Raw genomic sequence first — 115,343 nt, forward strand, 5'->3', positions numbered from 1 at the left:
GTTAAAAATATAAAAAACCTATCAATCGATTACTTTTCAATCAATATATGTGATACAAATCCATTAGAGCCTTCTTTTTAAACAAAAACGGGTCCTGACGGACCCGTTTTTGATGTTTTGCGGCTTACTGCACTGCCACAATACGATCGTCATTCACTTCCAGGCGAATCGTTTTGCCCGGCATCAGCTCACCAGACAGGATTTGCTGTGCCAGCGGGTTTTCGATCTGCTGCTGAATAGCACGTTTCAATGGACGCGCCCCGTAAACAGGATCGTAGCCATTCGCACTCAGCAGTTTAAGCGCCTCATCAGAAATGTGGATTTCATAGCCACGTTCTTCCAGACGTTTGTACAGACGCTGCAACTGAATCTGGGCAATAGATGCAATGTGTTGTTCCCCAAGAGGATGGAATACAACAACTTCATCTATACGGTTGATGAATTCCGGACGGAAGTTTTGGCTCACAACTCCCAGCACCAGATCTTTCATATGGCCGTAATCGAGTTCACCGAAACGTTCCTGAATCAAGTCTGAACCGAGGTTAGAGGTCATAATCACTACCGTATTACGGAAGTCAACCGTTCTCCCCTGCCCGTCAGTCAGGCGGCCGTCATCAAGTACCTGCAGCAGAATATTGAACACATCCGGATGCGCTTTTTCAACTTCATCCAGCAAAATGACCGAATAAGGACGACGACGCACTGCTTCCGTCAGGTATCCACCTTCTTCATAACCGACATATCCCGGAGGCGCCCCTACCAGACGAGACACGGAGTGTTTCTCCATAAACTCGGACATATCGATACGTACCATTGCGTCATCGCTGTCGAACATAAAGTTGGCCAGCGCTTTGCACAATTCAGTTTTACCCACACCGGTTGGTCCAAGGAACAGGAACGAACCAATCGGGCGATTAGGGTCGGACAGCCCAGCACGGCTACGGCGAATAGCGTTAGAAACAGCTTCGACCGCCTCATTCTGCCCAATGACGCGACTATGCAGTTCCTGCTCCATCCGCAGCAGTTTTTCACGTTCACCTTCCAGCATTCTGGCGACCGGGATCCCCGTCCAGCGCGCCAGCACTTCAGCAATTTCCGCATCAGTCACTTTATTACGCAACAGACGCATCGTTTTGCCTTCGGACTGGGTGGCTGCTTCCAGCTGTTTTTCCAGCTCAGGAATTTTACCGTATTGTAATTCGGACATCCGCGCCAGGTCGCCAACACGACGAGCCTGTTCAATCGCGATTTTCGCCTGCTCCAGTTCAGCCTTGATGGTTTGCGTTCCGGAGAGTGACGCTTTTTCCGCTTTCCATTCTTCCTCTAACTCAGAATACTGACGTTCTTTCTCGTCCAGCTCTTCGTTGAGCATATCAAGGCGTTTCTTGCTCGCCTCATCAGACTCTTTCATCAACGCCTGCTGCTCCAGTTTCAACTGGATAATTCGGCGGTCGAGTCGGTCCAGTTCTTCCGGCTTGGAGTCAATCTGCATACGAATGCTGGACGCGGCTTCATCGATTAGATCGATGGCTTTATCCGGTAGCTGACGGTCAGCGATATAGCGATGGGACAGCGTCGCTGCTGCAACAATTGCTGGGTCAGTTATCTGCACGTGGTGGTGCAGTTCGTAACGTTCTTTCAAACCACGCAGAATGGCAATGGTGTCTTCTACTGAAGGCTCAGCGACAAACACTTTCTGGAAACGACGCTCCAGCGCAGCATCTTTTTCGATATACTGACGATATTCATCGAGCGTCGTGGCACCCACGCAGTGAAGTTCCCCACGCGCCAGCGCTGGTTTCAGCATGTTCCCGGCATCCATTGCGCCATCCGCTTTACCTGCACCTACCATAGTATGCAATTCATCGATAAACAGAATGACGTTGCCTTCCTGTTTCGAAAGATCGTTCAGAACACCTTTCAGACGTTCTTCAAACTCACCACGATATTTCGCCCCAGCCACCAGCGCGCCCATATCCAGCGCCAGTACGCGACGGCCTTTTAAACCTTCTGGCACCTCACCATTAATGATTCGCTGAGCAAGGCCTTCAACGATTGCCGTCTTACCGACACCAGGCTCACCAATTAATACCGGGTTGTTTTTAGTACGACGTTGCAGTACCTGAATGGTACGACGAATTTCTTCATCACGCCCAATAACCGGATCGAGCTTGCCCTGTTCGGCACGTTCGGTCAGATCAACAGTATATTTTTTCAAGGCTTGACGTTGGTCTTCAGCCCCCTGGTCGTTCACGCTTTCACCTCCACGCATCTGTTCAATTGCCTGAGTGATATTGGCGGTCGTCGCCCCCGCTGATTTTAATAAATCTGTCAGCGTACCGCGCGACTCAAGCGCCGCCAGAACGAACAGTTCTGACGAAATAAAGTTGTCCCCACGCTTTTGCGCCAGCTTGTCGCAAAGATTCAGTACACGCACCAGTTCTTGAGAAGGCTGCACATCACCGCCGGTACCTTCTACCTGCGGTAAACGGCTCAACGCCTGATCAATAGCTGTACGTAACTGGCCGGCATTAATGCCAGCAGACGTTAATAAAGGACGTACCGATCCCCCTTCCTGATTCAGCAAGGCGCTCATTAGATGAAGTGGTTCGATGAATTGGTTGTCGTGCCCCAATGCGAGTGACTGGGCATCGGCAAGAGCAAGCTGGAATTTATTAGTAAGACGATCCAGACGCATAACTCCTCCCATAACAGGTCAAAATTGCTACTGGAGATTAAATGAGGTCATCCCTCAATTATTCAAGGTGAATGACCTGAATTATGTGAAAAGAAAATTACGCGTACCGGATCGTCTTGATTCTTTAGGTTATATCAGCCAAATAAAACTTGCCATACGACCCGTGGTATTGTCGCGACGATAAGAGAAGAAAGTCTCACTTTCGCTGAAGGTGCAATGGTCGCCTCCGTAGAGGTTCTCAACCCCGACATTTGCCAGACGCTGGCGCGCTAGTTGATAGATATCTGCCAAATACTTTTCACCGCGAGCCTGAAATGCGCTTTCCGCTTGCGGATCTATTGCCATAAACGCTTCGCGGACTTCTGGTCCCACCTCAAAAGCGTTCGGGCCAATCGCCGGCCCTAACCAGGCAATAATGTTTTCAGGTTTATCAGTAAAACACGACACCGTCTCTTCCAGGACACCCGCACATAGCCCGCGCCAGCCCGCATGGGCCGCCGCGACTTCCGTTCCTGCTCGGTTACAGAACAGCACTGGCAAACAGTCCGCCGTCATCACCGCACATACGGTGCCTGGCGTATTGCTCCAGGAGGCATCTGCACGCTTTGAAGAGTAAGGCCCGCCGCTAAGCTTGAGGACATCTTTACCATGAACCTGTTCTAGCCAGACGGGTTTCGAAGGCAGATTGCCCGCAGCAAACAGCCGATTGCGGTTCTCTTCAACATGCTCCGGGTTATCGCCGCAATGGGCCCCCAGATTCAGCGAATCATAAGGCGGCATACTGACACCGCCAATACGTGTAGAACTACAGGCTGCGACGCCTTGTGGCAGCGGCCACTGCGGGACAATTAGCTTACTCATAACCAGGCAACATCATCCTTATGTTCTTCGAAATCGGCACGCATCACCGCGATCAGATCAACCATATCTTGTGGAATCGGCGCGTGCCATTCCATTTCGATACCAGAGATCGGGTGATACAGGCGCAGCATGGTGGCATGCAGTGCCTGACGATCAAATTTACGCAGCGTAGAAATGAATTCGTCCGATGCGCCTTTCGGTGGGCGTGGACGACCACCGTAAACCTGATCGCCCACCAACGGATGGGTGATATGCGCCATGTGCACGCGGATCTGGTGCGTACGTCCGGTTTCCAGACGCAGCCGCAGACGCGTGTGCACACGGAAGTGCTCCATAATACGATAGTGAGTCACCGCCGGTTTACCCATTGGATGGACTGACATATGCGTACGTTTGGTTGGATGACGACTGATCGGTTCTTCAACCGTACCACCCGCAGTCATATGACCGATTGCCACAGCCTCATATTCACGCGTGATTTCACGCAGCTGCAACGACTCTACCAGACGCGTTTGTGCCGGAACGGTTTTTGCCACCACCATTAATCCGGTCGTGTCTTTATCCAGGCGGTGCACAATACCGGCCCGCGGAACATCCGCTATTGGCGGGTAGTAATGCAGTAACGCATTCAGTACCGTACCATCCGGATTACCGGCGCCCGGATGTACCACGAGGTCACGTGGTTTGTTGATGACAAGAATGTCATCATCTTCATAAACGATATCCAACGGGATATCCTGAGCTTCAAAACGGACTTCTTCATCAATTTCAGCATTGATGGAGACTCGTTCTCCACCTAACACTTTTTCTTTCGGTTTATCGCAAAGATGACCATTTACCAGCACGCGCTGATCGAGGATCCATTCTTTTATGCGTGAACGCGAATAATCAGGGAACAATTCGGCCAAAGCCTGATCTAAGCGTTGACCGAGCTGATTTTCGGAGACTGTTGCGGTGAGTTCTACTCGTTGTGCCATAAACTGCTTCTTCGTTTAACGTTGGGTTTTACGGCTTTGCCGTTTAATATAGTGTGCTATTGTAGCTGGTCTTAACCGGGAGCAGGAACAGAGAATCTCCCGTAAAACATTTTGAGGAAAGTCAAAACGTCATGACGCGCATGAAATATCTGGTGGCAGCAGCCACGTTGAGCCTGTTTTTGGCGGGTTGCTCTGGTTCAAAGGAAGAGGTGCCCGATAATCCGCCAAATGAAATCTACGCGACTGCTCAGCAAAAGCTGCAGGACGGTAACTGGAAACAGGCAATAACGCAATTGGAAGCGTTGGATAACCGTTATCCATTTGGACCGTATTCTCAGCAGGTGCAATTAGATCTCATCTACGCCTACTACAAAAACGCCGATCTGCCACTTGCTCAGGCTGCTATCGATCGTTTTATCCGCCTGAACCCGACACATCCTAACATTGATTACGTCATGTACATGCGTGGCCTGACCAATATGGCGTTGGATGATAGCGCACTGCAAGGATTCTTTGGTGTCGATCGCAGCGATCGCGATCCTCAGCATGCCCGAGCTGCGTTTAATGACTTTTCCAAACTGGTACGCGGTTATCCGAATAGCCAGTACACGACGGATGCCACCAAACGACTGGTCTTCCTGAAAGATCGCCTGGCTAAGTATGAGTACTCCGTTGCTGAATACTACACTGCACGTGGCGCATGGGTTGCAGTTGTGAACCGAGTGGAAGGAATGCTGCGCGATTTCCCGGATACACAGGCAACACGTGATGCTCTACCGTTGATGGGAAACGCCTATCGCCAGATGCAGATGAATGCACAGGCCGAAAAAGTGGCGAAAATTATTGCCGCCAACAACAGCAACACCTGATTTATCTGTAAATGCAAAACGGCAGCCTTTGGGCTGCCGTTTTTTTATCCGTTGACGCTGTAACTGAAGCGGTTTAGCTGCAACGCATCCAGTCAAATATGGCCTGCTTTCAGGTATTCCTCAAGTAATAAATCACCTGTTCCTGCGGTGCCTCACAAAAAGGTTTTCTTGACAAAAAGCGACAAAAAAATGTGATTTAAATCACACATTTTGACATTAGGAACGGTATGCTGGAATCACCAAGACGGGAAAGACAAGAGGTAAAATTTATGACAATGAACATTACCAGTAAACAAATGGAAATTACTCCGGCAATTCGCCAGCATGTCGCAGACCGTCTCGCCAAATTAGATAAATGGCAAACTCATCTGATTAATCCACATATCGTCCTGTCCAAGGAGCCACAGGGTTTCATTGCTGATGCCACCATCAATACACCGAACGGACATCTGGTCGCCAGCGCAAAACACGAAGATATGTACACCGCAATTAACGATTTGATCAACAAGCTGGAACGGCAGCTCAATAAAGTGCAGCACAAAGGCGAAGCCCGTCGTGCAACAACTTCAGTAAAAGACGCCAACTTCGTCGAAGCAGAAGAAGAGTAGTCCCTTACATTGAGTGTATCGCCAACGCGCCTTCGGGCGCGTTTTTTGTTGACAGGGTGAAAACAGTACAGGTACTTTACTGTCGTAGCCAAAGGAAAATTACATGAAACTTGTCCCGTTCTTCTTCGCATTCTTTTTTACCTTCCCCTGAATGGGAGGCGTTTCGTCGTGTGATAAAGAATGCGAAGACGAACAATAAGGCCTCCCACAACGGGGGGCCTTTTTTATTGATAACAAGAAAGGCAACACTATGACATCGGAAAACCCGTTACTGGCGCTGCGAGAGAAGATAAGCACGCTGGATGAAAAATTACTGGCTTTGCTGGCTGAGCGACGTGGACTGGCCGTAGAAGTCGGCAAAGCTAAGCTGCTTTCTCATCGTCCGGTACGCGATATTGACCGCGAACGTGATCTGTTAGACCGGTTGATTCAGCTTGGTAAAACACATCACCTCGACGCACACTACATCACCCGACTATTCCAGCTCATCATCGAAGACTCCGTACTCACCCAACAGGCGCTCCTTCAGCAGCATCTGAACAAGATCAACCCACACTCAGCACGGGTCGCTTTTCTGGGGCCAAAAGGCTCTTATTCTCACCTTGCAGCACGTCAGTATGCTGCACGCCACTTTGAGCAGTTTATTGAGAGCGGCTGCGCAAAATTTGCCGATATTTTCAACCAGGTAGAAACCGGGCAAGCCGACTACGCGGTGGTACCGATTGAAAACACCAGTTCCGGTGCGATTAACGATGTCTACGACCTCCTGCAACATACCAGCCTTTCTATCGTGGGGGAGATGACGATCACTATCGACCACTGTGTGCTGGTTTCCGGTACTGCGGATCTAAATAGCATTGAAACCGTGTACAGCCACCCGCAACCGTTCCAGCAGTGCAGCAAGTTTCTCAACCGCTATCCACATTGGAAGATCGAGTATACAGAAAGCACCTCTGCAGCAATGGAAAAGGTCGCGCAGGCCAACTCACCACACGTAGCGGCTCTTGGAAGCGAGGCCGGTGGCGTACTGCATGGTCTGCAGGTCCTCGCACATATTGAAGCCAATCAGTCGCAAAATATTACCCGTTTTGTCGTGCTGGCACGCAAGGCAATAAATGTTTCCGACCAGGTTCCGGCGAAAACCACGCTGCTAATGGCGACGGGTCAGCAGGCTGGTGCGCTGGTTGAAGCGCTCCTGGTGCTGCGTAACCATAATCTGATAATGACTAAACTGGAATCACGCCCGATTCACGGCAATCCGTGGGAAGAGATGTTTTATCTCGATATACAGGCCAATCTGGAATCACCAGAGATGCAAAAAGCATTGAAGGAGCTGGGGGAAATTACCCGTTCGATGAAAGTACTTGGCTGTTATCCAAGTGAGAATGTAGTGCCGGTCAATCCGAGCTAAAGTGTGACAATGCCGGATAGCGCTACGCTAATCCGGCCTACGATTCATACGATTTTGTTGGCCGGATAAGACGCGTAAGCGTTGCTATCCGGCATTTTACTTACTGGCGACTGTCGTTAGCCTGGCGCAACAGAGTACGGCTTTCACTCTGAAAACGTTTAGCATAATCACCAAACCAGTGTTCAACCTTACGGAAGCTGTCGATAAAGGCCTGCTTGTCCCCCTGTTCCAGTAAACCAATCGCTTCGCCAAAACGTTTGTAATAACGTTTGATCAGCGCGAGGTTACTCTCTGAAGACATAATAATATCGGCATACAACTGCGGATCCTGGGCAAACAGCCGTCCTACCATCGCCAGTTCAAGGCGGTAGATCGGTGAAGAGAGCGCCAGCAACTGCTCCAGTTGCACATTCTCCTCTGCTAAATGCAAGCCGTAAGCAAACGTCGCAAAATGACGCAACGCCTGGATAAAGGCCATATTCTGGTCATGCTCAACAGCGCTAATCCGATGTAGACGCGCGCCCCAGACCTGAATCTGTTCCAGAAACCACTGATAAGCTTCCGGCTGACGTCCGTCACACCACACAACCACCTGCTTTGCCAGGCTGCCGCTGTCCGGGCCAAACATCGGATGTAAACCCACTACGGGACCATCGTGCGCCGCCAGCATCGCCTGCAGCGGGCCATTTTTCACCGAGGCCAGATCGACCAGGATACAGTCAGCAGGCAAGCGCGGTAATTTCGCAATAACCTGCTCCGTGACGTGAATTGGCACACTGACAATCACCATTCCGGCGTCAGCCACAATTTCCTGCGCACGATCCCAGTCCTGCTGTTCGAGAATACGCACCTGATAACCCGACAGGGTGAGCATTTTTTCAAACAGCCGCCCCATCTGACCACCGCCACCGACGATCACCACCGGACGCAGAGAAGGACAAAGCGTTTTAAAGCCTTTGTCATTCTCGCTGGAGTAAGACTCGCGCATTACCCGACGTAAAACATCTTCAATAAGATCTGGAGGGACTCCGAGCGCTTCTGCCTCCGCACGGCGCGAAGCCAACATAGATGCCTCGCGCTCAGGTACGTAGATCGGTAGCCCAAAGCGGCTTTTAACTTCGCCGACTTCAGCAACCAGTTCCAGACGGCGTGCAAGTAAATCCAGTAGCGCCTTATCCACTTCATCAATTTGATCGCGCAACGCGGTCAATTCAGCAACCATAACTAACCTCTTAAACCAGGCGCGTCGCCAGATGGCCGTTCAAGTCTTTGCTAATTTCACGCAACAACGCGTCCGTCATTTCCCAGCTAATGCAGGCGTCAGTTACAGAGACGCCGTATTTCATTTCACTGCGCGGTTGCTCGGAAGACTGGTTGCCTTCGTGAATATTACTTTCAATCATCAGACCGATGATTGAACGGTTGCCATCTTTAATTTGAGCAACCACAGACTCAGCCACGGCTGGCTGACGACGGTAATCTTTATTGGAGTTACCATGACTGCAATCTACCATCAGTGAAGGCCGCAGTCCCGCCTGCTCCATCTCTTTTTCGCACTGTGCTACGTCTGCCGGACTGTAATTCGGCGCTTTACCGCCACGCAGGATCACATGGCCATCCGGGTTACCCTGGGTTTGCAGCAATGCAACTTGCCCTGCCTGGTTAATGCCAACAAAGCGGTGCGACTGCGCAGCTGCGCGCATGGCATTGATTGCTGTCGCCAGGCTGCCGTCAGTTCCGTTTTTAAAGCCTACCGGCATGGACAAACCCGAAGCCATTTCACGGTGAGTCTGCGATTCAGTCGTACGCGCACCAATAGCTGACCAGCTAAACAGATCGCCCAGGTATTGCGGACTGTTTGGATCTAATGCTTCCGTTGCCAGCGGCAGCCCCATATTAACCAGCTCAAGCAGCAGTTGACGCGCAATCTTCAGGCCTGCTTCTACATCAAAAGAGCCATCCATATGAGGATCATTAATCAACCCTTTCCAGCCGACGGTGGTACGGGGTTTTTCAAAATAAACGCGCATCACCAAATAGAGGCTATCGCTGACCTCTGCGGCAAGGGTCTTAAATCGACGAGCATATTCAAGAGCAGTTTCAGGGTCGTGAATTGAGCAAGGACCACATACCACCAACAGACGCGGATCGCGACCCGCTATAATGTCAGAAATGGTTTTGCGCGATTGAGCAATTTGCTCCTCTTGCGCCAGGCTCAACGGGAATTCCGTTTTGAGTTGTTCCGGGGTCATCAGAACCTGTTCGTCGGTGATATGTACGTTGTTCAGCGCGTCTTTTTGCATGGTGGTGATCCTGTTTAGCTCGTTTGCGATAGTGTCCTCTGCGAGGAGGAGATAACGATAACATAACAGGTAAAGATTTCAATCCACAATCCGTAAATTTTAATTTACACCACTACATTTTAACGCAAAAACTGGCCTATAGATGTACATTTTAATTTACACCCCTCATGCTTCAGATCCACTATGCTTTTTTAATAAACCCAGGGAGTACAGGCAATGAAGCAACTCATCAGCACCCTATTTGTATTATTTCTTAGCGGCTGCCAGATAGATCCTTATACCCACGCCCCCACATGGACCAGCACCGACTGGTACGATGCGGGGATACAAGACTCTATTTCGGGTAATGTCATTAAAGATAATGAAATACTTGCCGACAACTACAATGATCCAGAGGTCGATCGTCCACAATATCTTAAGGGTTATGCCGAGGGACAAAGAAAAATCTGTCAGCCAGACTTTGTCTATGCACGAGGATTGAGCGGAAAAACCTTCCCCCCAGCTTGCGATACTGTCGAGAATGTCAGCCAATTACACAGTGCCTGGCAAAAAGGAGCAAACGAGGGAGCCGCCTCAACAAGATTAAATTAAACAAAGACTTACAATTCAACAATCACTGAGGTTTAGCTTAGGTCGTCAATATTAGCCCTCCAGATATAATGACGCCCTGAAAAAATAATGTTATTTTGCTACAAACAATCGCCAATTTATTTCGACGTATACAGCTGACGCTAGTAGGTAACATCTCATGAGCTTTTCTTATCGACTCATACTTCTACTGGCACTGCTCATGACCGGGTTACCGTTGTTTGCCCAAAGCATGACTGAAGAAGCAAAATCTGTACGTTCAATGGTTGCCGGCATCGTCAGTTACACTCGCTGGCCAGCACTTTCAGGTCCACCAAAACTGTGTATTTTCTCTTCATCACGTTTTTCCAGCGTACTGCAAGATACCAGTTCTGCGGCGTTGCCTTATCTTCCCGTCATTGTTCATACGGACCAGGAAGTTTTAGTTGCACAGTGTGATGGTTTTTATTTTGGTAAAGAATCGCCTACATACCAGGTGGAATTAAAGAATAAATATCCATCTAAGGCATTGTTATTAATTGCTGAACAGAATACTGAATGCGTTATTGGTAGCGCCTTCTGCCTCATAATTAATGATAAAGACGTAAGATTTTCCGTAAATATGGATGCCCTGTCGCGCAGCGGTGTAAGGGTTAGTCCAGACGTATTGATGCTGGCACGGAATAATAAGCATGGATAAGGGTATTTCTCCCATAAAACGCCCGACGTTTAAACGGACATTACGGCGTATCAGCATAATCAGCGTTCTGGTAACAATGACGCTGATCTGGCTGCTGCTTAGCATTTCTTCCGTGTTAGCTTTGAAGCAATATGCGCAAAAAAATCTGGATTTGACCGCCGCGACTATGACTCACTCGCTTGAAGCCGCGTTAGTCTTTTCTGATGGCTTTGCCGCAACAGAAACACTGGCTGCACTGGGGAAACAAGGGCAATTTTCAGTTGCCGAAGTACGCAACCAGGATCAAAAAGTGATCGCCACCTGGCGCTATGACGCACAGGATACAACAGACAAAATCAGCGGACTGATAAGCCACTGGCTTTTCCCACAACCGGTTACTCAGCCCATTATGCACAATGGCAACGTTATCGGTGAAGTATGCGTGGTTGCGCGCGATAGCGTGATCAGCCATTTTATTTATTTGTCATTAGCCGTTCTTACCGGATGCATTTTATTGGCATCGGGTATTGCATTAATGCTCACTCGCTATTTACACAACGGCGTTGTGGAGGCTCTGCAGAATATTACTGAAGTGGTGCATGATGTTCGTACTAACCGTAACTTCTCGCGACGAGTTTCAGAAGAACGTATTGAAGAGTTTCATCTTTTTGCTCAAGACTTTAATAGTCTGCTGGATGAGATGGAAGAATGGCAGCTACGGCTCCAGGCCAAGAATGCACAACTATTGCGTACCGCACTGCATGACCCTCTTACCGGTCTTGCTAATCGGGCCGCATTTCGTAACAGCATTAACGCCCTGATGAACGACAAAGACGCTCACGGTAGTTCGGCGTTGTTATTCCTCGATGGTGATAACTTTAAATTTATTAATGACACCTGGGGGCATGCTGCAGGCGATCGGGTTCTGATTGAAGTCGCCAAAAGACTGGCCGAATTTGGTGGCAATCGCCATCAACCGTACCGTCTGGGAGGGGATGAATTTGCCATGGTGTTGTACAGCGTTCATTCAGAACACGAAGTTGAGCACATTTGTACCGCACTGTCGCAAGAGTTTAACCGACCTTTTGACCTTGATAATGGTCATCTGGCAAGCATGACGCTAAGCATCGGTTTTGCGCTGACGTGGGAACATGCCTCTGCTGAAAAATTACAAGAACTGGCCGATCACAATATGTATCAGGCGAAACATTTGCGTTCTCAACGCATAATTAAAAAATAAGGAATTACACACATGCTGAAACGTCTATTATCCCCGTTTATTTTGATAATGCTGATTCTGGCAGGCTGTCAGGCTCCTCAGGGTAAATTTACACCTGAACAAATTGCAGCCATGAAATCATACGGGTTTACTGAAGCTTCGGGAGACTGGTCTCTGGGTCTGTCCGATACCATCCTGTTTGATAAAAACGACTATAAACTCCGCCCTGAAAGTGAAAAACAGATCCAGGAGATGGCATCCAAACTGGCAGCTACCGGCTTGAACCACGCTCGTCTGGATGGTCATACCGACAACTATGGTGAAGACAGCTACAATGAGGCTCTGTCACTCAAGCGTGCTAACGTAGTTGCAGATGCCTGGGCTCAGGGTGCTAACATCCCCAGAACTAATCTGACGACGCAGGGACTGGGTAAAAAATACCCGATCGCCAGTAACCAGACGTCAAAAGGTCGTGCCGAAAACCGCCGTGTTGCGGTGGTTATCAGCACGCCTTAATCATCACTCGGCTGACTGCGCCAGAACAGTATGCGAAGCACTGAACCAGCGCAGCCAGTCAATTGCTATAAAAAACAAAAGACTAATACCTGCAACTGGCATCAAGGCCCCCAGAACAATCGCCACCGCCAGCACAGCAAATCGCCCTTTCCCATTGAGCATCAGCCAGCACTGAACCAGCGTCTGTGCCGGGTTAACCTCTGAACGAGCGGGTCGACGAATCCACCACAGTCGATAGCCAATCACAATCATCAGGCAAAGCCCTGCACCAAAGATAATCAACAACCATTGATTCACTTGACCAAACAGGATCCCCATATGGAAATCAACGCCCCAACGCGTCAGTTTCGCGATTAACGGGAAATCAGCAAATCGCGTCCGGTCGATTACCTGCATCGTTGTCGCATCAATAGAAACCGCATCGACCTGAGTAGGCCAACGGCGGTCAATCTCAGTGACGGTCCAACCATGCTGTGTATCTTTTGCCGGGCGGATCTCCAGCTTTTTAGCCTTTATCCCCGCAGCCTGCGCCACACGTAAAACGACATCAAACTGGTTACCGTCAATGACACTCATTGCGGGCATCACCATTTCAGCGTGATGCCCGGCATGGTCATGGTGAGATTCTATGGCGCCATGGAGTTGAGTATTGACCTGCGGCGTCAGCCAGCCAAAAGCCGCGCGCATTTTATCCACATTCCCCCCAGCCCATTGTGACCAGGTCAACCCTGTAGCGGAGAACAACAACATTCCCCCCAACAGAAACCACCCCAGCACTACGTGTAAGCGACGGCTGTTTTGCACACGATTATTCAGCCTGCGTTTTGGTCGCGTAAAAAACCAAAGCGCGATGCCGCCCAGGGCCGCTATCCACATCCAGGATGCCGCCAGTTCACTATACAGACGCCCTGTATCGCCCAGCAGCAAAGAACGGTGAGCATAGTCGATCCATTGTCGCAGAGGTAAGATCCCACTGGTGCCATATACGGTCATATCCCCATTTACCGACAGCGTAACCGGGTCGATAAAAATCGCCCGGTTTTCTGAGGGGGCCAGTGTCGGATCAGCAAACATGACCCGGGTTGTTGTCCCTGACTCCAGAGCAGGCCGTACCGCATGCACACGCAACTGATTGCCGGTTATCTGCTGCGCTTTTGCAACTTGAGCCGCCAGCGATTGCAGCTCCCCTGGTCCTGTTCCCTGAAGCGCTCGTGAGTAAATCGCCTCTTCCAGCTGAGGCGTGGCGACATAGAGTGTACCGGTAAGCGCCGCTACAAAGATAAATGGTCCGACGAACAGACCGATATAGAAATGAAGGCGTCGCAGCAGGGCTACCCATGCCGCACGCGGGGTGCAGGTTGTCATACTTTTCCTTAGAAAAAGCAAAAGAGTGTCGTAGCGCTTATGCGTACAAACGTATTGTTAGAATCAGGAAAAAGCAGGCCTGCGCGGCGGCGCACGGGTATCGGGATAAAGCCAGGGGAAAAAGTGCCAGAATGTCGCTGTAGGATGCAACGGCATTTTTTTCTGAATAAGTAACACACCACACAGCAGGATCACCAGCGCCAGTATCAGCCCGGGGACATGAGCCAACAGGACACAATAGCCGCACGCTTCTCCGTGATCAACAGGCATCGTCATCGGTGCTGCACTCGAATGAGTTTCAGCGTGCTCCGCCATCATGCTCATGTCATGGTGCATACCCGGCATAGTGCTCATGGGATCTTGTTGCAAAGAGACAGAAATCAGCGGCGCAACGACGATCAACAGGATCGCAAACAACGCAAACCATGCCGCGTATCGTTGATTAATTGACTGAGAAGTTACACCAATAGCCACTGTTCCTCCGGCAACGAAGAGTCATTGTAAATGATTTATGAACTAATGGTTAACAATGTGAGTTTCAACGATATAAAAAAAGGGGCCAGCCAATTGGCCAGCCCCTTCTGTCAGGATGTCGCCTGAGCGATATCTTAGTTAAGACGCTCTTTGATACGAGCAGACTTACCAGTACGCTCACGCAGGTAGTACAGTTTAGCTTTACGAACAGCACCACGACGTTTGACAGAAATGCTGTCAACTACCGGAGAGTGAGTCTGGAAGACACGCTCAACGCCTTCGCCGTTGGAGATTTTACGAACAGTGAATGCAGAGTGCAGACCGCGGTTACGAATAGCGATAACCACGCCCTCGAATGCCTGCAGACGTTTTTTGGAACCTTCAACAACCCATACTTTCACTTCCACGGTATCACCCGGACGGAAGGAAGGTACGTCCTGCTTCATCTGTTCTTGTTCAAGTTGCTTAATAATGTTGCTCATAATTTAATCTCTTATCCTGGGTAAACTGATATTGGGGGCTTACGCCTGCCCATCATGTTTATGTTGCTGTTGTGCGTGTTCCTTTTTGAACTCCGCCAGCAACCTTGCTTGCTCTTCAGTCAGAGCCAGGTTTTCCAGAAGTTCAGGTCTTCTAAGCCAGGTCCGGCCCAGCGACTGTTTCAAACGCCAGCGACGTATCTCAGCGTGGTTCCCCGACAGTAACACTGCCGGTACTTCCATCTGTTCTAACACTTCAGGTCGGGTATAGTGTGGGCAGTCCAGCAACCCGTCAGCAAACGAATCTTCGATTGCTGATGCTTCATGACCCAGAACTCCCGGAATAAACCGGGAAACGGAGTCGATCAGCGTCATTGCTGGTAACTCACCACCGCTGAGAACGTAATCGCCGATTGACCATTCTTCATCAATTTCGGTTTGAATCACGCGCTCATCTATTCCTTCATAGCGACCACACACCAGAATCAGCTTCTGATTCGTGGCCAGTTCGCTAACGCCCGCTTGATCAAGCTTGCGTCCCTGAGGTGACAGATAAATCACCTTTGCGCCTTCACCAGCCGCAGCTTTTGCTGCATGAATGGCGTCCCGTAAAGGTTGCACCATCATTAACATCCCCGGTCCGCCGCCGTAAGGACGATCGTCCACGGTACGGTGTCGGTCATGAGTAAAGTCACGAGGACTCCAGCTCTGGATGTTCAGCAGACCATTTTTTACTGCCCGGCCAGTTACCCCGTAATCGGTAATTGCGCGGAACATTTCTGGAAACAGGCTAACGATACCTATAAACACAAGCCAATCCCCATAACGCCGACTTTTACCGTTTATCCGGTGGTTTAAAAACCAGGATCCCAATCTACTTCGATAGTACGAGTAGCGAGATCGACTTTCTTGATAACCTGCCCATCGAGGAACGGTACTAAACGTTCCTTGATACCAAACGCATCTTTCAGGTTTGCCTTAATGACGATTACGTCATTCGATCCGGTTTCCATCATATCGACGACTTTACCGAGATCGTAGCCTTCAGTGGTCACTACCTGACAGCCCATAAGGTCTTTCCAGTAGTAAGAACCATCTTCCAGCGCTGGCAACTGCGAGGAATCTACGACAATTTCGCAATTCGTCAGTAGATTCGCCGAATCACGATCGTCAACACCTTTCAGCTTGATGATCAGATCCTGATTGTGGTGCTTCCAGCTTTCCAGCTGTACTTGCTGCCACTGACCCGCCTTCTGGATAAACCAGGGCTGATAGTCAAAAATGCTTTCGGCGTCTTCAGTGGAAGAAAACACTCTGAGCCAACCACGGATACCGTAAGAAGACCCCATTTTACCCAAAACGATGGGTTCCACGGGTGCCTGTGCGGCGAGTTGCTTGCTCATCATGACCACCGTGACAGATTAAGCTGCTTTGTTTGCTGCTTTGATCAGCGTAGCTACGCGATCAGAAATAGTCGCGCCCTGGCCAACCCAGTGAGCGATGCGATCCAGATCCAGGCGAGTGCCTTCTTCTTTTTCGCTAGCGATTGGGTTAAAGAAGCCAACGCGCTCAATGAAGCGACCGTTGCGTGCATTACGGCTGTCGGTGACAACAACCTGGTAGAACGGACGCTTTTTAGCGCCGTGACGAGCTAAACGAATAGTTACCATAACATCCTCTTGTGTGAATAAAACACCGGGCCCCATCGAGGGAAGGGACCCGGTGTCATATTAAAAGCCCGAAAATTTTACTGATTTCTGGGAAAAAAGCAATCAGCATGTGATGAAGCTTTATGCCAGGGCGTTACCGTTGCAGCCAGTTTGGCGTCGGCGTGCACGCAGAAAGCGGAGCGTACACGCAGTTCGTGAGCATTTACTCGCTCCGCTCGCCCTGAAGTGCGTTCAAAACACTATAGTGTTTTGTTGAGCACACTCCGGCGTCAAAATGGCAAATAAGGTAGCCCGATATATTTATCTACCAGGGAAGCCTGGCGGCATCATGCCCTTCATATTCCGCATCATCTTCGCCATTCCGCCCTTCTTCATTTTCTTCATCATGCGCTGCATGTCGTCGAACTGTTTCAGAAGACGGTTAACATCCTGTACCTGCATACCACAGCCCAGTGCGATACGGCGTTTGCGAGAACCTTTGATAATTTCCGGCTTGGCGCGTTCTTTCATCGTCATTGAGTTGATGATGGCTTCCATACGCACCAGCACTTTATCGTCCATCTGCGATTTCACGTTGTCAGGAATCTGACCCATACCCGGCAGCTTGCCCATCAGGCTTGCCATACCGCCCATGTTTTTCATCTGTTTAAGCTGCTCTAAGAAGTCGTTCAGGTCGAAACCGTCGCCCTTCTTCAGCTTGGTCGCCAGCTTTTCAGCCTGCGCGCGGTCAACCTTGCTCTCAATATCTTCAATAAGCGACAACACATCGCCCATACCGAGAATACGCGAAGCAATACGATCCGGATGGAACGGCTCCAGCGCTTCTGTTTTTTCACCCACACCGAGGAATTTAATCGGCTTACCGGTGATATGACGAATAGAGAGCGCAGCACCGCCACGGGCATCACCATCGACTTTAGTCAGAACCACACCGGTTAACGGCAGTGCTTCGTTAAACGCTTTTGCGGTATTCGCGGCGTCCTGACCAGTCATGGCATCGACAACAAACAGCGTTTCTACCGGATTGATAGACGCGTGGACCTGTTTGATTTCGTCCATCATGGCTTCGTCAACGTGTAAACGACCAGCGGTATCCACCAGCAACACGTCGTAGAACTTGAGTTTGGCTTCTTTCAGCGCGGCGTTAACGATATCAACCGGCTTCTGACCAACATCAGACGGGAAGAAGTCCACACCGACCTGCTCGGCCAGCGTTTCCAGCTGCTTGATCGCCGCCGGGCGATATACGTCAGCGGATACGACCAGCACTTTCTTCTTGTGCTTCTCGCGCAGGAATTTACCCAGTTTACCGACGCTGGTTGTTTTACCCGCACCTTGCAAACCCGCCATCAGAACGACGGCCGGAGGTTGCGCAGCCAGATTCAACGTCTGGTTTTCTTCGCCCATTGCCGCAACCAGTTCGTTACGGACAATCTTGACGAACTCCTGCCCTGGCGTCAGGCTTTTGTTAACTTCATGACCAACCGCTTTCTCTTTTACGCGATTGATAAACTCACGCACTACCGGCAGCGCAACGTCAGCCTCCAGCAGCGCCATGCGCACTTCGCGCAGCGTTTCTTTAACGTTGTCTTCAGTAAGGCGTCCACGGCCACTGATATTGCGCAGCGTGCGCGACAAACGATCGGTTAAATTATCAAACATTGTCTCTCGCCTGGGGTGGAAACGGTCGGTCGCGACAGCGACACATCAACAGAAATTTGTCGCAGTATAACATGAAGCCGCCTTTGTTGTTATGCAACGGTTGGAGCAGCGGTCACGTAACGCTATACTGCTTTTCTTTATCACTGGCCAAACTGTCGACACATATATGCCCGTTTTTGCTCTGTTCGCCCTTGTCGCCTATTCCATCAGCCTCGCGCTGATCGTTCCCGCCCTGCTGCAGAAAAACAGCGGCTGGCGGCGCATGGCTATTCTTTCGGCGGTTATCGCGCTGGTATGCCACGCTTTTGCCCTGGAAGCTCGTATTCTGCCCGGAGGCGAAAGCGGACAAAACCTGAGCCTGCTGAACGTTGGTTCACTGGTCAGCCTGATGATTTGTACCGTAATGACCATCGTAGCCTCACGCAATCGTGGTTGGCTATTGCTGCCGATTGTTTATGCCTTCGCATTGATCAATCTGGCATGCGCCACGTTTATGCCCAACGAGTACATCACCCATCTCGAAGCCACGCCGGGTATGATGATCCATATCGGACTGTCGCTATTATCTTATGCAACGTTAATCATTGCCGCACTGTATGCACTGCAGTTGGCGTGGATCGATTATCAGCTCAAAAACAAAAAACTGGCTTTCAACAACGAAATGCCGCCGTTGATGAGCATTGAACGTAAAATGTTTCATATCACCCAGATAGGCGTAGTTCTGTTGACGCTGACCCTGTGTACTGGCCTGTTTTACATGCATAACCTGTTCAGTACGGAAAATATAGATAAAGCCGTTCTCTCTATCGTGGCATGGTTTGTCTATATCGTTCTGCTGTGGGGGCATTACCATGAGGGCTGGCGCGGACGTCGTGTCGTGTGGTTTAACGTCGCGGGCGCAGGCATTCTGACGCTGGCCTATTTCGGCAGCCGCATACTGCAGCAGCTTGTGAGTTAAGTCTTTAAGGAACCCTACGTGGAACATATCTCCACCACCACGCTCATTGTCACTCTTCTCATCATGGTGGTTATTTCTGCCTACTTTTCCGGCTCTGAAACCGGAATGATGACCCTGAACCGCTACCGTCTACGTCACCGGGCAAAACAGGGTAACCGTCAGGCAAAACGCGTTGAAAAATTACTTCGTAAGCCAGACCGCCTGATAAGCCTGGTGCTCATCGGTAATAACCTGGTAAATATCCTGGCCTCGGCGCTCGGTACCATTGTCGGTATGCGCCTGTATGGCGATGCGGGTGTGGCGATTGCCACCGGTGTTCTGACTTTCGTCGTGCTGGTGTTTGCCGAAGTGTTGCCGAAAACTATTGCCGCGCTGTACCCGGAAAAGGTCGCCTATCCCAGCAGCGTATTGCTTGCCCCATTGCAAATACTGATGATGCCACTGGTCTGGTTGCTTAATACCATCACGCGTCTGCTGATGCGCCTGATGGGCATTAAAACGGATATCGTGGTGAGCGGTTCGCTGAGTAAAGATGAACTTCGTACCCTGGTGAATGAATCGCGCTCGCAAATCTCTCGCCGTAACCAGGATATGCTGCTGTCAGTGCTGGATCTGGAAAAAGTCAGCGTTGACGACATCATGGTACCGCGCAACGAAATTATCGGTATTGATATTAACGATGACTGGAAATCAATCGTGCGCCAGTTGTCGCACTCCCCGCACGGTCGCATTGTGCTGTACCGTGACTCGCTGGACGACGCCATCAGCATGCTGCGCGTACGTGAAGCCTGGCGCCTGATGGCCGAGAAAAAAGAGTTTACCAAAGAGACTATGCTACGCGCCGCCGACGAAATCTATTTCGTCCCGGAAGGCACACCGCTCAGCACCCAGTTGATTAAATTTCAGCGTAATAAAAAGAAGGTGGGTCTGGTGGTCAACGAATATGGTGATATTCAGGGACTGGTCACGGTCGAAGATATTCTGGAAGAGATTGTCGGCGACTTCACCACCTCAATGTCACCAACGCTTGCAGAGGAAGTCACGCCGCAGAATGACGGTTCAGTGATTATTGACGGCAGCGCCAACGTTCGTGAAATCAACAAAGCCTTTAACTGGCACTTACCGGAAGATGACGCGAGAACGGTGAACGGCATTATTCTTGAAGCGCTGGAAGAGATCCCGATTGCCGGTACGCGAGTGCGCATTGGTCAGTACGATATCGATATTCTCGACGTGCAGGACAATATGATTAAGCAGGTACAGGTATTACCGGTAAAACCGCTGCGCGAGAGCGTGGGAGACTAGGAAGATGATTGTAGGCCGGGTAAAACATCTGCATTACCCGGCACTACAGGCTGGTTAGCCTTTGGCTTTTGCCACAGACACCATCGCTGCACGAATGGTACGTCCGTTCAGGGTATAACCCTTCTGCATCACCATCAGTACATTACCGGCAGCCACTTCGTCAGACTCAACCATTGCAATAGCCTGATGCACGTTCGGGTCCATCGGCACATCAATATCCGCAACCACCTGCACACCAAACTTCGCTACGACATCCAGCATCGACTTACGGGTCAGCTCAATACCTTCAACCATCGCCGTCATGGAATCGCTGTCTTTGTTCGCCACTTCCAGCGCACGATCCAGGCTATCCAGCACCGGCAGCAGTTCGTTGACGAATTTTTCCAGCGCGAACTTATGCGCCTTTTCTACGTCCAGTTCGGTACGACGACGCAGGTTTTCCATTTCAGCTTTGATACGCAACACGCTGTCACGCTCACGCGTTTCGGCCTCGGCAAGCTGAGCTTCCAGATTCGCAATTTTTTCATCGCGCGGATCCACCTGCTCAGCAGAAGCGTCTGGTTCAACCGCCTCAACTTCTTCGTGCTGATCCATGATAATTTCTTCCGGGGCTTGCCCCTCAGGCGTTTTCTGTTCTTTACTACTCATGAATTTCTCCGCGTTTTTTTCGCATTCATCTCGCTAACTTGGCTTATTATGGGGATCAGATTCAGGGATTCAAGGGAAGTACTCACATTGTCACTAATCTTCGCTACAAGGACCTCGAGAAAATGAACAAACATTTCAAGTGTATTGGCATTGTGGGGCATCCACGTCACCCCACTGCACTGACGACACATGAAATGCTCTACCGCTGGCTGTGCACGAAAGGTTATGAGGTTATCGTGGAGCAACAAATCGCCCACGAACTCCAACTGAAAAATGTGAAAACCGGCACTCTGGCGGAGATAGGCCAACAGGCGGACCTCGCTGTGGTTGTTGGTGGCGATGGCAATATGCTTGGTGCAGCGCGCACACTGGCACGCTATGACATTAAGGTTATCGGGATTAACCGTGGCAACCTCGGTTTTCTGACAGACCTTGACCCGGACAACGCCCATCAACAGTTAGCCGACGTGCTGGAAGGCCACTACATCAGTGAAAAGCGCTTTTTGCTTGAAGCCCAGGTCTGCCAGCAGGATTGCCAGAAGCGCATCAGCACCGCCATCAACGAAGTTGTTCTGCACCCTGGAAAAGTCGCGCACATGATCGAATTCGAGGTCTATATCGATGAGACCTTCGCCTTCTCCCAACGCTCGGACGGGCTCATTATTTCGACGCCAACCGGCTCAACGGCCTACTCGCTTTCCGCCGGCGGTCCGATTCTGACGCCATCGCTCGATGCCATTACGCTGGTACCGATGTTCCCGCACACATTGTCGGCACGCCCGCTGGTGATTAACAGTAACAGCACAATTCGGTTGCGCTTCTCCCATCGCCGGAATGACCTGGAAATTAGCTGCGACAGCCAGATTGCGTTACCTATACAGGAAGGTGAAGACGTATTGATTCGTCGTTGTGATTACCACCTGAACCTGATTCACCCAAAAGATTACAGCTATTTCAATACATTAAGCACGAAACTGGGTTGGTCAAAAAAATTATTCTAATTTAACACCAGCCTCTTTACTGTATAAAAAACCAGTTTATACTGTATGTAATTACAGTTATGGTTTTTCATACAGGAAAACAGCTATGTTGGCACAACTGACCATCAGCAATTTTGCTATCGTTCGTGAACTTGAGATCGATTTCCAGAGCGGAATGACCGTCATCACCGGTGAGACCGGGGCGGGTAAGTCCATTGCCATTGATGCCCTCGGTTTGTGCCTGGGTGGGCGTGCAGATGCCGACATGGTGCGCACTGGTGCCACACGTGCCGACCTGTGTGCCCGCTTCTCTTTGAAAGACACACCTGCGGCGCTGCGCTGGCTGGAGGAAAACCAGCTTGAAGATGGTCGTGAGTGTTTGCTTCGTCGCGTGATCAGCTGCGACGGACGCTCCCGCGGCTTTATCAACGGCACCGCAGTTCCACTGTCACAGCTTCGCGAACTGGGCCAACTGCTTATTCAAATCCATGGCCAGCACGCACACCAGCTCCTGACTAAACCTGAGCAGCAAAAATTCCTGCTCGATGGCTACGCCAATGAAGCCTCACTGACTCAGGAAATGGCTGCACGCTACCAGCTGTGGCACCAGAGCTGCCGTGACCTGGCGCATCATCAGCAGCAAAGCCAGGAGCGCGCCGCACGTGCGGAGCTATTGCAGTATCAGTTAAAGGAGCTGAATGAATTTAACCCTCAGGCCGGTGAATTTGAACAAATCGATGAAGAGTACAAGCGTCTGGCTAACAGCGGGCAATTACTCACCACCAGCCAACAGGCGCTGGCTATCATGGCAGATGGCGAAGACATTAACCTGCAAAGCCAACTGTACACAGCAAAGCAGTTGGTTGGCGAACTGGCGGAAATGGACAGTAAGCTCTCCGGTATTCTGGACATGCTCGAAGAGGCCACCATCCAGCTCAGCGAAGCCAGCGACGAATTGCGCCACTACTGCGACCGACTGGATTTAGACCCAAACCGTTTGTTCGAACTTGAGCAGCGGATTTCTAAGCAAATATCTCTGGCGCGCAAACATCATGTCGCACCGGAAGCGCTTCCTCAGTTTTACCAGTCTCTGCTGGATGAACAACAGCAGCTTGACGATCAGGCCGACTCGCTGGAAACCTTAACGCTGGCGGTGAACAATCACCACCAGCAAGCGCTGGAAACAGCTAAAGCACTGCATCAGCAGCGGCTGTATTACGCTCAGGAGCTTGGGCAACTGATTACAGAAAGTATGCATACCCTCTCTATGCCGCACGGCCTCTTTTGTATTGATGTAAAGTTTGATGAACATCATCTGAGCGCAGACGGTGCCGATCGCGTTGAATTTAAAGTCACCACGAACCCTGGTCAACCGATGCAGGCCATTGCGAAAGTTGCTTCTGGTGGGGAACTGTCACGTATCGCTCTGGCTATTCAGGTCATCACTGCGCGTAAAATGGAAACCCCGGCACTGATTTTCGATGAAGTTGACGTCGGTATTAGCGGCCCTACAGCCGCCGTCGTGGGGAAAATGTTACGCCAGTTGGGTGAATCAACACAGGTTATGTGTGTCACACACCTCCCACAGGTTGCTGGTTGCGGCCACCAACACTTCTTTGTCAGCAAAGAAACTGACGGCGCGATGACTGAAACGCATATGCAACCGCTCGACAAACGCGCGCGCCTGCAAGAGCTAGCCCGCTTGCTTGGCGGTAGCGAAGTGACACGCAATACCCTGGCAAATGCAAAAGAACTGCTGGCAGCGTAAACTTTTTTCCCTTGTAACGGTCTGAGTTCAACATAAAATCGCCAGCCGACCCGACAGCAAAAGGTTTTAAAGTGGTGAAAGGTCTATTATCATCGGCATATTACATATGAGCCGCGTACTGCTCGGGCCCGAAAAGGAATCAAATCACTATGCGCTGTAAAACGCTGACTGCTGCTGCAGCAGTACTACTGATGTTGACTGCAGGCTGTTCCACTCTGGAGCGAGTGGTTTACCGTCCTGACATCAACCAGGGAAACTATCTGACCGCTAACGATGTATCCAAAATTCGTGTGGGTATGACGCAACAGCAGGTTGCTTATGCTCTGGGTACGCCGATGATGTCCGATCCTTTTGGCACCAACACCTGGTTCTATGTGTTCCGCCAGCAACCAGGACATGAAGGCGTAACGCAGCAAACGCTGACTCTGACCTTTAACAGCAGTGGTGTATTGACCAATATCGATAACAAACCAGCGCTGACTGACAATAAATAAGGTTCAGAACGCAGGTTTCAGAGATCAAAAAAGGTGCTCAGTGAGCACCTTTTTTATATCTGCTACTTTTTAGCAGATTTCTCTGCCCGCTGTCTGCGCAGCTCTTTCGGGTCAGCAATCAATGGTCGATATATTTCTACCCGATCACCATCATGCACGATATCGGCAAGTTTTACCGGACGACTGTAGATACCTACTTTATTTTTGCTGAGATCGATATCGGTGCGTAATTCCAGCAACCCGGAGGTGCGAATGGCCTCTTCAACCGTAGCCCCCTCTTGCAGCGTTACGCGTTGCAGGTACTGTTTTTCCGGCAGCGCATACGCGACTTCGACGACAATCTTAGCCGACACTGACACTGTAAACCTCTTTTGCACGAACGGTGAAGGCCTGTACCATGTTAGACGCCAGCTCTTTGAAGATCCGGCCAAACGCCAGTTCAATTAACTTGTTGGTGAACTCAAAATCAAGCTGAAACTCAATGCGGCACGCATCCTGGCTGAGCGGCGTAAATTTCCATCCGCCGATCAGTTTTTTGAAAGGGCCATCGACCAGATGCATCAGGATGCTCTGGTTATTGGTCAGTTGATTGCGCGTGGTGAACGTTTTGCTGATCCCTGCTTTAGAAACATCCACAGCCGCCGTCATCTGTCCTGGCGTTGACTCCAGGACACGACTTCCGGTGCAACCGGGTAAAAACTGGGGATAGGATTTAACATCATTCACTAACTGATACATCTGTTCCGCACTGTAAGGTACTAAAGCGGTCCGGCTAATCTGAGGCATAACAATTTCCATCAATATCAATCGTACAAATAATACCATTTATCATCCGCTAAAAAAAACGCTATAGCCTAACTCGTGCTAAGATAGCGCCTTACGCCCCGCTGGATGAAATGGGGTGTTTTTCGATTCCAGATTACCTATACTGAGCGGCATTATGACGAAGAAAAAAGCACACAAACCTGGCTCAGCCACAATCGCGCTTAACAAACGCGCACGACACGAATACTTTATCGAAGAAGAGTTCGAAGCCGGACTCGCCCTGCAAGGCTGGGAAGTTAAATCCCTGCGCGCAGGCAAAGCCAATATTAGCGATAGCTATGTCATTCTCAAAGACAGTGAAGCTTTCCTGTTTGGCGCAAACTTCACCCCGATGGCGGTTGCCTCAACACACGTTGTTTGCGACCCCACCCGTACCCGGAAACTGCTGTTAAACCAGCGTGAACTTGACTCTCTTTATGGTCGAATGAACCGTGAGGGTTATACCGTGGTTGCACTTTCGCTGTACTGGAAGAATGCCTGGTGCAAAGTGAAAATTGGCGTCGCCAAAGGTAAGAAGCAACACGATAAACGCTCCGATGTGAAGGAGCGTGAATGGCAGTTGGATAAAGCTCGTATTATGAAAAATGCAGGCCGATAAATCTCCATACTTTGTGATCAGTCTCTCCCGCGGAGACTGGTCGTTATTGTTTAGTTATTGAAACCACCCCAATACATTCACCGTATTTATAGTTTATTTTTGCTGAATCGTTAAAATCCCAAATACACCGTTCTCTTTTTATTGCCCCTCATAGCTTAATAAAATAAAACATCAAGCCACCACCATCTTATTTCCACCGATGAATAACATTATTATTACTGGTGTTTATTACATATCTTTCCGACTCAGCAGATAAAACCAAAAAACCTTAAAATACAATGCAATATGAAAACATCCGTACTCAAACAACCTTTAATTAGTATCTACCTGAATTATCACCATATGTTTTTAATATGTAGAAGTTGCAGAATACTTTCTTTGTGACTATATCATCTAATACGAAAGAACTATCTGACCACGGGGCCAGGATTAATTTTATATAAGCAGCTGACATCATTACGACCTAACCAATGAAATTACATGTGTAAATTCATCTTCATGATGAACGGGGCACCTGTCTGCTCATTATTCCCAGCGCGCCGTTGCGAATTAATACTCCCGGCCAGCCATCAGGAGTGAACATATGCGTCTACTCGCCGTTGTATCAAAATTGACTGGTGTCTCCACAAATATTGAAGCCTCTGAAGTTACGCTCAGTACACCGTCTGTCGTGAAGCTGTCCGTTCAACGTGAGGACATCAGTCAACTGACTCGTATTAATCAGGATCTGGTTGTCACACTCCGCTCAGGCGAAACCATCACGATTAAAAATTTTTACGTCGCAAACGGTAATGACAAAAGCCAGCTCGTTCTCGAAGATAACAACGGCGCACTGTGGTGGGTTCAGGATACCGATGGCGCATTCCACTTTCAGCACATTGATGACCTGACACCGCTGATGACAGCGGAAGGCAGTCATGAAGGCGGAGCTGTCTGGCCCTGGGTTCTCGGCGGCGTCGCGGTTGCGGGGGGCATCGCCCTCGCTGCAGGCGGAGGCGGTGGTGGAGGTGGCGGCGGTGATAGCGGGAATAACGCTGGCAACGGAAATGGCAACGGCGGTAATGGTGACAGCGATGGTGATGGCGGTGCGCCGCCGACAACGACGCCAGCAACACCAGATGTGCCCGTTATTACCAGCGTAACAGATGATCAGGAGCTTATTACTGGCATCGTAAATCAGCAGGAATCCACCAACGATAGTACCCCTACTCTTCAGGGAACCGGCCCCGCGAACACTACTTTGCATATTTTCGACAACGGCACTGAAATTGGCCAGGTCACTATTGATGCCAATGGTAACTGGACATTTACGCCTTCATCTCCTCTCGCGGATGGTACTCACGAGTTCATGGTCAGTGCATCGAACAATGCGGGCAGCAGTGAAATGTCTGAAGTCTGGGAGATTATCATCGACACCGTCTCCCCTGATGCGCCAGTAGTCAGCCAGGTAACCGACGATGCAGATTCCATTACCGGACCTGTCAACAATAACGCCGTGACTAACGACGACACGCCAACCCTCTCCGGTACCGGTGAAGCCGGCAACTTCATCAGCATTTCTGATAATGGCATCCTGATTGGCATGACCCAGGTTGATGAGAATGGCAACTGGACTTTTACGCCGGATATACCGCTGAGCGAGGGCATCCACAATCTGACGGTCACGCAAACCGACGCTGCAGGTAACGTGAGTACAGAAACCTCCGTACCAACATTTACCGTCGATATCACCCCACCGTTAGCCGCAACAATTTCCGGTATTAATCCTGAAGGTACAACGGTAACCGGCAACGCGGAAGCCGGTAGCAAAGTCATGATTATTGGTAGCAATAACCAGTTGCTCGGCTCAGCCATCGTCGAGCCAGGCGGAAATTTCTCTATTAATATTTCACCATCGCAGACACATGGCGAATCACTTACGGTCAGGATTCAGGACGAAGCGGGCAACGTTGGTCCGGAGACGCAATTCAACGCTCAGAACTCTGGCTATCCGGGTGTACCGGTTATCGTCAGCGTGATGGATGACGTCGCACCGTCTACCGGAACCTTGAGCAACAATCAGGCTACTAACGACGCTACACCTACCCTTTCCGGAGCCGCAGAAGCCAACAGTACAGTTAAAATTTATAACAACGGTACGCTTATCGACAATGTGCTTGCAGACGGTAGCGGCAACTGGAGTTGGACGTCCGGCATGCAGTTGCCAGATGGTCCGTACGCTTTCACTGTCACCGCGACTAACCAGTCGGGTACAGGGGGAATGTCGCCAGCATTCAACATAAATATCGACACTCAGCCACCATCACCTCCGGATGATCTGAGCGTATCAACTGATGGATCCGTCGTCACAGGAACGGCCGAGCCAGGCAATACTGTGGTTATTACCGATGGCAACAGTAATCAGATAGGTAGTGGCGTCGCCGGACCGGATGGTTCTTTTACCATTACGATTACCCCGCCGCAGACCAATGGCGAAACGCTAACGGCCATCGCAACCGATCCGGCAGGAAACCCGAGCCAGCCAGAAACCGCGCTTGCACCGGATACTACCGCCCCACTGCCGCCTGGCAATTTGCTGATCACTCCTACTGGCGACCAGGTCTCCGGCACGGCAGAGCCCAACAGTACAGTGCATATACTGAATCCGGCCGGCGACATCATTGGTACAGCAACAGCCGGCGTTAACGGGGAGTTTACCGCAACGCTGGTTCCGCCACAGATTAACGGAGAGAAGCTTGCCGCTAACGCCACTGATGCGGCTGGCAACACAGGTGAAAATGCTAATGTCACCGCGCCGGACACCACGGCGCCTGATGCACCAACAGGTGTAACCGTCGCCGGGGATGGTGGTTCGGTGAGTGGTCACGCTGAGGCGGGTAGCACCATCACCATCAAAAACAGCAATGGCATTGCTATTGGCACTGGCCAGGCAGACAGCGGGGGGAATTTCACCGTGCCGATCTCGCCGTCACAAATCAACGGTGAAACGGTAAAAGCCACCGCAACGGACAACACAGGAAACGAGAGCAAGCCGACCACTGCGCTTGCCCCGGACCTCACTGCGCCAGACCAGCCCGTTATCATTGCCGTCATAGACAATGTTGCCGAGATCGTCGGCAACATCGATAACAATACGCTCACTAACGACGACAAACCGGAAATCAAGGGCACCGCCGAGGCCGGTTCTCAGGTCAAAATATATGATAATGGCGTACTGCTGACGACCGTTACCGCCGATATCAACGGTAACTGGAACTACACACCAACCACCTCACTGGGTCAGGGTGCGCACGTATTTACAGTGACGGCGACGGATGCCGCCAACAATACCAGCAGCGCCGCAAGCTGGAAAATTATTGTTGATAGTGTTGCTCCAACCGTACCGGTCATTACCCTCATAAGCGACGACGTCGGCACTATCACCGGTAACATCGCGAATAACGGCTGGGTGACCAATGACAGTACACCCACTATCTCTGGGACCGGTGAGCCTGGCTCTCTGGTGACGCTGTATGATGGCAGCCTGCTGATGACAGTGATACTTATCGATAAATCAGGTACCTGGAGCTATACCGTACCAGCGGACAAAGCGCTCAGCGACCGCGATCACCATTTTAAGGTGACAGCCACAGATGCAGCCGGTAACGTCGTCACCTCACAAACCATCGTCACTGTTACCGTTGATACTCAGGCCCCTGGAGCCCCCACTATTTCGACCGCCACAGACGACGTCGGAAATGCGCCAGTCGATCTGCCTTCTGGTAGCCGTTCAAACGACAACCTGCCGCTACTGAAAGGCACCGGAATAGTTGGATCCACCATCACTATTTACGACGGTGCTACCCCGATTGGAACGGCGACAGTCATCACGGGAGGGAGCTGGAGTTTCCAGGTTAGCCAGCCTCTCAGTGAAGGCCCCCACAATCTGTCTGCTATCGCGACAGACACAGCGGGCAATGCCAGTAACGCCGGAAATTTCACGCTGACTATTGATACCACACCACCCGCAGCCCCCGTCATCACTTCTGCGGAAGGCCTGATTGGCAGTGATACGAAAACGTTGAGTAACGGGGGCAGCACGAAGAGTACCGAACCAAAACTGTCCGGAACCGGTGAGGCTGGTGCGACAATTACTATTTTTGATAATAGCGGTCCCATTGGCACCGCCCTCGTGAAGCCCGATGGAACCTGGACATTTACGCCTCCCACTCCCCTGTCGGATGGCCCACACAAATTCACCGCAACGGCTACCGACATTGCGGGCAACTCGGGGATCCCGTCAGCAGGCTTTACTCTGACGGTGGATAATCAGCCGCCGGTGAGGCCCGCTCCACCGACGATGACTGATGATACCAACCCGATAACCGGAATTATCACCAACGGTACCACTAACGATACCACGCCAACCTTCAGCGGGACGGGGAGTGCCGGGGATCGTATTTCCATTTTCCTTAATGGCAATACTACACCGCTGGGTGAAGTGACGGTCGGTGCAGATGGCAGCTGGAGTTATACGCCAACCACCCCAGTCGCTCAGGGTAATTACCAGGTGACTATCACGGCAACCGATCCGGCAGGAAATGTCAGCTTACCATCGGATCCTGTCCTACTGAACATCGATACAACACCGCCTGCACCTCCGGTGATTATCGCCGCCAGTGATGACGTCGGTAACGTCAAAGGCGATATCGGTCCCAGTGCCGTGACCGATGACACGACACCGACCATTCGTGGAACCGGTACTACCGGAGACACCATCACCCTGTATAACGGCAGCACGGTTATCGGCACCACTACTGTCGTTAACGGCGAATGGAGCATCACTCCCGGAATGGCGCTGGCAAACGGAAACTATACCCTGAACGCCATCGCAACCGATGTGGCTGGTAACGCCAGCGGCAGCTCAAACAGCATCTCGTTTACGGTAAACAACACAACATTGGCCTCGCCACTGGTAACAGATATTCAGGATAACGCCGGCGTTATTACGGGTTCGCTTGGTAACGGAAGCGTCACGGATGATACGACCCCCACCATTAGCGGAACCGGCACTCCCGGCAGCACCGTATTAATTTATGATGGCAGTAATCCTGTCGCTATTGCTACGGCAACTGTTGGCGCGAATGGGAACTGGAGTGTTGAAGTTACTCTCTCCGCTAACGCCTCTCACACACTGACTTTCGGCGCACAGGATGCCGCAGGTAACGTGCTACCAGCAGGGAACGCTGTCACCTTAACTGTCGACACTCTGGCACCCGACGCACCTACAGTCACCAGCGTAGATCCAAACGGTACGCTGGTTATCGGTAAAGCCGAAGCGGGCAGTACCGTTATCATTCGCAGCGGTACTACGGTTCTCGGCCAGGGGATCGCAGACGGTTCCGGAAATTATTCCGTCACCCTGTCACCGGCGCAAACAACAGGTCAGGCATTGAACGTCATCGCCCAGGATCCCGCGGGTAATCAGAGCGGTCCAACCTCTTTTGCAGCCGCCACTTCCAGTGTACCGCACCCGCCAACTCTTGAAATCGTAGATGATATCGCTCCCGGCGTTGGCGTCATTGGTAACGGTAAAACCACCAACGATACCCAACCGCTACTGCAAGGAGGCGCGACTGCTGGCGCAACGGTCAATATATTTCAAAATGGGATCCTGCTGACCACAGTGACTGCCGATGCCATTTCTGGCGCATGGAGTTATCAACTGCCTACAATCCTGGCGGAAGGTACAACCTATAATTTTACTGTGTCACAAACTGTTGGCGGTACTGACAGCGGTCTGTCACCCAACTACGCCATCACCATCGACAGCACCGCCCCGCTGGCGCCGACCATCACCAGCATCATAGACGACATCTCACCGGGCGCAGGATCGTTAGATAAGGGGCAAATGACTAACGACTCGCGCCCAACCTTAAACGGAACCGGTGAAGCTGGCGCCACTATCACCCTCTATGATAAAGGTGTTGCGATTGCCACAACCACGGTAAACAGCAGCGGATTCTGGAGCTTTACCCCGACAAACTCGCTGGGAGAAGGCGAGCATATTTTTACCGTGCGCGCGACTGACGCAGCAGGCAATCAGGGAGATGAGTCTACGGACTTCCGGATTATTGTTGATACTTTGATCCCGGACGCCCCATCCATTGTGACGGTAACGGACGATGTTGGCACTCCCCAGACGCTTACATCAGGACAGTCAACCAACGATAGTACGCCAACGCTCAACGGCGTTACCGAGCCTTATTCCATTGTCACTATTCGCGATAATGGCGCGGTAATTGGCACTGCCACCAGCGACGAAAACGGCAACTGGAACTTTACGCCGCCATCTTCACTCAGCGAAGGCAGTCATTCGTTGACCGCAACCGTCACGGATGGTGCTGGTAATATCAGCCCGGCGACGCCACCGTTCGTCCTGATTGTAGACACACTACCACCCGCCGCGCCGCTTATTACCTCAGTAATTGACGATCAACCCGGCAGCACATCGCTGACAAACGGGCAACTGACCAATGACGCGCAACCTACGCTGAACGGTACAGGGGAAGTTGGCTCCACCATCACGATCCGCGATAAAGGCGTTGATATCGGCACGGCCCTGGTCGATGAGTCAGGTAACTGGAGCTTCACACCGGATAACGCGCTGAGTCAGGGGCAGCATGTATTTACCGCCGTTGCTACTGACAAGGCGGGTAATACAGGCGGTTCCTCCTCGTCCTTCACCCTCGAACTGGATTCCCTTGCCCCGCAGGCACCGGTCATCAGTACAGTGCAGGATAATACGGCTCCCACAACAGGCCCGATTAATAATGGTCAGACAACGAACGAAACCCGCCCGGCATTGAGCGGTACTGGCGAAATTGGCGCAACTATTACTGTCCTGAGTGACGGTCAGCCAATCGGCACCACCACCGTAGGCGCTGGTGGGACCTGGAGTTTTACCCCCACAATAGCGCTGGGCAATGGTACGCATACGCTGACCGTAACCGCCACCGACAGCGCAGGCAACACCAGCCCTGCATCTAACAGTTTTACGCTCACGGTTGATACCGTATCGCCAACCATGCCCGCCATCACTCAGGTCGTCGATGACGTCGGCCCGATAACCGGTATTCTGAGCAACGGCCAGGCCACAAACGATGCACTCCCCACACTTAGCGGCACCGCTGAGGCCAATTCAACGGTCAAAATTTACGATAACGGATCGCTTATCGGTACGGTTTCGGCAGACGGGAATGGAGTCTGGAATTTCACCCCCGGGACCGCACTTGGTAACGGCAATCACACACTGACCGTGACTTCAACGGATGCCGCCGGAAACGTCAGTCCCTCGTCGGCCGGGTTTGGTATCATCGTTGATACCATCCCCCCTCTTGCGCCCACGATTATTGAAGCTTTCGATGACGTGCAGCCAGGAACCGGTACGCTGTCGAGCGGTGCGTTTACCAATGACACTCGTCCTGTTCTGAGCGGTTCAGCGGAGGCCAGTGCGCGAGTCGCCATTTACGACAATGGCACACTGCTGTTTACGGTAACAGCGGCAATAGATGGCACCTGGGAATATCTGCCAGCTACCCTGAGTAATGGCCAGCACGTATTTACCGCCATCGCCACTGACGCCGCCGGAAACGTCAGCTCTGCCTCCGCCGGGTTTATTATCAATGTCGACACGGTCCCGCCTTCAATACCACAGCTAATCACGGTGGTGGATGATGTTGCAGGCGGTGCGTTTAATGTGGCGCTGAGCAACGGGCAACTGACTAATGATGCCCGTCCAACGCTAAACGGCACCGCCGAAGCGGGCAGCACCGTTAGTATCTATGACGGTGGTACACTGCTCGGCACCGCGCTCGTGCAAAGCAATAACAGCTGGTCGTTTACGCCAGGCACACCGCTTGCTAACGGTTCACATACCTTCACTGTGACCGCCACCGATGCCGCGGGAAATACCAGCGGCGCGACAGCCGGGTTTACCGTTATCGTGGACATTACTGCTCCGGCGCAACCATCAATTAGCAGCATTATTGATGATGTGGGACCAAACACAGGGGTAATTGGCAACAACCAGGTCACCAATGACGCGCGCCCGACATTAAACGGCACCACGGAAGCCAATGCCCGGGTCGATATTTATGACAACGGCAACTTTGTCATCAGCGTGACGGCAGACGGAAACGGCAACTGGAGTTACACCCCACCCACAGCGCTGACTCAGGGTGCGCATGCCTTTACTATCACGGCAACGGATACCGCAGGAAATACCAGCGGGACATCGTCTGCCGCCGCGATAGTGGTCGATACCCTCGCTCCGGGCATTCCTACCGGACTGGTGATTAACGCCAACGGCACCACGTTAACAGGTGTTGCTGAAGCAAACAGTACAGTAATCATCACCTCAAGTAGCGGAACCGTACTCGGCACCGCAACGGCCAATGCATCCGGCAACTTTACTTTCATCCTTAACCCACCGCAGATCAGTGGGCAAACGCTGCTGGTTAGCGCACAGGATGCGGCAGGCAACATGGGTTCGCCAGGTAGCGCGCTGGCTCCGTTTACAGGCGTGCCACCTGCTCCTGTTATTTCCAGCGTATTTGATGATATAGGTACGATAACTGGCGCAGTCGCCGCCGGGAAAACCACCAATGATACCCGCCCGACGCTTAGCGGAACGGCGCAGGCTAACGTCGTCGTCAGCCTCTACAATAATGGGGTATTGATGGGCACAACGACTGCTGACGGTAACGGACTCTGGAGCTTTACCCCTGGCAGTGCACTCAGCGAAGGCAACCACGCATTTACCGCCAGTGCGGCAAATGCCAACGGTTCAGGCGGTTTATCCGGCGCATTCAGCGTCATCGTGGATACCACGCCACCGCCAGCACCAACGGTCCTGATCAGTGCCGATGGCGGAACCATCAGTGGTATCGCCGAAGCGGGAAGCACCGTCACCATCTCCCTGCCTGGTGGTGGCAGCGTAACGGCTATCGCCAACAGCAGCGGTGTATACAGCGTAACCCTGCCGGTTCGCCAGATTGAGGGCCAGTCGTTGTCCGCCACCGCAACCGATGCGGCTGGCAACACCTCATCACCGACAAGTGTTATCGCCCCGGTATTGCCACTGTTGGCCGAAGACAACGTCACCCGGCTGGCATTACAAACCGATGTCACCATCACCAATGAGCACAAAAGCGATTATGGTTTTCTGTTGGTGGATGCACTGGGAACAGTGGCTAACGTGCTGGGGAACAACACGGCCGCCGTCAATTTCAGCATCCAGTCTGGTGGCAGTGGTTCCGTCACCATCAACGCTGCCGCAACCGGCATTGTGCTGTCACTGCTGAGCACCATGGAGATCGTTATCCAGCGCTTTGACACCGCGCTCAACGCCTGGGTTACGGTAGTCGATACCTCAAAACCCCAGTTTGCCGATCTGCTAACGCTCGGTGCTTCAGGAGTGACGCTCAACTATGATGGATTGACAGGCGGGGATTACCGCGTAGTCAGCTACAACACCAGCCTGCTGGCTACCGGTGCCTATACCAGTCTGGATGTTGCGGTGGTGAAAACCAGCGCCGGAAACATCACCGGTGGCTTGACGGAATCCGGCAACATCATCACAGATACCGACCCCACCAACGGACAGGATAACGCCCCTTCCGGTACCCGGGTGACCTCGATTACCGATGGCAACGGGAATCTGGTGAACATCCCCGCGGGTGGAGCCGATATTCAGGGTAAATACGGCATCCTGCATATTAACCAGGACGGTAGCTATACCTACACTCTCACCAACACATCGGCATCGGTCTATGGGCGTTCCGAAAGCTTCACCTATACGCTGACTCACGGTAATGATCACTCTTCGGCAAAATTAGTGGTCACACTAGGTCAAAGCCCTGCAACCAGCACCGTAACGGCTGCGGATGATGTAGCCTCACTGACCTACGGGACGGAAGTCAGCGCGGTCGACCATGGACCGTCAAAACAAACCGGCTTCACACTCGCGAATATCGGCCTGGGTAATGTTCTGGACGTCAGTCTGGTAAACGGCCTGACCAACCCGATCAAATTCAACGTTGATGACGGTGCCACCCGCACGCTGACGATTCAGGCTGATGTTCTCGGCGTTACGCTTGGCGGTTTTGATCTCTACGTCTACCGTTTCAATGAGACAATCCAGCAGTATGAGCAATATCGGGTACAACCAAACTGGGTCACCGCGCTGTTAGGCGGCAGCTCTACGGCATATACCATCACGCTGCCTGGTGGCGACTATTTGTTCCTGCTTAACGCCTCAGGCGGCCTGACCCTGCTGACAAGCTATACCCTGAATATTCAGGCGGATCACACCTACGCAGTAGACAGTCTGAGCGCCTCAACCAACGGCAACATTCTGGCTAATGACTCGGCTCCGGCCAATACGGTCATCACTGAAGTGAACGGCGTCACGGTCAATGCCACGGGCACCACGCGCATTGACGGGCAGTACGGTACGCTGATAATCGATGCGAAAGGCAATTACACCTACACGCTGAAAAGTGGATTGGGCGCAGACAGCATCAATACGCCGGACAGCTTTGTCTATACGGTAAAAGCACCAAACGGCGATACCGGCAGCGCGTCGCTGAACATCAAGGCGACGCCACAGGCGCTGGATGCCGTAAATGACATCAGCAGCCAGATGGCGGTCACCACACTGCAGGACACCTCTCAGCCGTTTACTGATACCAGCGTAGGGAATGCCAGTTGGAACACTTTGCTGGTGCCAAGCTCGAAAAGCGGCACTGGCACCATCGAGGTGGCAGCGGGTACAGCGGTGCAGAACGTCGTGCTGCACTTTAACGTGGCATCCGGGCTAACGCTTGGCGGGCTGAATGTCGTCTGGGCGTTGTACGACAGCAAAGGCGTTAAGGTGGCCGGGGATTCATTCAACGGTGGGTTGTTGCTCGGCGGCAACATTGATATCGCCCTGAACGGGCTCGTGCTGCACGCAGGGAACTATCGTCTGGACTATACCGGTAGCGTCGGTGCACTGGGTGTGGGTTCCATTACCATCACGCCGAGTGTCAAAGGCTCGGTAGTCGACCTCGATAACTTCGAAACTTCCGGCGTGAATAACGTCACAGGCAATATCTATGACGGGGACCATATTGCCAGCGTGCATACCCTGCTGACGGTGAATGGCGCAGGCGGCAGCACCGCTACGCTGGATCCGCTGGGAAGCAGTACCGCCAGCGCTACCATCAATGGATTGTACGGCAAACTGACCATCGGGATTGACGGCCATTACACCTATACCCTCAACAATGATGTCTCTCTTGCGACGATCACCAACAAAGAGACATTTACCTACACCCTGAACGACCAGAAAGGCCATACCGATACTGCCACGCTGACCATCGACATGAATCCGCAGGTCGTGAGCACCGCCGATGCCGATCGTCTTATCGGCAGCGCATATGGCGATACGCTGATTTATCACCTGCTCAGCGCCAACGATGCGACCGGTGGCAACGGAACAACGGACACATGGACTAATTTCTCACTGGCGCATGGAGACAAAATCGATATCGGCGACCTGCTGGTCGGCTGGAACGGGCAAAACGCCACGCTCGGCAATTATCTCTCCGTTTCCACCAATGGTAACAACACGGTGGTTTCTATCGACCGCGACGGTACGGGCGCAACGTATCACTCGACTAATCTCATTACTCTGGAGAACGTACACACCACGCTCGACGAGCTGATCCAACAAAACCACATTGTGACCTGAAATCAGTACCGTAACGCCATAACTACAGCCCCGGATGCCATGACGTCCGGGGCAATAACAGCCGTCACAGCCGTATTTTGAAAGGGATAAACTATGAGACGTGTCGCCCCTGTCGCTTTACTGCTGGCATTAACGCTCTGTTCCTTATGGGTTAATGCCGAAGATGAACCTCAAGTTATTACGCCGGAAGGGCTGGCCACCAGCCAGATGCTTCCCTCTCTCGATGGTTCCATGGCCGAACTACCGCTTAGCGCCGCCGCGCCCGGCAATCTGACGCTTAGCGATGCGGTAAGCCGCGCTGTAAGCTGGCACCCCTCTATTCGTGAATCCATCGGTAAACTGCTCTCACAGAATGAGCAGATCGACGTGGCGAAATCGAAATATTATCCGCAGGTCACTGCCGGAATGAACAACGGATACAGCAATACCTATAACGATCACGGTTTCAGCCCGTCACTGGTGATCTCGGTATCACAAATGCTGTACGACTTCGGCAAAGTAGCAAGCCAGGTCCGGGCTGAAACCGCCGGGGCCGCTCAACAACAGGCAAACGTATTACTCAGCATTGATACCGTCGCCCACGCCACCGCAAACGCCATTGTCCAGGTTCAGGCGTGGCAGCAAATGGTCGATGCCGCCGAAGAGCAGCTCGTCGCCCTGAACGGCATTGGCAGGCTGACCCGGGAACGCAATAATGAAGGGGCGACGTCGCAGTCAGACGTGGTACAAACTGACGCGCGTATTGAGTCTGCTCGCTCACAGCTGGCGCAGTATCAGGCTAACCTCGACAGCAGCAAGGCGACGCTGATGAGTTTTCTCGGCTGGAACTCACTCAACGGCATCAGCAATGAGTTCCCGGTCAAACTGGACAGCAGTTGTGATGTGGCAAAACCGGATGACCGGCTGGTTCCAGCCGTACTCGCGGCATGGGCACAGGCAAACATCGCACAGGCAAACCTGGACTACGCCAATGCGCAAATGACACCGACCTTCTCTCTGGAGCCCTCTGTTCAGCATTACCTTAATGACAAGTATCCCAGCCATGAAGTACTCGACAAAACACAGTACTCAACGTGGGTAAAAGTTGAGATGCCGCTGTATCAGGGCGGCGGCCTCACAGCCCGGCGCAACGCCGCCAGCCATGCGGTAGAGTCCGCACAATATTCCATCCAGCGCACCCGACTCGACGTACGTCAGAAATTACTAGAGTCCCGTAGCCAGGCGATGAGTCTCGCCAGCGCCCTGCAAATTCTGCGCCGCCAGCATCAGCTGAGCGAACGTACGCACGAACTTTATCAGCAGCAGTATCTCGACCTCGGTTCACGTCCGCTGCTCGACGTACTGAATGCAGAACAGGAAGTGTATCAGGCCCGTTTTGCCGAGCTACAGACCCAAAGTCAGCTTCGTCAGCTTCAACTGAACTGCCTCTACAACACCGGATCGCTACGTCAGGCGTTCGCCTTAAATAACCGCAGCATCCAGTCGGTGGAGATACAGCTATGAGCCAGGTCGACCCGCATACCGAAGATGTCATTGGAGAACCGACTCTCAGCCAATGGGCGCAGGCGATTACCCACATTGCCGGCCACTACCGCGTGACCTGTTCACCCGGTGCAATTCAGGCCAACGCCCCGTGGTTTGCTGGTAAAAACAGGTCTCTCGCCCTGACGCAACTGGCCCGACAGGCGGGGTTGTCATTTCATACACTGGATACCACAAAACAGGTATTCAGCCAGTGGCGTTTACCGGTAGTGGCTGAACTTCGCGACGGCCAAATTATGGTGATAGAACATTTCAACGGCGAAGATACGCTGGATGTGTTTATCATTGCCGAAGAGGGACAGCGCAATCGGTTGACTGTTACGGAACTGCTGCCGGAAATCCACACCATCACCGCATTGCGCCCATTATCAGCGCTGAAAGACAGTCGGGTAGATCGCTACATTTCGCGCTTTAAGCCTGACTGGATGCGTGAACTGGTGTTAAAGGACATCCGTCCTTACCTGCCGGTAATGATCGCCGCATTTCTGATTAACGTCCTGTCGCTCGCCGGGATTATCTTTTCCATGCAGGTCTATGACCGGGTGATCCCTGCCCAGTCATATCCTACGTTGTATGTTCTCTCAACCGGCGTACTGGTCGCGGTACTGTTTGGCTTTTTACTCCGCGAAGCGCGCACCCATATTATGGATCTGCTCGGTAAACGCGCTGACATGCGGATTTCAGATCGCGTGTTCAGCCATGCCTTGCGGCTGCGCAACAGCGCAGTGCCTCGCTCAACGGGAAGCTTTATTTCCCAGCTACGCGAGCTGGAGCAGGTACGTGAGATGATCACCTCCTCCACCATGTCGACCATTGTTGATCTGCCCTTTTTCTTTCTGTTTATTGTCGTGCTGGCATGCATTGCCCCACCGCTGGCGTGGATAGCTCCTGTCGCCGCCATTCTGATGATCCTGCCGGGATTGCTGTTACAGAAAAAACTGTCGGTGCTCGCCAACCAGGCTGCTCACGAATCCACTCTACGTAACGCCGTGCTGGTCGAGAGCGTACAGGGGCTGGAAGACATCAAACTGATGCAGGCGGAGAACCGCTTTTTGCAGCAGTGGAACAGCTACATCCGCATTACCGGAGAGTCCGGTCTGCGCACCCGCAAGCTGACACAGGGACTGATTGGCTGGGGAATGTCGGTACAAAGTCTGGTCTACGCGGCAATCATTATGTTCGGCGCACCGATGGTCATTGAAGGTACGATGACCACCGGGGCCGTGGTGGCGGCCTCCATGCTCGGCTCACGGATGATCGCCCCAATGGCTAACCTGTGCGGCGTGCTGGCACGCTGGCAGCAGGTCAAAGCGGCGAAGATGGGTCTGGACAGCATTATGCAGTTGCCCACTGAAACCCAGCACGATGAAAACCGGGTACATCAGGAGATCTTTCATGGCCACTATCTGTTTGAAAATGCGCATTTTCGCTACCACAGTGAGGACCAGCGCGTACCGCTGCGCATCTCTCGCCTGGAAATCATGCCAGGAGAACGGGTCGCCATCCTCGGACGTAACGGCGCAGGGAAATCCACTCTGCTACAGGCAATGGCAGGCGGCATAGACATTATTCAGGGCGATGTCCGGCTTGATAACCTGAGCCTGGCGCAAATCGATATGGCTGATTTACGCAGAAACATCGGATTTCTCAGCCAAAACGCGCGACTGTTTTTCGGGACGCTGCGCGAGAACCTGACCCTCGGCGCACCACATGCCAGCGATGCGCAGATATTTGACGCACTGGAAGTCAGCGGCGCAGCAGCATTTGTGAAGCAGCTCGCCAAAGGGCTGGCTCACCCTATTATGGAGGGTGGCAACGGTCTCTCCGGCGGGCAGCGACAGTCAATTCTGCTGGCAAGAATGCTTCTGAGATCCCCCAATATCGTACTGCTCGACGAGCCAAGCGCATCGCTGGATGAACACACCGAGCGAGAGTTTATTCAACGACTGAACCTGTGGCTGGGCAACCGCACGCTGGTTGTCGCCACCCATCGCGTTCCGGTTCTCGAACTTGTCGAACGCGTGGTGGTGTTAAAAGAAGGTCAACTGGTAATGGATGCCCCGAAAGCACAAGCGCTGAATGCAAGCCGGGCTCCCACACAGACTCACGGTCGGGAGTGGAAAAATGAAAACCAATCCGCATGATGCCGCCATGGACGACCTCGATATCCGCCGCGAACACCGTTTTTCCGGTGCCAGCAGTATTATTCTGCTCAGCACACTGCTGTTTGCGGTATTAGCGATATGGGCGTATTTCGGCAAACTGGATGAAGTTTCCACCGGTAGCGGGAAAGTGATCCCCAGCTCGCGTGAGCAGGTGTTGCAGTCGCTCGACGGCGGTATCCTCGCAGAACTGACAGTGCGCGAAGGAGATAAAGTGCAAGCCAATCAAATTGTGGCTCGTCTCGACCCGACCCGTTCTGAATCAAACGTTGGTGAAAGCGCAGCCCGATTCCGCGCCTCGCTGGCCTCCAGCGCAAGGCTCAATGCCGAAGTCAACGATCTACCGCTGACATTTCCCGACTCGCTAAAAGCCTGGCCGGAGCTTATCGCCACCGAAACCCGCTTGTATAAAAGCCGTCGGGCACAACTTGCCGACTCGATGGTGGAACTGCAGGATGCGCTGGTATCAGTGAATAAAGAGCTGGCGATCACCCAACGACTGGAGAAAAGCGGAGCCGCCAGCCATGTGGAAGTGCTGCGCCTGCAGCGACAAAAAAGCGATCTGGGGCTGAAAATCACCGACCTGCGCTCGCAATATTACGTGCAGGCGCGTGAAGCACTGTCAAAAGCGAACGCAGAAGTGGATATGCTCGCATCTATTTTGAAAGGACGCGAGGATTCTGTTACCCGCCTGACGGTGCGTACCCCCATGCGCGGCATCGTGAAAAACATCCAGGTCACCACCATTGGCGGCGTAATTCCGCCTAACGGCGAAATGATGGAGATCGTGCCAGTGGACGATCACCTGTTGATTGAAACACGCCTGTCACCGCGCGACATCGCATTTATCCATCCCGGCCAGCGGGCGTTGGTGAAGATCACAGCCTATGACTACGCCATTTATGGCGGGCTGGAAGGTGTGGTTGAAACCATCTCACCGGATACTATCCAGGACAAAGTAAAACCGGAAATTTTCTACTACCGTGTTTTTATCCGCACCCACCAGGACTATTTGCAGAACAAACTGGGACGTCATTTCTCTATCGTTCCGGGTATGATTGCCACAGTGGATATAAAAACAGGTGAAAAAACCATCGTCGACTATTTAATCAAACCGTTTAACCGCGCAAAAGAAGCGCTGCGCGAGCGGTAAATCGTTGAGGATAAGGGGTTGCAGGGGCTGGTCACGCATGTCACAAGTCTGTTATACTTACTGCAACACATTGGGGCTGATTCTGGATTCGACGGGATTTGCGAAACCCAAGGTGCATGCCGAGGGGCGGTTGGCCTCGTAAAAAGCCGCAAAAAAATAGTCGCAAACGACGAAAACTACGCTTTAGCAGCTTAATAACCTGCTAAGAGCCCTCTCTCCCTAGCTTCCGCTCTTAAGACGGGGATCAAGAGAGGTCAAACCCAAAAGAGATCGCATGGATGTCCTGCCTGGGGCTGAAGTGCTAAAACTAATCAGGCTAGTTCGTTAGTGGCGTGTCTGTCCGCAGCTGGCGTGCGAATGTAAAGACTGACTAAGCATGTAGTACCGAGGATGTAGGAATTTCGGACGCGGGTTCAACTCCCGCCAGCTCCACCAATTTTTAGTAAAATGACGTCTACTAAGGCCGCATTCCACAAGGGTTTGCGGCCTTTTTCATGTCCAGTGAAGTCTACTGAGAATTGCTAGAAACCACTCCTTATGGCACCCTCCTATTATCCCTCGTCGATGAGGGAGTAAAAACGAGGGAGCAAAAATGCCGAAGGTAGCAACAAAACTCACTGACACAGAGATCAAAAAGGCCAAGCCCACAGAGAAAGAGTTCACGCTATGGGATGGAGATGGCTTGTTCCTGCGTATCAAACCAAGTGGCAAAAAAATCTGGCACCTCGGCTATACCGTTCCTTTAACCAAGAAACGGGCCAAAATGAGTCTTGGGTTCTATCCCTACCTGACACTTGCTCAAGCAAGAGCGCTACGGGATGAATACCTCTCTTTGCTTGCACAGGGTATCGATCCCCAATCCCACAATGAGCAAAAAGCTCAAGCGCTCAAAGATGCCACTGAACACACATTCCAAACAGTAGCGAAAAAGTGGCTTGATGAAAAAATTAAAACATCAGGCATATCGCAAGATCACGCCAAGGATATCTGGCGTAGCCTTGAACGAAACATCTTTCCCACTTTAGGGGATATTCCCATTAAAGAGATCCGCCCCAAAATGTTAAAACAACATCTTGACCCCATAGAACAAAGGGGCGTACTCGAAACCTTACGGCGTATAATTTCCCGACTCAACGAAATTTTTCGCTATGCCGCGACAGAAGAACTCATCGAGTTCAACCCTGCAGATAACCTCACACAGCGTTTCAGCAAGCCAAAGAAGCAAAACATGCCAGCTCTCCCCCCCAGCGAGTTACCAAGGTTCATAGTGGCTTTAGCAAACGCATCTATACGCTTAGAAACACGCCTGCTAATTGAATGGCAACTTCTTACATGGGTTCGCCCCGGAGAGGCTGTCCGTGCTCGTTGGACTGACATCGACGAAGAGAACCGATTCTGGAACATCCCCGCTGAGTTCATGAAAATGAAACGGCCCCACAAGGTTCCATTGAGTAAAGAAGCTATGCGTATTCTTGAATCCATGAAACTAATCAGCGGTCATCGTGAGTGGATTTTCCCCAGCATCAAAGCTCCTCTTAGCCATATGCACGAGCAAACAGCTAACGCAGCGATCATCCGCATGGGTTTTGGCGGTGAACTGGTGGCACATGGTATGCGTTCTATTGCCAGAACAGCCGCAGAGGAATCCAGTAAGTTCAGAACAGAAGTTCTTGAAGCAGCCCTCGCTCACTCTAAAAAAGATGAAATCATTGCGGCATACAACCGTGCAGAATATTTAGCCGAGCGTGCCGAGTTAATGCAATGGTGGAGTGATTACGTCCAATCCCAAAAATACAAAATCATTGCAGCATAGATTTTATTGTCCCATACTTACTATGTATCTTTGCTACTCTGATCTTTACAGAGTCTGACACTCAGCAGTGCTGCTGAAAAGGTCTGAGGTAAGTATCAAACATGTTATCATTCACGCGCATGCAAAATTTTAATCTATTTATTTAAAGGTATAAATTGTGCCTGAATTTAAAATACTTAATCATGTAATAGATTATATGGAATCAACAGGTTCAACGAGTAAGTTAGTGACTTTATCTGTTGACCAAGAGCTTTTAGAAGAGATAAACGCAGAAAACAAAACTTCATATACACTTTCCGACTTAGAAAAAGCTACGGATAAATGCTTGGCGCATGAGTGGCTTGAGCATACATCACTTGGAGGTAAAAAATACGGACATTTACGAATCACTCCAAAAGGTGTTGGTGCGGCAAGGTCAAAACGTAAGTCAGAAGAACAAAAAGCTTCTCGGAGCTTCTTTAAAAAGGTATCTGATTACGTTGAAGATCATAAAGGGTTATTTGTTGTTTTAGGGTTTTTATTAGCCTTAGCAACATTTTCACTAAAATTTTTGGGAGTAAATTAATGAAAGATAAAAGTTTCTCTGTAGAACTCAAGTGTTTATTTTGTGATTGCCCTTTAGAAGGAGATGCTACAAAAGAATATGTTTCTGGGGACATGCTTGAATGTCAGAATTGCCATGAACTTAATGATTATGATGCCTTAATCGACGTCGCAGCCGAAGAAGGTAAAGGGCTCGCAACTGAATATGTAAAGAAAGAGATGGAAAAGATTCTGAAGGGTGTATTCAAAAAGTAAATGTTAAGTTGTATTAGTTCAGATTTGACCTAACAGAGTTATAGCAGAGAGCAGAACCTAATCTGACAGGCAGTTCTGTGCCAGAAGCAGGTGTTAAACATTGTCAATTGGCAGTAGTAGAATAATTGGTATGTTCAATGACTCCCATTAGATTATGTCCAAGAGAATTAAAAAGTTAACTTCAGTTATAGGTTGATTTTGATGTATAGTTATATCCATATTTTTGTAAATTTACTAAGGGATGAATTATAATGGCTTTTTTGATCGAGATTAGTAATTTTTTAAATAGCATTCCTGAATGGTTGTCATCGTTTATTACTGCTTTAATTGGCGCGTTTGTTGGTGGCTGGTTTACTCTAAGAGGCGTTGACCGCGAGGCAAAGATTACCCGTGCAGAGGCTGAAAAGAACTCTCTTGAGTTGCAGTTGTCTGTATTAAAAGGAATTAAGGGAGAGATTTTTACTTTAATCAGTTTGTATAACAAAAGAATGCAAAATCATATTGATAGCATTGGGCCGGGAAAAACACTGCTTATTAATTTCCCTGTTGGAGATGATAACTTTACATTTTATGAGCAAAACGCAAAGATCATTGCAAACCTTAATGACGCAGCAAGAGATTCAATAATTAATATTTACACATATGCGCGTTCATTAATACAGTCCTTTAAAGGAAACAACCAGCTTGTTGTAGACTACGAAAAAATCCTTTTTGACATGGCTGATAATAATAAAAATAAAGATATGTATGAAAGATTGTACGCTGCAAAAATTGAAGTAATGGTGGATTATGCGCAAGGAATAAAAAATATTGATGCAGAGCTTAGGCATGCTATCAATGAGGGATTTAATGTTATTAATCAAGAAATAGCTGCACTACAAGTAAAATTAACAAATTTAGAGCTATAATAATTACTTCCGCTCCTCGCTCAAAGCAGACTGCCAGATTTGATTGTGTGCTGTCAGTGAAAACAGTCAGATCAAGTCTGAGCTAATACAGTTAAGTACAAATTTTTGTATTCATTTTTCACTTAGACTCAGCACATATCGAAAATATTATTATAAAGAGTTTATCAGGTGGGATGGCTCACTACGTGAACCACCCACCTATGCAAAGGTTATTTTTCAACGTGTCATCAAGAACAATAGCGGAACCCTTAAAAGGGAACCCCCGCCATTCTTCTTGACGTCCTAAATATAGGAGTTGTCATTTAGCCTTATTGGAGACATTGCGGCGTTCCATGAATAATTTATAACGTTCATCAACTTCCTTTTGAAACTTTTCAGCGTCAAATGTATCAGTCTCTATTTTTATTTTTTGTTTTACCCCTTCATCTAATCTTTTGTTCTCTTTCAACCTTTCCTTTTCTGCCAATATAAGCTTATAGTATTTCAGTTTAATATTAAAACTTCCTTTTACTAACTCATTAGCATCAAAGTCTATTTTGTACTTTCGTAGAAGCCTCAATATATTATCTATTGTCATTTTTTTAGCTTCCTTTTGTATTCTATCTCCTTCATAATCTTTTTTCCTTCTTCCATGCTTTAACCAATGTTTAAATTTATACATATTGTAATGTTGCCACTGATAGATCTCAGCGGCATATATTACGGAAAGCATACAAGCAATAAAAAATACAATCATAAAAACGGCACATATTAAATAATACATATACTAACCTCTGCCCTTTCTTCTATACTGCTCCTTTATTAAGGCTATGTTATATTTTTTAGCATTCTGTATGCTTACACTCGCAGACTCTTTAGCCGCGACGAAACAGCAAGATACAACAGCAGAAATAAGAGCAACAAAAAAAGCAACAACAGCAAAACCCCATAACGCCCCCATATATCACTCCTCTTTAATATTTTTAATAGCCATATCTATTCTTTGTTTAACAAAATCTTTAAATACATAAGATATTATTTTTGCGTCTTCATTAATATCTAACTCGTCTTTTTTTTCGAAATATAGATCAGCACCTATTAGTTCATCGCTTTGTATATCTAACATTTTGCTAGCCAATGATATTTTAATAATGTTTAATATTTCAAAATCAAGGCTTGGTCTTTCGTGTTTATTTAGAAGAATCAAAGGATGAAAATGTTTTTTCCTTTTCATTTCTTGCATGTCATTATCAAAATCTATCATTAAAAAATGCAAGCAAGTAAAAGACGTATCATAGAAATTCAGGCGGTTCATCATATCCGCCGAACCCTCGCGTAGAGGGTTCGGGTTAGGTCTTATGTTATTCATCCGTTTTACTCCTTTTTTTATTGTTTTTTATCTTCCATTCGTTAAGCTTCTTATCTCCTTCCGCTCTCAAAAACTCGCGCTGATCATATATTCTTTTTAAGACCATATTATTAGTTAACGCGCCAACTAATAAAGGAATATCATTAGAAAAATCTAACTCGGCAGATAACTCTATTCTATTTTCTCTAACTATTCTTAGTAGTTCAGCGCCAAGCTTTATTTTTATAGCTGCATCAGCTTTTCTTTTTTCAGCTCTCATCTCTTGTTCCATCCTATTTAATAAGTTAGATTTTTGTTCAAGTTCTTTTTTTACTTTATTATACTTCTCTATATTAAAAGCCATCTTTAAACCTCTCTTTTATTTCAGTAATCATTATAGTTAAAAACATAATCAATAAAATCGGTGATGTGATTACAAAACCTATTAATAAAACTATCACCGCGCCAACTACAGACATTAAATCAAACACATTACTAAATATATTTTCCCTTCCTTTATATTCAGTTAAACCATTCCAAACGCTTCCATTTACTTCATTTCCATCATCTTCACAACTTAAAGGAATAGTTATTGTGCCATTATCTAAATCATCGTAATCATTGTTATTGTCATTCATTTTATCAGTCATCTCCAAGAGTGCTGTAATAAACAGTAAAATCACTCTCATAAGAAAAAAGATCATAAGTTATAAATAAACTCGTACTATAAACAAGATTATTATTTTCACTCTGTAGCTTTTTAAGAATCAACTTAACAAGATCTGATGCTGCAACTTCTATCTTTTTATCAATATTATTCATATTCCACCTCTTTTATTTCCTTTTTTTATGTTATATGTATTTTAAGTAATATACTTATTTATTAATGTAAAGCGCATCTTTGGATTATTTATTCATTAGCGCACCTTTCCAGATAATAGGTCTATGTGCAGCGGCTATTTGAGTTTTGCTAAAAACTACAATAGCGCACTTATACATTCTTCGAATGTGTGCGCCCCATTTCATGGGGTTTATTAACTCATAAAATGAAAAGTGGCATTCGCTTCATGATTAATATTACTTAATGGCTTTAAAAAAAAGCAAATATATTTTTGATTTTTATTTAAATATATGTGATTTCAGATAAAGAGGTAAAAAATGGCAATATTTCATATGAGCGCCCAAACCATAACCCGCGCAAAGGGGCATAGTAGCGTAGCTGCGGCAGCTTATCGCCACGGTGAAAAATTAACAGATGAACATACCGGAGAGATCCACGACTACAGCATAAAGAAAGGCATTTCGGATAGTGTGCTATTAATCCCTGATGGCGCAGATCAAAGATTTTTGAAAGCAGAATATTTATGGAACACTATAGAGAAAAGCGAAAAAAGAAAAGACGCGCAGTTAGCACGTGAGTTCAATATTGCTCTCCCTTCTGAAATGAGTAATGAGCAAAAAAAGGCGCTGGCAATAGATTTTTGTAATGAAAACTTCGTTAAAAATGGAATGATTGCTGATATAGCCTTCCACAAACTCGATAGCGACAACCCGCATTTTCACGTAATGCTAACTACTCGCCGCCTTACTCCTGACGGTGCGGGATTCGGTCAGAAGGAAAGGAAATGGAACGATAAAGAACTGTTAGAGCAATGGCGCAAAAGCTGGGCAGACACGACGAATGAGCACCTGCGCAAGGCTGGCATCGATGCACGTATCGATCACAGATCATTGAAAGAACAAAAAGCAGAGCTTGATGCTATCCTCCCCCCTCTCAGAACGGTTGAGCAAGAGGCGCAGTCTATCAGCTTAGACAGACCGCCGACTATCCATAGAGGCCATAGCCGCAATCCAGAGCGACAAGCACGCTTTGACGTGCTCCAAGAAATGAAAGTATCACAAGAGGTAAAAGCACTTAACCACATTGAACAGAAACAGCTTAAGCCCTCGCCGCTGGCTCCTGCTTCCTCCCCTGCCGCATCTTTGCAAGATGCTACACAAGGAGGCAATGAAAACAACCCGCAAAATAAACTCGACGAAGTTAACGAATATCTTCAATCTGAACTCAATAAAGCAGATCTTAATGCGGATAATGAAATCAAAGTTCACACTACTAAAAATAATAGTAAAAGTAGTTCAGCAGCAGCTATAGGTTCAACATCAAATATTAATTTAACCGATGAGAAGGTAGATAAGAATCTACACTTAACAGAAGCACAAAAAGAAGAGTTAGAAGATTTAGAAAATAAAGAAGCAGCAGCTAAGAAAAAGGCTTATCTGATGAGTAGCGCTGCTGTGCATGAACTTTCTCAAGATAACAAAACACAGTCAAAAAGTGAGTTTAAAAATAAGCTTCATACAGCTAAACAGTCATTATCATTCACTGAACAGCGATTTAATGAAGAACGTGAAGCATATGAGAACAGAAGAAACAGACCAATACCGCTCTAAGTATTTTGCTCACTTTTTATACTCAATGAATATTTCAGCATTAGATTTTTTTTAACTAATTGATAGGTTTGATTTATTTTCACTTGTCATCATATTGTTTATATCGATCAAAACCCAAAAAAATGATAGTCAAAAACTATCACAAACAACTTATCGATCGATTATAACAATTAAAACACCGATCGATAAAGGCACTTCAATCGATAAAAACTATCAAAATAAGATAATTGATCTATTTTACCGATCATTTTGCTTGAGAGCTGTTTCGCTCATGGTATGCTCATGGCGTAGAAGACCGGGCCACTCACCTTGGTATCTTCATGATTAAACTAAAAACTATCGCTCTATGAGGAATGAAATTTTATGAAAACAGAAAACATTATTTTTCTTTTTTGGGCAGTGATTTTTATCCTGATCTTCTGCCAACTTTTTTACTTTGGCCCTAAAAAAAGAAGATACCTCAATACTTACACAGAGGTATTAGATGGTGATGTCCTCTCATATGAATGTCAAAATACCGGTGTAGTCATTGATACTAAAAAACACACAGTACGTATTTTCAATACAGATAAGGACAGCACTTTCAAATACGACAACATCAGGGAAATAAATTATACGCTATCCGAAGCCGGAAAAATTTATAACACAGGTAATAATCTAAACTCTATGATAAAGTCCGCTGGAGCTAACAGTAATGAACAAATGTTAGCTAATCAGCGTTCCGGTATTTTTATACTGACAGATGATATAAAGAATCCTTCATGGAAAATCAATCTACCAATGAAAAACAAAACATCATCGACCAATCAGGAGATCTGTGATCGCTGGCTTCTCATTTTTAATAAATATATTTTATAAATTTATTGTATTTTATTATTTATCTTCGGGGTTGATATGAAAAAATTGATTGCGGCAGTATTTATTATTCTTCCTTTGGCGAGTTGTACTGTTTATGGAAACAAATCCATTAAAGACGAAACGCAGCAAAATATTGCCGCTAAAATTATCAAAGGTAAAACTACTCAACAAGATATCCTTCATCTTTATGGGGAACCTCAGACTAAAGAAACTAACGATGGCAAAGAAATGTGGGGATATTCCGTTATGTCCGGTGAATCTCAGATTTCAAATTACATACCGGGATTAGCGTTATTGAAGAATAGCAGCACAGCGCACATGAAAGAACTTGAGATCTGGTTTAAAGGTGATGTGGTTGAACGCTATACCTTTAGACAAACAGCAAGTAAAGCTTCTCGCGGGTTGCTGGATTAATTTAAATCCAATACCATTTATCTTTAAAAAGAAGTTGGCGTAATCCGACTTCTTTTTTTATTTTATTACTAATCTTACATTACTTATATTTCTATTAGTGCCTCATGAAATAGCACCTTACTTTTATATTTAACCATCTGGGGGGGGGGTTAACCTTTATTTTTATTAAAAAATTTGTACTAGTAGTACTAATTAATTAATTTAAAAGTTTTTGGTTTTAAGGTTTTGGGGTTTGTGTTTTAGCGGGGCGGCTTTCAGCCGTAGTAGTTTTCCTCCGAAGGAGGAAATAGTTTTTCTTTAAGCATTCCCCCCCTACCCCCCACGCCAAAAAGGCTGAAATAGAGAGACAGGAGATGCTCATTGCGCCTTGAAAATATTCAGAACATTTCCATCCTGATATTTCCCCCACGACCCGCGCAAACACAAATCATGAAACTTTCAAACAACTCTCGTTTTACTAAAGAGCCTATACTACCGTCTGTAAATTTTTTAGATTGTGCGATTCAGGTTGGCAGCTACGCGTCATCCGGCACTGCCACAATAACATAAGAATTGCCAAACACTTGAGGAACCTTCATTCTTATACCCGATACACAGGATTAGCGTTATTGCTTTATTAAAGATTAAAATCTTCTGGAAGTGGTATTTAACATGAGTTAAAAGTCGGCGAAGAGTTTTTAATATTCTGTATCTTTATATTATATAAATCTATATATAATATCAGTCAATAGATAAAATCAAAAATATTTTAAAAACACGATTAGATAAAAAATAAAAAAGACCAGTTCAAAAACCAGTCTTTTATTTTAAATAAATAATATTTTTCATATGTGGCTCTAAAACGCTCTATACGCGATTTTGAGAGGTTTTCTACTTTTAATGACTAATCCCGTCAGGGATAAATCAAAAAGCATGCAATAACATTCAGGCGGCTTTATTTCTTGAGAAATAAATCTTTTCATCAATCCACGCATCTATTTCACTTTCAATAAAGCCGATTGCACGATCACCGATTTTTATAGGTGAAGGGAATTCGTCACGACTAATCAAACGATAAATCCAAGCTTTACAAAATCCTGTTCTTTCCAGAACTTCAGGTAGACGTATAAAGTTGTTTTTTTCTTTCATTTATCTCTCCCATTGTTTTTCGACAGAAGCTATTATTCGAATATCGCTTATGACGATCAACAACTTTTTTAGCAAAAAGTGCTTTTTTAGTTGACTATTTTAAATTGACAGTCATTCAATCCCCTTCGGAAGTTGAACTCATGAGTTCAACTCCTCACCGCTAGTCATGACATTCAAAATGTGACTGATTTTTAGCCACAATACTTTTTTTATCCCTTTATTGCACCTCAATGTAAAATACAAATCATTAATATATATAATAATCAAATAATTAAAGAGTGGATTACAGGGACCCCAGCACCAAAATTCTCCATCAGTGATTACCAGAGTCATCCGATGAAGTCCTAAGAGCCCGCACGGCGCAAGTCCTGCGGGCTTTTTTGTGCCTTGAATTTGTCCCGCGAAGTCTGATGCCAACTAATTAAATCCGAACCTTTTAGGCCCATTGATAGGCCCAACGAAAAGCTCTATTGTTTTTGAGGGGCCTAAAACTACGGAAACCCGGCAATGGACAGACAAATCACTCTCCGTAAAAGAAATCGAATCTGCCTGATTCGGGGAAACGAATCACGTTTTCTACGATGGCGATGCGCGGGGCTTTCGGGCAGAGTCCAGCACTTTTCTGGCGAAACAAATTGATCAGCAAGAACAACTCCGCTGTTCGTTTGAAACCAAAACCAATACTTTCCAACTTGCACCTGAAATCACATAGGCTGGAAGGCTACATCAGTCGCCGTTTTAGCTGTTACGACAACACAATTGCGAAAAACTTATTCTTGTTACTGAAGCGTGAACGGATACATAAAATGATCTACGGAACGCGAGAAGAGACCCGGAGCGATATTTTAAATTTCAACAACCAAAAATCCAAAATAAGATTCATTCTTTTCTGGACTCGCAATTAATCGGCATGTTACTTTAAAATGAATTGATTAATTCCTAACCGTTTCACTGCATCGTGCTGAGATGAGTGTCATTTTTTAAGAAAAGTAACCACATGAACACTGTCACCAGGCTTATTCTGGCATTCAATTTATTTATACCATTAGTGTCTCACGCTGAAATTCCTGACAAATTTAATAGCAGTTATCTTCTCGAGGGTTATCAGCTTTATAAAAAGGATCATAACACTATTTACCAACAATCCGCTCCAGCCGCATTTTCAGGATATGTAAGAGGAATAGCAACAGTTCTGACGGCTGAGAAAGAGATTTGTATTTCGGATACATTCGATATAAACCAGGTTTTCGATACCGTAGGCAACTGGCTTAAAAACAAACCAGAAGAAAGAAATAATCCCCCAGCAATGATAGTTGCTGAGGCATTGGTTGAAAAATACCCCTGTTCTTCTTAACTCATCAAAAGACGGGTTTATACGTTGACGCCAGGTTTATAAACCAGTCGTTCGTTTTTAATGAGCGACTGCTAATCTATATTTCATATTATCTGACCCTTGACTTTAACTGCAAAAACCGCCTTTCTACTAAATACCACGATCCACTTGCCACAAAAAAAGTCAGTATCAATGACAACCCGAATGATAAATATGGATGCGTGTTATATAACCCTAAAGAATAAAGGAGCTGGATTACAGGGAAGTTATACAGATAGATACCATATGAAAAATCCCCTATTTTTTCAAAATTGAATCCCAAAGGGATATTCAAACAACAAAAAAGCACAGAGGATACAACAAGAAAATATTCACTCAAAAACCTCAACTCTTTCCCTTCCGCCAGCATATAACAAACAGCAGAAACAACTGCAATTGGTGGGATGAGTTTTATAAAATTTTTAACAATAGCAAACAATGCACCGCCGAAAAAATATGCCGCCATACCGACAAACTGTAACGACATCATCCTGGCATTAGGTGAATCACTGATACACCGGAAGTAAAACAGCCACGGGACAGAAACCAAACAGACCAAAGTAAAAGCGAGCATCTTATTCCGCACGTATATATAAAAAAAGATCGGCACAGATAAGTACAGGATGATTTCCGTTTTAAGCGTCCACAATGAACCATTGACAGCAGTTAATGGATTATCGACAAATATACCGGGCAAAGCCGGATGCAGAAAGTTCATAAATACTGCATTTGCCAAAATATATTTTAATAAATCAAGGTTAAAAAAATGTTCTCCGACACTATACATCGCAACTACACAGGCACAAAAAACAATAAAAGAAAGACAAAAGTAATATGCAGGAAGTAATCTTAGAGCACGCCTGTAGAAAAAACCACGCTGATTCCTCATGTAGCTTTTTACTATCAGATAGCCGCTTATCACAAAGAAGCATTCAACAATCACATCACCACTAAGGTAAGACAGGATCGGCTTTAACACATCTGAATTTGTAATACCTCCATTATGTACAAGTAGTACACCAACAGCCAGAACCAACCTGATTAGGGTAAAATTATCACTGCATTTAACATTCATTTCATTATAACCTCCTGATTTTTTCTCTAAAATATTTTACTTTACATTTAAATAAACTCACCTTCATATATGAAACAAAAAAACACAACAGAAATATATTTATAGGCATCATTAATCAGCCAATAAACATAATAAAAATGAATAATAAACCCAGGACACACAACTTTTCTCGTCGCATCAATACCCTGTTTATTTACGCCTATGTGAATTTGACCGATTGCCATAATACGGCCTTAATCAGTCATTACATCGGCAGTTCTGGCTTCATTGCCCGTCCCGTCGATCGCATTTCCGTTCTTGAGAAATTATCGCCACGCTATAGGAGAGTTAAGCTCTACGGTTTGTGAATCCGCGATCCAAACTCTTTATAAAAGCCCGTGCTCTACGGGCTTTTGTTAATCCAGACTGGGCTACATTTTCGGCTGATATCGATACTGCTCGAAATATTTCCTCGCCTTCGAGTCCGCTTCCTTTAGAGCTGTTGGAGTCAGGTTCTCCCGGGTAATATCAAGCCCGGTCAGCGCATCAAAGTTCCCGTTAGCTACGGCCACAGCATTCCAGATATAGGCTTGCGCATAGTCTTTATCGACGCCTTTCCCCTCGAGGTACATCCTTCCCAGCATTCCCTGCGCTTCCGCGTTGCCCTTTCTGGCTGCCTGATCAAATTGTTCAACAGCTTTCTTGTCATCCTGGGCAACACCTTTACCTTCTAAGTACATCAACCCAAGCTCCTTGTAAGAGCCAGCATCTCCCTGTGCGGCGGCCTGTTCATACCACTCGACGGCTTTCTTATCGTCCTGTGCCGTTCCCTCACCCTTTGAATACATCATGCCGAGCATACCCTGAGCCAGCACATCACCGTGGGGAGCTGCTTGATTAAATAACTCAAACGCTTTCTTGTGATCCTGCGCCACACCGACACCTTCACCAAGGTAATACATGGCCCCCAGCATGCTCTGAGCCAGAGTATCTCCGTGGCTGGCAGCCTGATTAAACAATGCGAAAGCTTTGTTGTTATCCATACCAACGCCATCACCTTCCAGGTATTTTCGACCGAGCAGGCCCTGCGCCCTGACATCCCCTTGCTCAGCCGCTTTGCTCAATGACTGAACGGTGTAGTAGCCATCTAACAGTGACTTCTTACTTTCAAGAAAATGCTGCGCGTCAGGATTCCCTTTCTCAACAGCCCGGTGTAACCACTCTATCGCATGATAGTTTCCCCGTTCGGCAGCAATACTTAGCCACTCAACCGCCTTCTTATTTCCTTGTTCGGCCTGTTTGTTAAACCAGTCGATAACCGTTTCGTCATACCAGCGCCTCCCTTCGCCATCAAAATAGACTAAGGCAAGAAAATAGCGCGCATCGAAGTTCCCTTGCTCAGCTGCGCGGGTAAGCCACTCAACGGCTTGCTTATCATCTAGGGCAACCCCCTGACCTTCGAAATACCGTATTCCAAGACAGTACTGCGCATCTACATCCCCCTCCCCGGCACCCTGCTGTAATACCGCTACAGGCTCCTTTTCCCACTCTTTTGCCTGTCCTTGTGATGTTCCCACGCCCCATAACAGGCCAATGAAAGTTAAGGCGAGGAGAGGCCGACTGTTCATAAAACGTAATCCTTGTTAAGAAAATGCACATAATGGAGATGACACTTGCACAATCCAACCGGTTTGACTGGCGGTTGTGATCCCTATCAGAACTATTAGACATCGGCTGGACAAAGCAGGAAAAACAACTTCCTGATAATTCAGGTGATTCTGACAATTATATTTTCAGCGACATAACAATTATTGCGCCAAATAAAAAACATATCTCATCACACATCGTGGCCTTTTGTCTTCAGACTGCTATTGAATGTTAATCAAACACATCATTAATACCCGGGATAATATGGAAGCAGATTCAACATAGAGGTACAGGAGGGAGTGGCTTTCCCCGCGCCAGATCATTTGCAATATTGGCAACGTATTGCCAGGTTAAATTCTGCGATTCCCGATAACTCAGATCTTCGAGTAACAGACTGAGGATCTGAGTTTTTGGGAATAACTTCGCGAAAACGGAGAGAAAACGGTGTTTTTTTTCAGTTAAGCTATGTTCATGCTTTGGCGCTACTACTCGGTCAGTCTCACAATCCAGGAACGCAACCTATAATGGCAAAAAGTATCCCGCAGCTGCCACATGACCCTCACATGTGCCGCAGTTATGAAAAAAAGACTCGCAGCCCACTGGCTCTCTATTCAGAGTATCAGCGGATGGATGTCGAGTTGCGGGCACCGCTGGCGATGACCTACAGCCACTGGCATGGTCAGGTTGAGGTCAATGTGCCATTTGATGGCGATGTGGAATACCTGTTTAATGACGAAGTGGTACGCAGCAAACAGGGTTATATCACGCTATTCTGGGCCTGTACGCCTCATCAACTCACAGATGCCGGGCACTGTAAGCAAATGGCAATCTTCAATTTACCCATGCATCTGTTTTTATCCTGGCCTCTGGATCGTGAACTGATTAACCATGTGACACACGGGATGGTTATTACCTCGTTAGCCTCACAGCAACTCAGCGCTTTTGAAGTTCAGCGCTGGCAGAACGAACTCAACAGCGATAACGAGCAGATTCGCCAGTTGGCCATTGATGAAATTGCCCTAATGCTCAAGCGCTTTAGTCTTTCAGGCTGGAAGCCTGTACTGGGTCATAAAACATCACGAACCCAGAAGAACAGTATTTCGCGGCATTCACAGTTTTACGTCAGCCAGATGCTTGAATTTATCGCCGCCAACTGTGACAAACTGCTCACAGTCGATGCCATAGCCGAGCACGTTAAACTCAATCCAAACTACGCGATGGGTATATTTCATCGGGTGATGCAACTAACCATGAAACAGTATATTACCGCGATGCGCATCAACCACGTGCGAGCGTTACTCAGTGATACTGATAAGACAATACTCGATATTGCCATGCTTGCGGGTTTTCGCTCCAGCAGTCGTTTTTACAGCTCATTTCATAAATATGTCGGTATGCCGCCGCAACAGTACCGTAAACTCAGCCAACAACGGCGAAATCATCAACCCTATGTGGAGGGATAATTTATTAGCAAAAACGCCGCTTATATTACTACCGGGATATGAACAGCAGAGTCACGATCAAATTAGAGAACCCGATACAGTTAATAAAAATAGCGTTTTTCCGGAAACACTAGCCACTATGTCACTCAATAATTGAATGACCTGTAGCAGGTATTTATTTGATTCGTTCAGCCATTAACGATTGGGATGGAATTATGCAACAGAATAGCTGTACCTCACACAACAGAAAACCATTATCTTTCTTATGGTCAGTATTACCAATGGTGGTAATGCTGAGCGGAATTAGTATCGGGTATTTTATATTTGGTATTCGCGCAGAACCTATGATCCTGATGGGGACAGCGACCGCCTCATTTATTGCTATCGCTCATGGCTACACCTGGGATGACATTCTAAAATCCATTTGTAATAAAATATCGGAAGCGCTACCTGTAATATTGATTGTCGCCAGTATTGGTTTTTTAATTGGCTCATGGATGGTGTCAGGAACTATCCCCATGATGATCTATTACGGTCTGAAGTGGATTAATCCGCAATATTTCTATATTTCCGCTTTTATGCTGGGAGCACTGATCTCTGTCTGCACCGGTACGTCCTGGGGATCTATCGGTACCGTAGGGATTGCCATGATTGGCGTGGCGATCGGCCTCAATGTTTCACTCCCGGTTGCTGCCGGAGCCATTGTTTCGGGGTGCTGGTTCGGCGATAAACTCTCGCCGGTCTCTGATTCAACCAATATGGCGGCACTGGCTGCCGGTGTAAACCTGTACTCACATATCGGCCATCTGCTATGGACCACAGGACCTGGATTTATTATCTGCTGTGTCGTTTACAGTTATATGGGGATGGGTATTGATGCGACCAGCAGTGCTCCAGAAAATATCACTAATTTAATGAGCTCTATCGGCCAGATTTATCACTTTAATATTCTGTTGCTGCTACCGCCGATTATTGTTTTATACGGTTCATTATCAAAGAAACCACCTATTCCCATGTTATTTCTGTCGACCTTAGTCTCGATGATTCTGGCATTAGTCTTTCAGGCATTCACGGCATCCTCTGTCGGTGAATCCGTAGTCAGCGGCTTTAAGCTCGCTATGATCACAGGAGATGCCCTTCCGGCACTATCATCTGATGTCTCTCGCTTGCTGGAGAGAGGTGGCGCAATTTCTATGTTTAGTAGCTTTGTGACTGTTTTCAGCGCCTTTAGTTTTGCCGGTGCCATGAGCGCAACAGGTTCTCTGCATACCGTGATTAACGCACTGACAAAAGGCGTTAAATCCACATTCCGTCTGGTTGCCACCACTATTGTTACGACATTCACCATCTGTGCCTGCACGGCAAATGGTACCTTACCGCTGCTGTTATGTGGCGATGCATTTAAAGACGAGTATAAAAAACGGGGACTTGCCGCAAAGAATCTTTCGCGAACCACCGAGGATGCCGGGACGGTCGTCGAACCTATTATTCCGTGGTCTGCTTCCGGCGTTTATTGTGCAACTATGCTCGGAGTCGCCACCCTCGATTATTTGCCGTGGGCAATCTTATGCTACAGCGGCGTCATCTTCGCACTACTGTGGGCGGCGACAGGTATCGGCATTGCTAAATACGAGCCAGACAATGTCGCTGAGAATATGGCCGAGCAAAAATCACCGGCTAATTAAAAAATCAATATCGATATTCACCAGGGTTAACTATTCGATATTTAGCTGACATGCAGATTATATGCATATAAATATTCTGCATTTATATTTCATTGTTTAAATAATAATTTATAGAGACTGACCAGGAGTTAACAATGTCTTTGTTTGACGATATTGTCATAAGGGATGATAGTTGCCGTAAATACGGGCAATTACAACAGATGTTTGGCACTCATGATGTATTGCCGCTATGGATTGCAGATATGGATTTTGTCACTCCAGAGCCGATTATGAATACGCTACATGCTGTGGTTGAACAACCCGTTCAGGGATATAACCTGGATTATCCGCACTGGAAGGAAGCGGTTATCCACTGGTATGCGAAACAGTATGACACCGACATCAAACAGCACTGGGTGCATTTTGTCCCAGGGGTCATTAAAACGATTGTGTTATCTCTGATGGCGCTCACCCGTTTGGGCGATAATATATTGACCTGTACCCCAATATATGACCCTTATCCAAATCTTGTAAAGACCAGCGGCAGAAACCTGATCCAGACACGCCTGGTCGAGATGAATGGGGGCTATAAATTTGACTGGCATGATTTCCGTGAGAAGCTAAAACAGTGCAAAATGTTTCTTTTTCCTTCACCACATAATCCCGGCGGGATGATATGGAGCCGGGAAACGCTTGAGAAAATTAGCCTCTATTGCCAGGAGGCTGGCGTTATCGTTGTATCGGATGAAGTCCACGGTGATTTAACCTTACCGGGTAAGCAACATTACCCGTTTTTTACCATTGATGAAGGTCTCAACGCTAAATCAATCGTATTGACTTCGATCAGCAAGACCTTCAATACCGCGGCAATCCAGGGCGGGATAGCAATTATTAAAAATGATGAGCTGCGCAGTCAGTTTTATGGTTTTCTCGATAATTGTTATCTTGCAGAGACAAATTCATTACAGCAGGCAGCCATTTATAGCGCCTATACTCACTGCGCTAACTGGCACCAAAATTTATTAACTTATCTGTCTGATAACGTCGCGTTTGTAAAAAGCGAAATAGAGAAAAACTGTCCTTTAATATCAGTTACCTATGGTGGTGCATCCTATCTGCTTTTTCTTAATGCTGAAAAAATGGAACTCAGCGATAAGCAGCTCGCTTCATTTTTTGTTCATGAAGCCCGACTGGGTCTTTCTCCTGGCGCACAGTATGGCCCAGGCGGAGAGGGACACATGCGATTAAACGTTGGCTGTCCACGCGCCGTTCTGGTGGAAGCGATGAACAGGCTAAAAGCGGCTTACCAAAGGCGCTACGCAAGCTAATCTTGAGCTTATCAGCGTACTTTTTCGCTGTCCGCTATCGATATTATGTTGCCCTGCAGCGATGGGGCAACCATTGGCCTTACAAGGTAAATACCTGCCATTTATTACCCAAAGATATTGGTTTAACGGCTATAAAGTCTTTCTCTTCTGTCTGCTGGTGTTAAACTGGAAAGTGTGATCTTCATCATAACCTGCTTAAACAGAGAAAAGAGACACTGCTATGCAACATATCATTGAGGGCTTCCTCAACTTCCAAAAAGAGATTTTCCCTCAACGTAAGGAACTCTTCCGCAGCCTGGCATCCAGCCAGAATCCTAAAGCGCTTTTCATCTCCTGCTCAGACAGTCGCCTGGTACCAGAACTCGTCACACAGCAAGAGCCAGGGCAGCTTTTTGTTATCCGCAACGCCGGTAATATCGTGCCTTCCTTTGGCCCGGAGCCAGGTGGGGTATCTGCGACTATCGAATACGCGGTTGTCGCATTAGGCGTGACGGATATCGTTATCTGTGGCCACTCCAATTGCGGCGCGATGAAAGCCATTGCCGAAAGTCAGTGCCTGGATCCGATGCCTGCGGTCGCCCACTGGCTGCACTATGCCGATGCCGCTAAAGCGGTGGTCGATAAAAAAACCTGGGATAACGAAACCGATAAAGTTAACGCGATGGTAGAAGAGAACGTTATCGCTCAGTTGAACAATATTAAAACGCATCCTTCAGTTGCTGTTGGGCTACGTAATAATGCACTGCGTCTGCACGGCTGGGTGTACGACATTGAAAGCGGCGAAATCCGTACTCTGGATAAAAACAGCAAAGCCTTTGTTTCGCTGGCAGATAATCCGCAGGTACATTTCGAATAAATCCTCAACTGGAGCAGGGATGCTCTGGCAACGTCATACCTCCCCCCCACTATCTCTGCTAGTGGACAAAAATCACTGTTGCTACTAGCTTTTACACTGGCGATGAGTGTAGCCGTATTGGAACCAGCAGCAAATTAAGCGATAAAAAGGAGCAGTTGCGAATGCGAACGAAAAATAACAGACTTATTAATATGTTATTCTTTCATGAGTCGTGGGACACTGTGATCATTAAAAATGACGGCCCTCATACATTCCCCACCAATACGCTGGACATCCTTACTAACACCAAGGGACAACAACTCAAAAAAAAATATACCTTCCAGGCCGATCCTTTCATTATTGAAAGGGACAATAAAGTATATGTTTTTTATGAAGCATTAAGTTTTCGTAATTCTAAAGGAATATTACGATGTCGCATACTTGATGCTAATTTGGTTGAGCTTGATGATGTAAAACTCGAAGGTTTTGATAACCTAAAGTGCCATTTATCATTCCCTTTTTTATTTTACAGTCATGATCAACTCTTCATGATCCCTGAGTCCTCCGAAAGAAAAGAAGTTATCTTATTCCAGTCCATAGATTTCCCCGTACGCTGGCAGCAAGTAAAAGTATTACTGTCTGACATCGCATTAACAGATAATGTTCTTTGTTCGCACAATGGGAATCTCTATCTTTTATCCACCACGATGGATGATGAGTTAACGATTCATACAGCCGCGGCGGTAAATGGGCCATGGCAGAAAATAACGCCAGCATTACACGTATGTAATCAACACCATCGGGGAGCGGGTTCGCCACACTGTATAAATAATAAAATGTACATCCTTACCCAGGAGTGTACGCCAGAGACTTATGGAAAGTCAGTCTATATCAAAGAGTTAAACACTCTTGACGCTGCCACATTTGATGAGAGTCTGGTTGTACAAATAAACGCCAGCATCAACCAAAGCGAAGGGGTACATACATTAAATTTCACTGGCAACTATATTGTTTATGATACCAAGATAAACCGGTTTAGCTTTTTAGCCATACTTAAAAAAATATCATATAAGTGCATGGTGAAATACAGGAATTTTTACCTTACCAGACGCCACCAATAGCGTTTTATTTATGGCAGTGGCATTGGTAAATCAATGGTCGTTTGCATAAAATTTATCTGGAGACTGTATGGCAATTCTAGTCACAGGTGGCGCTGGTTATATTGGTTCACATACCGTGCTAACCCTTCTGGAGAGAGGAGATGACGTCATCGTCATCGATAATCTCTCGAATGCCTCTCAAACATCACTGAACAGAGTCGCAGAACTCACCGGAAAAGAACCCGTCGTTTACATTGCTGACATCCTGGATCGGGATACTTTGAAAACAATTTTTTCCCGTCATAGCATCACCGACGTTATTCATTTTGCGGGACTAAAATCGGTTTCAGAGTCAATAAAAGAACCTCTCGCCTACTATGAAAACAATGTCACAGGAACGCTGGTTTTGCTTTCTGAGATGTTAACCGCAGGAGTTAAGAACTTTATATTCAGTTCTTCCGCAACGGTATATGGCGAACCGGAAAACGTGCCACTAAGTGAAAAGTCACGTACAGGCGGTACAACTAATCCGTATGGCACATCCAAATTTATGGTCGAACAAATTCTGACGGATTTTTCGCGCGCACAACCCGAGTTTCGCATCACCTGCCTACGCTATTTTAACCCCGTGGGAGCTCATCCTTCAGGCCGGATTGGTGAAGATCCTAATGGGATACCTAACAACCTGGTACCCTACATTTCACAGGTTGCGATTGGCAAACTTGAAACCGTGTCTGTATTCGGTAATGACTATCCGACCCCTGACGGAACAGGCGTGCGTGATTACATCCATGTTATGGATCTGGCAACAGGTCATTTAGCGGCACTGGATTGCCAGGATAAAGGCGAGTCATTCAAAGTTATCAATCTGGGTACCGGAGTCGGTTATTCCGTCATTGATCTCATTGAAGCCTTCGAAAAAGCGGCGCAAACAAAAATCAATTATAAGATTGTAGCGAGAAGACCCGGTGATATCGCCGAATGTTGGTCGGACCCGTCGTTAGCACGAGCAGAGCTAGGCTGGCAGGCCATCTACGGACTTGATGAAATGATGCGTGATACGTGGAACTGGCAAAAAAACAATCCTAACGGATATCACGAGTAATATTTAACCCGCAATGCGCCTTACTATTGGGCGCATTGCGGCTGCAGGCTAACGTGCGGTAATCGACGACACTCGATACCAACCGCTGCTCTGTTTTCCTTCATTGGCAAAGCTAATTCTGGCCATGCCAGACTTGTCCACAATAGCAACCTCAAGATGGTACATCCCTTCCGGCAACGCACCTGGCATTGGCAACTGATAATTCAGCAGATGTTTTCCGGGCAACCAGCGACGAATATCTTCCGGCACATTCCCTTGTGCAATAACTTTATTGGCATCATTAATAATGCGAAATGACAGGGTGTAAGGAAGATAAATAGGCGCGATACCATCGTTATACCAGGTGCTGGTCAGTGCCAGGCTTTGTCCATTTTGCCATACTGACTCGTGGCTCAGGGAGGCTAAACGAAACCGGTAGCCCAGCTTTGTCAGCGCATCATCGACAATCGGCCGATATTCACTGGGGACCGCTCTCGATTTCAGGTTGATCGTACTGGCGTGCTGCTTCACCGCCCAGTCAAAAATCCCCTGCACTTCAGCCCGCGTATAATGGTAGGTCTTCTTCCATTCCGGCATATATGAACACATTTCCAGACTCACTGGCGCTTTCTTCCAGGCATCATTAAATCCTGAAAAACTTGTCTGCGCCGCCAGCAATCGTTGTGGATAATCATCGTGCATATGATTCCAGGTATCGGAAAACACGCGCAGGTCGCCCCAGCAGTCCGCGCGCCATCCAGCACCTCGCGCCACCGCATTCGCCAGGCTTTGACCGCCACTCATCAACATAATTTTCGGGGTAACGGGAAAAGCAGAAAAATGCATGGCGACGTAACGATCCAACTGAGCCGTCGTGTACCTCTCCAGCAGCGGTTTCAGCGTCGGAAAGTTGCTGTTATGCCACTCTCCCCATGCCCCTACCATGCCAATATCCACAAAAGCCAGATTCTCATTACCATCGTAACGCTTACCAAAGGCATTCAGCAGTCGCTGACTGTATTCAATAAACAGGGGATCATCTAAATCAGGGGCGAAGGTTTTATGATCGGGCGTCCATGTTCCTTTCACTCCTTTTTCAATCAACCAGTCAGGTATTTGCGGACCACTTTCCGGCTCTGCAAGCGCCATAAACCGCAGCCCTACATTCATCGCTGGCCGATGTGCGGCTGCGTATTTGAAAGCATCATCAACAAGTGCAAAATTGTACTGACCTTCGACGGGCTCCAGTTCTCGCCAGTAAAAACGCTCATATTCAAATCCGGTATCAGGGTAATCAGCCAGGCCCAGCTTTTCGCCATATCCCTGATGAAAACTGGCAACCCCAATACCAGGATTCGTCAAAGGGCCGGTCAGTGCTTGGGGCGTTACGGTCGTTAATGCAGCCATTGCCGCCAGCGGAAAGAACAAACACAACAGTGCAGAAACCCATTTACACTTCATCGCAGCAACGCCCTCAGCAGTCTGTTAACGCTAGCGGTCTTTCAGGCTTAACCACCAGTCCCAAATACCAACGTGGAAATTGTGGAAAATATCGATACCCAATGCAGATTTGATCATATACAGCGTCAGCAATATACAGCTGGTGACAAACAGCACGGCAATCAGCAGCAAAAAAGTGAGCAAGATTCGCGACAACGTCGACTCCTGGCGATGCTGCTGACGTAAATCTCTGCCAAGCAAAAAAACCAGATAAAAACGTTTACCGAAAAAAGGGAAACTTCTGCGGATATCAACCTTGTGCCTTGCGCCCAGGGTAATGGCGAGGACCGCTTTCTCTACCCCCGCTTTTTGTTCCGGAGTTAACTCTTCCGATATCTGCGGATCAAGCTGAGCATAAAATCTCTCGATAGCGGGGGGACGTGTTTGAGGACTGGTCAAAATTAACCTATATCTTTATCGATTGAGTGATAGACATTGACTGTTTTTCTGGCGATTTCGTGCCAGTTATAATTTTGCAAATATACACTATAGTCAACGCTATTAGCTGCTGCCCACACAGCCATTTTCTCAGCCAGATTAGTCAGATTCCCCACCTTAAAATACGCATCTGGAGGCAATTTGACCTCGAGGTTAGCAGGAATATCGCTCACCACAGCTGGCAGGGAGAATGACATAGCTTCCAATAACGCTATCGGCAATCCTTCATGGTACGAAGGCATCACGAACAGTTTTGCCTGCGAAAACACCGCCTGCAGCTCATCACCTCTTAAAAACCCAGTCATTACTACGCCAGGAATATCGGCAGCAAGCTGCTTGAGTCGAATGCTGTATTCGGTCGGATGATCCGCATCACCAATTAATACTAATGGCAGTTGCAAACCGCTTTGTTGATAAGCGGAGATAGCATCATGCATCCCTTTTTCTTCAACGAATCGTCCAACCACAACTAAATAGTTTTTCGCTTCGAGTCCAAAGCGGGAAAGCGTGGTGTGAAGAGTGTTATCTGATAATAACCGGGGTTCATTGACGCCGTTGTAAATCAAATGTGCATCATAGCGGCCATGTTTTTTCTGGATCAGTTGGTTAATAACCTCAGAAATAACAATCACCTCGCTGGCATATTTCACCGCCCAGCGCTCACCGAGCAGCAATATTTTTTTGGCGACATATCCCCATTTCTGCCGATCGTAGTCAGGCCCATGATGGGTGAAAACTACCCTCTTACCTAACAAACGCAATAAAGGAATAACTAGTCCAGGACCAATAGCATGTACGTGCACAATATCCGAGCGGTCTATGCAGGTTCTGAACGCCGCTAAAACGGAATGGACAATCGCTTCCAGCGAGCGTTTTTTAGGTGCCCACAATGCATAAGTTTCGACTTTCTTATAGGAAGACCGTTTGTAATTCACATACGGCGAGCGGGCGATGACACAAATATCAACATCAAACTGCTGTTTAATAGCAGGATAAAGATTCTGGCAATGCGTTTCCACACCGCCCAATACATCTGGGATCCCACGAGTACCAAACACCGTTATTTTTTTGCTCATCTTATGGCCTGCTTAAAAGTTCTTTATATAACGTCTGTAGCGTCTCCATATGCTTGTCGAGAGCATATTTTTCACTTAGACGTTCACGGCCATGTAAGCCCATCACCCGAGCTTTCTCAGGATCCTCTACAAGGGTATCCATCGCTCCCGCCAGCTCCTGTGCATTGCCCGGCTCAAATAAGATCCCTTCAATACCATCGCGAATTTGTTCTGGAATGCCGCCAATGCGCGACCCAATCACCGGCTTCGCAAATGCCATCGCCTCTAACACCGCCATCGAGCAGTTTTCATAACATTCAGAAGGGAGGATCACCACCCTGGCTCGTTTAATTAGATTATCCAGCGCCTCTCCCTGCTGCACGTAACCTAAAAATTCAACATCCGGGTATTTAGCAACCAACTCGTCATACAGCGGACCGTGACCGACAATTTTCAGTGTGGCTTTGTTACGCATTTTTTGATGAGCCTGCAGCAACGTTGCCACCCCTTTCTCACGACTCAAGCGACCAAAGTACAGCACGTAACCCTCATCGTTTATCTCACCGACAGGCTGGCTGTCATCAACGCCATTGACGATCACATCAATACGGGAATTCGGCAGGGTACGCAGCAAAATACCGCGCAAGAACTTACTGGGTGACACGATCACATCCAGTGCCTGATAGTTTTGCGCAATATATTGCCAGGTAGCCTCTAAAGAGAGCAGTAAACTCTTCGAGGCAGAGCCTTCCTGGCAGCGATATCTGAAAGCATTAAAAACTGTCCCGGTGATGCAGGCATCACAAACCTTACCCTCACGTAACATTGAATACGAGGGACAAACAATCTTATAGTCGTGCGCAGTCAACACCGTTTTACAGCCAAAATTGCGCGCCACTTTAATCAATGCCGGCGTCAACTGGTGGTAGATATTATGAAAGTGGACGATATCCGGGCGTTCTTTTTGTAATAACGCCAGCATTTTTTTACAGGCTTCAGCGTTATGAATAAAGCTAACTGCCGTTTTGATACCGCCCAGAAGACTACTGTCTTTATGATAATCCACATTACCGACGAAAAAATCCGCATAATCAGAAGGGAAATTCTTTTCATGCTGCATGGAAAAATCAATCACCTGCACGCCAGCTTTTTTCAGCATGCTTCGTTCCTGAAAATAAACCGTTTCCGCCCCACCCTTAATGAAGAAAAACTTGTTAACCAATAAAATTTTCATCACATCTGCCCTGTTTATTCATGAATGATTTTACTGTTGGGCGGAGTCAGCGGATCGCGTACCGGATAAATACACCCTTTGAGCAACCCCGCTGAACGAACAACCATATTTATTACGCTTTGTAACCCATCGCTTAGCGAGCGGTTTTTCACTATTTTCAACAGGGTAAATACCAGTAATGGCAGAAGTGCAACCGCCATGACTTTACCGTTAAGAGTGAGCAGTGCAGCGAACAACAAAATAAGATAGAGGGCAAATACGGCCTCATTCCTGACTATTTTTAGTGCCCCCATAAACCAGGGTTTCCCCCAGCTACAGCGCAACAGCTCGCCTGGCGCCTGGTAATACCTTGTTTTCCACCGATGCATCAGCATCTTAAACGTCGGCATGGTATGTGAAGTATGGCTAAAATACGGAATATCCAGACGACGCAGTTTGTAACCTGCGCCAGTAATGCGCAGACCCAACTCAGCCTCTTCATAAGCATGTAAATTCCGGTTTGTCAGATAGCCTATTTTTTCTATCGCAGAACGGCGATACAACCCACCGCCACCTAAATGATCGCAATCCCCAATGGGATAAATTTGATTAATTCGTTGCTTACGGGATTTAAATTCATAGTTAACGGCATCATCCATTTCTACGGTCCCGGCAACACCCGCATATTCCGGTTCAGCCTGTAAAAATGCGATGGCCCGATCGATAAATCCTTCTTCCAGCTCCATATCGCCATCCATCAGCAACAGGTAATCTCCTTCACTAAAAAGATAACCCAGTTGATGCCCCACACCGCAGCAGCGATCGCCAGGATCGGTTAATGACACCACCGTCACCCCTTTATTTACCGCCAGTTGCTGGGTGTTATCGGTCGACAGGCTATCGGCAACAATAATTTTATGTGGGTAGCCTACGAGCTGTCGCCGGATACTATCGATCGTTTTCTCAATACCTTTTGATTCGTTGAGAGTCTTAATACTTACTGAAATAAATGGTTTATTGTCCATCCCATCCCCCTGCGCTGCGAAGAACGGTTCGACGAATCACTAAGCTTGAGCCCAGTGACAAATAAAAAAGGAACTGTAACATCGGCGTTATCATCAGTATTTGGCTGTAAGGTAAGCTGATTAAACAACTAATAGCAAAAGCGTTGAACGCTGGCGCGAAGCTCAACAACTGGAGATCCTGCTTGTCCAGTTGCTCAAGCACCAGCAATGGTTTTGGCTGGCACACTTTCAGAATATAAATAAACAGACTAATAAAAAGCAGTGTGCCGATGACACCAATTTCCCAAAGAAGCATACTCAGAGAAGTGGAATCGAGAATTAAGTTATAAACAATATTCAAAAACCCAGGGGAGACTGTACTTCCGCTGTTTGTCGCATTAAGTCCGTAGCCAAATAACGTGCCCGACAGCCCCCACAGATCGTTATTTTTTAGCCAGAACAGAAACGTCGTAAAGCGCCCCAACTCACCGGTAGACATGACGTAGTTTGGGTCAAAAATATAGCTCAGAGAATCGATGAAAATGCTCAATGAGCTTTTCGTTGGGTCGGCGCCAAAAGCCGAAGTATAGTACCAGGCAAGAATCACAACCGACAGGCAGATAAGCAATAGCATACCCGCTACGATCAAAATCAACGTCTTGAAGTTAATCTTACTGACGTCTTTAACATAGCTCGGGGAGAGCCATACCCATACCAGGAATAGAGGTGAAAGCAGGATGACAAACTTCACTTCACCAATGATGCATAACCCTAGCCCGAGCACAATATGCAGCGCCATAGATTTAAACGTCGTCAGCCCGTGCTTATACTCCGAGAGTTTTAGCAACATGATTAACAGGCAAAACAACCCCATTGCTGCTGTATTCCCGCCGCCCATTGGGTCGCCGCCAAATGTACCCACTACGGAGTCCCATTTTTCATCTTCACCACGCTGAGCAACGCGCTGAGGAACCACCAGTAACACCTGATATATCATTACCGGAATTTGTACGTAAAACACCCAATACAAATATCGCGTGGCCCGATAAATCTGCGATTCCCGGCAAAATCCCAGTAGCAAACAGATCATCACCAGCGACAACGCAATTTCGTTTTTAAACGCGACAATCGCGACGGTTACTCCCCCCTGGAGCAGAGTTGAGGCCCCGGCCAGCACCAGAAAAGAGAAATACAGTGCCAGGATTATGGTTTCCTGCGCATCCAGTTGCAGCGGGGCATCCCGTGTCTGCATGACCATTAATCCGACCATCAGCAGCGTCAGAAAAAATGGGATCCACAGCACCGACTGCATACCAGTGAAATACTGCACCAGACCACACAGTATCAACGTAATAAAGGTATAGGCCTGTAAATAATATCCGGTATTCAATGTCATAATATCACCGGCTTGTCTTTCAGGAGATTGGCACGTTTGTTCATTTTGAGATAAATGAACGTATAACGAATAAAGGTCAGTGAAGAAAATAATATTACTGACGCTGCATAGTCATGATAAAAATAAGGCGTCACAACAAAAGCAATCAACACAATGGCCAGCTGTTCAAGCTGGATCCTGAGAAAATAGCGATGGGAACCAAATATCAGCTCAATCACCGTCAAAGGGCTGATCGCCAGCGCCGGAAACAAATAGGGCAACATGTAGCGCGAAGTCTCAATAGAGTTAATCCAGTCTTCGCTAAAACCAAGCCGCATCACAATCGGATAGAAAATAAACACCCCGAGAGTGCAAACAACCCCAAGAACCAAAAGCAGCATCCTTACTTTAGTATACTCTTGATAATTAAAGGTGTTATTCCGGAAATCCATAGACCACTTTGAGAAAATCGTATTGCGTACTGCATTACCGATGATCACGACGGGTGCCAGACAGAACCGACTGACGACTGAAAAATAGCCCGCTGTCAGCGCCGAGAACCAGAAGTTAATTAACATGATCGGCAAGTTGCTGCTTGCCATCGCCAACACCTCGGCACTCCCGACCTTAGTGATGTGATGAATATGCTGTTTAAAAAATAGCAGGTTACTGGATGGGCGCAGATGCTTAACAGTCACTGAACGAATATCAAACGAATGTAAAATGCAGCTCGTCGTCAGCAGCATCATCGCACATGCCCACGACCAGTAGAACATCTGTACATGATGAGTGAGCAGCACTGAGAGCACCACTACCACTGAGACAGAAATTCGCTGAAATATCAGAAAAGAAAAATTTGCCGTCCGCAGTGACAAATTCTCTGATATTAAAACCCACGCATTTGAAAGCGACAGCAAATAGAGAAACAGGACGTTCTGATGAAATAACCATGCTGTTAATGCGGCATACGGCAGCGCAATTACCGCACTTTGCAGCAGACAAAACACCACATTTTGCGCCAGGTCCTCATCCTGCTGTTTAGGAATCAACAGCTGTGAGGCAAAGGTACACACCTGTGCCCCAACCACCGCAATGCTGTAGTTGAGCGCATAAAGCCCAACCTCAGCCATATCATACTTGTGTGAGATCAACCAGATAGACAGCGCACCAATCAACTGCGAGATGACTGATGAACCGGCTATCGTGGAAGCACTCTTCAGTAGACTCATACACGACCTGGCGTAGTCATCAGTTGGTCAGTATTAAAGTTCAGTGAACGCAGTCCCTCTTGCGTTTCAAGATTCTTTTCCTCGACCGCATTTAATACCGCGCCAATCACAACGCCCTGATTATCTTCAATCTTATCCAGCGCGCTGGCAATTGTCTCCGCTGAACCACTCCCGGCTTTCACGATGAAAACAACGCCGTCAACCGCCCGTTTAAGCAGTTGGATATCCTGGCTCTGATTCACCGCGGCAACATCAATAATAATGCGCTGGTATTGCGACTTGAGTTCGCGCATTAAGGGTTCAACACGTTCAGACGACAGCATCAATAAAGAGGAGATCGTGGCCTTGCCGTGCGGAATAAAATCAAGATTCTCATTAATCTTAATACGCGTATTTTCCAGTACGGCTTCACCCCGCAGTAGTTCCGCCATGCCAGCCGATGCCGGGGTAGCAAGCTCAGTAGACAGACCATCATGATTAAAGAAGTCCGCATCAATAAGCAGTGTTTTCTGATCGAAGCTAAATGAACTCGCCAGCAGATTAGCTAACAGAGAGCGCCCTTCACCATGCTCCGCCGATGCCATCGCGACCGTCTGTAACGCGCGGTTATCTAACATTATCCGCGTGCGAATACCGTGAATAATATCGGCGTTCAACGGGTTCTTGAGGATCAGGTCGCGAACCTGTGCTCGTCCCGTTATACCGATGAAACGACGGATCTCACCCAAGGGTTCGATATTAAGGCGTTTTTTCATCCGGCTAAGGGTGCTAATCGAATTATCCATTGCCACTTTAACGATGAAATACATAATGCTGAAAACGACCACCAGCATGACAATCATCACCAGCAGTAACGACTTATTCGGCTTAGCAGGCTTTAGCGGAGGAACTGCAGGATCATACAGCACCGCGTCAGCATTTACGCCGGAAAGCGACAACTCCTGAGTACGCTGGTAAAGCGTTTTATACAGATCTTCCATTTTATCCAGTGACAGTTTTTGGCTGTTGTAGATATCCCGTTTTGACGCCATTTTTTGGAATATCTCTTTCTGCTGCGCCAACTGCTGCCGGTAGTTATTTTCATCTGTCACCGCAGCCAGATATTGCTGACGTAACCCAGCTTTCAGTTCACCCAGTACCCGTTGCGTTTGATTTTGAATCGACTGAACGTCGGCTTCTGCTTTTAAGATGGTTGCGTGCTTAGGCCCATACAATTTTCTCTGTTCAGACAGCACGCGCTGTGCCTGAATCAGTGCAATACGTAAATCCTGAATCTGTGCATGGTCAGAAACAGAGGGCAGAGAAATGATATCCCCGGAAGACTTTCCGCGACCATTCACTTCGTTATAAACAGATTCCGCGGCGACACGACGTTGAGTCGCATCTGCCAGACGATTGGTTACAATACTTAATTGCTCTGTTTCAAAACCATCAATACCGCGGAACGTTAATAGCCCCGCATTTTTCAGGTAGTCATCCATCTCCGCTTTTTGTTTAGCAATTGACTTCTGCACCTCTTCCATCTTTGCAGCATTTAACTCTTTCGCTTTCTCTGCTTTCTCGCGCTTTTGCTCAACGGTGTAGTTGATAAAAGCCTGAGCCACGCCATTGGCTATCTCAGCCGAAAGCTGCGGAGAGGTAGATTCATAGGAAATGGACGCCAGATTAGTCGTGCGAATACCGACGATCTTCAGGTCTTTCGACAACGTCTTCAGCGCCTGTTCGCCCCTCAACTGCCGACTCTCACTGCTGTCAGCCCCGCCAGTACCCGATTTCTCACCATTGAAGTCCGGATTTTCATCCAACTTCAGATCGCGCACAGCCTGCTCCAGAATGATTCGTGACTGCATCAGAGCATATTGGGTTTCGTAGTAGCCACTGCGCGTTGAATCAAAACCATCAACCTGTGGAAACGGCGAAACATTATCAGCCTGGGCCTTAATCAGCACAGTCGCCGTCGAAACATACTTTGATGACATCATGCTGATTAATGGATAGGCCACCGCCCCCGCAACGATACCGGCAAGTGCGATTTTCCAGGCATTCTTTTTAAGTTCTTTGGCAAAGCGTGAGAAATCGACTGAGTTCTCTCTTTTCTTGCCGTTTTCCACTATAGATAGTTTCATCGTTAGAAGAACCCCATGCCAATAATCACGACGTCCCCAGGACGAACAGAGTGCGTTAAATCGACATTCTCAAGGAGCTGATTGCTACCAGCCAGTCGAATGTTGATATCTTTGCGGTCTGCACGGTCAGTAAATCCCCCCGCCTGGGCAATAGCTTTTTCTACGGTAAGTCCCGGCTCATAAGCGAATGCATTCGGGCTTTTCACTTCACCTGAAACGTAGAATTTACGGAATTCAGCAATGCTTACGGTCACCATAGGATTAACCATATAACCATTGCGTAAACGTTGAGATAATTCCGCACTCACCTGTTCAGGCGTTTTGTCTTTCAATGCGAGTACGCCAATATAGGGGAAATTTATTGAGCCACTCTTATCCACAATAAACTTCATCGTCATCTCCGGTTCCCCGTAAACAACGATATTGACAGTATCCCCGGCACCAAGTCGGTAATCCTCTGAGGTGACAGCAGGATCGTCCGTTAATGGTGGTCTGGACGTTGCGCATCCGACCAACAGGATACTGAATAGAAAAAACGCGCACAGTTCTATTATTTTCATTTTAGATCTGAACCTTAGCTTTAAGCATAATCATCGAATTATCATAACCTAACGTTCTTATGACTTCCTGATTGTCATTGGGACCGATAAAGAACGAGTCAGTATCCTTATTCGAATTTAATGTATCTAACTGATATTTAATCTCAAAATTAACAGACGGTGTGTAGTCATAGCTCATGGTTACACTGAAGACACCATTTTTATCATGTCGGTCCTTGTTTTGTTTCTTATAGTCTTCCATGGTGTAGGCATAGTCGAGAATGGTTGAAAAGCGTTCACCTAACCAAAAATGCTGGTAAGAAACCCCATACTCAGTCACTAAAATATACCCCCCAACTTCCGATGGGTCTTTAATGCTTTGCGCGGTACGAGCGGTAAAAACAGACTGTTTTAACGGTTTCCACTCTCCCTTAATATCCCAGTTTAGACCATTAAAATCATGCGAGTTTGGGCTGTTTTCAAATGTTTTGTACAACCAGGCGATATTCATATCGACATTGGTTTTCCCCGTCAGCTGCGATTTCAGACCGTAAAGCAAATAATATTCATTACTGTCTTTTTCTGAGTTGTTATCATAGTGACGTTGGTTAGTAATAAAACTATAGCGAAAACGCGTTCTGGATGTGTATTGATCAAAAATCTCTGCAACCAGGCTATTTTCATGCCATTCCTGATCAAGGATGTAATTGTAAAAATCCTCACTGGTATCTTGCGTATCCTGCGTGTTACCGAAAGTCAGTTTTTTATATAACAACGCCAACTCCGCTTTACCACGTCCATCTGGCGCACCGTAGCTATAGCGTAATTCACTGTTGATAAAATTTGTCGTCAGCGGAGATGTAATTCCGTACTGCCGAAACTGGCCCGGCAGAAAACCTTCAGTGATATCACGACCACGATTTTCATGCCCAAGAGAATCTTCCAGATTGAGAGTTAAACCGTGCATTTGCCCATAACGCCAGGCACCGTTAAAACGGAAAAAATGATCGTTGTAGTTATCAGCGGAATCGCTTGAATAGTTACGGTAATCGCCGGAATACATCAGTAAATACTTATCCTGACCGCGCTCTCCGATCATACTCAGCACTGGCGCTGCGCTCTGAAATGAGGAACCAATAGCATCACTGTTATGTGGCTGATAAGTCACGTTATCATCATAACCGTAGTCCACAGCAACCTTGCCCTGGAAGTCGATCCCGGCAAAGCCAATGTGTGATTTCGGTGTTAAATCAGCCCATGCGGACTGCGATATCACGATTCCGGTAATAACTATTAATTTAGTATGCATTCTTACCGACAAATCCTTTGAAAATAGTTTTAATAATAATTTTTATATCCAGCCATAACGACCAGTTTTGAATGTATTCGATATCATACTGAACGCGTTTTTCCATCTTGTAGAGCGCATCAATTTCCCCACGAAACCCGTTAATTTGCGCGAGGCCAGTGATCCCAGGCTTAACTTTATGGCGGATCATGTAATTTTCTACCTGCTTACGGTATTGCTCATTATGCGTAACCGCATGCGGTCTTGGACCCACAATCGACATGCTGCCTTGCAACACATTAATAAACTGAGGTAACTCATCAAGCGACGTTCGACGCAAAAAACTACCAAATTTCGTCACTCGCGGATCGTTCTTCGTGGCCTGAATCACCGTGTCGGAATTCTCCATTACCCGCATAGAGCGAAACTTCCAGACTTTAATTTTTTGCCCACTCAAACCATAGCGGTCTTGTTTAAAAAATACTGGCCCACGTGAAGTGAGTTTGATACCAATAGCGATCGCTAACATTAGCGAAGAGATCATCACCATAATAATGCTGCCCAGCACCAAATCTTCAGCCCGCTTAATAAACGATCCGGCCCCTTCAAACGGGGAACTAAAGATACCGATAGTTTGCAGATTATGGATAGATCTCAACTTAGACATATTGTTACTGTAAGTATAAAAATCAGGCACAATATAGGTATCAACCGTGGTATCAGACATCATGGCCAAAAAATGACGAATACGTTGTAGCGCCACCATCGGCAACGCAATATAGATTTCATCTATATTTCCCAGTTTAGCCTCTTCAACCAGGTTGATCACCGGCCCTCTAAAGGGGCTTTTAATTCTGTTAACAAAATCACCGCAGCGGGATAAGCTGCGTTCATCATAAAAGGCCAAATCTAATTGGATATTGGAATATTCATTCATCAATGCATTTTCTGCAGCGAGGCCATTATCGGTAAGACCAATAATCGCTACGCGAACATTTTTCTTGGTTGAATATTTAAAAATGAAAAAACGAATGTAATATAAAAAAGGTAAGGGAAAGAGATACCAAAAAATAATAGCTGAACAAACTGGGTTGTCCAGTTTACTTAAGTATCCTAATGTCTGAGGTTCAGCCACCGCAACGCTGACTATCTCAATAGAAATAATCGCCAGCAAGGTACAAGAAAGCAGTCGTTTTTGATTACGTAAGCCAATGGTCTTTATTTTTTGCTGATACATTTTAGTATATTCAGCAAACAGCAGAAAAAAGGTAGAAAAAAGAACACTCAAAATAGCAACTGTCTTAAATGGCGCCATATTCAACAGATGTGCGCTAACAATCAACGTTAAGTTGATAACAATAAAATCGACCAGTTTTATAAATACTGGGTATCCTTGACTGCTAATCTTTAGCGAATTTTTCAGCATATCCCAGCCTATTATCTATTGATCTTTAATTATTTTTTGCTCTTTTCATGTTGCTAATTATATCACAAGTCAAAAAAACGCAATGGTACATTGTCAGTAAATGTAAAAAATAATGCTACACAATGTGACTCTGGCTCCATTGATAGTATGTATTTATATGATTTTTAAGGTTATTAAAAATATCAGCACTTGATTATCATTATCAAAAAAAATGATTATTAGCAACAAAGCGACTATTGACAGATAACAATCCATAGACTATGGAATACCCACTTATGTATGATAAATATCATCTGTTTTTCCTTTTTTGCCCACCATTACTGCTAAGTTAATGCTCAACACAGAGAGAGTTATAAAAATATTCTCCACACATCCATCCAATAAATAACAAAATGAAACCATTAAAATTCTAATTAATAATAAAGTTAATTAATTGGAATATATACCCAATAGATTTCGAGTGCATTGAGGCAGCTTGAAAGACCAGGGGTACAGACAGACGATAAACAGCATCTGTATCTCTTTCTTAGCACGATACGCTCAAAAACCGTACCCGTACGCTCAACCCTCCTAACGTCTCACTGCGAGACAGGTGTGGACGCGTATGGTGCAAACGCGCGATGTCATTCACCAGCGCCAGACCGATACCCGCTCCGGGAACATTGCCGACATTATCCAGGCGATGAAACGGCAACAGCGCCTGATGCATCCGATCATCATCAATACCGGGACCGCTGTCTTCAACCACCAGCACCACCGCTTCCCCTTCTCGTAGTAGTCTGGCGGTGACTATTTCCTGCGCTGGCGTATATTTCAGCGCGTTATCCAGTAGATTCCCGCACAGCTCACCAAGCAGAACCTCATCTCCTTCAATCCATACTGCGTCCTGTTCACCTTCATAACCCAGATCGATGGCTTTACTGCGCGCCTGCGCCAGACGAGTAAAACAGCTGGTTTGCACGACCTCATACAGATTGACCGGTGAAAAATGTCTTTCCCCCTGCTCCTTACGCTTTACCGCGGAAAGCTGCAGTAGCCTTTCTGTCAGTTGAATGGTGCTATCCAGCGTCGAACTCATCGCTTGTAAACTCTCATACCACTGCTGCGGCTGTGGGCTGGCGAGGGCTACCGCCGCCTGGGTTTTAAGCACCGCCAGCGGAGTTTTAAGCTGATGAGATGCATCTGCGCTAAAGCGTTCCTGACGCGAAATAAGCGCGCGTAGCCGGTCGATATAGCGGTTGAATGCCACAATCAGCAGACGGGTTTCCGACCATGGCAGCAGCTCCGGCAACGGCGTCAACAGCCCCGGTTCACGGCGTACCATCAATGATGACAGCTGGCGCATGGGGCGTAATACCCGACGAAGCAGCCAGCCGACCAGCACCAGCGTCAGTAACACCAGCAACCCTTGAGAAACCCATGAGGAAAAGAGCAGTTGCCCCGCCAGATAGCGCCGCGATTGCAGCGTTTCAGCGACATAAATCTCCGCCATACCAACGATTCCCCCTTCGTTCACCGGCTGGAGAAGACGCGCCACGCGGATAGCCTCCCCGCGATACTCAGTGTGATAAAACCACGCCAGCGCCGGATAAAGCCGGGTGCGCGATGTAGCTGGCGGCATCGCAGGTAAATCGTCATAGCCGGAAATCACCTTCCCCGCCGGATCAACCACTTTGTAATACAGCCTGTCATTCATGTTCAGTTCAAAGCTGTCCAGCACCACCCATGGCACATTGACTTCGAGCTGTTTATTACGAACCACAAGTCGCTCAGACACCGTTCTGGCCGATGAGAGCAGCGTCCGGTCATACGCCTGCGTCGCTGCCTGTAGAGCGCTAACGTAGCTGTTAAACGCCGACAGTCCCCACAGCAGCAACAGCGGCAAGCCAAGAAACATTAATAACTGCAGGTACAGCGACTGGGGCTTAACCCACTTCATCACAGCACTCCAGCACATAACCCAGGCCGCGCAACGTCGCGATCCTCACATCGCTCCCCTGCAGTTTTTTACGCAGGCGATGGATATACAGTTCAATGCTTTCAGGGCTGACCTCATCGCTCAGACTGAAGACCTGTTCAAACAGTTGCTGGCGCGAAACCGGGCGTAATCGCCGGTACATCAACACCGTCAGCAGCGCCTGTTCACGCGGCGTGAGCGCCAGCGGCTGCCCCTGCAACAGAAAATAACCTTCATCATGAAATGCCAGTTCCCCCAGTTGCTGTATACCTTGCACCTGGCCTGCGCTACGTCGCAGCAGTGCCCGCAGTCGCGCATCAAGCTCTTCAATTTCAAACGGCTTCGCCAGATAATCATCGGCCCCGACGTTCAGCCCCTTCACTCTGTCAGCCACTGCGCTACGCGCCGTCAGCAGCAGAACCGGGAGCGTCTGCCCGCGTTTGCGCAGTCGCTGAACGACTTCCAGACCATCCAGCCCCGGCATATTGATGTCCAGAACCGCCAACGCATACGTTTCGCTATGCAAGAGATGATCGGCGGCCTGCCCATCAAAGACGCAATCGACAGCAAAACCGTTTTGTACCAGCGCTTTCTCCAGCCAGTGAGCCAATTCACGGTTATCTTCCGCTAATAAGAGACGCATATCACATCCTGTAAAGTTTCTGCCGCATTGAAAGGGAATTGAAAGGTTAATGTTTTAACAATCATGCAACCGAACTGCTACACATCGGCTCACATAATCACAAAAATCTTCTTTCGTACCCGAAACTCCGATCGCCCGGCGCGAGGATAAATAATGAAAAAACAATTACTTCGTACCCTTACTGCAAGCATGTTACTGATGAGTACCGCTGTTCTGGCTGAACAAGCCCCCTCACGCACTGAATGTATCGCTCCGGCGAAACCCGGCGGGGGATTCGACCTCACCTGTAAGCTGATTCAGGTGAGCATGATGGAAACGGGTGCTATCGAAAAACCGATGCGCGTGACCTACATGCCCGGCGGGGTGGGCGCGGTAGCCTATAACGCCATCGTCGCGCAACGCCCTGCCGAGGCGGGAACCGTGGTGGCCTTCTCTGGCGGCTCGCTGCTGAACCTGTCGCAGGGCAAGTTTGGTCGCTATGGCGTCGATGATGTGCGCTGGCTGGCAAGCGTGGGAACTGATTACGGCATGATTGCCGTACGCAACGACTCACCGTGGAAAACGCTGAAAGATCTGCTGACGGCCATGGAGAAAGATCCCAACAGCGTGGTGATTGGTGCTGGTGCTTCTATCGGCAGTCAGGACTGGATGAAGTCAGCGCTGCTGGCACAAAAAGCCAACGTCGATCCGCACAAGATGCGTTACGTGGCGTTTGAAGGCGGCGGCGAGCCGGTGACTGCGCTGATGGGAAATCATGTGCAGGTAGTGTCTGGGGATCTCAGCGAAATGGTGCCCTATCTCAGCGGCGACAAGATCCGTGTGCTGGCAGTGTTCTCTGACGAACGTCTGCCTGGCCAACTGGCAAATGTCCCTACAGCTAAAGAGCAGGGCTATGACCTCGTGTGGCCGATCATCCGTGGCTTCTACGTCGGACCAAAAGTCAGCGATGCTGAATATCGGTGGTGGGTTGAAGCATTTAACAAGCTCCAGCAGACCGATGAGTTTAAAAAGCAGCGCGAACTGCGCGGTCTGTTCGAATTCAACATGAGCGGCAAGCAGCTCGACGATTACGTGAAGAAGCAGGTCACCGATTATCGTGAGCAGGCGAAAGCCTTCGGCCTGGCTAAATAACCGCAGGGACATTGATGATGAGCGATCGTATTTTTGCGGGTATCTGGCTGTTGCTCTGTATCGCCGGGCTGTTCATAGCCTGGCAAATCAGCAGCGAATACAGTTATGAACCGGTTGGGCCGCGTCCCTTTCCACTTGGCATTATCAGCCTGATGCTCCTGTGCGCCGTGGCGCTGCTGTTGCGTCACCCGGACACCATCAGTTGGCCTCGCCGCCACGTGCTGCAAAAACTGCTCACGATGGTGATTGTTCTGTTGATGTACGCCTGGGGGTTTGAATGGCTGGGCTTTCCGATCGCCACCGCCATTCTCACCGTGGTGATTGGCATGTTGTTCGGTGCCACCATTCCGGCTGCGGGTATTTCAGGCTCTGTCCTCGGCATTCTTCTGTGGTATGCCTTCGATCGGCTGCTTGACGTCACCTTACCACTCGGCGCCTGGCTGGGTTAACGGAGAAACGATGGATACCTGGATATATCTTTCTCAGGGCTTTGCGGTGGCGATGACGCCGGAAAACCTGGTTATCGCCTTGATCGGCTGTTTTGTTGGCACCATCGTTGGGCTGCTGCCGGGCCTCGGGCCCATCAACGGCGTGGCGATCCTGCTGCCGCTGGCCTTCGCATTGCATCTGCCAGCAGAATCTGCGCTGATCCTGCTGGCCACTGTTTATATCGGCTGTGAATACGGCGGGCGCATCTCCTCGATTCTGCTCAATGTTCCCGGCGATGCAGCCGCCATTATGACCGCGCTTGACGGCTACCCGATGGCGCAGCAAGGGCGCGGCGGCGTGGCGCTCTCTATCTCGGCGGTCAGCTCCTTTTTCGGCTCACTTATCGCTATCGGTGGCATCATTCTGTTTGCCCCGGCGTTAGCGCAATGGTCGCTGGCTTTCGGTCCGGCAGAATACTTTGCCTTAATGGTCTTCGCCATTGCCTGCCTCGGCAGCATGATGGCGCAAAACCCACTGAAATCATTTCTGGCAGCGCTAATCGGTCTCGGCCTTGCGACCGTCGGCGTAGATGCCAACACCGGGGTCTATCGCTTCACCTTTGACAGTGTCCATCTCTCCGACGGCGTGCAGTTTATCGTGGTGGTGATTGGGTTGTTCTCTGTCTCAGAAATACTGTTAATGCTGGAACATACCAGCAGTGGCCAGACGCTGGTGCGTAAAACAGGCCGCATGTTGTTTAACGCCAAAGAAGGTATGCAGTGTGTGGGCGCGACACTTCGCTCGTCGGTGATTGGCTTTTTTGTCGGTGTGCTACCAGGCGCCGGGGCGACCATCGCCAGCGCAATCACCTACATGACTGAGAAAAAACTCAGCGGTAACAGCGACAGCTTTGGTAAAGGGGATATTCGTGGCGTTGCCGCACCAGAAGCGGCGAACAACGCCTCGGCCTGCGGATCCTTTATTCCGATGTTGACGCTCGGTGTGCCTGGCTCCGGTACCACAGCGGTGATGATGGGTGCGCTGACGCTGTACAACATCACGCCAGGCCCGGCAATGTTCACCGAGCAACCAGATATCGTCTGGGGGCTGATTGCAGCGCTGCTGATTGCTAACGTGATGCTGCTGGTGATGAACATTCCGCTGATAGGTTTGTTTACCCGCATGCTAACCATTCCGCTGTGGTTCCTGGTTCCGGCCATTGCCGCAGTCTCCGCAGTAGGCGTTTATGCAGTCCACAGTACCACTTTCGATCTGGTGCTGATGGTCGCCCTCGGCGTACTGGGCTACATACTGCGAAAAATGCACTTCCCGATGTCACCGTTGATTCTCGGGTTTGTACTGGGGGAAATGCTGGAGCAGAATCTGCGTCGCGCGCTGTCTATCAGTAATGGCAACATAGATATTCTGTGGGCAAGCGGGGTGGCAAAAGTACTGCTGGTACTGGCAGTGATGGTTATCGTGATCCCACCCGTGCTGCGTCTGATCCGTAAGCGCCACAACAAGCCGCAGGTGGACATCGGTTAGTAAAATGACGCGCCTTATCCGGCCTACGATTGATCGCCACTGTAGGCCGGATAAGCGCAGCGCCATCCGACATTTTTATTTTGAGCGTAAACCCTGAGTTCCTGCCAGGACATGCTCGACAAACTGCGTCAGCTTTGGCAGCGGGCGTAAATCCTGCCGCCACAGCAGATGTATCGGGCGCGGTTCAGGTGTAAAGCCCTCCAGTACCCGAACCAACCTGCCACTTGTGAGTTCTTCGGCCAGTAAAACCTCGGGCTGCAACAGCAGACCCGCCCCTGCGACCGCCGCCATACGCAGGCCGTGGCCATCGTTACAACGCAGGATCGCATCGCGTTTCCATCTGACCTCCCCCTCCACGCCCGGCAGCTTCCATTCGTTGCGGGCCGTCCACACCGTGTGGGATAAACACAAATGATCCACCAGATCTGCCGGCGTTCGGGGCGTACCGTGACGGGCCAGATACTCCGGTGAGGCGCAGATCGCCATACGGTACGGACACAGGTATTTCGCCACTACATCAGTCTGATGAATATCACCAATCCGGATCGCCAGATCCACACCCTCATCTACCAGATCAACCATCCGGTTAGTCAGATCCAGTTCAAGACGTACCTCCGGCCAGGTCTGTAAAAAAGCAGCAGCCAACGGCGATACCACACATGCGCCAAATGAGGTTGGTGCGCTGATGCGCAGCGTGCCAGCAGGTACCAGCCGCAAGCGCTCTACCGAGCTTTCAGCTATTGCCACCTGCTCCAATACTCGTCTGGCTTCTTCAAAGTAAACCCGCCCGGCATCGGTCAAACTCTGGCGACGGGTATTACGCTCCAGCAGACGCGTACCGAGCTGAACTTCAAGCTGGGCGATATATTTCCCCACCATTACCGCCGACATCTCCAGTCGCGTTGCCGCGCCGGTAAAGCTACCGCTCTCCACCACGGCGATAAATGTTTCCATGCCGCGCAACTTGTCCATATTACAAACCTCTGGTTAGCAATCATCTAACTTTTAGCCAGTTTATCTGATTTAATTTTCATTAAAGAATGGTGGCTCACACTATTCAGGAGGTGGTTATGAAAATCGTCGTTATTGGTGCCAGCGGCACAGTCGGTCGCGCAGTCACAGAAGTATTGAGCCGTACACATGACGTTGTTCGCGTGGGCCGCACACAGGGTGATTACCTGGTTGATATCACTTCTCAGGAGAGCGTGCAGGCGTTGTTTGAAAAAATCGGTCGGGTAGATGCGATCGTGTCCGCCACCGGCAACCTGTTCTTTGGCCCGTTGTCGACAATGACCGACAACGAGTTTAATCAGGGGTTGCAGGATAAGCTGTTAGGTCAGGTGCGGCTGGCATTAACCGGGCAACACTATCTGAATGATGGCGGTTCAATTACGCTTATCAGCGGCATCATCGCTCATGAGCCGATTGCGCAAGGGGCAAGCGCTGCAACCGTCAATGCCGGGCTGGAAGGTTTTGTTCGCGCTGCTGCCTGCGAATTAGAGCGCGGAATTCGCATTAATCTGATCAGTCCCACCGTGCTGAGCGAATCCGCCGACGCTTACGATAGTTTCTTCCCTGGTTTTGAAAGCGTGCCCGCCGCTACGGTGGCAAATGCTTTTCGCCGCAGCGTGGAAGGCATACAAACTGGTCGCGTCTATAAAGTCGGCTACTGATATTTTGCTGCCGCTGCATCCTTTATCAGCGGCAGCATTATTAACTCATTGTTTTAAAACATTCCCTTCTTGATTTTCTTCCCTGCATCACACTTACCCTCACCTTTTATATTGTTAAATAATTGTTGCTTTTGATCACAAATAACAAACAAAGCAGTCCATTTTGTGCGCACTTTTCAAAAATGTAGATATTTTTAATTTATGGCTACGAAACGAGCATCGCCATGTCTCCCTGACAATCTACTGAGAGGATCGATTCTGATGAACGCACTGACTGCCGTAAAACCGAACGCTGAAGATCCAGCCCAGCACTACAGCGGTTTCACGCTGAAACCATCAGCCCAGTCTCCACGCCTGCTGGAACTGACTTTCTCCGCCGAGACTACGGAGCAATTTCTGCAAGCTGTGGCACAGTGGCCGGTGCAGGCACTGGAATACAAATCTTTCTTGCGATTTAAAGTGAGCAAAATCCTCGACGATTTGTGCGGTAATCAGTTGCAGCCTCTGCTGCTGAAAACGCTGCTGGATCGTGCTGAAGGCGCACTACTGATCAACGCCGTGGGTGTTGATGACGTGGCGCAAGCAGAAGAGATGGTCAAGCTGGCAACGGCAGTCGCACATCTTATCGGACGCTCCAATTTTGATGCGATGAGCGGTCAGTACTATGCGCGTTTTGTGGTTAAAAACGTTGATAACTCAGACAGCTATCTGCGCCAGCCGCACCGTGTAATGGAGTTGCATAACGACGGAACCTACCTCGAAGAAATCACCGACTACGTGTTGATGATGAAGATCGACGAGCAGAACATGACCGGCGGTAACTCACTGCTGCTGCACCTTGATGACTGGGAACATCTGGATCAGTACTTCACCCATCCGCTGGCACGCCGCGCTATGCGCTTCGCCGCGCCACCAAGCAAAAACGTCAGCCAGGACGTGTTTCATCCGGTGTTTGACGTCGACCAACAGGGTCGCCCGGTCATGCGCTACATCGATCAGTTCGTCCAGCCAAAAGACTATGAAGAAGGTGTCTGGCTGAGCGATCTCTCAGACGCGCTGGAAACCAGCAAAAGCATCCTGTCTGTTCCGGTTTCTGTCGGCAAATTCCTGCTGATCAACAACCTGTTCTGGCTGCACGGTCGCGATCGCTTTACGTCGCATCCTGATCTGCGCCGTGAACTGATGCGCCAGCGTGGTTACTTTGCTTACTCCACCAACCACTACCAGACCCATCAGTAAGCGCGAAGGAAAATAGCGGATGTATGATTTTGTGATTATTGGCGGCGGCATTATCGGCATGTCGACCGCCATGCAGCTGATTGATGTCTATCCGGACGCCAGAATTGCGCTGCTGGAAAAAGAGTCCGGCCCGGCCTGTCACCAGACGGGCCACAATAGCGGCGTGATCCATGCCGGGGTTTATTACACCCCCGGCAGCCTGAAGGCACAGTTTTGCCTGGCCGGAAATCGTGCTACCAAAGCCTTTTGCGACCAAAACGACATCCGCTATGACGTCTGCGGAAAAATGCTGGTTGCCACCTCTGAACTGGAAATGGAGCGGATGCGCGCCTTATGGGATCGCACCGCCGCCAACGGATTAGAACGCGAGTGGCTGAACGCTGAAGAACTGCGTGAGCGTGAGCCGAACATCACCGGACTGGGCGGTATTTTTGTCCCGTCGAGCGGGATTGTCAGCTACCGTGAAGTGACGGCTGCAATGGCGAAAATCTTTCAGGCCAGAGGCGGTGAGATTATTTACAACGCCGAAGTCAGCGCGCTGAAAGAACACGCTACAGGTGTAATCGTGCATACCCGCCAGGGTCAGGAATATGAGGGCGCGACGCTGATTAGCTGCTCCGGGCTGATGGCTGACCGACTGGTGAAAATGCTTGGCGTCGACCCCGGCTTTATCATCTGCCCGTTTCGCGGTGAATACTTCCGTCTGGCGCCAGAGCATAACCAGATAGTCAACCATCTGATCTACCCCATTCCCGACCCGGCGATGCCGTTTCTTGGCGTTCATCTCACCCGCATGATTGACGGCAGCGTAACGGTAGGTCCTAACGCAGTACTGGCGTTTAAACGTGAAGGTTATCGCAAACGCGATATTTCCCTCAGCGACACGCTGGAGATATTAGGTTCCTCCGGCATCCGCCGGGTGCTGCAAAATAACCTGCGTTCCGGCCTTAGTGAGATGAAAAACTCACTGTGCAAAAGCGGCTATCTGCGGCTGGTACAAAAGTACTGCCCGAGCCTGACGCAAAAAGATCTGCAGCCGTGGCCCGCGGGCGTACGTGCGCAGGCGGTATCGCCTGACGGTAAGTTGATCGACGACTTTCTGTTTGTCACCACGCCACGTTCAATTCATACCTGCAATGCCCCCTCTCCGGCGGCGACGTCGGCAATCCCTATCGGCGCACATATCGTCAGCAAGGTTCATGCGCTGCTGGAAAACCAGAGCAACCCCGGACGCACGCTGCGTGCGGCACGTAGCGTGGAAACATTACACGCCGCATTCACTCGTTAAACATTTTATGACAGGAAGCAATCATGCAACTTAACGATCCAACCTTGTTTCGCCAGCAGGCATTGATCAACGGCCACTGGCGTGACGCCAACAGCGGCGAGACCATCGCGGTGACCAACCCCGCAAATGGTCAGCAGTTAGGTAGCGTACCGAAAATGGGTGCGGATGAAACCCGCGAGGCCATTGAAGCCGCTAACCGTGCACTGCCCGCATGGCGGACGCTGACCGCCAAAGAGCGGGCGAATATTCTGCGCCGCTGGTTTAACCTGATGATTGAACATCAGGACGATCTCGCCCGTCTGATGACCCTCGAACAGGGGAAACCGCTGGCGGAAGCGAAAGGTGAAATCATTTATGCCGCCTCCTTTATTGAGTGGTTTGCCGAAGAGGGCAAACGTATCTACGGCGACACCATCCCAGGTCATCAGGCCGATAAGCGCCTGATCGTCATTAAGCAACCTATCGGCGTGACCGCCGCGATTACGCCGTGGAACTTCCCTTCGGCGATGATCACCCGCAAAGCCGGTCCGGCGCTGGCGGCAGGCTGCACGATGGTACTCAAACCGGCCAGCCAGACGCCTTACTCAGCGCTGGCGCTGGCGGAGCTGGCCAATCGCGCCGGGATCCCGGCGGGCGTATTCAGCGTCGTCACCGGCTCGGCTGGCGCAGTTGGCAACGAGCTGACCAGCAACCCGCTGGTACGCAAGCTGTCGTTTACCGGCTCTACCGAGATTGGTCGTCAGTTAATGCAGCAATGCGCTAAAGACATCAAAAAGGTGTCGCTGGAACTGGGCGGCAATGCGCCGTTTATCGTCTTTGACGATGCCGATCTCGATAAAGCGGTGGAAGGCGCGCTGGCATCGAAGTTTCGTAACGCCGGGCAGACCTGCGTCTGCGCCAACCGTCTGTATATTCAGGACGGCGTGTATGAACGTTTTGCTGAGAAACTCCAGCAGGCCGTGAGCAAGCTGCACCTCGGCGACGGCCTGGAGCCCAACGTCACCACCGGGCCGCTGATTGATGAGAAAGCGGTTGCCAAAGTGCAGGAGCACATCGCAGATGCGCTGGAGAAAGGCGCTCGGGTTATCACGGGTGGCAAGGCGCATGCGCTGGGCGGCAACTTCTTCCAGCCCACCATTCTGGTGGAAGTACCTGACAACGCAAAGGTCGCCAAAGAAGAGACCTTCGGCCCGCTGGCTCCGCTATTTCGTTTTAAAGATGAGGCTGACGTCATCGCACAAGCCAACGATACCGAGTTTGGTCTGGCGGCTTACTTCTACGCCCGCGATTTAAGCCGCGTTTTCCGCGTCGGCGAAGCGCTGGAGTACGGCATCGTCGGGATTAACACCGGCATCATCTCCAATGAAGTCGCCCCATTCGGCGGAATTAAAGCTTCTGGCCTTGGTCGTGAAGGCTCTAAATACGGCATCGAAGATTACTTAGAAATCAAATATATGTGCATTGGCCTTTAATAAAACAAATACTGGAGAACACCTGATGAGCACCAATAAAGAACTTATGCAACGTCGCAGCAATGCCGTTCCTCGTGGCGTAGGACAGATCCACCCTATTTTTGCCGAACGCGCAGAAAACTGCCGGGTCTGGGACGTTGAAGGCCGCGAGTTCCTCGACTTTGCTGGCGGTATCGCGGTGCTGAATACCGGTCACCTGCATCCACAAATTGTCTCTGCGGTAGAAGCTCAGCTGAAAAAGCTGTCGCATACCTGCTTCCAGGTGCTGGCTTATGAGCCGTACCTGGAACTTTGCGAAATCATGAACAAGAAGGTGCCGGGCGATTTTGCTAAGAAAACGCTGCTGGTCACTACCGGCTCTGAAGCGGTGGAAAACGCGGTGAAAATTGCCCGAGCCGCCACCAAACGAACCGGCACCATCGCCTTTAGCGGCGCCTATCACGGTCGTACCCACTACACCCTGTCATTAACCGGGAAAGTCAATCCGTACTCTGCCGGAATGGGACTAATGCCGGGCCACGTTTATCGCGCACTGTATCCTTGCGCTCTGCACGGTATCAGCGAAGACGATGCTATCGCCAGCATCCATCGAATCTTTAAAAACGACGCCGCCCCGGAAGATGTCGCCGCCATCGTGATTGAGCCGGTACAGGGCGAAGGCGGTTTTTACGCCGCTTCCCCCGCCTTTATGCAACGCCTGCGCGCAATTTGTGATGAACACGGGATCATGCTGATTGCCGATGAAGTGCAAAGCGGCGCGGGCCGTACCGGCACGCTGTTTGCCATGGAGCAGATGGGCGTCGCGCCAGATATCACCACCTTCGCTAAATCCATCGCCGGTGGCTTCCCGCTGGCAGGTGTTACCGGACGCGCCGAAGTGATGGACGCCATCCCCCCAGGCGGTCTGGGTGGCACTTATGCCGGTAACCCGATTGCCTGTGCCGCTGCGCTGGCGGTGATGAACATTTTCGAGCAGGAAAACCTGCTGCAAAAAGCCAATGAGCTGGGCAAGACCCTGCGTGATGGGCTGCTGGCAATCGCCGAAACACATCGCGAAATCGGTGATGTTCGCGGCCTGGGAGCGATGATTGCCATCGAACTGTTCGAAGACGGCGACCACAACAAGCCAGATGCCAAACTGACTGCTGAGATCGTTGCCCGGGCCCGTGATAAAGGGCTGATCCTGCTCTCCTGTGGGCCGTACTACAACGTACTGCGTATCCTCGTGCCACTCACCATCGAAGATGCGCAAATCCGCCAGGGACTGGACATTATCGCCCAGTGTTTTGATGAGGCGAAGCAGCACTAATTGCCGGATGGCGCAATCTGTAGGTCGGAGAAGGCCTTTACGCCGCCATCCGACAAACAAGCAAAACAAAACGGATAAGGCCGTCCGGTAAAAATATCCAATAACAATTATACGCGTGCCCCGGCGCGGGAATGCCGGGGTGCTCTCCCAAGTGAAATACTTTCGAGAGGTTTAAAAGATGGGGCAAGTGTCACAATCACATGATTTAGGGGGCGGGCTGAAATCACGCCACGTCACCATGTTATCTATTGCCGGGGTTATCGGTGCAAGTCTGTTTGTAGGTTCAAGCGTAGCCATTGCAGAAGCAGGACCTGCGGTATTGCTGGCCTATCTGTTCGCCGGATTACTGGTGGTGATGATTATGCGCATGCTGGCCGAAATGGCCGTTGCCACCCCAGATACCGGTTCCTTTTCTACTTACGCCGACAAGGCTATCGGGCCGTGGGCTGGTTATACCATCGGCTGGCTGTACTGGTGGTTCTGGGTATTGGTGATCCCACTGGAAGCTAATATTGCCGCCATAATACTGCACTCATGGATCCCGGGCATTCCTGTCTGGCTGTTCTCGCTGGTTATCACGCTGGCGTTAACCGGCAGTAATTTGCTGAGCGTCAAAAATTACGGTGAGTTCGAGTTCTGGCTGGCGCTGTGCAAAGTGATTGCCATTCTGGCGTTTATCGCCCTGGGCGCGGCAGCGATTAGCGGTTTCTATCCCTACGCTGAGGTCAGTGGAATTTCACGGCTGTGGGATCACGGCGGCTTTATGCCTAACGGTTTTGGCGCGGTGCTCAGCGCGATGCTGATAACCATGTTCTCCTTTATGGGCGCGGAGATTGTTACCATTGCCGCCGCGGAGTCCGACACCCCGGATAAACACATCGTGCGCGCCACGAACTCGGTTATCTGGCGTATCTCTATTTTCTATCTGTGCTCAATTTTCGTGGTGGTGGCATTGATCCCGTGGAACATGCCGGGGCTTAAAGAGGTTGGCTCTTACCGCTCGGTGCTGGAATTACTGCACATCCCGCACGCGAAACTGATCATGGACTGCGTCATTTTACTGTCGGTAACCAGTTGTTTGAACTCTGCGCTGTATACGGCATCCAGGATGCTCTACTCCCTGAGCCGTCGTGGAGATGCCCCAGCTTTTATGGGCAAAACTAACCGTAGCAAAACACCCTATGTCGCGGTGCTGCTGTCGACTGGGGCCGCTTTCCTCACCGTGATCGTCAACTATTACGCGCCAGCAAAAGTGTTTAAGTTTCTGATCGACAGCTCTGGCGCCATCGCGCTGCTGGTCTATCTGGTGATTGCTATTTCCCAGCTCCGGATGCGCAAGATCCTGCTGGCACAAGGCGGGGAAATTAAGCTGAGAATGTGGCTCTATCCGTGGCTGACCTGGCTGGTCATCGCCTTTATTATCTTTGTATTAGTGGTGATGCTCTTTCGCCCGGCGCAACAGTTGGAGGTTATCTCAACCGGGCTGCTCGCCATCGGGATTATTTGCACCGTGCCAATTATGTCACGCTGGAAAAAACTGCTATCGTGGCAAAAAGCACCGTTGCAAAATACGCATTAAATCCGTTCCCGGCACAGGCCGGGAAACCTTTTCAGGAGTATGACCATGACCGCCATTTCCCAACCGACGGCCATTGATGGGTACCGCTGGCTCAAAAACGACATCATCCGTGGTGTGTATCAGCCTGATGAAAAACTGCGAATGAGCCTGCTGACCTCGCGCTATGAACTGGGAGTCGGGCCGTTGCGCGAGGCGCTTTCGCAACTGGTAGCAGAACAGCTGGTCACGGTGGTCAATCAGAAAGGGTATCGTGTGGCATCGATGTCAGAGCAGGAGCTGCTCGATATTTTTGACGCCCGCGCTAATACGGAGGCGATGCTGGTGAGTCTGGCAATTGAGCGCGGGGACGACGCCTGGGAAGCAGAGATTCTGGCGCGGGCACATATGCTGAGCAAGCTTGAAGCTGTTGACGCCAGCGAGCAGATGCTGGATGAGTGGGATCAGCGACATCAGGCGTTTCACACGGCAATTGTTGCCGGGTGCGGTTCACACTATTTGCTGCAAATGCGCGAACGGTTGTTCGATCTCGCAGCACGCTACCGGTTTATCTGGCTGCGTAAAACGGTGCTATCCGTTGAAATGCTTGAAGATAAACACGATCAGCATCAGACGCTTACCGAAGCAATTATGGCGCGCGATGCAGAGCGCGCCAGCGAATTAATGCGCCAGCACCTGCTGACGCCAATTCCTATTATTCAGCAGGCCATGTCCGGAAAACTTCTGACGGAATAAACCTGTTCTTCTTTACTCTTCCGGAATACGTAAAACCTGCCCGGGATAGATTTTATCCGGGCTTTTCAGCATCGGTTTATTCGCCTCGAATATCTTATTGTACAGGTTAGCATTACCATAAACCTGTTTCGAAATAGCGCTCAGCGTGTCACCGGACTTCACCGTATAAAACTGACTTTCATTCGCCGGCGCAGAAGTTTTGACCTGGTCATCCACACTACCAATACCGGAGATATTACCGATCGCGATCAGAATTTTTTCTTTCGCTTCCTGGCTTAACCCATCTCCAGAAACGGTCGCCTTACCTTCGGCAATTTGGACGTTCACTTTATCTGCATCTGGAATACCGGTTTTACTCAGGTGTTCCTGCACCTTTTTCGCCAGTTCGTCACCACCATGATTTCCTGTAACCGCATCCCAGAGTTTTTCACCCGCATCTTTCACAAAATTGAAGAGACCCATATTCACCTCGGTTATTAACAATCAACACCAAGAAGTGTAGCAGAGGGGAAGGATCGATCAGGAAAGCGGCGCAGATGCGCCGCAATAGTGGAAAAGATTAGTTACGCGTCTGTACCCAGAATGCATGAATAAGACCGGGGATGTAACCCAGCAGTGTCAGTACGATATTGAGGATAAACGCCCAGCCAAATCCTTTCCCCAGCAGTACACCAAGCGGAGGCAAAATAATAGTTAAAACAATTCTCCAGAAACCCATACACACTCCATACAAGCAAAAAATTAATCATTGTGTATACCCAAAATAATTTGAGTTGCAGCCAGGCGGCAAAAGAGTGAGTCCCGATGAGCTTGCTCTTGCAAGTGATTCGGGTGAGCGACAAATCTGTCAGAAACAGATTTGAGCGCTACGGAACAACCGCCCGTAAGGCGAGACTCATGGATGAGTCGTGTAACTCGTAGCCAACGCGCATGCAACTTAAGTATGACGGGTATAAAAAGAGATTTCGTCTCTAAGCATAACCAGTGTACTCAACTCTGCCAGCCCTCCCCTGCGGTTTTACCCTCCTTTACTCTCTTTACGCTGGCGTACGATGATTGTTTATTTTAGAATGTGCTTAATTTAGAACTCACTTAAATAACTATGACTGAACTTGAACAACTCCAGGCCAGCGCTGAAAAAGCGGCCGCCCTGCTCAAAGCGATGAGCAATCCGAAACGGTTGCTGATTTTGTGCATGCTCTGCGGTTCACCGGGTACCAGCGCGGGTGAATTAACCCGCATTACCGGCTTGAGTCCTTCCGCGACCTCCCAGCATCTGGCGCGAATGCGCGAGGAAGGTCTGATAGAAAGCCAGCGAGATGCTCAGCGCATCCTCTATTTCATTAAAAATGCGGCGGTGAATTCACTTATCGCCACATTAAAAACACTGTATTGCCCATAAGGAACCATCATGACCATTGGGATAATTTCCCCGCGCGAAGCACAGGCGCTCCTGGCACAAGGGGCAAAACTGATTGATATCCGTGATGCAGATGAGTATCTGTACGAGCATATCCCAGAGGCGCAACTGGCCCCGCTATCCACCCTGGAACAGAACTCACTACCCACAAATTTGCGGGCCGAGCGCATTATTTTTCACTGCCAGTCGGGCAAGCGCACACAAAACGCCGCAGCCAAATTGCATGCCACCGCCGCGCCTGCACAGGTCTGGCTGCTTGAGGGCGGAATCGACGGCTGGAAAGCTGCAGGTTTGCCGGTAACAAAAGATAACTCACAGCCGTTGCCGCTGATGCGTCAGGTGCAGATTGCGGCTGGTAGCCTTGCCTTACTCGGCGTCGTTCTCGGTTACACGGTCAACAGCGGCTTCTTCTTACTCAGCGGTTTTGTCGGCGCTGGTCTGGTTCTTGCTGGCGTTACCGGCTTTTGTGGCATGGCACGGCTACTGGATAAAATGCCGTGGAACCGACGTACTCATTAAGCGGTAATAACCGAAACAGCGCTGTACCCGCCAATTGACGTGCTCTATGGTGGACCATGTGATAAAGAAAGGAGCGCAGTATGTTTAAACCTGGCGATTTGGTGCAACCACGTATGGGCGGACCAAAACTGAAAGTTGTCGAAGTGAATGGAGATCAGATTGTGGCCGTACAAGCCAGTAACGAAAGCGGTGAGAAATTCACACTGAAAGCTGCTGATGTTACGCGATATTCCGAAGACGGTGATTTCGGCGTTTGCTGAAATAAGCGGTGAGGATCTCCTCACCGCATTGCTATCAGATTAAAAAATCGTCGAGAGATTTACCAGCAGCCAGTGCCTGAGCAATGGGCTTCGGTGTACGTCCTTGTCCGGTCCATGTTTTCGTTTCACCATTGGTATCAGTAAAATGATATTTCGCCGGACGCGGTTGGCGTTTTTTTCCGCCCCGTGACGTGGTTGGCACCATACTCAGCAACTCTTCTGGATTAATTCCATCAGCTTGCATCAGCGCCAACAACGTATTAATTTTTTCCTGCTGCTCTGCACGCTGACGCTGTAGCTTTTCTTCTTCATCGCGTCTTTCTTTGGTAACTACCCTGAATTTTTCCAACATATCTTCAAGAACCTCGATGGGAAATTCACGGGCCATAGAACGCAGTGTGCGGATATTATTTAAGTTTTTTAACATTAAGCTCATATTAATAAAACCTCTTTAACGCAGAAATCAAAAACAGTAATACGGCAGGAAGTGTATTCGATTGTTTTTTCTATTTCCAGTATATTTTGTCGCAAAGTATTAAGCTAACAACGTTTCTTATTATTTACCTGTTGGTACGGGTGAGTCGATTTTCCGATATTTTATATAACGTGAGTATTAAAATAAATATGGCTGACGGCCTCTTAAATCATATACCCACAATACAGAAAATCACAACGTACAGTCTGGTCTGGCAGACATACCCAACATCAATTCACATTCAGAAAGGAGCTCAAAAAATTCAGAAAAACAAGTCAAAATAAGACATTGATTTAAAATAGTTTTAACCAATACAGCAACGAAAATGCCAAAACGAACAAAAAACGAACCAACACAGAGCATTTTATCGACAAAAAGACAATAAATAAAAATTTTAAGCTAGTTGCCAGTTATTATGTAGCCATATATCCTATTAAAACGCGAAAGCAGCAAGATAAAACACTAGTTAAAAGGTATTCAAAACCTTTTCTTCCCTTTTTACAAGGAGCATTAACATGTTCTCTCCGCAGTCACGCTTGCGTCATGCTGTAGCAGACACGTTCGCGATGGTTGTTTATTGTTCTGTCGTGAACATGTTGATCGAAGTATTCCTCTCTGGAATGACCTTTGAACAATCGCTTTCTTCCAGACTGGTGGCTATCCCTGTTAACATTCTGATCGCCTGGCCCTATGGTATGTACCGTGATTTATTCATGCGCGCGGCGCGTAAAGCCACGTCAGCCGGATGGGCTAAAAATCTGGCAGATGTGCTGGCGTATGTAACGTTCCAGTCTCCGGTATATGTCGTTATTCTGTTGACGGTTGGCGCTGACTGGCACCAGATTACAGCTGCAGTAAGTTCAAACATCGTGGTATCAATGCTGATGGGGGCTGTGTATGGCTACTTCCTTGATTATTGCCGCCGCCTGTTTAAAGTCAGCAGCTATCACCAGGCTAAAGCCTAAATACATCTTCTTCGCGACTGGCATCGCCAGTCGCGCCTTTAGTTCGAACTCACGTCACCAAACAACCCATTTAAATAACGCTCAAGCGCAACACGCGAGCTAAAGCCGTGCGGAATACCATAATGTTCATGGGTTTCTCCCGCTAAATAAAGCGGAAATTGCTGATAGTGATCGCAGGTTTTAATATCTGTTGCGGGATCAGCCAGCGATGAACTGCGCTCTTTTAGCGTGGGATGGATAACTAAAGCGGTACGTCCCATGCGTGCTTCCCGGTTAACGTACACATAATTTTCACCACGTCGATAGCCATAAGCTTTCTGTGTGACTACATCGACGGTAAAGCCCACTTTTTCAAGTACGCGCGCCACCTCATCTGGTCGTAAATACATATTATTTTCCTCGTTATCTTTTACTGCGGGCTTACCTTACCTGATTCAGCATTAGCAACGCTTTCAGAAAAGTCCATAAAGAAGTGAATATGACGGGATAAATATCTACAGAACGACTGACAATCAGGCCATTGCCAGCCGAAGTTGATATGCGGCCTGCTGCGCCATTTCCACAGATCTAATATTGGTAAATGACAGCAGTATTCCGCCCTTTCCTGTCGATGTTATTCGCCAATCAGTTAAAGCCTGAACTGCCAGACCCGCGAGGTTAGCTTTACGTACTAATACTGTGTCCTCTCCGCTAACCGACATCACCAGTTGGATCCCGCCGTCCTGAGGAACTACGGTAAATCCTTGCTCTGTCAGCGCAGTTTCCATCCATTGACGTCGTTGAGCGTAATGTTGTCGCATCTTCTTCAGATGCCGCCAGAAATACCCCCCGTGGATAAAATCAGCCAGCGTTTGTTGCCATAAAACCGGAACACTACAGGCCGTTAGCGCCGCTTGCTGGCGGAACCGCGACACCTGAGTCAGGGGGACCACCAGCCATGCCGTGCGCAGTGCAGGAAACAGCGATTTACTGAACGTTCCGGCATAAATAACCCGCTGTGGCGCATCCAGGCTTTTTAGCGGTGGCAACGGTTTTCCGTGGTAGCGAAATTCACTGTCGTAGTCATCTTCAATGATCCATGCCTGCGCACGGGCGGCCCACTCCAGCAACTGATGTCGACGGGCTAACGAAAGCGATACCCCCAGCGGACTTTGGTGAGCTGGCGTGAGGAGCGCAAAGCGCGCATGTGGATAGTCACGGATCCCGACGTACACATCCAGTCCCTCTTCATCGACCGGAACAGGCATCATTTCAACCCTTTCCTGCGCCACTACTGGCCTGATTAACGGAAAACCCGGATCCTCTACCCACATTCCATCACCAGGTTTTGCCAGAGCGCGTAGGATTAATGTCATCGATGCCGCATATCCAGAAGTAATAAACACCTGCTCCGGCAGGCACTCAATGCTGCGTGAAACGCGCAGGTAATCGACAATAGCCTGGCGTAACGTCAGTTCACCGCAAACATCTCCCAGCGCAAGGTCAAAACGCGTCTGTGTGCGCAAACGCCGCCCCATTACCCGCGCCCAGGTTTCCCGGGGGAAAAGATCGAGAGCGGGCAGCCCCATCTGAAACAACTGCGGCGTTGGACTTTCTCCGGCGTATACAACAGGGGCAGCAGACGTTGTATCCAGCCGCAGTTGTCTACTCACAAACGTTCCGGCCTGGCCACGTCGCACAAGCCAGCCCTGAGCCACCAGCTCAGCGTATGCATTTTCCACCGTCGAACGTGACACGCCCAGCTCCTGAGACCATGTACGGCTGGAGGGTAATCTTGTGCCAGGCTTAAGTTCACCTTTCTCAATAGCGGTTTTTAACTGGCGGGCGATTTGCTGGTAGCGTGGCATTTATGGTCTGCTTTTTTAGTGAAAATATGGCTCTCTTTTGCAGACCATTATAGTGCTACATTGCTGGTCATCCAAACGAGGAGAAATACCATGAATATGTTACGCCAGCCCTACTATGAACTCAGCCCTGAAGTCTATAACGCCCTGGTTCAGGCCAGCAAAGCGCTGGAAAACTGCGCTCTGGACACCACGCTGACGGAACTGATTTATCTGCGCATTTCACAAATTAACGGCTGTGCATTTTGTCTGGAAATGCACAGTAAAGCGCTGCGCAAATCTGGCGTTGAACAAACCAAGCTGGACGCACTGGCGGGATGGCGTGTAAGTCATCATTTCAGTGAGCAGGAACGTGCGGCACTGGCGTGGGCCGAGTCTGTCACACACATCGTCACAACTCATGCCGAAGATGATGTTTATCTGCCGCTGCTTGACCATTTTAGCGCCAAAGAGATTAGCGACCTGACATTCGCAATTAGCCTGATGAATTGCTTTAACCGCCTGGCGGTAAGCATGCGTATGTAATTGCGGGCTGCCCGATAAACCGCCTTATCGGGCCTCTCCATGCTTGTCAGTAAGCCCGAGAAGCGTAGGCATCGGGCAATTTATACGTCACTCATCCTCTTCCCCCGCTCCGCTCGTTACTCTGAACACTTTCAATCTAAAATTCCCATATCTTGTATGGTTGAATCTTTTTAAAACTACATCTAGTATCTTCTGTATCAAGACACACACAACCCGACGCCTGTTATCGCGCCGTTCTTTTATTTTTAGATGGAAATACGAATCATGCGCATTATTATTTACACTCGCAACAACTGTGTTCAGTGCCATGCCACTAAGCGGGCAATGGAAAACCGCGGATTTGATTTTGAAATGGTGAATGTCGATCTGTTGCCAGACATGGCAGACACGCTGCGTGAACAAGGTTTTCGTCAGTTACCGGTGGTAGTCGCAGGTGAAACCAGCTGGTCAGGATTCCGCCCGGATATGATTAACCGCCTGCGCCCGCAACCCCATGTGGCCAGCGCATGAATACCCTCGTCTACTTCTCCAGCAGCTCCGAAAATACCCATCGCTTTATGCAGCGTCTGGAGATGCCCGCTATTCGTATCCCACTTAATGAGCGCGAACGAATCCGGGTAGACGAACCTTACATTTTAGTCGTGCCGTCTTACGGCGGCGGCGGTACGGCTGGTGCGGTCCCACGGCAGGTGATCCGCTTTTTAAACGATACGCACAACCGGGCATTAATACGCGGCGTGATCGCCTCCGGCAATCGCAATTTCGGCGAAGCCTATGGCCGCGCGGGTGAGGTTATCTCACAAAAATGCGGCGTGCCGTGGCTCTATCGCTTTGAGCTGATGGGAACGCAAAGCGATATCGACAATGTCCGAAAAGGAGTGAGTGAATTTTGGCAACGACAACCGCAGAACGCGTAATCCCGCAAACGCTGGACTACCACGCCCTTAACGCCATGCTGAATCTGTACGATAAAGCCGGGCGGATTCAATTCGATAAAGACCATCAGGCGGTGGACGCTTTTATTACTTCCCACGTCCGCCCCAACTCGGTGGTGTTTGCCAGCCAGGATGAGCGTCTGAATACGCTCATCCGTGACGGTTATTACGACGAAAGCGTTTTAACTCGTTACGATCGCGCTTTCGTGGTGAGGCTTTTTGACCACGCCCACGCCAGAGGATTCCGCTTCCAGACCTTCCTCGGCGCATGGAAGTACTACACCAGCTATACGCTAAAAACCTTTGACGGTAAGCGCTACCTTGAAGATTTTGCGGATCGTGTGACGATGGTGGCGTTAACGCTGGCGCAGGGTGACGAAACGCTTGCCATGCAGCTTACCGATGAGATGCTCTCCGGGCGCTTTCAGCCTGCTACACCGACATTTTTGAACTGCGGTAAACAACAGCGCGGTGAACTGGTCTCCTGCTTCCTGTTGCGAATTGAAGACAACATGGAGTCAATTGGACGGGCGGTAAACTCCGCGTTGCAACTCTCCAAACGCGGCGGTGGCGTGGCGTTTTTGCTCTCTAACCTGCGGGAAGCTGGTGCACCTATTAAGCGCATTGAAAATCAGTCTTCCGGTGTGATCCCGGTAATGAAAATGCTGGAGGACGCATTTTCTTATGCTAATCAACTGGGTGCACGTCAGGGTGCGGGGGCCGTGTATTTGCATGCACATCACCCGGATATTCTGCGTTTTCTCGATACCAAACGCGAAAACGCCGATGAAAAAATTCGCATCAAAACGCTCTCTCTCGGCGTGGTGATCCCGGATGTCACCTTCCGTCTGGCCAAAGAAAATGCGCAGATGGCGCTGTTTTCCCCTTATGACGTGGAGCGCATTTACGGCAAACCGTTTGGTGATATCGCCGTCAGTGAACACTATGACGAACTGGTTGCTGATGCGCGCGTGCGCAAAAGCTACATTAATGCCCGCGATTTCTTCCAGCGGCTGGCGGAAATCCAGTTTGAGTCAGGCTACCCGTACATCATGTTTGAAGACACGGTGAATCGTGCCAATCCGATTGCCGGACGCATCAATATGAGCAACCTGTGCTCCGAGATTTTGCAGGTCAATAGTGCCTCGACGTACGACGAAAATCTTGACTATGTGCAGATCGGACACGATATCTCCTGCAACCTCGGCTCGCTCAACATCGCTCACACTATGGATTCACCGGACTTTGGTCGCACGGTTGAAACAGCGGTTCGCGGCTTAACCGCGGTCTCTGATATGAGCCATATCCGCAGCGTGCCGTCTGTTGAAGCCGGAAACAACGCCTCACATGCCATTGGCCTCGGACAGATGAATCTGCATGGTTATCTGGCGCGAGAAGGCATTGCCTACGGTTCACCTGAAGGGCTGGATTTTACTAATCTCTATTTTTACACCATCACCTGGCATGCGCTGAACACATCGATGAAACTAGCCCGCGAACGCGGTAAAACCTTTGCCGGATTCAAACAGTCCCGTTACGCCAGCGGCGAATACTTTACGCAATATCTGCAGGGAAACTGGCAACCGAAAACCGAGAAAGTCCGCGCGTTATTTGCCCACAGCGGCATTACATTACCGACGCGCGAAATGTGGTCACAACTGCGTGACGATGTGATGCGCTACGGCATCTATAACCAGAATTTACAGGCCGTTCCACCGACCGGCTCTATCTCCTACATCAATCATGCGACCTCAAGTATCCACCCGATTGTGTCGAAGGTGGAGATCCGTAAAGAGGGTAAAACCGGGCGCGTTTACTACCCGGCCCCGTTTATGACCAACGACAATCTGGACATGTACCAGGATGCTTACGAAATCGGTCCGCAAAAAATCATTGATACCTACGCCGAAGCGACACGACATGTCGATCAAGGTCTTTCACTGACGCTGTTTTTCCCTGATACCGCCACCACCCGCGATATCAATAAAGCGCAGATCTATGCCTGGAAAAAAGGGATCAAATCGCTGTACTACATCCGACTACGCCAGCTGGCGCTGGAAGGCACTGAAATCGAAGGCTGCGTGTCATGCGCACTGTAAGGAGAGCAGGATGAGATTAAATCGCATAAGTGCCATCAACTGGAACAAGATCCAGGATGATAAAGATCTCGAGGTATGGAACCGCCTGACCAGTAACTTCTGGCTGCCGGAAAAAGTCCCGCTGTCGAATGATATTCCTGCCTGGCAGACGCTGAATGCGGCCGAGCAGCAACTGACCATTCGCGTATTTACCGGGCTGACGCTACTCGACACCATTCAGAATATTGCGGGTGCGCCAACGTTAATGCAGGATGCACTAACCCCGCATGAAGAAGCCGTGTTGTCGAATATCAGCTTTATGGAGGCGGTACACGCCCGGTCATACAGCTCTATTTTCTCCACTTTATGCCAGACCCAGGATGTGGATGCGGCCTATGCCTGGAGTGAGGAAAATGCCCCTCTCCAGCGCAAAGCACAAATCATTCTTGAACATTACGCCAGCCATGATCCGCTGAAGAAGAAAATTGCCAGCGTATTTCTGGAATCTTTCCTGTTCTATTCCGGTTTCTGGTTACCAATGTATTTCTCCAGCCGTGGCAAGCTGACCAATACTGCTGATTTAATCCGTCTGATTATTCGTGACGAAGCGGTACATGGTTATTACATCGGTTATAAGTATCAAAAAGGTCTGGAGGCCATTACAGAATCGGCACGCGAAGAACTGAAGAATTTTGCGCTCGATCTGTTAATGGAGTTGTACGATAACGAAGCACGCTATACGGAAGAGCTCTACGCAGAAACGGATTGGGTGGAGGACGTCAAAGCATTCCTTTGTTACAACGCCAATAAAGCGTTAATGAACCTGGGTTATGAGGCGTTATTCCCGGCTGAAATGGCGGATGTAAATCCGGCGATCCTCGCCGCACTGTCACCTAATGCCGACGAAAACCACGATTTCTTCTCCGGTTCGGGGTCGTCCTATGTAATGGGAAAAGCCGTCGAAACCGAAGACGACGACTGGAACTTTTAACACACATTATTGCGGAGAATATCCGACTGTTTTCCGCAATAATATTTTAACTGCATCACACAATTATGCATATGTGATCTACACTCAATCTCAGTCACATTATTCGTCTGCATTTCAACAATTCAGACGTCTTTTCGGTGTTCCTTACAAAAAATATCATCTTGCTGTTATCAGCGCTCAGCCCTTATATCATGGGAAATCCCGCCTCCTGGCCTTCGGCAATATTCATGCCATTAACAAATTCAGGGTTGTCTCAGATTCTCAGTATGTTAGGGTAGAAAAAGGTAACTATTTCCATCAGGTAATATATCGATATAAACAAATAACAGGAATCATTCTATTGCATGGCAATTAAATTAGAAGTTAAAAACCTCTATAAGATATTTGGCGAGCATCCACAGAGAGCGTTCAAATATATTGAAAAAGGACTTTCAAAAGAGCAAATTCTGGATAAAACAGGGCTATCGCTTGGCGTTAAAGACGCCAGTCTGGCCATTGAAGAAGGCGAGATATTTGTCATCATGGGATTATCCGGCTCGGGTAAATCCACAATGGTACGCCTTCTCAATCGCCTGATTGAACCCACCCGTGGACAGGTACTGATTGATGGCGTAGATATTGCCAAAATATCAGATGCCGAGCTTCGCGAGGTGCGCAGAAAAAAGATTGCGATGGTTTTCCAGTCCTTTGCATTGATGCCGCACATGACGGTACTGGACAATACAGCATTCGGTATGGAATTAGCCGGTATTGCCGCAGATGCTCGTCGTGAAAAAGCGCTGGATGCGCTACGCCAGGTCGGATTAGAGAATTACGCTCACGGTTATCCGGATGAGCTTTCCGGTGGTATGCGCCAGCGTGTTGGCCTTGCCCGTGCATTAGCCATTAACCCTGACATCTTATTAATGGATGAAGCTTTCTCAGCGCTCGATCCGTTAATTCGAACTGAGATGCAGGATGAACTGGTAAAACTGCAGGCGAAACATCAGCGTACCGTGGTCTTTATTTCCCATGATCTTGATGAAGCTATGCGCATTGGCGACAGAATTGCCATTATGCAAAATGGCGAGGTGGTACAGGTCGGTACACCGGATGAGATCCTGAATAATCCGGCAAATGATTATGTGCGCACTTTCTTCCGTGGTGTTGATATAAGCCAGGTATTCAGTGCGAAAGATATTTCACGCCGTAGCCCTGAGGGCTTAATTCGTAAAACACCAGGCGTAGGTCCACGATCGGCCCTGCAATTATTGCAGGATAAAGATCGTGAATATGGTTACGTAATTGAACGCGGTAATAAATTCATTGGCGTCGTCTCCATCGACTCATTAAAAGCAGCCTTAAGCCAGTCACAAGGTATTGAAGCAGCTTTAATTGATGAACCGTTAGCTGTAGATGCACAAACCCCTCTGAGCGAGTTGCTTTCTCATGTTGGTCAGGCGCCATGCGCCGTACCGGTTGTCGATGAGGAACAGCAGTATGTGGGTATTATTTCAAAACGCATGCTGTTACAGGCTTTAGATCGCGAGGGGGCAAACAATGGCTGATCAAACGAATCCGTGGGATACCACACCAGCGGCCGATAGCGCCGCACAATCCGCTGATGCCTGGAGTACGCCGTCTGGTGCGCCTGCCGACGGAGGCAGCGCAGACTGGCTGACCAGCGCACCCGCACCAGCGCCTGAACATTTCAACATTATGGATCCATTCCATAAAACGCTGATCCCACTGGATAGCTGGGTTACCGAAGGGATTGACTGGGTAGTAACCCATTTCCGTCCTGTCTTCCAGGGCATTCGTGTTCCGGTAGATTACATCCTTAATGGCTTCCAGCAGCTGCTGCTGGGTATGCCTGCACCTGTAGCGATTGTTCTTTTTGCACTGATCGCATGGCAGATTTCCGGCGTCGGGATGGGTGTTGCCACCTTAATCTCATTGATTGCTATTGGCGCAATTGGCGCATGGTCGCAGGCGATGATAACCCTGGCACTGGTACTGACCGCGCTGCTGTTTTGCGTGGTGATCGGTCTGCCAATGGGAATATGGCTGGCGCGTAGTCCCCGAGCGGCAAAAATTGTTCGCCCCCTGCTGGATGCAATGCAAACCACGCCTGCGTTCGTCTATCTGGTGCCGATTGTTATGCTGTTCGGTATCGGCAACGTACCGGGGGTAGTCGTGACGATTATCTTCGCCCTGCCGCCAATCGTGCGTCTGACCATTCTGGGGATTAACCAGGTGCCAGCCGATCTGATTGAGGCCTCGCGCTCATTTGGCGCCAGTCCGCGTCAGATGCTGTTTAAAGTACAGCTGCCGCTGGCGATGCCGACCATCATGGCGGGGGTTAATCAGACACTGATGCTCGCCCTTTCCATGGTCGTTATCGCTTCGATGATAGCGGTCGGTGGGCTTGGTCAGATGGTCCTGCGTGGTATCGGTCGTCTGGATATGGGACTGGCTACCGTCGGTGGGGTCGGGATTGTTATCCTCGCCATTATTCTGGATCGTCTGACACAGGCTGTCGGTCGCGACTCGCGTAGCCGCGGTAACCGTCGCTGGTACACCACCGGACCTGTCGGGCTTTTCACCCGTCCTTTCATTAAGTAATTCACCCATTGCCCGGTGGCATTGCGCTCGCCGGGCCTGAAACTCATAAACTTTGCACAAAATCATTTAAGTTGCACCGCGGCAGCAAACGAATGTATCCCGGAAGCGTACAAACAGTATGTGACGAGTACATAAGTGCAGCCAACAAAGAGTCAGCTTGAAAGATGAAGTGTAATAAGGAACAACGATGCGACAGAATATAATCCTTGCCACAACGTTTGCCACCCTTGTCTCTACCAGCGCTTTCGCTGCCGACCTGCCGGGCAAAGGCATCACTGTACAACCTATCCAGAGCACCATCTCTGAAGAGTCCTTCCAGACGCAACTGGTCAGCCGCGCGCTGGAAAAACTGGGGTATACCGTCAACAAAGCGAGTGAAGTTGACTACAACGTCGGTTACACCTCCATTGCCTCTGGCGATGCGACTTTTACCGCCGTGAACTGGCAGCCGCTGCATGATGATATGTATGCCGCAGCAGGCGGAAATAAAAAGTTTTATCGCGAGGGGGTATTCGTAACAGGTGCGGCGCAAGGGTATCTGATCGACAAGAAAACCGCTGAGCAGTACAAAATCACCAATATCGCCCAACTGAAAGATCCGAAGATTGCCAAAATCTTTGATACCAATGGCGACGGTAAAGCCGACATGATGGGCTGTTCACCAGGCTGGGGCTGTGAAGCCGTTATCAACCACCAGAACAAAGCATTCGATCTGGAAAAAACGGTCGATGTCAGTCACGGTAACTACGCGGCGATGATGGCCGATACCATTACCCGCTTTAAGGAAGGCAAACCGATCCTCTACTACACCTGGACACCGTACTGGGTGAGCGACGTAATGAAGCCGGGCAAAGATGTGGTCTGGTTGCAGGTACCGTTCTCTTCCCTTCCGGGTGAGCAGAAAGATATTGATACCAAACTGCCAAACGGCGCTAACTACGGCTTCCCGGTAAACACTATGCATATCGTTGCTAACAAGGCGTGGGCCGAAAAAAACCCGGCGGCGGCAAAACTGTTCGCGCTGATGAAGCTGCCGCTGGCAGATATCAACGCGCAGAACGCGATGATGCATGACGGTAAATCTTCTGAATCAGACGTACAGGGCCACGTTGATGGTTGGATTAAAGCCCACCAGCAGCAGTTCGACGGTTGGGTGAAAGAAGCGCTGGCCGCGCAGAAGTAATTCCCCTTTATGCCGGATGGCGGCGCGACGCCACCATCCGGCCTGGTAACCAGCGCACTTCTCTCCCTTCCCCATAACCGCACAATCTATCACCTAACAAATCTGCAACATGTAGCTGCTTCCGTTATGATTGTTTTCTGAAACCCATTATTCAGTTGAAAACAATGACTAAAACCACTCATGGACTTAGCCCGTCGCTGATCCTTTTAATGTCCATCGCAACCGGTCTGGCCGTCGCCAGTAACTACTACGCGCAACCGCTACTCGACACCATTGCGCGTAACTTTTCGTTGTCGGCCAGTACTGCGGGCTTTATCGTCACCGCCGCGCAGCTTGGTTATGCTGCAGGCCTGCTGTTTCTGGTGCCGCTTGGCGATATGTTTGAACGTCGGATGCTCATTGTCTCCATGACGCTGTTAGCGGCTGGCGGCATGTTAATTACCGCCAGCAGTCAGTCATTGACAATGCTGATCCTCGGTACGGCGCTGACCGGACTCTTTTCCGTGGTGGCACAAATTCTGGTTCCGCTGGCGGCAACGCTCGCCACGCCGGACAAGCGCGGCAAAGTCGTTGGCACAATTATGAGTGGTCTGTTGCTGGGCATTCTGCTGGCGCGTACCGTCGCCGGATTACTGGCCAATCTGGGCGGCTGGCGCACTGTGTTTTGGGTGGCGTCGGTACTGATGGCGCTGATGGCTATCGCGCTGTGGCGCGGCCTGCCGAAGATGAAATCTGAAACCCATCTCAACTATCCGCAACTGTTAGGTTCCGTCTTCAGCCTGTTTATCCACGACAAGCTGCTGCGTACCCGTGCGATGTTGGGCTGCCTGACCTTTGCCAACTTCAGTATTCTCTGGACATCAATGGCCTTTTTGCTCGCCGCGCCGCCATTTAACTATTCAGAAGGCATGATCGGTCTGTTTGGTCTGGCTGGTGCTGCCGGTGCGTTAGGCGCTCGCCCTGCTGGGGGATTTGCCGATAAGGGTAAATCACATCTCACGACCACCATCGGTCTGTTATTACTGTTATTCTCCTGGCTGGCTATCTGGTTCGGGCATACATCAGTGCCAATGCTGATTATCGGAATCCTGGTGCTGGATCTCACCGTGCAGGGTGTTCATATCACCAACCAGACGGTTATTTATCGCATCCATCCGGATGCGCGTAATCGGCTGACTGCCGGATACATGACCAGCTATTTTATTGGCGGAGCGGCAGGTTCGCTGATTTCTGCTTCTGCCTGGCAGCATGCCGGCTGGGCTGGCGTTTGCCTGGCGGGTATGACCGTTGCCGTACTCAACCTGCTGGTCTGGTGGCGAGGTTTTCACCGCCAGGAAGCCGTAAATTAAGCGGATACAGCTCGTTTATCTCTGATTAAGCTCCTCAGGGTGTTAAGGAGCTCATCAGTCTGCTAAGGTTATAACTCATTGAGCCAGGTTATTTTAATTTCGGTAATGAAGCCTATAATCCTATGGAAAGCCCTGTTCCCCAGTCTGACCCCAGCCCGGCAACGTTAACGGAAGGGGTCAAAGACAGCCTGCCGATAGTCATCAGTTATATTCCGGTCGCATTTGCATTTGGTCTCAATGCAACTCGCCTGGGCTTTACTCCCGTTGAAAGCCTCTTTTTCTCCTGCATTATTTACGCGGGAGCCAGTCAGTTTGTCATCACCACCATGCTCGCCGCAGGAAGCTCACTGTGGATCGCCGCGCTTACCGTGATGGCAATGGATGTTCGCCACGTTCTGTATGGCCCTTCCCTGCGTAGCCGTATCGCCCGACGACTCAGCAAACCCAAAAGCGCGCTGTGGGCCTTTGGTCTCACCGATGAAGTGTTCGCTGCTGCAACGGCAAAGCTGGTACGGGATAACCGGCGCTGGAGTGAAAACTGGATGATCGGCATTGCGCTGTGCTCATGGATTTCCTGGGTATTCGGCACGATTATTGGCGCATTTTCTGGCAGTGGTTTACTGAAGGACTTTCCGGCGGTCGAAGCGGCTCTCGGATTTATGCTCCCGGCTCTGTTTATGAGCTTTCTGCTCGCCTCTTTCCAGCGTATACAGGCGCTATGCGTCACTGCGGCATTAGCCGGAGCGCTGACGGGGGTAATATTGTTTTCTATCCCCGTCGCGATCCTGGCAGGCATTGTCTGCGGATGCCTGACGGCGCTCATCCAGTCATTCTGGCAAGGGGGTCCTGATGAGCTATGAAGTTCTGCTGCTCGGCCTGTTGGTCGGTGGCGTCAATTACTGTTTTCGCTATTTGCCACTCCGTCTGGGGATGGGAAATGTTCGCCCGACTAAACGCGGCGCGACAGGCATACTACTCGACACTATCGGCATTGCATCAATTTGCGCCCTGCTGGTGGTGTCTACCGCACCAGAAGTGATGCACGACGCCCGTCGGTTTGTGCCTACACTGGTGGGGTTTATTGTACTGGGCGCAAGTTTCTATAAAACCCGAAGCATCATCATTCCGACATTGTTGAGTGCTCTGTGCTATGGATTAGCATGGAAAATGCTGGTTGTTTTATAGATAAAAATAATCATTTTAATTAAATAATACATTTACTTTATTTGTCACTGTCGTTACTATATCGGCTGAAATTAATGAGGTTATACCCAAATGGATAGTTCGTTTACGCCCATTGAACAAATGCTAAAATTTCGCGCCAGCCGCTACGAAGAGTTCCCTTATCAGGAAGTTCTTCTCACTCGTCTTTGCATGCATATGCAGGGCAAGCTGCTGGAAAACCGCAATAAAATGCTGAAAGCTCAAGGGATTAACGAGACATTGTTTATGGCGTTGATTACGCTGGAGTCTCAGGAAAACCACAGTATTCAGCCTTCTGAACTGAGTTGCGCGCTTGGCTCGTCGCGGACTAACGCCACCCGCATCGCGGATGAGTTAGAAAAACGTGGCTGGATCGAACGTCGCGAAAGCGATAACGATCGCCGCTGTCTGCATCTGCAATTGACCGAGAAAGGCCATGCATTTTTGCAGGAAGTATTACCGCCTCAGCATAGCTGCCTGCATCAACTCTGGTCCTCTCTCAGCGCCACCGAAAAAGATCAGCTTGAGCAAATCACTCGTAAGCTTCTGACCCGTCTTGATCAGATGGAACAAGATGGCACGGTATTAGAAGCGCTGCGCTAATGCGCTGACTCGCTCAAAAATCCAGATTTATAAATGAAAAACCGACAGGCCAGCACGTCATACTGCTGGCCTTTCTGATAAACAGGTCGGCTCAGCCGATGTGAAAAAAATAAGATCGTGGAGAACAACATGAGCGCAAATGCGGAGACTCAAACCCCGCAGCAACCGGTCAATAAGAATGGCAAACGTAAAAGTGCGCTGCTCCTTCTGACCTTGCTCTTTATTATCATTGCCGTGGCATATGGGATTTATTGGTTTTTAGTACTGCGTCATATCGAAGAGACTGACGATGCCTACGTGGCAGGGAACCAGGTTCAAATCATGGCTCAGGTATCAGGCAGCGTGACGAAAGTCTGGGCTGATAACACTGACTATGTCAAACAAGGCGATGTGCTGGTCACACTCGACCAGACGGATGCTAAGCAGGCATTTGAAAAAGCCAAAACTGCGTTGGCCTCCAGCGTGCGCCAGACGCATCAGCTGATGATCAACAGCAAACAGCTACAGGCCAGCATTGAAGTGCAAAAAACGGCACTGGCCCAGGCCCAGAGCGACTTTAATCGCCGGGTTCCACTGGGTAATGCCAACCTGATTGGTCGCGAAGAGCTGCAACATGCCCGCGATGCCGTCGCCAGTGCTCAGGCTCAGCTTGATGTCGCAATCCAACAATATAATGCGAACCAGGCAATGATCCTCGGAAGCCGACTGGAAGATCAGCCTGCCGTACAACAGGCAGCCACCGAAGTGCGTAATGCCTGGTTGGCGCTTGAACGTACCAAAATCGTCAGCCCGATGACCGGTTATGTTTCCCGCCGTGCCGTGCAGCCTGGCGCGCAGATTAGCCCGACCACGCCGCTGATGGCGGTCGTACCAGCCACTAACCTGTGGGTTGATGCAAACTTTAAAGAAACGCAATTAGCCCATATGCGTATCGGCCAACCTGCTACGGTTATCAGTGATATTTACGGCGATGACGTTAAATACACTGGTAAAGTTGTCGGCCTGGATATGGGGACAGGCAGCGCCTTCTCCCTGTTACCTGCACAAAACGCGACCGGTAACTGGATCAAAGTGGTACAGCGCCTGCCGGTTCGCATCGAGCTGGATGCGCAGCAACTGGCGCAGCATCCACTGCGTATTGGTTTATCTACGCTGGTTACGGTAGATACCTCAAATCGTGACGGACAGATTCTGGCAAGCCAGGTCCGTACGACACCGGTAGCTGAAAGTAATGCACGTGAAATCAACCTTGATCCGGTCAATAAGATGATCGAAGAGATCGTGCGGGCCAACGCGGGTTAATTCAAAGGTGCGTGTGATGCAACAGCAAAAACCGCTGGAAGGCGCGCAGCTCGTCATCATGACGATCGCGCTTTCCCTGGCGACATTCATGCAGGTGCTGGACTCCACCATTGCGAACGTGGCGATCCCCACTATCGCCGGGAACCTGGGCTCTTCGCTGAGCCAGGGGACCTGGGTGATCACCTCTTTCGGTGTGGCGAATGCTATCTCCATCCCGATCACCGGCTGGCTGGCAAAGCGCTTTGGCGAAGTCAGACTCTTCATGTGGTCTACCATTGCCTTCGTTATTGCGTCATGGGCATGTGGGATGTCCAACAGCCTGACCATGCTGATTTTCTTCCGTGTGATTCAGGGGATTGTCGCCGGCCCGTTAATTCCACTGTCACAAAGCCTGTTACTGAATAACTATCCTCCTGCCAAGCGGTCTATCGCCCTGGCACTTTGGTCGATGACGGTGATTGTCGCGCCTATTTGTGGCCCGATTCTCGGAGGCTACATCAGCGACAACTATCACTGGGGCTGGATATTCTTCATCAACGTGCCGATCGGCGTTGTGGTGGTGTTGATGACGCTGCAAACCCTGCGTGGTCGGGAAACTCGTACCGAACAGCGGCGCATTGACGCGATTGGTCTGGCACTGCTGGTTATCGGTATCGGCAGTTTGCAGATCATGCTCGACCGCGGCAAAGAGCTGGACTGGTTTGCCTCGCAGGAGATTATCATCCTGACGGTAGTCGCCGTAGTGGCCATCAGCTTCCTGATTGTCTGGGAGCTCACCGACGATAACCCAATTGTCGATCTCTCCTTGTTTAAGTCGCGAAACTTTACCATCGGCTGTTTGTGTATCAGCCTTGCCTATATGCTCTACTTCGGTGCAATCGTCCTGTTGCCACAGCTGTTGCAGGAAGTCTACGGATATACTGCGACCTGGGCGGGTCTGGCATCCGCACCGGTTGGGGTGATTCCGGTGCTCCTGTCGCCGATTATTGGTCGCTTCGCGCACAAGCTGGATATGCGTCGACTGGTTACGTTCAGCTTTATTATGTACGCAGTCTGTTTTTACTGGCGTGCATGGACGTTCGAACCTGGTATGGATTTTGGCGCGTCAGCCTGGCCGCAGTTTATTCAAGGGTTCGCCGTGGCCTGCTTCTTTATGCCACTGACCACTATCACGCTGTCAGGTTTACCACCTGAGCGTCTGGCGGCGGCATCAAGCTTGTCTAACTTTACGCGAACACTGGCGGGTTCTATCGGAACGTCGATTACAACGACAATGTGGACTAACCGTGAATCGCTCCATCACGCGCAGTTGACGGAGTCAGTCAACCCATACAACCCCAACGCACAGGCTATGTATGACCAGTTGCAGGGGCTGGGGATGACCCAGCAGCAGGCTTCCGGCTGGCTGGCGCAGCAAATTACTAACCAGGGCCTGATTATTTCTGCTAACGAAATCTTCTGGATGTCGGCGGGGATTTTCCTGGTGCTGCTCGGGCTGGTCTGGTTTGCCAAACCGCCATTTGGCGCGGGCGGTGGTGGTGGCGGTGCGCACTAACAGAACGTAAAAAGGGCCCGTGTGGGCCCTTTTTTATTGCCCGGTAGTTCGTTGCTTACCGGGCCTGCACTCAGCACAATTCTGTAGGGCCAGATAAGGTGCGTAGGCACCATCCTCCGGCGCGATAACTAGATATGCAGTTCCTGCAGCTTCTCTTTCGGCAACGCCAGCTCTTCATTGCTGTTGACGCGCACATCATGCTCAAGAATATGGCGTGCAATATCCTGCGCCTCACTGAGGGAGTGCATCTGATACGTACCGCACTGGTACACGTTAAGTTCCGGGATCTGATTCTGATCCTGCACTTTCAGCACATCAGCCATCGCTGCTTTCCAGGCATCAGCCACGCGCTGCTCGTCAGGCGTACCAATCAGACTCATATAGAAACCGGTACGACATCCCATTGGAGAAATATCGATAATCTCGACACCATTACCGTTGAGGTGGTTACGCATAAAACCGGCAAACAGGTGTTCCAGAGTGTGGATGCCTTTCTCAGGCATCACCTCTTTGTTTGGAATACAGAAACGCAGATCAAACACGGTGATTGCGTCGCCATGCGGGGTGTTCATCGTTTTTGCGACCCGGACTGCAGGAGCTTCCATCCGGGTATGATCGACAGTAAAACTATCTAACAACGGCATTTAGCCACCTCCGATAAATTTTTTAAAAATAATCTGAACTCTTTGTTCCGGGGCGAGTCTCAGTATATGAAAGACGCGCATTTGTTATCATCATCCCTGTTTTCAGAGATGAAATTTTGGCCACTCCCGAGTGGCCTTTTTCTTTTGTATCAGGCGTGCTTTTCCAGCCACACGTCAAACGACTCAGTATCGGCCGCTTCAATTTCCTGCTGACGACGCTTTGATGCCTCGGTTTCAGCAATAAACTCTTCTTCCTGCAACATTTCCAGCGGCTCTTCACGCAGCAGATTACGGTAAGCCTCTCCCAGCGCTTTGCCAGTGCCGCCAATGCCTGTATCAATCATAGACCGCAGGATCCGGGCTGAAAATGTCAGTTCAGGGTTGTCAAAGCACGCGACCAGTTCATCACAGACTTTTTGATATTCCTCTCCGCCGTGGATGCTGTCCAGCGTTTGTGCTACGCGTTTCAGATCACGGAACAGATCTTTGCCCACTTTAGGCAGTGGGAACTGGGCAGTTTCGCAGCCAATGCCTAACGTCAGGCCCGGCTTACGTCCTTCCAGAATCACACGGTTCCAGTTAGTACGAGTGCATAACAGCTCATCGCTACTCATCTCCGGCGCATCAGCCAGTACGCACCAAACCATAAACAGATCGAGGAAACGCACTTGCTGCTCATCCACGCCAATGGGTGAGAATGGGTTAATATCCAGCGAACGCACTTCAATGTACTCAATGCCGCCGCGCAGAAGCGCATCAGACGGCGATTCACCACTGCGAGTAACGCGTTTCGGGCGAATAGGTGCATACAATTCGTTTTCAATCTGCAGCACGTTGCTATTGATTTGCAGCCGCTTACCGTCTTTCTCCAGACCGATCGCCGCGTACTCCTCGGAAGGGGTTTTAATCGCGCGCTTCAATCCTGCCACATACTCATGCAGATCGTTAAACGTAATTCCGAGATTGCTTTGCGACTTATTGGTATAACCCAGGTCACTCAGGCGCAGAGACGTTGCATATGGCAGGTAATACATACCACAGTCGGTTTTTTCAAACGGCAGGGTCGTTGGTTTTCCTTGCAAGAAGGAGGAACAAATTGCCGGAGAGGCACCAAACAGATACGGGATCACCCAACCAAAACGGTAGTAATTACGGATCAGACGGAAGTAGCCTGCGGAGACTTTCTCTTTGGCGTCATCATCGCTCGTTACGCCGCACTTTGCCTGCCAGAATGCCATTGGCAGAGAAAAATTGTAATGTACGCCGGAGATCGTTTGCATCAACGCGCCGTAACGGTTCTTGAGGCCTTCACGGTAGAGCGTTTTCAGACGACCAATATTTGAAGTACCGTACTGCGCCAGTTCAATATCCTGACCTTCGGCAATATAACAAGGCATGCTCAACGGCCACATACGCTCATCGCCAAGGTTTCTGGCGGTATAGCGATGCAGATCGCGCATGAATGTGAGCATTTTCTGAATGTCGTCGCCAGGAGGAGTAATAAACTCCAGCAGCGTTTCGGCAAAATCGGTGGTTATCCATTTATGCGTAAGCGCTGAGCCTAATACATCAGGATGTCCCGTCGTTGCCAATGAGCCATCAGCATTAACGCGCAGCGTTTCACGCTCCAGCCCACGTTGAATCCCCTTTAACGCCTGGGGATTTTTTTCCAGCCAGGCCAGCGCCTGTGATACGTCCGGGATCAAATTGACCTCCCGCCTGTCAAAATCGTTTTAATTAGCATAATGGTATTGGTTACCCTACAGGCTATCCACAACACAATTAGTGCCACCACATAATGCCTTGCGTCGTAACCGCTGCCACCACAACGTAGCGCAGCGCTTTGCCAAGACATAAAAAAAACATCACCGGGCCCCACGAGATACGCATCCATCCCGCTAACAGGCACAGTAAATCACCCACAACTGGCATCCAGCTTAATAATAGTGTGACAGCGCCATAGCGCTTCAACCAGCCAGTGGCTTTCTCTTGCCAGCGTGATGTTTTACGCAATGGAAAGAAACGCCCAAGGATAACGTTAGTTAACCCTCCAAGGCTATTACCCATTGTTGCTGTTAAGACTAAGACCCAGGGATGACTTACCCCAGAGACCAGCAAAGCCACTAAAACAACTTCAGAATTACCAGGTAATAGCGTGGCGCTGAGAAAACTGCTGGCAAACAGTGACAGGAGCGACAGTCCATCACTCACAATAACCGGACATCCACGGCATCCATTCCGGCAGCGTATGCCGCCTGCAGTCCAAAATCGGCATCTTCAAATACTACGCAGCGAGTTGGCTCCACCCCCATACGCTCGGCACACAGTAAGAACGTATCAGGAGCAGGCTTATGGCGTTGCACGTGGTCTGCAGCAACGACAGTATCAAAATAATGACGCAGCCCGAGATGAGCGAGCAGAGCTTCAGCAATCGCACTTTCGCTCCCGGTACCTACCGACATTGGCCGACGACCATGCCAGGCTTTCACCACATCGACTAACGGCAAAGGCTGGACACTGTCCAGCAGCATGCTTTTAACTTTATCGGTTTTTTCGCGAGCCAGTGCATGAGGATCCAGATCGGCCTGATTTAGTTCAATAACCGATTGGGCAATACGCCATGTTGGGGAGCCGTTGAGTGCAACCATGGCCTGCTCATCAAAACGTAGTCCATAGCGCCCTAATACTTCACGCCACGCTTTACGGTGCGTCGGTTCAGTATCCAGGATGGTGCCATCCATATCAAAAATCAAACCCGCATAACGTTCGTACATCGTCTTCTCACAAGCCGAATGACCAGACGTTATTTTATCGTAATTGATTGATTTTGTCGCTGACGGAGAATTGAGGATTGTTCAGATTGAAAGAAAATGACTAAGGAGGAGAATAGAAACTTGCGATTATCTTG

107 protein-coding genes, 1 other RNA gene, 1 pseudogene and 1 other annotated feature are annotated in these 115,343 nt (G+C 49.2%); of the genes and pseudogenes, 62 read left to right on the forward strand and 47 right to left on the reverse strand.

Translation table 11 applies throughout. The features are described 5' to 3' along the window. Positions 1–124 precede the first annotated feature (124 nt). The 3 genes from clpB to rluD all read right to left on the reverse strand — a co-directional run bounded on the left by clpB (position 125) and on the right by rluD (position 4,536). On the reverse strand, positions 125–2,698 hold the full coding sequence (gene clpB, locus AACS05_RS17710; RefSeq protein ID WP_045446336.1) for an ATP-dependent chaperone ClpB: 2,574 nt from the start codon (positions 2,696–2,698) through the stop codon (positions 125–127). A 129-nt stretch (positions 2,699–2,827) separates the two neighbouring features. Continuing rightward, positions 2,828–3,559 carry a purine nucleoside phosphorylase YfiH gene (gene yfiH / locus AACS05_RS17715; protein ID WP_045446338.1) on the reverse strand — a complete coding sequence of 244 codons (732 nt, stop codon included), beginning with the start codon at positions 3,557–3,559 and terminating at the stop codon, positions 2,828–2,830. Beyond that, positions 3,556–4,536, reverse strand: coding sequence for a 23S rRNA pseudouridine(1911/1915/1917) synthase RluD (gene rluD, locus AACS05_RS17720; protein WP_045446340.1), 981 nt, complete (start codon positions 4,534–4,536; stop codon positions 3,556–3,558). The genes yfiH and rluD overlap by 4 nt, the downstream gene beginning before the upstream one ends. A gap of 131 nt (positions 4,537–4,667) precedes the next feature. Here rluD and bamD point away from each other — a divergent pair, with 131 nt between their 5' ends. The 4 genes from bamD (at position 4,668) to pheA (ending at position 7,424) form a co-directional block, all read left to right on the forward strand. Beyond that, positions 4,668–5,405, forward strand: coding sequence for an outer membrane protein assembly factor BamD (bamD, locus tag AACS05_RS17725; RefSeq protein ID WP_045446343.1), 738 nt, complete (start codon positions 4,668–4,670; stop codon positions 5,403–5,405). Between the two features lie 269 nt (positions 5,406–5,674). Then, positions 5,675–6,013 (forward strand): ribosome-associated translation inhibitor RaiA, encoded by a 339-nt coding sequence (gene raiA, locus AACS05_RS17730; protein ID WP_045446346.1) that lies wholly within the window; start codon positions 5,675–5,677, stop codon positions 6,011–6,013. Between the two features lie 102 nt (positions 6,014–6,115). Beyond that, positions 6,116–6,241, forward strand: a sequence feature (Phe leader region). Further along, the gene (gene pheL / locus AACS05_RS17735) at positions 6,117–6,164 is read left to right on the forward strand and encodes a pheA operon leader peptide PheL (RefSeq protein WP_100250063.1); all 48 of its coding nucleotides are present in this window, start codon (positions 6,117–6,119) and stop codon (positions 6,162–6,164) included. Its footprint overlaps the feature before it by 48 nt. Before the next feature lie 22 nt (positions 6,242–6,263). Continuing rightward, positions 6,264–7,424 (forward strand): bifunctional chorismate mutase/prephenate dehydratase, encoded by a 1,161-nt coding sequence (gene pheA / locus AACS05_RS17740; RefSeq protein WP_045446349.1) that lies wholly within the window; start codon positions 6,264–6,266, stop codon positions 7,422–7,424. A 100-nt stretch (positions 7,425–7,524) separates the two neighbouring features. Here the strand turns inward: pheA and tyrA are convergent, their stop codons facing one another. Both tyrA and aroF read right to left on the reverse strand, forming a co-directional pair. Continuing rightward, positions 7,525–8,646 (reverse strand): bifunctional chorismate mutase/prephenate dehydrogenase, encoded by a 1,122-nt coding sequence (tyrA, locus tag AACS05_RS17745; RefSeq protein ID WP_045446352.1) that lies wholly within the window; start codon positions 8,644–8,646, stop codon positions 7,525–7,527. Positions 8,647–8,656: 10 nt separating this feature from the next. Then, positions 8,657–9,727, reverse strand: coding sequence for a 3-deoxy-7-phosphoheptulonate synthase AroF (gene aroF, locus AACS05_RS17750; RefSeq protein WP_045446355.1), 1,071 nt, complete (start codon positions 9,725–9,727; stop codon positions 8,657–8,659). Positions 9,728–9,943: 216 nt separating this feature from the next. On the opposite strand from aroF, the gene AACS05_RS17755 reads away from it, so the two are divergent. The 4 genes from AACS05_RS17755 to AACS05_RS17770 all read left to right on the forward strand — a co-directional run bounded on the left by AACS05_RS17755 (position 9,944) and on the right by AACS05_RS17770 (position 12,708). Continuing rightward, complete coding sequence (locus tag AACS05_RS17755; RefSeq protein ID WP_045446358.1) at positions 9,944–10,318, forward strand: DUF2799 domain-containing protein; 375 nt, start codon at positions 9,944–9,946, stop codon at positions 10,316–10,318. Positions 10,319–10,475: 157 nt separating this feature from the next. Continuing rightward, complete coding sequence (locus AACS05_RS17760) at positions 10,476–10,994, forward strand: YfiR family protein (RefSeq protein ID WP_045446360.1); 519 nt, start codon at positions 10,476–10,478, stop codon at positions 10,992–10,994. Next, on the forward strand, positions 10,987–12,213 hold the full coding sequence (gene dgcN / locus AACS05_RS17765) for a diguanylate cyclase DgcN (protein ID WP_045446363.1): 1,227 nt from the start codon (positions 10,987–10,989) through the stop codon (positions 12,211–12,213). The genes AACS05_RS17760 and dgcN overlap by 8 nt, the downstream gene beginning before the upstream one ends. Positions 12,214–12,225: 12 nt before the next feature. Next, the gene (locus AACS05_RS17770) at positions 12,226–12,708 is read left to right on the forward strand and encodes an OmpA family protein (RefSeq protein ID WP_045446366.1); all 483 of its coding nucleotides are present in this window, start codon (positions 12,226–12,228) and stop codon (positions 12,706–12,708) included. 3 nt (positions 12,709–12,711) lie between these two features. Here the strand turns inward: AACS05_RS17770 and AACS05_RS17775 are convergent, their stop codons facing one another. The 7 genes from AACS05_RS17775 to ffh all read right to left on the reverse strand — a co-directional run bounded on the left by AACS05_RS17775 (position 12,712) and on the right by ffh (position 18,358). Then, positions 12,712–14,073 (reverse strand): PepSY-associated TM helix domain-containing protein, encoded by a 1,362-nt coding sequence (locus tag AACS05_RS17775; RefSeq protein WP_045446369.1) that lies wholly within the window; start codon positions 14,071–14,073, stop codon positions 12,712–12,714. Positions 14,074–14,136: 63 nt separating this feature from the next. Then, a complete protein-coding gene (locus tag AACS05_RS17780) occupies positions 14,137–14,547 on the reverse strand; it encodes a DUF2946 domain-containing protein (protein ID WP_404842369.1) in 411 nt (136 codons plus the stop codon). Between the two features lie 134 nt (positions 14,548–14,681). Continuing rightward, positions 14,682–15,029 (reverse strand): 50S ribosomal protein L19, encoded by a 348-nt coding sequence (rplS, locus tag AACS05_RS17785; RefSeq protein ID WP_004104634.1) that lies wholly within the window; start codon positions 15,027–15,029, stop codon positions 14,682–14,684. Positions 15,030–15,068: 39 nt separating this feature from the next. Then, the gene (gene trmD / locus AACS05_RS17790; protein WP_003031232.1) at positions 15,069–15,836 is read right to left on the reverse strand and encodes a tRNA (guanosine(37)-N1)-methyltransferase TrmD; all 768 of its coding nucleotides are present in this window, start codon (positions 15,834–15,836) and stop codon (positions 15,069–15,071) included. 44 nt (positions 15,837–15,880) lie between these two features. Further along, positions 15,881–16,429 (reverse strand): ribosome maturation factor RimM, encoded by a 549-nt coding sequence (rimM, locus tag AACS05_RS17795; protein WP_003031230.1) that lies wholly within the window; start codon positions 16,427–16,429, stop codon positions 15,881–15,883. Between the two features lie 18 nt (positions 16,430–16,447). Continuing rightward, positions 16,448–16,696, reverse strand: coding sequence for a 30S ribosomal protein S16 (gene rpsP, locus AACS05_RS17800; RefSeq protein WP_003031228.1), 249 nt, complete (start codon positions 16,694–16,696; stop codon positions 16,448–16,450). A 300-nt stretch (positions 16,697–16,996) separates the two neighbouring features. Further along, the gene (ffh, locus tag AACS05_RS17805) at positions 16,997–18,358 is read right to left on the reverse strand and encodes a signal recognition particle protein (RefSeq protein WP_045446375.1); all 1,362 of its coding nucleotides are present in this window, start codon (positions 18,356–18,358) and stop codon (positions 16,997–16,999) included. 166 nt (positions 18,359–18,524) lie between these two features. Here ffh and AACS05_RS17810 point away from each other — a divergent pair, with 166 nt between their 5' ends. Together AACS05_RS17810 and AACS05_RS17815 are read left to right on the forward strand one after the other, a co-directional pair. Then, positions 18,525–19,316, forward strand: coding sequence for a cytochrome C assembly family protein (locus tag AACS05_RS17810; RefSeq protein ID WP_045449751.1), 792 nt, complete (start codon positions 18,525–18,527; stop codon positions 19,314–19,316). Positions 19,317–19,334: 18 nt separating this feature from the next. Continuing rightward, complete coding sequence (locus AACS05_RS17815) at positions 19,335–20,621, forward strand: HlyC/CorC family transporter (protein WP_045446378.1); 1,287 nt, start codon at positions 19,335–19,337, stop codon at positions 20,619–20,621. A gap of 54 nt (positions 20,622–20,675) precedes the next feature. Here the strand turns inward: AACS05_RS17815 and grpE are convergent, their stop codons facing one another. Beyond that, entirely contained in the window at positions 20,676–21,269 is a 594-nt protein-coding gene (gene grpE, locus AACS05_RS17820) for a nucleotide exchange factor GrpE (protein WP_045446381.1), read from the reverse strand. A gap of 122 nt (positions 21,270–21,391) precedes the next feature. Here grpE and nadK point away from each other — a divergent pair, with 122 nt between their 5' ends. The 3 genes from nadK (at position 21,392) to bamE (ending at position 24,511) form a co-directional block, all read left to right on the forward strand. Continuing rightward, positions 21,392–22,270, forward strand: a complete 879-nt coding sequence (nadK, locus tag AACS05_RS17825) for an NAD(+) kinase (protein ID WP_045446384.1) — start codon at positions 21,392–21,394, stop codon at positions 22,268–22,270. Between the two features lie 85 nt (positions 22,271–22,355). Beyond that, on the forward strand, positions 22,356–24,017 hold the full coding sequence (gene recN / locus AACS05_RS17830) for a DNA repair protein RecN (RefSeq protein ID WP_045446387.1): 1,662 nt from the start codon (positions 22,356–22,358) through the stop codon (positions 24,015–24,017). Positions 24,018–24,166: 149 nt separating this feature from the next. Continuing rightward, positions 24,167–24,511 (forward strand): outer membrane protein assembly factor BamE, encoded by a 345-nt coding sequence (bamE, locus tag AACS05_RS17835; RefSeq protein ID WP_045446389.1) that lies wholly within the window; start codon positions 24,167–24,169, stop codon positions 24,509–24,511. 62 nt (positions 24,512–24,573) lie between these two features. On the opposite strand, the gene AACS05_RS17840 is transcribed toward bamE, so the two are convergent. Next, positions 24,574–24,864: an RnfH family protein gene (locus tag AACS05_RS17840; protein ID WP_144243106.1), complete on the reverse strand. Its 291-nt coding sequence runs from the start codon at positions 24,862–24,864 to the stop codon at positions 24,574–24,576. Continuing rightward, positions 24,854–25,336, reverse strand: a complete 483-nt coding sequence (locus AACS05_RS17845; protein WP_071829014.1) for a type II toxin-antitoxin system RatA family toxin — start codon at positions 25,334–25,336, stop codon at positions 24,854–24,856. Before AACS05_RS17845 ends, AACS05_RS17840 begins: the two co-directional genes overlap by 11 nt. Before the next feature lie 115 nt (positions 25,337–25,451). Between AACS05_RS17845 and smpB the strand changes: the two genes are divergently transcribed. The 10 genes from smpB (at position 25,452) to AACS05_RS17895 (ending at position 46,086) form a co-directional block, all read left to right on the forward strand. Continuing rightward, positions 25,452–25,934 (forward strand): SsrA-binding protein SmpB, encoded by a 483-nt coding sequence (gene smpB, locus AACS05_RS17850; RefSeq protein ID WP_045449753.1) that lies wholly within the window; start codon positions 25,452–25,454, stop codon positions 25,932–25,934. Between the two features lie 583 nt (positions 25,935–26,517). Further along, the gene (locus AACS05_RS17855; protein ID WP_045446398.1) at positions 26,518–37,710 is read left to right on the forward strand and encodes a BapA/Bap/LapF family large adhesin; all 11,193 of its coding nucleotides are present in this window, start codon (positions 26,518–26,520) and stop codon (positions 37,708–37,710) included. A gap of 93 nt (positions 37,711–37,803) precedes the next feature. Beyond that, positions 37,804–39,213, forward strand: coding sequence for a TolC family outer membrane protein (locus tag AACS05_RS17860; protein ID WP_045446410.1), 1,410 nt, complete (start codon positions 37,804–37,806; stop codon positions 39,211–39,213). Beyond that, on the forward strand, positions 39,210–41,396 hold the full coding sequence (locus tag AACS05_RS17865; RefSeq protein ID WP_045446413.1) for a type I secretion system permease/ATPase: 2,187 nt from the start codon (positions 39,210–39,212) through the stop codon (positions 41,394–41,396). The genes AACS05_RS17860 and AACS05_RS17865 overlap by 4 nt, the downstream gene beginning before the upstream one ends. A 7-nt stretch (positions 41,397–41,403) precedes the next feature. Beyond that, positions 41,404–42,567 carry an HlyD family efflux transporter periplasmic adaptor subunit gene (locus tag AACS05_RS17870; protein ID WP_136345271.1) on the forward strand — a complete coding sequence of 388 codons (1,164 nt, stop codon included), beginning with the start codon at positions 41,404–41,406 and terminating at the stop codon, positions 42,565–42,567. Between the two features lie 72 nt (positions 42,568–42,639). Then, positions 42,640–43,002: a transfer-messenger RNA gene (gene ssrA, locus AACS05_RS17875) on the forward strand. A 157-nt stretch (positions 43,003–43,159) separates the two neighbouring features. Then, positions 43,160–44,380 (forward strand): integrase domain-containing protein, encoded by a 1,221-nt coding sequence (locus AACS05_RS17880; RefSeq protein ID WP_045446419.1) that lies wholly within the window; start codon positions 43,160–43,162, stop codon positions 44,378–44,380. A gap of 157 nt (positions 44,381–44,537) precedes the next feature. Then, positions 44,538–44,945 (forward strand): hypothetical protein, encoded by a 408-nt coding sequence (locus tag AACS05_RS17885; protein ID WP_045446422.1) that lies wholly within the window; start codon positions 44,538–44,540, stop codon positions 44,943–44,945. After that, positions 44,945–45,178 carry a hypothetical protein gene (locus AACS05_RS17890; protein ID WP_045446425.1) on the forward strand — a complete coding sequence of 78 codons (234 nt, stop codon included), beginning with the start codon at positions 44,945–44,947 and terminating at the stop codon, positions 45,176–45,178. Before AACS05_RS17885 ends, AACS05_RS17890 begins: the two co-directional genes overlap by 1 nt. 251 nt (positions 45,179–45,429) lie before the next feature. Continuing rightward, positions 45,430–46,086, forward strand: coding sequence for a hypothetical protein (locus AACS05_RS17895; protein WP_081918219.1), 657 nt, complete (start codon positions 45,430–45,432; stop codon positions 46,084–46,086). A 298-nt stretch (positions 46,087–46,384) separates the two neighbouring features. Here the strand turns inward: AACS05_RS17895 and AACS05_RS17900 are convergent, their stop codons facing one another. The 5 genes from AACS05_RS17900 to AACS05_RS17920 form a co-directional block, all read right to left on the reverse strand. Further along, positions 46,385–46,849: a hypothetical protein gene (locus AACS05_RS17900; RefSeq protein WP_045446428.1), complete on the reverse strand. Its 465-nt coding sequence runs from the start codon at positions 46,847–46,849 to the stop codon at positions 46,385–46,387. A 180-nt stretch (positions 46,850–47,029) separates the two neighbouring features. Continuing rightward, complete coding sequence (locus AACS05_RS17905) at positions 47,030–47,434, reverse strand: hypothetical protein (RefSeq protein ID WP_045446431.1); 405 nt, start codon at positions 47,432–47,434, stop codon at positions 47,030–47,032. After that, positions 47,427–47,777 carry a hypothetical protein gene (locus tag AACS05_RS17910; protein ID WP_045446433.1) on the reverse strand — a complete coding sequence of 117 codons (351 nt, stop codon included), beginning with the start codon at positions 47,775–47,777 and terminating at the stop codon, positions 47,427–47,429. Before AACS05_RS17910 ends, AACS05_RS17905 begins: the two co-directional genes overlap by 8 nt. Further along, positions 47,767–48,051, reverse strand: a complete 285-nt coding sequence (locus AACS05_RS17915) for a hypothetical protein (protein ID WP_144243082.1) — start codon at positions 48,049–48,051, stop codon at positions 47,767–47,769. The genes AACS05_RS17910 and AACS05_RS17915 overlap by 11 nt, the downstream gene beginning before the upstream one ends. A gap of 4 nt (positions 48,052–48,055) precedes the next feature. Then, complete coding sequence (locus AACS05_RS17920) at positions 48,056–48,235, reverse strand: hypothetical protein (RefSeq protein ID WP_045446438.1); 180 nt, start codon at positions 48,233–48,235, stop codon at positions 48,056–48,058. A gap of 336 nt (positions 48,236–48,571) precedes the next feature. On the opposite strand from AACS05_RS17920, the gene mobQ reads away from it, so the two are divergent. The 3 genes from mobQ (at position 48,572) to AACS05_RS17935 (ending at position 51,136) form a co-directional block, all read left to right on the forward strand. After that, complete coding sequence (mobQ, locus tag AACS05_RS17925; RefSeq protein ID WP_052369292.1) at positions 48,572–49,864, forward strand: MobQ family relaxase; 1,293 nt, start codon at positions 48,572–48,574, stop codon at positions 49,862–49,864. A gap of 363 nt (positions 49,865–50,227) precedes the next feature. Further along, positions 50,228–50,722: a DUF4755 domain-containing protein gene (locus AACS05_RS17930; RefSeq protein ID WP_045446441.1), complete on the forward strand. Its 495-nt coding sequence runs from the start codon at positions 50,228–50,230 to the stop codon at positions 50,720–50,722. Positions 50,723–50,758: 36 nt separating this feature from the next. After that, positions 50,759–51,136, forward strand: a complete 378-nt coding sequence (locus AACS05_RS17935) for a hypothetical protein (RefSeq protein WP_045446444.1) — start codon at positions 50,759–50,761, stop codon at positions 51,134–51,136. A gap of 924 nt (positions 51,137–52,060) precedes the next feature. Here the strand turns inward: AACS05_RS17935 and AACS05_RS17940 are convergent. Then, complete coding sequence (locus tag AACS05_RS17940; protein ID WP_045446447.1) at positions 52,061–52,264, reverse strand: helix-turn-helix transcriptional regulator; 204 nt, start codon at positions 52,262–52,264, stop codon at positions 52,061–52,063. A 520-nt stretch (positions 52,265–52,784) separates the two neighbouring features. Next, positions 52,785–52,955: a hypothetical protein gene (locus AACS05_RS25020; RefSeq protein WP_190284567.1), complete on the reverse strand. Its 171-nt coding sequence runs from the start codon at positions 52,953–52,955 to the stop codon at positions 52,785–52,787. 7 nt (positions 52,956–52,962) lie between these two features. Between AACS05_RS25020 and AACS05_RS17950 the strand changes: the two are divergent. Together AACS05_RS17950 and AACS05_RS17955 are read left to right on the forward strand one after the other, a co-directional pair. Beyond that, positions 52,963–53,118, forward strand: a pseudogene (locus tag AACS05_RS17950) (IS3 family transposase); the annotation flags it as partial. Positions 53,119–53,261: 143 nt separating this feature from the next. Further along, positions 53,262–53,618: a Rap1a/Tai family immunity protein gene (locus AACS05_RS17955; protein ID WP_045446450.1), complete on the forward strand. Its 357-nt coding sequence runs from the start codon at positions 53,262–53,264 to the stop codon at positions 53,616–53,618. A gap of 88 nt (positions 53,619–53,706) precedes the next feature. On the opposite strand, the gene AACS05_RS17960 is transcribed toward AACS05_RS17955, so the two are convergent. Both AACS05_RS17960 and AACS05_RS17965 read right to left on the reverse strand, forming a co-directional pair. Continuing rightward, complete coding sequence (locus AACS05_RS17960) at positions 53,707–54,711, reverse strand: acyltransferase family protein (protein ID WP_045446453.1); 1,005 nt, start codon at positions 54,709–54,711, stop codon at positions 53,707–53,709. 410 nt (positions 54,712–55,121) lie between these two features. Continuing rightward, a complete protein-coding gene (locus AACS05_RS17965) occupies positions 55,122–56,318 on the reverse strand; it encodes an SEL1-like repeat protein (RefSeq protein ID WP_052369293.1) in 1,197 nt (398 codons plus the stop codon). Between the two features lie 543 nt (positions 56,319–56,861). Between AACS05_RS17965 and melR the strand changes: the two genes are divergently transcribed. From melR to galE, 6 genes are all read left to right on the forward strand, one after another. Then, positions 56,862–57,800 (forward strand): transcriptional regulator MelR, encoded by a 939-nt coding sequence (gene melR, locus AACS05_RS17970; protein WP_045446456.1) that lies wholly within the window; start codon positions 56,862–56,864, stop codon positions 57,798–57,800. A gap of 194 nt (positions 57,801–57,994) precedes the next feature. Beyond that, positions 57,995–59,464, forward strand: a complete 1,470-nt coding sequence (gene nhaC / locus AACS05_RS17975; RefSeq protein WP_045449761.1) for a Na+/H+ antiporter NhaC — start codon at positions 57,995–57,997, stop codon at positions 59,462–59,464. A 134-nt stretch (positions 59,465–59,598) separates the two neighbouring features. Next, positions 59,599–60,771, forward strand: coding sequence for a MalY/PatB family protein (locus tag AACS05_RS17980; protein ID WP_045446459.1), 1,173 nt, complete (start codon positions 59,599–59,601; stop codon positions 60,769–60,771). Between the two features lie 220 nt (positions 60,772–60,991). Next, complete coding sequence (locus AACS05_RS17985; protein ID WP_045446462.1) at positions 60,992–61,627, forward strand: carbonic anhydrase; 636 nt, start codon at positions 60,992–60,994, stop codon at positions 61,625–61,627. Positions 61,628–61,788: 161 nt separating this feature from the next. Beyond that, entirely contained in the window at positions 61,789–62,727 is a 939-nt protein-coding gene (locus tag AACS05_RS17990; protein ID WP_045446465.1) for a glucosamine inositolphosphorylceramide transferase family protein, read from the forward strand. A gap of 67 nt (positions 62,728–62,794) precedes the next feature. Beyond that, the gene (gene galE / locus AACS05_RS17995; protein WP_045446468.1) at positions 62,795–63,811 is read left to right on the forward strand and encodes a UDP-glucose 4-epimerase GalE; all 1,017 of its coding nucleotides are present in this window, start codon (positions 62,795–62,797) and stop codon (positions 63,809–63,811) included. A 48-nt stretch (positions 63,812–63,859) separates the two neighbouring features. Here the strand turns inward: galE and AACS05_RS18000 are convergent, their stop codons facing one another. The 13 genes from AACS05_RS18000 to tctD all read right to left on the reverse strand — a co-directional run bounded on the left by AACS05_RS18000 (position 63,860) and on the right by tctD (position 79,583). Further along, positions 63,860–65,251 carry a DUF4832 domain-containing protein gene (locus tag AACS05_RS18000; RefSeq protein WP_045446471.1) on the reverse strand — a complete coding sequence of 464 codons (1,392 nt, stop codon included), beginning with the start codon at positions 65,249–65,251 and terminating at the stop codon, positions 63,860–63,862. A gap of 30 nt (positions 65,252–65,281) precedes the next feature. Beyond that, positions 65,282–65,689 (reverse strand): hypothetical protein, encoded by a 408-nt coding sequence (locus tag AACS05_RS18005; protein ID WP_045446474.1) that lies wholly within the window; start codon positions 65,687–65,689, stop codon positions 65,282–65,284. Between the two features lie 2 nt (positions 65,690–65,691). After that, on the reverse strand, positions 65,692–66,804 hold the full coding sequence (locus tag AACS05_RS18010; RefSeq protein WP_045446477.1) for a glycosyltransferase family 4 protein: 1,113 nt from the start codon (positions 66,802–66,804) through the stop codon (positions 65,692–65,694). 1 nt (position 66,805) lies between these two features. Next, positions 66,806–68,017, reverse strand: a complete 1,212-nt coding sequence (locus tag AACS05_RS18015; protein ID WP_045446480.1) for a glycosyltransferase family 4 protein — start codon at positions 68,015–68,017, stop codon at positions 66,806–66,808. 14 nt (positions 68,018–68,031) lie between these two features. Beyond that, the gene (locus AACS05_RS18020) at positions 68,032–69,021 is read right to left on the reverse strand and encodes a glycosyltransferase (RefSeq protein WP_045446483.1); all 990 of its coding nucleotides are present in this window, start codon (positions 69,019–69,021) and stop codon (positions 68,032–68,034) included. Next, complete coding sequence (locus tag AACS05_RS18025; protein WP_045446486.1) at positions 69,011–70,396, reverse strand: hypothetical protein; 1,386 nt, start codon at positions 70,394–70,396, stop codon at positions 69,011–69,013. The genes AACS05_RS18020 and AACS05_RS18025 overlap by 11 nt, the downstream gene beginning before the upstream one ends. After that, complete coding sequence (locus AACS05_RS18030; RefSeq protein WP_045446489.1) at positions 70,393–71,604, reverse strand: lipopolysaccharide biosynthesis protein; 1,212 nt, start codon at positions 71,602–71,604, stop codon at positions 70,393–70,395. Before AACS05_RS18030 ends, AACS05_RS18025 begins: the two co-directional genes overlap by 4 nt. Then, positions 71,601–73,730, reverse strand: a complete 2,130-nt coding sequence (locus AACS05_RS18035) for a GumC family protein (protein ID WP_045446492.1) — start codon at positions 73,728–73,730, stop codon at positions 71,601–71,603. Before AACS05_RS18035 ends, AACS05_RS18030 begins: the two co-directional genes overlap by 4 nt. Positions 73,731–73,732: 2 nt before the next feature. Continuing rightward, entirely contained in the window at positions 73,733–74,290 is a 558-nt protein-coding gene (locus AACS05_RS18040) for a polysaccharide biosynthesis/export family protein (RefSeq protein WP_045446495.1), read from the reverse strand. A gap of 1 nt (position 74,291) precedes the next feature. Next, on the reverse strand, positions 74,292–75,578 hold the full coding sequence (locus AACS05_RS18045; protein WP_045446498.1) for an outer membrane beta-barrel protein: 1,287 nt from the start codon (positions 75,576–75,578) through the stop codon (positions 74,292–74,294). Further along, a complete protein-coding gene (locus AACS05_RS18050) occupies positions 75,568–76,983 on the reverse strand; it encodes an undecaprenyl-phosphate glucose phosphotransferase (RefSeq protein WP_045446501.1) in 1,416 nt (471 codons plus the stop codon). Before AACS05_RS18050 ends, AACS05_RS18045 begins: the two co-directional genes overlap by 11 nt. Positions 76,984–77,509: 526 nt before the next feature. Continuing rightward, complete coding sequence (locus AACS05_RS18055) at positions 77,510–78,922, reverse strand: sensor histidine kinase (protein ID WP_045446504.1); 1,413 nt, start codon at positions 78,920–78,922, stop codon at positions 77,510–77,512. Beyond that, a complete protein-coding gene (tctD, locus tag AACS05_RS18060; RefSeq protein ID WP_045446507.1) occupies positions 78,909–79,583 on the reverse strand; it encodes a transcriptional regulator TctD in 675 nt (224 codons plus the stop codon). Before tctD ends, AACS05_RS18055 begins: the two co-directional genes overlap by 14 nt. A gap of 153 nt (positions 79,584–79,736) precedes the next feature. Here tctD and AACS05_RS18065 point away from each other — a divergent pair, with 153 nt between their 5' ends. Genes AACS05_RS18065 through AACS05_RS18075 form a run of 3 tightly spaced genes read left to right on the forward strand, consistent with a single transcriptional unit; the run spans position 79,737 to position 82,688 of the window. Continuing rightward, complete coding sequence (locus tag AACS05_RS18065) at positions 79,737–80,714, forward strand: Bug family tripartite tricarboxylate transporter substrate binding protein (RefSeq protein WP_045446510.1); 978 nt, start codon at positions 79,737–79,739, stop codon at positions 80,712–80,714. Between the two features lie 14 nt (positions 80,715–80,728). Next, on the forward strand, positions 80,729–81,163 hold the full coding sequence (locus tag AACS05_RS18070) for a tripartite tricarboxylate transporter TctB family protein (RefSeq protein ID WP_136345262.1): 435 nt from the start codon (positions 80,729–80,731) through the stop codon (positions 81,161–81,163). A 10-nt stretch (positions 81,164–81,173) separates the two neighbouring features. Beyond that, positions 81,174–82,688, forward strand: coding sequence for a tripartite tricarboxylate transporter permease (locus AACS05_RS18075; RefSeq protein ID WP_045446512.1), 1,515 nt, complete (start codon positions 81,174–81,176; stop codon positions 82,686–82,688). Positions 82,689–82,763: 75 nt separating this feature from the next. On the opposite strand, the gene AACS05_RS18080 is transcribed toward AACS05_RS18075, so the two are convergent. Continuing rightward, on the reverse strand, positions 82,764–83,660 hold the full coding sequence (locus AACS05_RS18080; RefSeq protein WP_045446514.1) for a LysR family transcriptional regulator: 897 nt from the start codon (positions 83,658–83,660) through the stop codon (positions 82,764–82,766). 98 nt (positions 83,661–83,758) lie between these two features. Between AACS05_RS18080 and AACS05_RS18085 the strand changes: the two genes are divergently transcribed. The 7 genes from AACS05_RS18085 to csiR all read left to right on the forward strand — a co-directional run bounded on the left by AACS05_RS18085 (position 83,759) and on the right by csiR (position 91,980). Continuing rightward, entirely contained in the window at positions 83,759–84,361 is a 603-nt protein-coding gene (locus AACS05_RS18085) for a short chain dehydrogenase (protein WP_045446515.1), read from the forward strand. A 261-nt stretch (positions 84,362–84,622) separates the two neighbouring features. After that, the gene (glaH, locus tag AACS05_RS18090; RefSeq protein ID WP_045446517.1) at positions 84,623–85,600 is read left to right on the forward strand and encodes a glutarate dioxygenase GlaH; all 978 of its coding nucleotides are present in this window, start codon (positions 84,623–84,625) and stop codon (positions 85,598–85,600) included. A 19-nt stretch (positions 85,601–85,619) separates the two neighbouring features. Next, positions 85,620–86,888: an L-2-hydroxyglutarate oxidase gene (gene lhgO, locus AACS05_RS18095; protein ID WP_045446519.1), complete on the forward strand. Its 1,269-nt coding sequence runs from the start codon at positions 85,620–85,622 to the stop codon at positions 86,886–86,888. 23 nt (positions 86,889–86,911) lie between these two features. Continuing rightward, entirely contained in the window at positions 86,912–88,360 is a 1,449-nt protein-coding gene (gene gabD, locus AACS05_RS18100) for an NADP-dependent succinate-semialdehyde dehydrogenase (RefSeq protein WP_045446520.1), read from the forward strand. Between the two features lie 25 nt (positions 88,361–88,385). After that, positions 88,386–89,669, forward strand: coding sequence for a 4-aminobutyrate--2-oxoglutarate transaminase (gene gabT, locus AACS05_RS18105; RefSeq protein WP_045446523.1), 1,284 nt, complete (start codon positions 88,386–88,388; stop codon positions 89,667–89,669). A 178-nt stretch (positions 89,670–89,847) separates the two neighbouring features. Further along, a complete protein-coding gene (gabP, locus tag AACS05_RS18110; RefSeq protein WP_045446526.1) occupies positions 89,848–91,248 on the forward strand; it encodes a GABA permease in 1,401 nt (466 codons plus the stop codon). A gap of 45 nt (positions 91,249–91,293) precedes the next feature. Then, positions 91,294–91,980: a DNA-binding transcriptional regulator CsiR gene (gene csiR, locus AACS05_RS18115; protein ID WP_045446529.1), complete on the forward strand. Its 687-nt coding sequence runs from the start codon at positions 91,294–91,296 to the stop codon at positions 91,978–91,980. Positions 91,981–91,992: 12 nt separating this feature from the next. Here csiR and lysM read toward each other — a convergent pair whose 3' ends face one another. Next, entirely contained in the window at positions 91,993–92,442 is a 450-nt protein-coding gene (gene lysM, locus AACS05_RS18120) for a peptidoglycan-binding protein LysM (protein WP_045446532.1), read from the reverse strand. A gap of 97 nt (positions 92,443–92,539) precedes the next feature. Next, complete coding sequence (locus AACS05_RS18125) at positions 92,540–92,698, reverse strand: YqaE/Pmp3 family membrane protein (protein ID WP_045446535.1); 159 nt, start codon at positions 92,696–92,698, stop codon at positions 92,540–92,542. Positions 92,699–93,082: 384 nt separating this feature from the next. On the opposite strand from AACS05_RS18125, the gene AACS05_RS18130 reads away from it, so the two are divergent. The 3 genes from AACS05_RS18130 (at position 93,083) to AACS05_RS18140 (ending at position 94,179) form a co-directional block, all read left to right on the forward strand. Next, a complete protein-coding gene (locus AACS05_RS18130) occupies positions 93,083–93,382 on the forward strand; it encodes an ArsR/SmtB family transcription factor (RefSeq protein WP_045446538.1) in 300 nt (99 codons plus the stop codon). A gap of 9 nt (positions 93,383–93,391) precedes the next feature. After that, a complete protein-coding gene (locus tag AACS05_RS18135; protein ID WP_045446541.1) occupies positions 93,392–93,919 on the forward strand; it encodes a rhodanese family protein in 528 nt (175 codons plus the stop codon). An 80-nt stretch (positions 93,920–93,999) separates the two neighbouring features. Continuing rightward, entirely contained in the window at positions 94,000–94,179 is a 180-nt protein-coding gene (locus tag AACS05_RS18140) for a hypothetical protein (RefSeq protein ID WP_045446544.1), read from the forward strand. 34 nt (positions 94,180–94,213) lie between these two features. On the opposite strand, the gene stpA is transcribed toward AACS05_RS18140, so the two are convergent. Then, positions 94,214–94,615 (reverse strand): DNA-binding protein StpA, encoded by a 402-nt coding sequence (gene stpA, locus AACS05_RS18145; RefSeq protein WP_045446547.1) that lies wholly within the window; start codon positions 94,613–94,615, stop codon positions 94,214–94,216. A 554-nt stretch (positions 94,616–95,169) separates the two neighbouring features. Between stpA and alaE the strand changes: the two genes are divergently transcribed. Beyond that, positions 95,170–95,619: an L-alanine exporter AlaE gene (gene alaE, locus AACS05_RS18150; protein WP_045446551.1), complete on the forward strand. Its 450-nt coding sequence runs from the start codon at positions 95,170–95,172 to the stop codon at positions 95,617–95,619. Between the two features lie 38 nt (positions 95,620–95,657). Here alaE and AACS05_RS18155 read toward each other — a convergent pair whose 3' ends face one another. Both AACS05_RS18155 and pdxR read right to left on the reverse strand, forming a co-directional pair. Further along, the gene (locus tag AACS05_RS18155) at positions 95,658–96,008 is read right to left on the reverse strand and encodes a DUF2002 family protein (RefSeq protein ID WP_045446554.1); all 351 of its coding nucleotides are present in this window, start codon (positions 96,006–96,008) and stop codon (positions 95,658–95,660) included. 123 nt (positions 96,009–96,131) lie between these two features. Continuing rightward, complete coding sequence (gene pdxR, locus AACS05_RS18160) at positions 96,132–97,466, reverse strand: MocR-like pyridoxine biosynthesis transcription factor PdxR (protein WP_045446557.1); 1,335 nt, start codon at positions 97,464–97,466, stop codon at positions 96,132–96,134. A 90-nt stretch (positions 97,467–97,556) separates the two neighbouring features. Here pdxR and AACS05_RS18165 point away from each other — a divergent pair, with 90 nt between their 5' ends. From AACS05_RS18165 to emrB, 14 genes are all read left to right on the forward strand, one after another. Continuing rightward, positions 97,557–97,988, forward strand: coding sequence for a carboxymuconolactone decarboxylase family protein (locus AACS05_RS18165; RefSeq protein ID WP_045446560.1), 432 nt, complete (start codon positions 97,557–97,559; stop codon positions 97,986–97,988). A 264-nt stretch (positions 97,989–98,252) separates the two neighbouring features. Next, positions 98,253–98,498, forward strand: a complete 246-nt coding sequence (nrdH, locus tag AACS05_RS18170; protein WP_045446564.1) for a glutaredoxin-like protein NrdH — start codon at positions 98,253–98,255, stop codon at positions 98,496–98,498. Next, on the forward strand, positions 98,495–98,905 hold the full coding sequence (gene nrdI, locus AACS05_RS18175; protein ID WP_045446567.1) for a class Ib ribonucleoside-diphosphate reductase assembly flavoprotein NrdI: 411 nt from the start codon (positions 98,495–98,497) through the stop codon (positions 98,903–98,905). The genes nrdH and nrdI overlap by 4 nt, the downstream gene beginning before the upstream one ends. Then, complete coding sequence (gene nrdE, locus AACS05_RS18180) at positions 98,878–101,022, forward strand: class 1b ribonucleoside-diphosphate reductase subunit alpha (protein ID WP_045446570.1); 2,145 nt, start codon at positions 98,878–98,880, stop codon at positions 101,020–101,022. The genes nrdI and nrdE overlap by 28 nt, the downstream gene beginning before the upstream one ends. A gap of 10 nt (positions 101,023–101,032) precedes the next feature. Further along, on the forward strand, positions 101,033–101,992 hold the full coding sequence (gene nrdF, locus AACS05_RS18185) for a class 1b ribonucleoside-diphosphate reductase subunit beta (RefSeq protein ID WP_045446572.1): 960 nt from the start codon (positions 101,033–101,035) through the stop codon (positions 101,990–101,992). 344 nt (positions 101,993–102,336) lie between these two features. Next, entirely contained in the window at positions 102,337–103,539 is a 1,203-nt protein-coding gene (proV, locus tag AACS05_RS18190) for a glycine betaine/L-proline ABC transporter ATP-binding protein ProV (protein ID WP_045446575.1), read from the forward strand. Beyond that, the gene (gene proW, locus AACS05_RS18195; protein ID WP_045446578.1) at positions 103,532–104,596 is read left to right on the forward strand and encodes a glycine betaine/L-proline ABC transporter permease ProW; all 1,065 of its coding nucleotides are present in this window, start codon (positions 103,532–103,534) and stop codon (positions 104,594–104,596) included. Before proV ends, proW begins: the two co-directional genes overlap by 8 nt. Before the next feature lie 187 nt (positions 104,597–104,783). Then, positions 104,784–105,779: a glycine betaine/L-proline ABC transporter substrate-binding protein ProX gene (proX, locus tag AACS05_RS18200; protein WP_045446581.1), complete on the forward strand. Its 996-nt coding sequence runs from the start codon at positions 104,784–104,786 to the stop codon at positions 105,777–105,779. A gap of 164 nt (positions 105,780–105,943) precedes the next feature. Continuing rightward, the gene (locus AACS05_RS18205; RefSeq protein WP_045446584.1) at positions 105,944–107,128 is read left to right on the forward strand and encodes an MFS transporter; all 1,185 of its coding nucleotides are present in this window, start codon (positions 105,944–105,946) and stop codon (positions 107,126–107,128) included. A gap of 122 nt (positions 107,129–107,250) precedes the next feature. Next, entirely contained in the window at positions 107,251–107,988 is a 738-nt protein-coding gene (locus AACS05_RS18210; protein ID WP_045446587.1) for an AzlC family ABC transporter permease, read from the forward strand. Next, positions 107,978–108,313: an L-valine transporter subunit YgaH gene (gene ygaH, locus AACS05_RS18215; protein WP_045446590.1), complete on the forward strand. Its 336-nt coding sequence runs from the start codon at positions 107,978–107,980 to the stop codon at positions 108,311–108,313. The genes AACS05_RS18210 and ygaH overlap by 11 nt, the downstream gene beginning before the upstream one ends. Before the next feature lie 90 nt (positions 108,314–108,403). Further along, positions 108,404–108,934 carry a transcriptional repressor MprA gene (mprA, locus tag AACS05_RS18220; protein ID WP_045446593.1) on the forward strand — a complete coding sequence of 177 codons (531 nt, stop codon included), beginning with the start codon at positions 108,404–108,406 and terminating at the stop codon, positions 108,932–108,934. 129 nt (positions 108,935–109,063) lie between these two features. Beyond that, positions 109,064–110,236 (forward strand): multidrug efflux MFS transporter periplasmic adaptor subunit EmrA, encoded by a 1,173-nt coding sequence (gene emrA / locus AACS05_RS18225; RefSeq protein ID WP_045446596.1) that lies wholly within the window; start codon positions 109,064–109,066, stop codon positions 110,234–110,236. 16 nt (positions 110,237–110,252) lie between these two features. Then, positions 110,253–111,791: a multidrug efflux MFS transporter permease subunit EmrB gene (emrB, locus tag AACS05_RS18230; RefSeq protein WP_045446599.1), complete on the forward strand. Its 1,539-nt coding sequence runs from the start codon at positions 110,253–110,255 to the stop codon at positions 111,789–111,791. Positions 111,792–111,919: 128 nt separating this feature from the next. On the opposite strand, the gene luxS is transcribed toward emrB, so the two are convergent. The 4 genes from luxS to yqaB form a co-directional block, all read right to left on the reverse strand. Continuing rightward, entirely contained in the window at positions 111,920–112,435 is a 516-nt protein-coding gene (gene luxS / locus AACS05_RS18235; protein WP_016154160.1) for an S-ribosylhomocysteine lyase, read from the reverse strand. Positions 112,436–112,584: 149 nt separating this feature from the next. Then, positions 112,585–114,141 carry a glutamate--cysteine ligase gene (gene gshA, locus AACS05_RS18240; RefSeq protein ID WP_045446602.1) on the reverse strand — a complete coding sequence of 519 codons (1,557 nt, stop codon included), beginning with the start codon at positions 114,139–114,141 and terminating at the stop codon, positions 112,585–112,587. Positions 114,142–114,217: 76 nt separating this feature from the next. Then, positions 114,218–114,646 (reverse strand): YqaA family protein, encoded by a 429-nt coding sequence (locus tag AACS05_RS18245; protein WP_045446605.1) that lies wholly within the window; start codon positions 114,644–114,646, stop codon positions 114,218–114,220. Beyond that, positions 114,643–115,209 carry a fructose-1-phosphate/6-phosphogluconate phosphatase gene (gene yqaB / locus AACS05_RS18250; protein ID WP_045446607.1) on the reverse strand — a complete coding sequence of 189 codons (567 nt, stop codon included), beginning with the start codon at positions 115,207–115,209 and terminating at the stop codon, positions 114,643–114,645. The genes AACS05_RS18245 and yqaB overlap by 4 nt, the downstream gene beginning before the upstream one ends. Positions 115,210–115,343: the final 134 nt, after the last annotated feature.

The organism is Citrobacter sp. S-77 (assembly GCF_963864895.1).
GTDB classification, from domain to species: Bacteria; Pseudomonadota; Gammaproteobacteria; order Enterobacterales; family Enterobacteriaceae; genus Citrobacter; species Citrobacter murliniae.

What these genes read in the sequence shown, in the direction of transcription:
- AACS05_RS17965 (WP_052369293.1), bottom strand. Translation starts at nt 56,318, where the DNA reads ATGAACAGTCGGCCTCTCCTCGCCTTAACTTTCATTGGCCTGTTATGG.
- glaH (WP_045446517.1), top strand. Translation starts at nt 84,623, where the DNA reads ATGAACGCACTGACTGCCGTAAAACCGAACGCTGAAGATCCAGCCCAG.
- nrdH (WP_045446564.1), top strand. Translation starts at nt 98,253, where the DNA reads ATGCGCATTATTATTTACACTCGCAACAACTGTGTTCAGTGCCATGCC.
- AACS05_RS17910 (WP_045446433.1), bottom strand. Translation starts at nt 47,777, where the DNA reads ATGGCTTTTAATATAGAGAAGTATAATAAAGTAAAAAAAGAACTTGAA.
- AACS05_RS18035 (WP_045446492.1), bottom strand. Translation starts at nt 73,730, where the DNA reads ATGAAACTATCTATAGTGGAAAACGGCAAGAAAAGAGAGAACTCAGTC.
- proX (WP_045446581.1), top strand. Translation starts at nt 104,784, where the DNA reads ATGCGACAGAATATAATCCTTGCCACAACGTTTGCCACCCTTGTCTCT.
- AACS05_RS17980 (WP_045446459.1), top strand. Translation starts at nt 59,599, where the DNA reads ATGTCTTTGTTTGACGATATTGTCATAAGGGATGATAGTTGCCGTAAA.
- AACS05_RS18075 (WP_045446512.1), top strand. Translation starts at nt 81,174, where the DNA reads ATGGATACCTGGATATATCTTTCTCAGGGCTTTGCGGTGGCGATGACG.
- dgcN (WP_045446363.1), top strand. Translation starts at nt 10,987, where the DNA reads ATGGATAAGGGTATTTCTCCCATAAAACGCCCGACGTTTAAACGGACA.
- AACS05_RS18015 (WP_045446480.1), bottom strand. Translation starts at nt 68,017, where the DNA reads ATGAAAATTTTATTGGTTAACAAGTTTTTCTTCATTAAGGGTGGGGCG.
- AACS05_RS17895 (WP_081918219.1), top strand. Translation starts at nt 45,430, where the DNA reads ATGGCTTTTTTGATCGAGATTAGTAATTTTTTAAATAGCATTCCTGAA.
- AACS05_RS17930 (WP_045446441.1), top strand. Translation starts at nt 50,228, where the DNA reads ATGAAAACAGAAAACATTATTTTTCTTTTTTGGGCAGTGATTTTTATC.
- luxS (WP_016154160.1), bottom strand. Translation starts at nt 112,435, where the DNA reads ATGCCGTTGTTAGATAGTTTTACTGTCGATCATACCCGGATGGAAGCT.
- AACS05_RS18045 (WP_045446498.1), bottom strand. Translation starts at nt 75,578, where the DNA reads ATGCATACTAAATTAATAGTTATTACCGGAATCGTGATATCGCAGTCC.
- alaE (WP_045446551.1), top strand. Translation starts at nt 95,170, where the DNA reads ATGTTCTCTCCGCAGTCACGCTTGCGTCATGCTGTAGCAGACACGTTC.
- AACS05_RS18135 (WP_045446541.1), top strand. Translation starts at nt 93,392, where the DNA reads ATGACCATTGGGATAATTTCCCCGCGCGAAGCACAGGCGCTCCTGGCA.
- raiA (WP_045446346.1), top strand. Translation starts at nt 5,675, where the DNA reads ATGACAATGAACATTACCAGTAAACAAATGGAAATTACTCCGGCAATT.
- recN (WP_045446387.1), top strand. Translation starts at nt 22,356, where the DNA reads ATGTTGGCACAACTGACCATCAGCAATTTTGCTATCGTTCGTGAACTT.
- AACS05_RS18140 (WP_045446544.1), top strand. Translation starts at nt 94,000, where the DNA reads ATGTTTAAACCTGGCGATTTGGTGCAACCACGTATGGGCGGACCAAAA.
- AACS05_RS17860 (WP_045446410.1), top strand. Translation starts at nt 37,804, where the DNA reads ATGAGACGTGTCGCCCCTGTCGCTTTACTGCTGGCATTAACGCTCTGT.
- AACS05_RS17900 (WP_045446428.1), bottom strand. Translation starts at nt 46,849, where the DNA reads ATGTATTATTTAATATGTGCCGTTTTTATGATTGTATTTTTTATTGCT.
- proW (WP_045446578.1), top strand. Translation starts at nt 103,532, where the DNA reads ATGGCTGATCAAACGAATCCGTGGGATACCACACCAGCGGCCGATAGC.
- AACS05_RS18025 (WP_045446486.1), bottom strand. Translation starts at nt 70,396, where the DNA reads ATGACATTGAATACCGGATATTATTTACAGGCCTATACCTTTATTACG.
- stpA (WP_045446547.1), bottom strand. Translation starts at nt 94,615, where the DNA reads ATGAGCTTAATGTTAAAAAACTTAAATAATATCCGCACACTGCGTTCT.
- proV (WP_045446575.1), top strand. Translation starts at nt 102,337, where the DNA reads ATGGCAATTAAATTAGAAGTTAAAAACCTCTATAAGATATTTGGCGAG.
- AACS05_RS18070 (WP_136345262.1), top strand. Translation starts at nt 80,729, where the DNA reads ATGATGAGCGATCGTATTTTTGCGGGTATCTGGCTGTTGCTCTGTATC.
- tyrA (WP_045446352.1), bottom strand. Translation starts at nt 8,646, where the DNA reads ATGGTTGCTGAATTGACCGCGTTGCGCGATCAAATTGATGAAGTGGAT.
- bamE (WP_045446389.1), top strand. Translation starts at nt 24,167, where the DNA reads ATGCGCTGTAAAACGCTGACTGCTGCTGCAGCAGTACTACTGATGTTG.
- emrB (WP_045446599.1), top strand. Translation starts at nt 110,253, where the DNA reads ATGCAACAGCAAAAACCGCTGGAAGGCGCGCAGCTCGTCATCATGACG.
- AACS05_RS18010 (WP_045446477.1), bottom strand. Translation starts at nt 66,804, where the DNA reads ATGAGCAAAAAAATAACGGTGTTTGGTACTCGTGGGATCCCAGATGTA.
- pheA (WP_045446349.1), top strand. Translation starts at nt 6,264, where the DNA reads ATGACATCGGAAAACCCGTTACTGGCGCTGCGAGAGAAGATAAGCACG.
- AACS05_RS17770 (WP_045446366.1), top strand. Translation starts at nt 12,226, where the DNA reads ATGCTGAAACGTCTATTATCCCCGTTTATTTTGATAATGCTGATTCTG.
- mobQ (WP_052369292.1), top strand. Translation starts at nt 48,572, where the DNA reads ATGGCAATATTTCATATGAGCGCCCAAACCATAACCCGCGCAAAGGGG.
- emrA (WP_045446596.1), top strand. Translation starts at nt 109,064, where the DNA reads ATGAGCGCAAATGCGGAGACTCAAACCCCGCAGCAACCGGTCAATAAG.
- AACS05_RS17940 (WP_045446447.1), bottom strand. Translation starts at nt 52,264, where the DNA reads ATGAAAGAAAAAAACAACTTTATACGTCTACCTGAAGTTCTGGAAAGA.
- AACS05_RS18040 (WP_045446495.1), bottom strand. Translation starts at nt 74,290, where the DNA reads ATGAAAATAATAGAACTGTGCGCGTTTTTTCTATTCAGTATCCTGTTG.
- grpE (WP_045446381.1), bottom strand. Translation starts at nt 21,269, where the DNA reads ATGAGTAGTAAAGAACAGAAAACGCCTGAGGGGCAAGCCCCGGAAGAA.
- AACS05_RS18155 (WP_045446554.1), bottom strand. Translation starts at nt 96,008, where the DNA reads ATGTATTTACGACCAGATGAGGTGGCGCGCGTACTTGAAAAAGTGGGC.
- nrdF (WP_045446572.1), top strand. Translation starts at nt 101,033, where the DNA reads ATGAGATTAAATCGCATAAGTGCCATCAACTGGAACAAGATCCAGGAT.
- rplS (WP_004104634.1), bottom strand. Translation starts at nt 15,029, where the DNA reads ATGAGCAACATTATTAAGCAACTTGAACAAGAACAGATGAAGCAGGAC.
- AACS05_RS18125 (WP_045446535.1), bottom strand. Translation starts at nt 92,698, where the DNA reads ATGGGTTTCTGGAGAATTGTTTTAACTATTATTTTGCCTCCGCTTGGT.
- ygaH (WP_045446590.1), top strand. Translation starts at nt 107,978, where the DNA reads ATGAGCTATGAAGTTCTGCTGCTCGGCCTGTTGGTCGGTGGCGTCAAT.
- AACS05_RS17990 (WP_045446465.1), top strand. Translation starts at nt 61,789, where the DNA reads ATGCGAACGAAAAATAACAGACTTATTAATATGTTATTCTTTCATGAG.
- nhaC (WP_045449761.1), top strand. Translation starts at nt 57,995, where the DNA reads ATGCAACAGAATAGCTGTACCTCACACAACAGAAAACCATTATCTTTC.
- AACS05_RS18000 (WP_045446471.1), bottom strand. Translation starts at nt 65,251, where the DNA reads ATGAAGTGTAAATGGGTTTCTGCACTGTTGTGTTTGTTCTTTCCGCTG.
- AACS05_RS17855 (WP_045446398.1), top strand. Translation starts at nt 26,518, where the DNA reads ATGCGTCTACTCGCCGTTGTATCAAAATTGACTGGTGTCTCCACAAAT.
- AACS05_RS17960 (WP_045446453.1), bottom strand. Translation starts at nt 54,711, where the DNA reads ATGAATGTTAAATGCAGTGATAATTTTACCCTAATCAGGTTGGTTCTG.
- AACS05_RS17760 (WP_045446360.1), top strand. Translation starts at nt 10,476, where the DNA reads ATGAGCTTTTCTTATCGACTCATACTTCTACTGGCACTGCTCATGACC.
- AACS05_RS18165 (WP_045446560.1), top strand. Translation starts at nt 97,557, where the DNA reads ATGAATATGTTACGCCAGCCCTACTATGAACTCAGCCCTGAAGTCTAT.
- yfiH (WP_045446338.1), bottom strand. Translation starts at nt 3,559, where the DNA reads ATGAGTAAGCTAATTGTCCCGCAGTGGCCGCTGCCACAAGGCGTCGCA.
- csiR (WP_045446529.1), top strand. Translation starts at nt 91,294, where the DNA reads ATGACCGCCATTTCCCAACCGACGGCCATTGATGGGTACCGCTGGCTC.
- rimM (WP_003031230.1), bottom strand. Translation starts at nt 16,429, where the DNA reads ATGAGCAAGCAACTCGCCGCACAGGCACCCGTGGAACCCATCGTTTTG.
- rluD (WP_045446340.1), bottom strand. Translation starts at nt 4,536, where the DNA reads ATGGCACAACGAGTAGAACTCACCGCAACAGTCTCCGAAAATCAGCTC.
- AACS05_RS18065 (WP_045446510.1), top strand. Translation starts at nt 79,737, where the DNA reads ATGAAAAAACAATTACTTCGTACCCTTACTGCAAGCATGTTACTGATG.
- mprA (WP_045446593.1), top strand. Translation starts at nt 108,404, where the DNA reads ATGGATAGTTCGTTTACGCCCATTGAACAAATGCTAAAATTTCGCGCC.
- ffh (WP_045446375.1), bottom strand. Translation starts at nt 18,358, where the DNA reads ATGTTTGATAATTTAACCGATCGTTTGTCGCGCACGCTGCGCAATATC.
- gabP (WP_045446526.1), top strand. Translation starts at nt 89,848, where the DNA reads ATGGGGCAAGTGTCACAATCACATGATTTAGGGGGCGGGCTGAAATCA.
- lhgO (WP_045446519.1), top strand. Translation starts at nt 85,620, where the DNA reads ATGTATGATTTTGTGATTATTGGCGGCGGCATTATCGGCATGTCGACC.
- AACS05_RS17775 (WP_045446369.1), bottom strand. Translation starts at nt 14,073, where the DNA reads ATGACAACCTGCACCCCGCGTGCGGCATGGGTAGCCCTGCTGCGACGC.
- AACS05_RS17865 (WP_045446413.1), top strand. Translation starts at nt 39,210, where the DNA reads ATGAGCCAGGTCGACCCGCATACCGAAGATGTCATTGGAGAACCGACT.
- bamD (WP_045446343.1), top strand. Translation starts at nt 4,668, where the DNA reads ATGACGCGCATGAAATATCTGGTGGCAGCAGCCACGTTGAGCCTGTTT.
- AACS05_RS17920 (WP_045446438.1), bottom strand. Translation starts at nt 48,235, where the DNA reads ATGAATAATATTGATAAAAAGATAGAAGTTGCAGCATCAGATCTTGTT.
- AACS05_RS17870 (WP_136345271.1), top strand. Translation starts at nt 41,404, where the DNA reads ATGGACGACCTCGATATCCGCCGCGAACACCGTTTTTCCGGTGCCAGC.
- aroF (WP_045446355.1), bottom strand. Translation starts at nt 9,727, where the DNA reads ATGCAAAAAGACGCGCTGAACAACGTACATATCACCGACGAACAGGTT.
- melR (WP_045446456.1), top strand. Translation starts at nt 56,862, where the DNA reads ATGGCAAAAAGTATCCCGCAGCTGCCACATGACCCTCACATGTGCCGC.
- nrdI (WP_045446567.1), top strand. Translation starts at nt 98,495, where the DNA reads ATGAATACCCTCGTCTACTTCTCCAGCAGCTCCGAAAATACCCATCGC.
- AACS05_RS17905 (WP_045446431.1), bottom strand. Translation starts at nt 47,434, where the DNA reads ATGAATAACATAAGACCTAACCCGAACCCTCTACGCGAGGGTTCGGCG.
- AACS05_RS18050 (WP_045446501.1), bottom strand. Translation starts at nt 76,983, where the DNA reads ATGCTGAAAAATTCGCTAAAGATTAGCAGTCAAGGATACCCAGTATTT.
- AACS05_RS18020 (WP_045446483.1), bottom strand. Translation starts at nt 69,021, where the DNA reads ATGGACAATAAACCATTTATTTCAGTAAGTATTAAGACTCTCAACGAA.
- AACS05_RS18030 (WP_045446489.1), bottom strand. Translation starts at nt 71,604, where the DNA reads ATGAGTCTACTGAAGAGTGCTTCCACGATAGCCGGTTCATCAGTCATC.
- AACS05_RS18055 (WP_045446504.1), bottom strand. Translation starts at nt 78,922, where the DNA reads ATGAAGTGGGTTAAGCCCCAGTCGCTGTACCTGCAGTTATTAATGTTT.
- rpsP (WP_003031228.1), bottom strand. Translation starts at nt 16,696, where the DNA reads ATGGTAACTATTCGTTTAGCTCGTCACGGCGCTAAAAAGCGTCCGTTC.
- AACS05_RS17955 (WP_045446450.1), top strand. Translation starts at nt 53,262, where the DNA reads ATGAACACTGTCACCAGGCTTATTCTGGCATTCAATTTATTTATACCA.
- AACS05_RS17985 (WP_045446462.1), top strand. Translation starts at nt 60,992, where the DNA reads ATGCAACATATCATTGAGGGCTTCCTCAACTTCCAAAAAGAGATTTTC.
- AACS05_RS18205 (WP_045446584.1), top strand. Translation starts at nt 105,944, where the DNA reads ATGACTAAAACCACTCATGGACTTAGCCCGTCGCTGATCCTTTTAATG.
- tctD (WP_045446507.1), bottom strand. Translation starts at nt 79,583, where the DNA reads ATGCGTCTCTTATTAGCGGAAGATAACCGTGAATTGGCTCACTGGCTG.
- galE (WP_045446468.1), top strand. Translation starts at nt 62,795, where the DNA reads ATGGCAATTCTAGTCACAGGTGGCGCTGGTTATATTGGTTCACATACC.
- AACS05_RS18080 (WP_045446514.1), bottom strand. Translation starts at nt 83,660, where the DNA reads ATGGACAAGTTGCGCGGCATGGAAACATTTATCGCCGTGGTGGAGAGC.
- AACS05_RS17880 (WP_045446419.1), top strand. Translation starts at nt 43,160, where the DNA reads ATGCCGAAGGTAGCAACAAAACTCACTGACACAGAGATCAAAAAGGCC.
- clpB (WP_045446336.1), bottom strand. Translation starts at nt 2,698, where the DNA reads ATGCGTCTGGATCGTCTTACTAATAAATTCCAGCTTGCTCTTGCCGAT.
- AACS05_RS18210 (WP_045446587.1), top strand. Translation starts at nt 107,251, where the DNA reads ATGGAAAGCCCTGTTCCCCAGTCTGACCCCAGCCCGGCAACGTTAACG.
- AACS05_RS18130 (WP_045446538.1), top strand. Translation starts at nt 93,083, where the DNA reads ATGACTGAACTTGAACAACTCCAGGCCAGCGCTGAAAAAGCGGCCGCC.
- AACS05_RS17810 (WP_045449751.1), top strand. Translation starts at nt 18,525, where the DNA reads ATGCCCGTTTTTGCTCTGTTCGCCCTTGTCGCCTATTCCATCAGCCTC.
- yqaB (WP_045446607.1), bottom strand. Translation starts at nt 115,209, where the DNA reads ATGTACGAACGTTATGCGGGTTTGATTTTTGATATGGATGGCACCATC.
- AACS05_RS17915 (WP_144243082.1), bottom strand. Translation starts at nt 48,051, where the DNA reads ATGAATGACAATAACAATGATTACGATGATTTAGATAATGGCACAATA.
- lysM (WP_045446532.1), bottom strand. Translation starts at nt 92,442, where the DNA reads ATGGGTCTCTTCAATTTTGTGAAAGATGCGGGTGAAAAACTCTGGGAT.
- pdxR (WP_045446557.1), bottom strand. Translation starts at nt 97,466, where the DNA reads ATGCCACGCTACCAGCAAATCGCCCGCCAGTTAAAAACCGCTATTGAG.
- nadK (WP_045446384.1), top strand. Translation starts at nt 21,392, where the DNA reads ATGAACAAACATTTCAAGTGTATTGGCATTGTGGGGCATCCACGTCAC.
- AACS05_RS18085 (WP_045446515.1), top strand. Translation starts at nt 83,759, where the DNA reads ATGAAAATCGTCGTTATTGGTGCCAGCGGCACAGTCGGTCGCGCAGTC.
- AACS05_RS17845 (WP_071829014.1), bottom strand. Translation starts at nt 25,336, where the DNA reads ATGGTATTATTTGTACGATTGATATTGATGGAAATTGTTATGCCTCAG.
- smpB (WP_045449753.1), top strand. Translation starts at nt 25,452, where the DNA reads ATGACGAAGAAAAAAGCACACAAACCTGGCTCAGCCACAATCGCGCTT.
- gabT (WP_045446523.1), top strand. Translation starts at nt 88,386, where the DNA reads ATGAGCACCAATAAAGAACTTATGCAACGTCGCAGCAATGCCGTTCCT.
- AACS05_RS17755 (WP_045446358.1), top strand. Translation starts at nt 9,944, where the DNA reads ATGAAGCAACTCATCAGCACCCTATTTGTATTATTTCTTAGCGGCTGC.
- gabD (WP_045446520.1), top strand. Translation starts at nt 86,912, where the DNA reads ATGCAACTTAACGATCCAACCTTGTTTCGCCAGCAGGCATTGATCAAC.
- AACS05_RS17890 (WP_045446425.1), top strand. Translation starts at nt 44,945, where the DNA reads ATGAAAGATAAAAGTTTCTCTGTAGAACTCAAGTGTTTATTTTGTGAT.
- AACS05_RS17935 (WP_045446444.1), top strand. Translation starts at nt 50,759, where the DNA reads ATGAAAAAATTGATTGCGGCAGTATTTATTATTCTTCCTTTGGCGAGT.